This is a genomic window from Paenibacillus sp. FA6 (assembly GCF_051550225.1).
Taxonomy (GTDB): Bacteria; Bacillota; Bacilli; order Paenibacillales; family Paenibacillaceae; genus Paenibacillus_AQ.
The window spans coordinates 3,344,939-3,460,281 of sequence record NZ_CP188820.1 but is presented as its reverse complement, the minus strand read 5'-3'; the positions used below and the strand labels follow the sequence as shown (position 1 = coordinate 3,460,281).

Sequence of the window (115,343 nt, the reverse complement as noted above, 5' to 3'; positions counted from 1 at the left end):
GAACAAATACGGCATATTAGCTTCGAGCCTCTTATGAATACAATGTACTATGATTATAAAGGTATGAAGAAGTTGAATGTGTACAAGAAGCGAATTATTGAGAAATACTTACAGGAAGTATCATTGGAGTCGATTGGAAATGGCATTTTCCCCGATAATCCACATCTTACACATCACTTGACACAGAACAAGGATTTACCAGATACACTAATCTTCACCTTTGAGTTCTCGGCAGCAGCTACGAAATTGATAGAGTTCTGCATCGAAGCAGAGAAATCATCGCTTTATGAGAAAGCTGTGCTTATGCTCTTTGACCTATTCGACTTACGAAGGGATGCGTATGATCGATTCCACAATGAAGAAGAATACTTGGCTGATATGAATCAGACCTCTGATTACAAGAAGGTGCTGTTGGATTACATTGTAGGACAAAGAGTATTAGACATTGGACCTGGTGGTGGCGTACTACTTGATCTTATGGAGCGGGAGATGCCGCATCTTGAACCGCTAGGGATCGATATTTCAGCGAACGTCATTGAAGCGCTAGAGAGAAAGAAACAGTTGGAGGGACATCGTTGGGAAGTTATAAAGGGAGACGCTCTTCAGTTACAAGAGTATGTGGAAGCTGGTAGCATTGACAGTGTTATATTCTCATCCATTCTGCATGAACTCTATTCCTACATACCGTATAATGGACATAAATTCAATCATGACACGATAGCGGCAGCTCTAGTAAGTGCTTATAATGTCCTGGCACCAGGAGGGCGAATCATTATCCGTGACGGTATTATGACAGAGCCAGAGGATCAGAAGCGAATCATTGTGTTCCATGAACCAGATGGAATGGTGTGGTTACGTCGATATGCTAATGAATTCTCTGGAAGAAATATTAGTTATGAGGAACTTAGTGACCGAGAAGTGATGTTACCGGTAAATGATGCTATGGAGTTTCTCTATACGTATACATGGGGGGAAGAAGCTTACGTTCATGAGATTCAGGAACAGTTTGGATACTTTACACCTTCGCAGTATCATTCTTTTATAAAAGATACATTGGGGGAAAATGCTACAATACTCATTGATAAGCACTTCTTGCAAAAGGGATATACAGAAGCGTTAGAGCAAAGAGTGACTCTGTTGGATGAAAAGGGGAACCCAGTACCTTTGCCAGACAGTACATGTCTATACGTCATAGAGAAGCCACATAAGTAGTCTTAACAAAGGAGATCGTGTAATGCAATGGATTGCCATGTTAACGATGCTAGTAGATCATATTGGGTATGCGTTCTTTCCAGATGAGATGCTATGGAGAATAATCGGAAGAATATCCTTCCCGATTTATGCATATGCACTAGTACAAGGACATTTGCACACATCGAATAAGTCAAAGTATATCATCCGATTGTTTATTATAGCGTTGGTGTCACAAATACCGTATCAACTAGCATTAAACCCTAATGGCATTAATGTCGTGGGGACTTTAGTAGTAGCAGTCATAGTCCTGAATATAGTAGATAGAATATCCTCCAAGATTCTATCAGCAGGGATTATTCTGTTGTTTGGAATGATGATGGAGTCATTTCCATTTGATTATGGAGCCTATGGGCTTCTGCTTGTATTATTATTTAGATATTGTTCTTCCCATCAGTTAGTTGGAGCGCATTTGTTACTTAACGTCCTGTATTTGTTCTCGAATAATTGGACATTACAAATGCTTAGTATTGTTCCGACGATGATCATGGTTTATGGCCCGCGGCTTTGGAATAGGCTAGAATCGATGAGAGTGCCTAAATGGATATGGAGGTCATTCTATCCTCTTCATCTCTGTCTTTTAGAGGTTATTCAAAAAGTCATTCTTTGATCAAAAGGGTGTCCCTAGCCATTTTTAATGACTTATGGGACACCCTCTTTCGGCAATATCTAATAGGATCTTCGACTGTCTAAACGCCTGAATAGGCCATGAACCCACCATCCACTGGAATAGTTACGCCAGTAACAAAGCCTGACGTATTCTCGTCACTCAGCCATAGCAGTGTGCCAAGTAAGTCCTTAGGTTCACCGAATCTGCGCATGGGCGTATGAGTGATAATTTTATGTGAGCGATCAGTTAATGTTCCATCTTCATTCTTCAGAAGTTTCTCATTCTGTTGCGTGAGAAAGAACCCCGGAGCAATGGCATTTACACGAATACCACTCTCGGCCATATGGACTGCAAGCCACTGCGTGAAGTTATCGATAGCTGCTTTAGCTGCGCTATACGCAGGCACCTTGGTCATAGGTGAAGGTGCACTCATCGAAGAAATGTTAATAACCGTCGTCCCTTGTTTACCAAGCATCTGCTTCGCAAATATTTGCGTTGGAATCAGGGTACCAATAAAGTTAAGATCGAGTACATTGCGAAAACCAGTGATACTTAGGTCGAAGAACGTTGAAATATCAGGATTGTTTAAATCTTCGCTACTGAAAACTTCCTTCGTAGTATTAGCGCTCGGATGATTTCCGCCAGCACCGTTAATTAGAATGTCGCATGTCCCTAATTTCTCAAGAACCGTTTCTGAAGCTTGAAGGACACTGCTGTGATCTGTCACATCGCATGAGACTGAGATAGCGTGCCCACCAATGGCCTGAATCTCAGCTACGACAGCAAGACCTTTCTCCATGGTACGATTAAGAATAGCAATAGATGCTCCTTGTCTAGCAAGTTCAAGTGCCATTACCCGGCATAAGACACCAGCCCCTCCTGTAATGACAACAACCTTTCCTTTCAAAGATGGGTGAATCGTTAATGAATGAGTCATTGTTGCACCTTCTTCCCCTCAATAGTAGTTACTTGTCGATAAGCATCCCAGAGTCCCCATAGGTACATGATACCGAGTGCACGGTCATATAACCCATACCCGGGTCTACATTGTTCATCCCATATATGTCGACCATGATCAGGTCTGCAATAACCTTCAAAGTCATTCTCATGGAAAGCTTGCACGATACCTTTAATATCAACCGTACCATCTTGCGTACGATGTGATGTTTCGATGAAATCGCCATTATCAAATACACGAACATTACGAATATGGGTGAAAGGAATACGATCAGCGAACTCGTGGATCATGCCAATAATATCATTATCAGGATTGGCTCCAAGTGAGCCACTGCATAATGTAAGACCGTTATAAGGGCTATCGTGCAATTGTAAGTACTTACGTATATGATCTTGGCTAGTTATAATTCGTGGTAGTCCAAATATAGGCCATGGTGGATCATCCGGATGAATGGCCATCTGAACATCGTGTTCAGCCGCAAAAGGAATAATTTCATCTAAGAAGTATTTAGCGTTATCCCACAGATCCTCAACTGTTACATCTTTATAGGCTTCAAAGAGTGCAGTCAAATGCTGTAAACGTTCTGGCTCCCAACCGGGCATCGTAAAATCTGAATTTTGGTTAATTTGTTTCACAAGCTCGAAGGGATCGAGACCATTAACTTTGCTCTTCTCATAGAAGAGAGCTGTTGAACCATCACTTGCTTCTTTATAAAGATCAGTACGTAGCCAATCGAAGATGGGCATGAAGTTGTAACAGATGACCTTAACACCGGCTTGTGCTAGCTTAGCGATTGTTCTTTTATAATTCTCGATATACTTGTCGCGACTGGGAAGTCCAAGCTTTATATCTTCATGAATATTAACACTCTCCACGACATGTATATGAAGACCAGCTTGCTCTGCCTGTTCTTTGATTTCGAGTATTTTCTCCATTGGCCATTCTGCACCTGGTAATTCGTCATGAAGCGCCCAAGCGATGCCTTCGACACCTGGAATGTGTTTCATTTGTTGAAATGTAACGGTATCGTTATTCTCACCGAACCATCGAAATACCATTTTCATAATGCGTTCACCTCATTATCTAATTTTAAAATACGCTGGGTATTTCTCCTTTAATAAAGCCTGATCTGTAATCGTCAGGTGCAAGTGGTCGCTCATCAACTGCTCAGCCTGTTCAGAATCATGCCGTTCTATGGCTTGAACCATCTGGAGATGTTGACTATACAGTTGATCCCAATGGTGATCGGCTGCCAATCGTAGCGTTCTAGTTCGGTTCAAGTGTACGTTCATTTGTTGCATGATCGACCATGTGTTCAGCTTCTTGCATCCATCAAATAGAATACGATGAAAGGTTTCATCAAGCTCGAACATGGTGATGTGATTCTGTTCTTCGATACATAATTGTTGTAGTGCTAGATTACTCTTTAACATAGCTAATTGATCGGAAGGAAAGCTCGTGCATGCGAGTTGAATAATGGCCTTTTCTAATTGTTCGCGCATGAACCGAGCTTCTTCAACAAGGTCTAAATCAATAAGAGAGACGAATGTGCCTCGTTGAGGATAGATTTCTAATAGTCCTTCTTGAGAGAGTCTAACGAAGCTTTCTCTTACGGGTGTTCTGCTCACATTGAATTTGATCGACATTTCCTTCTCGGATATTCCGGTGCCCGGAGGAAGTTCTAACAACACAATTTGATCCCGGAGTGCATAATAAATAGCGTCTCGGGTTGAAATTGGTTGCGCTCTCATAAATAGATCCAATAGATCATCTCCTTATTAATAGGATACTACCATACTACCATACTTGTATGGTAGTATGGTAGTGAAGAGTTTTAACTAGATGGTGAAATGTGTCCGTATATTGCTGAGATGGACAAGATTTCGCTAAAATTAGGATTGAAATAAATCATTTAAGGAGTTACAATATATAAAATAAACGCGCTTTCACAAAAGAGGGTTACTATGCGAAGTGAAGATATCGCCAGACTTGCGGGGGTGTCTAGAAGCACAGTGTCCCGCGTCATTAACAACTATTCTAACGTCCCTGAGAAGACACGGGTGAAGGTCATGAAAGTCATTGAAGAACATCATTATGAGCCTAATACATCCGCAAGGGCGCTGGCAGGTAAGAGTACGAATACGATTGGACTGTTTGTTGTTAGTACCGCTGAGAAGCATAATCCTAATCGTATTTATCAGAATAATTATTTTGCACCATTTGTGGATGCACTGGTAGACACTGCTAATGCGCTTGGCTATTATGTGCTGATACACACGATATACTCGGAAGATGATTTCCTGAAGGTAAGGCAAGCATTCCAGCAGAAGAGAATTGACGGAGGTATTATTGTAGGTACCGAGAATAACATGGCCATGGCTAGAATCATCGCTGATCTCGAGGTACCTTTTGTTCTCATAGACTATGACATTGCAGAGTTGCTTGAGAATCGCCTAGACCGCAACAATTTGGCTGTTATAAACTCTAAAGATTATGAGGGTGCAGCAAGAGCGGTCGAACATTTGATTGGTCTAGGACATCGTGACATTGCATTTATTAGCGGTAGACAGAATACTTATTCTGGCCAACAGCGCTATCAGGCATATGTTACGACGATGCATAATCATGGTTTGAAAGTGGATGAGGATTATATCTTAAGTGGTAATTTCCTAAGAGTGAGGGCTCAAGAGGAAGTGAGAAGGATGTTGCAATCTGATAAGAATACACGGCCCACTGCGATCTTCTCAGCGAATGATGAGATGGCTCTTGGAGCGATGGATGCTTGCAAAGAGCTCGGAATTGCAATTCCTGAACAGTTATCACTCATTGGATTTGATGATATTCCTGTAGCTTCACAACTGAATCCTAGCCTTTCATCTGTAAGCCTGCCTATCTATGAAATGTCTCAAAAGGCAGCGATTATTCTGGTCGAAATGTGTGAGAAGGGAAGCGCATCCTTTAGTACAATTAGCTTTCCAACACAGTTAATGATCAGGGAGTCCACTAAGGAACTGGATTCTAGGCAATAAAAGTGAAGGCGATCGCAGCCATTTCACGACTTTATTCTAAGGTGTCCCCGTCATAGGGGTTCATCCAACGCGAATTAAACGCGCGTTCATAGATATTTAAAATTGAGAGGAGTTTTGTAAATGAAGTACGGATCTTTCGATGATAAGAACAAAGAGTATGTCATTAACACGCCCCAAACCCCGTATCCTTGGATCAACTATCTTGGTAATGAGAAGTTTTTCGGTTTGATGTCCAATACGGCGGGTGGATATTCCTTCTATCGTGATGCTCGGCTTCGGAGATTGACTCGTTACCGTTACAATAACATTCCAGTAGATAATGGTGGTCGTTACTTCTACCTCTATGATGAAGGTGATTTCTGGACTCCAGGTTGGATGCCCGTCAAGAGAGAACTCGATTTCTATGAATGCCGTCACGGTCTCGGTTATACCTCTATTACGGGTGAAAGAAATGGAATTCGCGTTAAACAATTAGCACTAGTCCCTTTGAATTATAACGGTGAAGTTCATAAAGTGACTGTGTCCAATACATCAGATGCAACGAAGAAAGTGAAATTGTTCTCATTTGTAGAGTTCTGTTTGTGGAATGCATATGACGATATGACGAACTTCCAACGTAATCTAAATACAGGTGAGGTAGAAGTGAAGGATTCTGTCATTTATCATAAGACAGAGTATCGCGAACGTCGTAATCACTTTGCTTTCTTCTCCGCGAACCGGCCGATGGATGGATTCGACACGGATCGTGAATCATTCCTTGGTCTATATAATGGTCTAGATAACCCACAAGTCGTTGCTGCTGGCCAATCATCCAATTCTGTTGCAAGTGGTTGGTCACCGATTGCTTCACATTGTATGGAGATTGAACTTGCACCAGGAGAGGAAATTAGTTACAACTTCATATTGGGGTATGTAGAGAACCCAGAGGAAGAGAAATGGGAAGCACTGGATGTTATCAATAAAACGCGTGCTGAAGCGATGATACAGCAATTTGCGAATGAATCAGACGTGGACAGAGCAATGGATGAGCTTCAAGCTTACTGGAATGATCTTCTATCTAAATATACGGTAAATAGTGGGGACGACAAGTTGGATCGTATGGTTAATATTTGGAATCCATATCAATGTATGGTTACCTTCAATATGTCACGTTCAGCTTCTTACTTTGAATCCGGTATTGGCCGTGGTATGGGCTTCCGTGACTCCAATCAGGATTTACTTGGATTTGTACACCAAATTCCAGAACGGGCGAAAGAGCGAATCATCGATATTGCCTCAACTCAATTCGAGGATGGCGGAGCATATCATCAATACCAGCCATTAACGAAACAAGGTAATAACGAAATCGGTGGTGGGTTCAACGACGACCCATTATGGTTGATCCTCGGAACAGCTGCCTATATTAAGGAAACCGGAGATTTCAGCATTCTGGATGAAGAGGTTCCTTTCGACAGTAATCCGAATAATACAGCAAGCTTATTCGAACACTTGAAACGTTCTTTTTACCACGTCATTGAGAATCTCGGGCCACATGGATTACCACTCATTGGCCGTGCAGATTGGAATGATTGCTTGAACTTGAACTGTTTCTCCAACGTACCCGATGAACCCTACCAAACGACTCAGAACTTGGAAGGACGCGTAGCAGAATCTGTATTTATCGCGGGTCTGTTTGTATTCACTGGACCAGATTTTGTGGAATTATGTAAACGCAGAGGGCTGGAAGAAGAAGCTAATTCCGCGCAGAAACATATCGATACAATGACTTCAACAACACTTGAGCATGGGTTTGATGGTGAATGGTTCTTGCGTGCTTATGATCATTTCGGTAACAAGGTGGGAAGTAAAGAGAATGAAGAGGGACAAATCTTTATTGAGCCACAAGGATTCTGTGTCATGGCCGGAATTGGTGTTGAAGAAGGTTTAGCGAAGAAAGCTTTGGATGCGGTTGAAGAAAGACTAGATACGAAATATGGTATCGTTCTACAAAACCCACCTTATTCCAAATACTATATTAATCTTGGTGAAATTTCCTCGTATCCGCCAGGATACAAAGAAAATGCAGGCATATTCTGCCACAATAATCCATGGATTATGATGGCTGAGACGACCATTGGTCGCGGAGACCGTGCATTTGAACTTTACACTAAGATTGCACCTGCCTATTTGGAAGAGATCAGTGATATTCACCGAACAGAGCCATATGTCTATTCGCAAATGATTGCGGGTAAAGATGCGGTGCGTGAAGGTGAAGCGAAGAACTCATGGTTAACGGGTACAGCAGCATGGAACTTTGTGGCAATCACACAATCCATACTCGGGATTCAACCAGAATTCGATGGACTTAGAGTGAACCCATGTATCCCAACAGCTTGGGATGGATTTAGTATCACACGTGTCTTCCGTGGAGATACCTTTGTGATTAACATAGCCAATCCAAACCATGTGTCCAAAGGTGTAGCCTCTATGACTGTGGATGGTAAACCTATCGAGGGTAATGTACTGTCAGTCATTGGGGATGGAAAGATGCACAAAGTGGAAGTTGTATTAGGATGAACATAATATAGTTCTATTTGAAATAGATCATGGCTTACGCTTCTTCAGGGCAATTCCGTCATCTTCGCTGCTTCGAACCTGATTTCTAGTTGTCTATAAGTATGGATTTTGGTTTACAGGCATCATTCACACTATTTATTGGTGCGATTGATGCCTGTTTTTCGTATAATAAAGGTATCAAATTCAGACAGGTATTCACGATGATTTTAAATTAACCATCTTTTACTCTAAGTCCATACATAGCGATTTACGATATAGTCGTAGCGTAAGACATATGCTGCGACAAATGAATAATCTCGTCTCGATAACGGCCGCAATGCAGTTCCTCCCATTCGAAAGCACGTTACAATCAGAGATCTCCCAAAGTGATTCAGGTTGTAGAAAAGAAAGATGAATTTGAGTTCAATAAAGACGCAGGAATGTACGTTTGTAAAGCGGACCATATTTGCTGTTAATCTAAAAAGAATATTGACGCTTATGAAGTAGAAAGGACAGAGAAGAACATAAATAAAGGCGACTTTTCATTCAGAAAGGAATGGAAAGTCGCCTTTATTTATTGAAATTCATTTCACATTTCTTATTGATTGATTCACTTAATTTTTAAAATATTACTTATTATAGAAGGTTTATAGCGTCAATAGGTAGAATATATAGATTATTCAATATTATTATCCGTAACTGTAATCTAAATCTTACTATTGAGGTGCTACTTAGAGATGAAGTTTGTACCTAAAATAAAGGCTGTTATTATTGTCTTGATAATGATCTCGTTAGTTCTTATCTCAACCAATAATGGAAAAGTTCAGCAAGAAAAAACAATGACAATTACAGAATGGCAGAACAAATGGGGTTCACAGGTGGACTTGGCCCTATGGTATAAGATACAGCTATCTGAGATGGGTTGGAGTGCCCCAGCATTATTTGTTAACAAAGTTTATGGACATAATACTATTGTTAATACAAGCGATTCACCATTATACGAATCACAGAGGATGTATGACTATAAAGTGAACAGGGCTATTAATCCTATGAAAACGAATAATTCTAACGAATTAATGTATGCAGGGACTGCAATAGACAATGGAAAAGTAGGCATTCAGGATAGGCAAGTGCTTGGGAATTTCTCTGAACGGATTTCGAGCTTTGTTAATCAGGATCTGATTGATGTTATTCTTGGTAGCTCGTTTATTTTTGTATCGGTAATAATGTTGATTTGCTCCACGTTTCTAAGAAAAGAATTTTTATCGATGTGGTTTTCCTTGTCAGCCGTTATTTTCTCTATAGGTATTTTACTGATGACCTATTCTTCTTATTTATATATTTCATTTGGAAGAAATGAGAAGTTATTTGATATCGCGTTTGATTGTGCATTGTTTGTTTTGCTGCCATCATTAACGTTTTTCTTTGAGGAAACGTTTGGTAGTGGATACCGTTCTATTATGAAGCACTTTCGAAGATTCCAGGTTGGGTACTCTATTATTTGTTTTATGTTTTTGTTAATGAATCAGTTTTGGATAGACAAGTATTATGAAATCTATTACTTTGTTTCTGTCGAAATTCTAGGGTACACGATTATCGTTCAATGTTTATTATTGGTGATTACTTCGATTGTTTATGTCGTTAAAGGCAATAAGGATGCCTTAATTCTATCCATTGGATTCACGTTTATTGCAGGTACTGCTTTAATTGAAATGGTACAGTTCTATTCTAGATCGGGAAACTATACCTTTTTTGCTTGGAAATGGGGCGTTGTCGCATTTATTGTAGTGCTCATTATTGTTAGTGGAAGGAGATTCGCTGCTAATCACGATCAAGTTGTTCAATATTCTAAGGAATTAGAATTATTCAATAATGAACTACAACGCTCTGAAAAAATCGAGATTATTAGTGAGCTAGCAGCTTCTGTTGCACATGAAGTTAGAAATCCGTTACAGGTTACGAGAGGATTCTTACAATTATTAATGGAAAGGTATGAACAACAGAAGGATCGAGAGTATTTGGCACTGGCACTTGATGAACTGGATCGTGCATCGAATATCATTACTGATTTTCTGATATTTGCTAAGCCTGGATTTGACCGGACAACGGAGCTGAATGTTCGTGATGAACTGAAACATATTGAAGGTATTCTTTTACCACTTGCTAATTTATCTGGAGGAGAGATCCAAGTAGAGATACCTCCTGATCTTACGATCAAGGGAAATTCATCTAAGTTTAAGCAGGCTCTTATCAATTTAATTAAGAATAGTATTGAGGCTTGGGAAGGAGAGGGAAATATTAGAATATGGGCTTATCAAGATCATTCAGTTGTGTCAGTCCATATTCAAGATAATGGTGAAGGAATGGATCAGGAGGAACTATTAAGATTGGGAGAGCCCTATTTCTCGAATAAAACGAAAGGTACTGGATTAGGATTAATGGTGAGTTTTCGAATTATTGAAGTTATGCAGGGGGAAATTCATTATAAAAGTCAGAAAGGGGTTGGGACAGAGGCGATCATTACGTTCCCATCCATCCTGGAGTGAATCCATAATGGATGGGAACATAAGATAGTGCCACGTTCCCAACCCCTTAGCAGTAATCTATGAAGTAGGTGATAAATAATTACCACTTTGCTTTTGTTTGAGTGTTATCTGGGTTATTGCTAGATGGACTAGAAGGGAGCACTAGATAGAATACATCTGATGATTCTTCCACTGTTCTGAGCTTAATATGTTCCGGAATCATAATGCCAAGTACATCTTTGATTGCTTTCTTAGGATCTGTTAAGAGAAGTGCTTTGAAGCTTGGATCTTCCCATGCCTTGTTAATGACTTGTGTTTGAAGGAGAGCCTGTTGCGCCATTAGAATCACCCTTTCAAATTGGTTAATACTTACTTTATAAGGATAACATGGGAAGTGAAATAAATCTATCATTATTTAATATTTTTTGATAACCAGTAATGTAAGCCACCATTTATTTGCAGTATTTTCTCATCCTCAATCAGTTCAGCATCTTTAATCAAGTCATTAACGAGTGTTTCGTGAAAGGATAAAAGGTAAGGAAGCATTAAGTCTAACTGTTGAATATAAGCGTGATTGCGAATGGCGATTTCTGTATAACGCTTCATTACACCATGGACAAAGATAGCATTTTTAATATATCCGATGGTTATAGGTTCCCCTGTATCATTCTCCGCTTTAATCATAGATAGTAATCCGTTATAGTTGTTTTCCTTATAATCTTCCTGCCAATCAATCCAGTCATCAGCCATTTGTAAAGTAATGAGGACATGATTGATCATATCTGATATGGGTGACACAAGGTCAGGCTGCCCTGATAGTAATAGAGCACCTGTACTAGACAGCTTAAGGGGGGCTGCTTTATTGGCCATCATAGCTAAATCCGTGTGGAAATAATCCTGCTGAATCTCATTAGAAACACTGTCTGACCAATCTATTATGTATTGTTGAAAGTATGTCCAGAATGGGGAAGTGGAAGTGAAAAGGCTTCTGTAGATTTCTTGGAAATGCATATGAAGTAAATTTGCAAGTGGTATTTGATCTCGATCTAAGTTGTCTTTACTATCCATGATATCATCCTGAATGAAGTAATAGAGCATGGCGAATACATTACCAACAGATAATGCGACACAATCTTCTTTCTTTAGATGAGTCATTTCCTTTAACCAGAAAGGTAGTAGGTAACAGATATAGTTCTTTGCACTATCCTCTTGTCGGGCATCAAATTTACTTAAGTAAGTTAAACCTTTGTGATTTAGTGGTGGTGGGAAATTCTCTATTACGCGTTGTGAAGTCATAAAAATATGGGCTATATCATTCTCGAAATCTTTATACCATTTCATAGAATCACTCCCTTTTTCAAGTATTTTATCACAGTTATTGAGGTAAACCTATGTGGAAATCAGTTATACTGAAAAAATAAATAAATTATTTCAATAATTTGTATTTTTTTAGAGGGAAGTAACGAAGGCTGTCGAATTTTGAATAATACTGAAAAATAAACGAAGAGAGAGTACTATTTATTTTACGTTGAGGTGCGTTTATGAAGTGGGGTATAAGAAGTGTGTTTGTTGTTATATTTATGATGATTGTTGGTACATCTTTTAATACGATCTATGCATTTCCTCAAGAGGAGCCAAGGCATTATTCCACTCCAATTACGGAATGGCAATACTATTGGGATCAGAGTGATAGAGAATCGATAAAGAATATAAATGCTGTTCATCCCTTAAAATCCTGGACTTGGCGTGACTCAAATCTGAGTATTTCAAATCGTGAGCATCTAAGTGATGTTTTGTGGATCAAATTTAGACTCCCGGCATTTGGAATCAAGACTCCAGCTATATTCATTAATAAGCTTTATGCGAATCAGGTCCATATATATCTAGACAATGAAATAGTGTATAAGGACAATAGAACCTATATGTATGATTTGAATACGATTCTTTTGCCGTTAAATCCCCAGGATGAAGGTAAAGAGATAGTTATGATCTTGCATGCACAGAATAATCGTCTAGGTATGGCTGAGGAGATTTTAGTCGGAGACTATCAGACACTACTCCAGCGTTTCAACGCGAAAAACTTGATAGATATTATTTTAGGAAGTTCTATTATTTTTATAGCGATAGTTATGCTTATTTGTACCATATTCTTAAGAAAGGCCCAAATAGCTGAATGGGTCCCACTAAATGTTGTGTTATTTTCGATAGGTATATTAATCATTACATATTCGCCTTTTTTGTATACCCATTACGGAGAGTATGGTACCTTATACACCACCCTATTTGATATAGCTCTATTTACCTTTTTACCAGGTCTGACCTACATATTTGAATCTATGATTGGTAAGGGTTATGGTGGATCTATTCGTAAGTTACGTAAATTTCAGATGATCTACTCCCTGTTTTGTTTTGGCTTTATGTTGATCAATATGTTTCGAGATAATGAACTATACGAAGCTTATTATGTTGTCTCCGTGTCGATTTTAGGTATACTCATTATAATTCAAGCTATGATATTGATGATTCATGCCATATACTACGCCATTAAGGGTAATAAAGACGCTGGAATTATAGCTTTGGGATTTTCCATATTCTCAATTGTGGTTGTAGCAGAGTTCATATGGTTTTATATGCAACATGGAAATTATGAAGTGTTTCTATGGAAATGGGGTCTGATCGGATTTCTGATTTCACTCATTGCAGTGCTCGGAAGAAAATTAGCGATAAATCATATTCGAGTGATTGAGTATTCTAAGGAACTCGAACGGTTTAATAATGAACTACAGCGCTCTGAGAAGATGGATATTATTAGTGAACTAGCAGCTTCTGTAGCGCATGAAGTAAGAAATCCATTGCAAGTCACAAGGGGATTCCTTCAATTGCTGGAGGAGAAATCTAAGGACAAAGAGAAGGGTTATCTGAAGCTTGCGCTTGAGGAGTTAGATAGAGCGTCCGAAATTATTACAGACTTTCTGACATTTGCGAAACCTGAGATCGAACAGGTCACTCTGCTGGATATATTCGTAGAATTTAAGCATATAGAAGGTATTCTTTTACCTCTGGCTAACTATCAAGGAGGGCGCGTGCAGATTGATATTCCGTCTGGATTGATGATTCGTGGAAATATATCTAAATTCAAACAAGCGTTTATTAATATGATTAAGAACAGCATTGAGGCATTGGGTGAAGATGGAATTATTAGAATATGGGCTTATCAAGATACAGAACAGATTGTTATCCACATCTATGATAATGGAGAAGGTATGGAAGTAGACGAAATTAAGCGTTTGGGAGAACCGTACTATTCTAACAAAACTAGAGGAACTGGTCTCGGTCTAATGGTGACGTTCAGGATCATAGAAGCAATGAAGGGTAGCATTATGTTTACAAGTGAAAAAGGGATCGGAACAGAGGTTGTCATTCGATTCCCAGTGGGCATCAATGACGACAATATATAGTTGAGTTCCATGGGTTGAGTGGAGAATAGCGTTATAAACGACCCGTAAAATGGGTACTTATCTCAAAGTAATTATTTTACGGGTCACCATTCTGAACAAGCTAAGACGGCATGCTTTTTATCCAAAGTAATCTATCTATTATCTATTTTCTCTGGATACATGTCGTGATTCATGAGACGGTGCTGTGCCATTTCCTCATATTTCGTTTCTGGGCGTCCATAATTGCAGTAGGGGTCGATAGAAATTCCACCACGTGGCGTGAATTTTCCCCATACTTCAATGTACTTGGGATCCATCAATGCAATGAGATCATTCATAATAATATTCATGCAGTCTTCATGGAAATCTCCATGATTGCGGAAGCTGAATAGGTATAGCTTAAGTGACTTACTTTCTACCATCTTAATATGGGGGATATAACTAATATAGATTGCAGCGAAATCTGGTTGTCCTGTAATAGGGCATAAGCTTGTGAACTCCGGGCAGTTGAATTTAACGAAGTAATCACGGTAGGGATGCTTGTTGTCGAAGCTCTCTAGAATGGAGGGATCATACTCTGTAACATACTTCGTGCCCTGATTTCCTAGTAGCGTGATGTCTTTCATTTCATTCTGTTGTCTTCCTGACATAATATATGATTCTCCTTTATGGTTTAGTGATTAGAATGGATTAGTCCTGTCGCACTGGGCTAATCCATTCTAAATTTATAGTGAAATTAAACGCCTCGTTTATTCCCCCACACTAACGTATGAAGCTGAGGTAATACCCGCACATCATTCAGAATGGAGGATTCCATCACTTTATCAATAAGCCATTCATAGCGCTGCAATAAGGTGGAGGTGAGGTGAGCTGAGTCCATCGTGTGCACATCGTCGTTTCCTACTTGCAGATACATAGGAGCATCTGGATAGCGAAGATGAACTTTAACAGCATAATCAAGATCATCCTCGTTAAAAACAACCACCTTTAGACTGTGGGAAAGAGCTGAAGGACGAGACTTTAAGTTATTCATAACAACATCCAATATTCCCCATTCCGTACTCATGCCAGAACTTGGGGGCTTAGGAGACAATGTCACTTCGTCAACGTCAGCAAGCCAATCCTGCCATTTGGAGCCTTGTGTTTCAACGGCTACTGTGATGTTCCGTTCGTGTAACAATTGAATTAATCCACCAAGTTGCGGAAGTAAGGCAGGATTGCCTCCGGACAGCGTGACATGGGAGAATCGGTCTCCACCAACTTGGGTGAGTTCATCCCAGATCAGTTCAGGCGTAAGGAGCCTGATGTGTTCTTTTCCACTACCATCCCAAGTAAAGCTTGAGTCACACCATGAGCAACGATAATCACAGCCAGCCGTGCGAACGAACATCGTCTTTCTCCCGATAACCATCCCTTCGCCTTGGACGGTAGGTCCGAATATTTCAAGAACGGGAATTGGACGATTTATCGTAGAGTTACTCATCCGATCATCCACTCCCGTCTTGCTTCGGCAAAGCTTGTGGGTGTTTCATAGAGTCTTACAAACTCTGTACGGGTCTTTCTAGAGTGATTTATATCGTTCTGATCATTAAATTGATTGGAGTTTTGCAAGGCATCTTCCATTTGCTCGAACAACCAGACGACCATATTCTCAGCTGTTGTATTCATCTTTGGTAAAGTCTCATTCAGATAGCGATGGTCAAGAAAGGGTTCGATACGTTCCTTCCAAATGTCCTTAATTTCTCCGAAATCAATCGTTAATCCAATATCATTCGGGACACCGCTAATTCCAAAGACGGCTGTATACGTATGCCCATGTAGATTTTTACATTTTCCTTCATAGGCATGTAAATGGTGAGCAGCATCGAAAGTGAATTCTTTACTGACCAGTACTCTTTTGTTGTGGTACCTGAGCTCGTCACGTTGAATGTCATCTTCGAAGCGCTGAAGAGTATCTACGATACGAAATTCTCCTGGTGTACGAGTCATCCTTCAGCACCACCTTTGAGTGATGCAGAATCGTTGCGTACAGCTAAATACTGATCAAGGCCTGCCTTACGCAGCTTACATGCTGGACATTCTCCGCAGCCATCACCAATGATACCGTTATAACAAGTTAATGTACGATTTCGAATATAGTCGAATGCACCTAATTCGTCAGACATTTGCCATGTTTCTGCCTTGTTCAGCCACATGAGGGGGGTATGAACTACAAAATTATAATCCATAGATAGATTAAGGGTGACATTGAGAGATTTAATGAACACGTCTCTACAGTCAGGATAGCCACTGAAATCAGTCTCGCAAACACCAGTAATTAAATGTCTCGCACCAATCTGTTTCGCAACGATCGCTGCGAAACTTAGAAATAGCAAGTTACGGCCATCTACGGTGGTGTTAGGAAGCTGACCTTCTTCGTGAGTGATATCAACATCGTGACGAGTTAGTGCGTTTGGAGCAAGTTGGCTCAGGAGACTCATATCGAGCACGGTCTGCTTGACACCTAGATCAGCTGCAATACTTGCTGCGCACTCAATCTCTAATTTATGACGCTGGCCATAGTCGAAGGTAATGGTTTCTACCTCACTATAATTTTTTTTGGCCCAAAATAAGCATGTTGTACTGTCTTGGCCGCCGCTGAATACGACGACTGCTTTGTCCTTAATCATCACAAAAAACCTCGCAATCTTCTTTAAATTCATAGAAGAATAGGAGATTCATGAACTGTATTCCAACTCAAAAAAAAGCCTTAGTTGATTAAAAAAATCTTAATCAAATGAATAAGGTAAATAGTTTTTTATAGAGGGAGTTCGCGAACCTCTTCCATGCGGATCAGCATGGATTATCTTCAATTGTTCTAACGTTTAAACTGTAAGCTTAGAACGGCATCATTATAACATGGAAGCAGTAAATAATCATGTTGTTAACTTATGTCAGAATTCATTTGCCAATCTACTACTTAATGAAAATACCTCCAAACGGGATGATTTCTCTAAGTACACGCTTGATGAATCCATCATTAGCCCAGTCTTTTTCCAAACGATGGTTTTGACGACCTGCCTGGAAGAGAACGGAACCAAGCCCAGTCATCTTCCAGTGATAGCTCATGTGCTGGCTGGCGAGTGTGTTTCCGTATACGGTTAACTCAAGCTTGGCATTCTCAGGATAGGCGACTAGACTTCCGGCATCGATATATACAGGTTCTGTAGGATGAAGCTCGGTTTGACAAACGGGTCCTTGAGTGAGGATGCCGAGGGTTCCAGTACCAGCGAATTTAACTTTTATTACATCGCGGGTGACCAGCATATTCTTGATTTGTAACACACGTGTCTGCATAGTAATGCCATCGCTATAGAAAAAAAGACTGCGGAAATCATACAGTAGATCGCTACCATTCTGTATTTCCACAGACTTCATTGCAAAACCAGGAGGCAGCGCTGCGACAAATTGAGATGGACCACTCATGTCAGATTGTATTAACTTGCCCTTGCGGTACATGCGATTCACATTCATGAAACGATCGCTACGCCCGTTAGAAGGTCCACGATAGGAAACGATCTGTTCGGGGTGAAGTATATGGATGAGATCTCCCTCCGCAAGGGAAAAGGTGACTGCTTGTCCAATGGGAGTATTACTGGGATGATTGATTTGTATATCCATGGGATAAACCTCCTAGGCAGAAGTTAAATAGACCTACCACTTATTTGAGCGCCTCATCACGAATCGGACCGTACGAATAAGAACGAAATAGCCTGCCGCTAGAGCAATTGCCCAAATGACTATGTTTTTTATTTGAGAGAATCGATTCTGACGTGCTATCTCTGATTCTTTCAATAGTTGAACCGTCTCTGTAAGCTGGCGATTCTGTTCCATAAGCTGCGCAGTTTGTTGTTCATATGCTTCAATGCTCGCTCTGGCATCATTTAGATCATTATAAGTCTGCTCGTAGCTTTTCTTTAACTCATTCATCTGAGCTGGAAGCTCAGAGAATATCCCCAATCCGTCATAGAAATCTGTAAAGTAATTTGCATATGTCTTTTGGGGTAGAAGAGAGACAGAAACACATAGGAAAAGGATGATAACTGTAGTTTTACTGAATCTATAAAGGAGAATTCGCAACTTCATATATTCACCACCTGAATAATCTACTTTGTCTACATCTATATTAATCTAAGTTAGAAGAAAATACATTATGTTTGATTCGTCATATTTATGACTTGAGATGAAGAACATGGTAAAGGTGTAGGTGGCTTTAATTTATGTTAGAATAAGAAAGACATTTTTTCGTGTAAATGAACTACTTTTAAGTAGGGTAAAGCTAAAGGAGGATGAATCCGTGAGTGACTACGTGCCGGATCGGGTGCAGGAAGAATCGCCTAAACATAAGAATAGTTTTAACCTGAGGATTAATTTGTTTTTCTTCAGCACATTCCTTATATTTTGTGTCATTATCGTACGCTTAGCCATATTGCAATTTGTGGAAGGACCTACGTTAAAAGGTGAAGAAACAAGTAGAGATGTGAAGAATGTGCCCATCGCTCCTGCACGCGGAAATATTTTAGATGCTACGGGTGTAAAACTGGCGTATTCTAAACCAGTTCAATCTTTATATATTACTTTGCAGAGTAATTATAGTGATAAACCGGATGGGGAGAAACGAGATAACTATCCGGAAATAGAGAAACTGGCTGAGGGTATTGCAGCAGCATTCGCGGAATTTGGTGATTCTGATGGTGAGAACTTAACGAAAGAAGATGTCCTAGCGGCGATGGATTTGAATAATAAATTGAATTTCGGATTTATTCCTAGACGTATTAAGATGGGGATTAATGAAGCAGAGAATGCTTATTTCATGGAACATAAGACTGAATTTCAAGGAATAAGTGTTATTGAGGAGAATGAACGACAATATGATCTGGACACCGTTGCTGTTCAAACGATTGGCTACATCAAAGATTTCAAAAGATCCAAAACGTTAGACAAATATCAAAATATTAATGAAGAGATGAAGAATGGTACACAGACTGACCCGGGACTCATGTATGGAGAATCCGAGTTCGTTGGGTTTGATGGCTTAGAATTGATGTATCAAGATGAACTTCGAGGTAAGAACGGTTATCTGAAGATACCGGTTGATCCACGTAACATGCCTGAAGGTATCGACGAGATTGTACCTCCGGAAAAAGGACATGATGTGTGGTCAACGATTAATAAGGAGATTCAAGTGAAGACTGAGCAAGCCATTATGGATCAATTAGATTGGTTACATAAGAATCCTGTATCTGGGAGACTTCATAAGGATGCGACCACTGGCTTCGCGGTAGCTATGGAAGTGAAGACGGGTAATGTCGTCGCTATGGCAAGTATGCCGGACTATGATACAAATGTGTGGAGTTCGGGTAACATTTCATCAGAAGATTGGTCTGGGAAGGTTGAATATATTTACCAGAATGGAACGATTCGTTCTTTTAATCCTGGTAAAAAAGGAACTCATCCTGAATCTGTTGTCCTTTTGGGCTCTACGATTAAACCATTGTCTGTGTTAATTGGATTAAATGAACGCTTCTTCACAAAGAACTATACGTATTATGATAAAGGTGCAGCCTATTTCGGTAAAGTAGGTCATCAGGCACGAGTTCAAAACTCAGGTGGAACTGTCTATGGTGCTATGGATCCAGCGAAAGCGATAGAGAAATCTTCGAATGCCTTTATGGTGGATATGGTAGGTAAACCTCTCGTTAGTAAGTATGGAGCGGGCGCCATCGATAAATGGGATGTATATATGAAGGAATTCGGACTTGGCGTTGTGACGGGGAGTGGTCTACCTGGTGAATACAGAGGGTGGCGTGAGTATGTTGATGTGAAAGCGGCGGGAAGTACCCAGTCTGCTATGGCATTTGCATCATTCGGTCAAGGCGGGAAGTATACAACGCTACAGCTTGCTCAATTTACAGCAACACTTGCTAATGAAGGTCAACGATTGAAGCCACAGCTCGTTAGTAAAATCACCGATAGTGATGGAAATATTGTTCAAGAGTTCGGTCCTGAAGTATTAAATGTTGTTAATAATGGTGATAATTTCGATAAATCATATTGGAATGTAGTGAAGAAAGGTATGAATAGTAAAGTGTCCGCTTTTGACAACTTCGGATACGACTTTGCTCGGAAAACAGGTACATCAACGCAGACAGTTGGTCCTAAGTCAGTGGATAACGGCGTATTCATCGCTTATGCGCCACGAGAAAATCCGGTATTAGCTGTCGCTGTGATGATTCCTGAGGGCGGATTTGGATCGAGCAGTGCGGCTCCGATCGCACGACTAATATTTGATGCTTATGATGAGGTTTATGGATTAGATGGAATACCTAAACCAAAGAAGGATGTTGCAGTTGATGATATTCCGCAATAATGACCATTCTATAGCACAATGTAGATATTGGGGTATTCTGACAGGAGGAGCTCACCATGAACACAAAGTATAAATTATTGGCACTGGATATGGATGGTACACTCTTGAATGATGAAGAGAATATTTCATCAGAAACGATAAAATGGATAAGACGGGCGACTGAACATGGGGTGCATGTTTGTCTTTCAACAGGGAGAGCCTTCGCAAGTGCCCTTCCTTATGCGGAACAATTAGGCCTTGATACCCCGATGGTTACGGTTAACGGAGGTGAGGTCTGGAGTGCTCCACATAAGCTTCATCGACGTTCTTTACTTGACGTTCAAAGGCTCAAGGAGCTACATGAAATCGCCATGGAGATGGATACTTGGTTCTGGGCATATTCAGTTCACAATATTTATAACAAGGAACATTGGATTACGCAGCCGCTAGAAGATAACGAGTGGCTGAAATTCGGTTACTACACGGAAGACAGCGATATTCTACATCGTATTCTTATGAAGCTACAAGACATGGATGGTCTTGAGATAACGAACTCATCTCCATTTAACCTTGAAATTAATCCTCAAGGAGTCAATAAGGCCACTGGGATTGCGGAAGTATGTAAGATACTTCATATTGATATGTCTGAAGTGATTGCTGTTGGCGATAGTTTGAATGATTTGGCTGCAATTCAGCAATGTGGATTAGGAGTGGCGATGGGGAATGCACAGCAACATGTGCAGGATGAAGCAGATATTGTCGTAGCGAGCAATAATGATGATGGGATTGTGGAAGTCATTAAAAATGTTATTTTTGAGGGGCTAAACGGTAAATGACCATACTCGGGTGGAGTTTGATTATTGTTTTGTTTATTGTAGGACTTGCCGGAGCGATATATCCTATTCTCCCGGGTGCACTTGCCATTTATTTAGCGTTCTTTGTATATGGTTGGTTCTTTAATTTTGACTCTTTTGGAGTATGGTTCTGGATCATTCAGACGTTAATTGTGGTCGTATTATTTGTTGCTGATTATGTTGTAGGTGCGTGGGGGACTAAAAAGTTTGGGGGCTCACGTAAATCAGTCATTCTCAGCACGATCGGAGTCATCATTGGCCCATTTGTGATTCCAGCTTTCGGTCTCATTATTGGTCCGTTTCTAGGTGCATTTATCGGTGAACTTCTATCGGGTTCAAATGTATCGAAGTCTGCAAAAGTAGGTGTTGGCTCATTAGTGGGGCTATTTAGCAGTATGGTCATGAAGATCATCCTGCAAATTGCCATGGTTATCATCTTCTTTATTTGGATCATCGTATATTAATGAACGTATGTAATGCTCGCAATCGGAGCTGTCTTGTCGTGAGAAAGTAGGGGAACGGGTTTGGTAAAGAAAGAATCTTTTGTTAAAGGCACACTTATTCTAGCTGCTGCTGCCTTGATCGCACGCGTTCTCGGTTTGGCGCAGCGCGTACCTTTGCAGCATATGTTAGGCGATGTAGGGAATGCATCATTTACGATTTCCAATAACATTTATTTGATGTTATTAACGGTAGCAACCGCTGGAATTCCAAGTACACTGAGTAAGATGGTATCCGAGCGTTACGCATTGGAGAAACCACATGAGGCACAGAGAATATATCATGCAGCCTTAATCTTCTCTGCTGTCATGGGGGTTCTCATGACTGTGATCCTGTATGTGGGTGCACCGTATTACGCTGCCAGCACTCACACACCTGAAGCGACCCTTGCTATTCGTACTTTAGCACCTGCACTTCTGCTGTTTCCTACCATTGCTATGATGCGTGGATATTTCCAAGGCCGCAACAATATGATGGCTGGTGGTCTCTCACAAATTGTAGAACAAATGGCGAGAGTCGGAACGGCACTCATACTGGCGTATATTTTGCTACGAATGGATTACGATGACAGTTTGGTTGCTGCCGGCGCATCGTTTGGCGGCGTGTTCGGTAGTATTGGGGCATTTGGGGTTATGTTATATTTTACAATTAAAATACGTAGACAGGACCGCACACTTAACCTTCAAGAGGGTCAGGGTTCGTCGCTTCCTATGTTGCGTATTTATAAAGATATATTCACATTATCGATACCTATTGTATTAACCTCGTTAGCTGTTCCGGCCGTGAACTTTATTGATACTTCTATTATCAAAGAGTTGCTAATCGGTCAGTCAGGGGATACTTACGCAACTCAAGTTCTAGCTATTCTCGGAAGTCGGGCACAGCCAGTAGCCGGTATTCCACCAATACTAGCTATAGCGCTTAGTACATCACTGATTCCAATCATATCAGCGGCATTCGCTCGAAAGGATCAGTCATATCTTAAACAACAAATTACATTGGCGATGAGAATTGCCATTCTAACCGGTATGCCGATGGTTATCGCACTGTGTGTGGCAGCGTATTCTGTTAATGGTCTTTTATTTACAGATTTAGATGGCAGTGGGATCATTATGTTACTTACTTTAGGGACGATATTTCAGATTACGATGATGACCTCCAATTCGATATTACTCGGCGTGAGTAAAGCGAGAGTATCGATGGTCAACGTTATGATTGGTGTTGTTGTGAAGCTTGCAGCCAGTTACGCTCTAGCTCCATTCTTTGGAATCTATGGTATTATCGCAGCAACGGGGCTTTGTTTCTTAGTGATTACGCTTCTTAATCTTAGACTTCTTAAGGTGATTGTGCCTTTCACCATACTTGGAAAGCGCTGGATTAGCTTCATGATAACGATTATTATGTCCGCTGGAGCGGGGTATGGACTGAATCAAGTAGGAATCCAACTTGTACATATTATGCCAGATAGATTAGCTTATCTAGTCACCTGTTTAGTTGTAGGAGTCGCTGTCGTTGTTATTTACTTGGTTCTGCTTATTGTACTTGGGGTTCTACGTCAAGATGAATTATCCAGCTACCCCCGTATGTTACAGAAGGTATTCGCACCACTTATGCGTCTGCAACCGAAACGTATTCGTAATCGTGCGAACGACTAACAGTGGGAGTTCCATATTAATCAAAGTTCCTTACGATATCGTGTGCTAATGCTGTCTTTTGCAGAGCCGCTCGATGATCGTGACTCATCTCGATTAGAATAGGTCTTGAAGGTTTGGAGATATATTGGGTAACATTCTTATCTTTAAGCCAATCGTATCGAGGAATTGGGTCATAGGGCATATCGAACCACACGTCATTTAGAACGGGACTGTAAATGCGTTGTCCTGGCGATAGCCATTCATGATCTAACAGCTGTGAGCTCTCCATAGAGGAGTTCATAGCTGTTTCTTTATCTGTAGTGAATAAATGTGGCCAATACTCGCTTCTAGAGCCCTGATGAATGATGCTGGTTGCATATGAAGTGACTCGGTTCAGGACATCACTGTATCCGAAAAGAAGACCATATAATGATTTGCCGAGATTGATTCGTTCATCGATATTCTTGAAATTTTCTAATACTAAGCCGACAAGTCCTGGAGATGGGCTGAGATCAGGGCTCTCCTCCATGTTCGAAGTAGTCACCTCATTTAGAGGAAAGAGAATTTGATTCACATGGGCTAGATGATTGATCTTATATGCTGAACTTTGGAAGACTTTTTTCTGGTAAAAGGGTTGTTGAATGACTCGGTCCTCAATATAATGCTGTTCATTAATAATTAATCCTACAGCGAGCAACGCACTGTTCCGATCAAGCCAGAAATGACTCCAAAAGGAATTCATGAACGTAGATACATGGAAATGTTCCAGGAGATGGAAGAAGCTACAACCATGTTGCCTACTGTGCATATAGAGTTGAAGTTGAGGATAGGCATCTTGGAAAATAAGAGCATTGCAGCGTTCTAACATTCGGTAGATGTCGTCTCTGAGGGATCCATCCGTGAGATCAGCCATTAAGCCACCTTTCAGGTCGCTCATTTTCCAACCGCCATTGCGAGATACCATATGGGCTAATAAGGCCCAATGGAGTTCAGGGTAGGACTCATAACAATGAAGGTAGGCTTGAGTACGTGTGATGTTGCTTTGGTTGGCAGCAGTTGTAGCGATTTGTATTTCGTGTATTATGTTATGATCTAGATCCGTTAAGGATGGTTGAAGTTCTTTGCCCAAGTGAATATGAGTGTCTCGGTAGCGATTCAAATCGTCTAGTGCTCTGTCTACTTGATTTCTTATTATTTGTGCAGTTGCCTCATTCCATCCTAAGATCCTACGATGTTTATGAAATGGGCGTGATAATTTCCAACATGCATATTTACCCTTTAGCACCTCGGTAGCTTGCTGTGGAAGAGTTCTTACAAGGCTTAACGTATTGACAAATGATCGGGGATTCAAATGCTTGTTCGACATAATTGAACATCCTTTCAAAGAATTTGTTTCTATGCTCAGTATGTCTCTAAAATTTGACTTCCACTCCCCATTTTGGTTCACTTATATAAAAAAGAAGAGTAGAAAGGGCTGAAGTTAGATGAAAAAGGTAAATTCGAAGGAACAATTTGATGCATCTATACAATCTCCAAATTTAACGGTTGCCATATTCAAAGCAGATTGGTGCTCTGATTGTAAGTATATTGAGCCATTTATTGGTGAGGTTGAGGAGAAATTCTCACAACAATTAACGCTCGTAGAAGTCGATATAGAACAAGTTGGAACTGTGAGTGAGGAACAGAACATTATGGGAATACCAAGCTTTGTTGCTTATGCAGACGGAAGAGAACTCGTTCGCTTTGTAAATAAACTTCGCAAATCGCGTGAAGAAATTGAACAGTTTCTGCAAACTGCCATAAATGTATATAACACGATTTAGTAAGTAATAAATTCACATCACTTCTATAACAAGATAGGGGTGGTGTTTTTCTATTCATGAATAGATTGTCACAAAGGAACTGTGGCAGGGTTATATTTATAGGGTATAATTGAAAAGCAAAAATAATTAGATCAGCAGGTGAAATATATTGAATACGAAACAATTGAAATGGCTCAGTTATTTAACGTTCTTTGTGATGTTTTTTGCCACCTTTGGCGGTACAGTTGTATCGAGAACAGGGTCGGGGCTAGGATGTGGTCAGGAGTTTCCGTTATGCCATGGTAAGTTTATCCCTGCACATACGGTTGAATCATTAATCGAGTATTCACATCGATTGGTAAGTGGACTAGCTGGTTTATTAGCTTTGGCAGTCGTTATTGCTTTTTGGTTATATAACAAACGTCGTGATTTAAGGGCTTATTCTGTGATGACACTAATATTCGTATTGGTTCAAGCTGTTATGGGGGCTCTCACAGTCATTTATGACCAATCCTCTGCCGTAAAAGCATTGCACTTTGGATTTTCATTGATCGCTTTTGCAAGTGCATTAATGCTCGCGCTAGGCATACGTAGAGTACATAAATCGAAGGGTGAGCTAGATTTTATTAGGATGCCACGGGTGAGTCCTACTTTCCGAAATATGACCTGGATGACGACAGGATATTGTTATATTGTTGTATATATCGGTGCTTATGTTAGTCATTCCAATTCGTCTGGGGGATGCTCAGGCTGGCCACTCTGTAATGGAGAATGGATACCAGAACTATCTGGTGGAGTTGGGATAGCCTTTATTCATCGACTAGCTGCGTTACTATTATTTATCATGGTCGCGACGCTGGCACATTTGGCTTATCATGGGAACCGTGGAAATCGCGAATTACAAATGTTGGGTATTTCGGCTGTGACTTTGTGCCTTATGCAAGTGTTAAGTGGTGCAGGACTCATCTATGCTTTGGGCAATGCTGAGCTCTATATATTTGCTGCTTTACTTCATAATCTGCTCGTGTCCTCTTTGTTTGGTGTACTGTGTTATCTTAGCGTAAGGGTATGGCAGTTAAGGAAATAGGGGGGATCACTATGCTGAGAGAATTACTTGGAGACATGTCTAATGAAGAAAGTAATCCTTTACTGGAGAATGCTTATGTTACGATGAAGAAGGCGACCCAATTGCTTCAGCAAGAAATGAATCGCTATAAGGACCCCACTCATAACTTACGTAAACTTGAGGTGTGGACTCGTGGTCTTATATCGTCATTGACTGAGTTGGAACAAAGCTACTCTGTATCTGCCTATTTCAGGAAATCTATAACAGCTGGATATATGGATGATATGACCTTAGATGAGCAAATGGCTTACGCACGATATGTTTATTTCTATAAAAATGGATTTATCCGTGTATTTGCTATTCTAGATAAACTGGGTACTGTGTTAAATGAAATTTATGATCTGCAAACATCGAAGGTTAAATCTCAATATTCTTTTTTTACAGTGTTACGCCAATTCCCACGTAACAAGAAGCATAGCTCGCTTGGGGTGATGCTGAGTTCAATCAAGGAAGAATATCGTGAACCGCTTAGGATTCTTAGGAAGCGAAGAAATTCAGAAATTCATTATATGAATATGGAAATGCAAGATGATCTGTGGCAACGGCATCATGGACTTCATGATAAGCTTACACTAGAAGATTTGGACATGCATTTGCTGGAATTGAAACAGGGTCTAGACATGGTGTGTAGAACACTCTCCACTGTCTTTCTGTATACGAACAAACGATGGATTGATAAATCCATCCGAACTTGAGTGTTCATTTGAATACTTAGAAATAAACCCCTTTTGACAATTTTTCAGAAAAAACCTATAATAACAATAATTAATTTCATAACGTTTGTTCTTATCAAGAGTGGCGGAGGGATAGGCCCGATGAAGCCCAGCAACCGGTTTGTATGTTTAAAGAGGCGATTGTCTCCTTATCTACAGATGTCATGGTGCTAAATCCTTCAGGGCCGTGTTGAATCGGCACTGACAGATGAGAAGGCTTCGTCTTTACACAAAGAGCGCCCTTTTTCATTCTGGAAAATGGGCTTTTTATATTGTTTGGTAAAGGTATTGGTATCGTTCTAATTATTGAACGTGAGAGGAGGGTCTGAGCTTGATTGAATTAAAGCAATTAACGAAGGAATACGGTAAAGGTAATCGTGTAACCACGGCATTAACTGGACTGGATCTTTCCGTTGCAAAGGGAGATATATTTGGGGTTATCGGTCATTCTGGTGCTGGGAAAAGTACGCTTATACGATGTATTAATTTGCTTGAACGTCCAACATCAGGTGAGGTATGGGTGAATGGCGTTAATCTGACCTCCTTGAGAACGAAGCAATTGCAGGCAGAGCGTCGTAAAATTGGTATGATTTATCAACATTTCAATCTGCTCTCTTCGGCGACAGTCTATGACAATATTGCATTTCCATTGCGTCTTGTTCACACATCTAATAGTGATATTGAGACGAAAGTGAATGATTTACTTACTCTTGTAGGGCTGGAAGATCATCGTGATAAATATCCGGCGCAGCTATCCGGTGGGCAGAAGCAGCGTGTAGGTATAGCCCGAGCATTGGCAAGTGACCCGGAAGTGTTATTATGTGATGAGGCAACATCCGCATTGGATCCGCAAACAACGAACTCTATTTTGAAGCTATTGCTGGATATTAATAAGAGATTCAACTTAACGATCGTACTTATTACGCATGAAATGCATGTCATTCAGAGTATTTGCGATCGAGTAGCTGTTATTCATCAGGGTGGTATTGTAGAGCAGGGCACAGTGTCAGATGTATTTCTTAAACCACAACATCCTATTACACGTGACTTTACACGGGGAGATCTAGATCATAGCGAGTTACTTAAACAAGCAGTAAATATGAGTTCTATACATCCTTTAACTTCTCAAGTTGTTAAGATTACTTTCCTAGGAGGAAAAACCTACGAATCTATTCTTTCAAGAACCGTGAGGGATACAGGCGTAGACTTTGCCATTTTACAAGGGACGATTTCCACACTGAAAGATACCCCTTATGGTCAACTGATTGTTCGATTTGAAGGTGAGTCGGATGATATTTCGAGAACAATCGATAAGCTAGTAAGTCAAGGGCTTGATGTGGAGGTGATAGGCTGATGTTGGGATTAGATTTCTCTAAGGTGGGCTGGAACGAGCTTGCGCTTGCTATTGTCGATACATTGAAGATGTTAGGAGCGTCGGCTGTATTTACGATTATTATCGGACTTCCATTAGGTATTATACTCTATCTTGCGGCACGATCTTCTGATCGTAAAGTATATTTCGTATATTCCATCCTTTCGGTCATTGTGAACATATTACGCTCGCTACCTTTTATCATTCTAATCGTTGCTATGATTCCTATTACAAGACAGATTGTTGGGGTGTCGATGGGTGTATTAGGGACTATCCCACCACTTGTTGTTGCAGCGGCTCCATTCTTTGCGAGACTTGTGGAGACGTCACTTGGTGAAGTGGATCGCGGTGTGATTGAGGCTGCAGAGGGGATGGGTGCTTCGACATGGCAGATTATCATGCGTGTACTGCTACCAGAAGCTAGACCAGGTCTATTAGCAGCGATGACGATTACAACCGTTACTCTCGTCTCCTACACGGCGATGTCGGGTATGGTGGGTGGAGGGGGTCTTGGAGACCTGGCCATTCGATACGGCTATTACAGATACGAGAATGAAGTAATGTTTATATCTGTAGTACTAATGGTCATACTTGTACAGTTTTTACAAATGGCGGGTGACCGTCTTGTGCGTCATTTTACGCGAAAGTAAGGATTGTATTGATGTTGGCATTACCCGAATATTTATTCGGATGCATATATATCACATTATTCATATCGAAGAAAAGGGGAATTACAAATGAAGAAATGGACACTTGCTTTTCTAAGTCTTTCACTAGTCGTTGTATTGGCTGCTTGTGGTAACAAATCATCAGGTACATTGAAGGTTGGGGCAAGCTCTGTACCACATGCTGAGATTCTGAAGCATATTCAACCAGCATTAGAGAAGGAAGGCGTGAAGTTAGAGATTATTGAGTTTACAGACTATGTTCAACCGAATACACAATTGTTCGAGAAACAATTGGATGCTAACTTCTTCCAACACCAACCGTATCTTGATAGTGAGAATGGGAAACGTAAAATGGATCTAGTATCTATTGTAGCTGTACACATTGAACCATTAGGTGGGTACTCTAGTAGCATTAAATCGATTGATGAGTTACCAGACGGTGCCAAAGTGGCTATTCCGAATGATGCTACCAATGGAGGTCGTGCTCTTAGTTTGTTAGCTAATAACGGTCTAATCACATTAAGTGATCCGAACAAAGTAGAAGCGAAGATAAGTGATATTACGGCAAATCCGAAGAATCTTAAAATTACTGAACATGAAGCTGCCATTCTACCGCGTCAATTGGAGGAAGTAGATCTTGCGATCATTAATACGAACTACGTACTAGATGCTGGATTAGATCCTGTGAATGATGCATTAATCATCGAAGGTAAAGATAATCCATATGCGAATATCTTGGTTGCTCGTCCAGATAATAAAGATTCTGAAGCTATCCAGAAGCTAGCGAAAGCATTGACTTCGGACGATGTGAAGAAATTTATTGAGGATGAGTATAAAGGGGCCGTTCTTCCAGCATTCTAATTGATATTTCCATGCGCTGGAAACCTGAATTTTTGAACTCGTATTTATAGTGATTTCTTTATAATCCCACAGAGCGATTTTTAGTTCTGTGGGATTATATTTGTAGAGGGCTGTTAAATCTTCTATAATTAGTGGATGACCACTCTTTGAGGGAGGGAAAGCTTTGAATGGAAGAGTAGCCCTGATTACCGGAAGTGCGAAGGGACTAGGTAAGAGAACAGCACTAACCTTGGCGGACCAAGGCTGCAATATCGTTCTTAATTATGTTCATAGTGCGAATGAAGCAGAGGAATTACGTAGCATTATTGAACAGAAGGGTGTACAATGTATCGCTATTCAGGCTGACATTTCTGAGCCCGAACAAATTGAGAGATTAGTAGATCGAGTGAACACGCAATTCGGTGGTACAGATATAATCGTGAATAATGCGGGACCCTTTATAAGGGAAAGACGTTTATTTGTAGAGTATACACAAGCGGAGATTATGTCTCTTATTCATGGTAATTTGCTTGGTGCGATGTTGCTTGATCATATGGTAATTCCATCTATGCGGAAGAAGAAGTGGGGAAGAATTATCCACTTTGGCTTCGGACATGCAGGTGAAGCTAGAGCTTGGCCTCATCGTGCGGTGTATGCAGCAGCCAAGACAGGGTTGGTCTCGTTCACTAAAACATTAGCTGTGGAAGAGGCTCCTTATGGGATTACGGTTAATATGGTGTGTCCTGGAGATATTAGAGGAATGAATAAAGAGAAGTCAATTGCAGAAGTTGAAGGGGTAGTGGATCTAGAGACACCGAATGGAAGACCTGGTAGTGGAGAGGATATTGCCCGAGTTATTCAATATTTGTGTCAGGAAGATTCCGACTTCATAACGGGTAATATTATGGATATTACGGGTGGGCTTGATCCCATTAGACCATGGGTATAAATTGCATAAAAAAAAGTCTTGGTCTCTTCTATAAATGAAGACCAAGACTTTCTCTAAATATGATGAAGATTTCTCACTTTAGAAATTTGGTTTAGAATACTTGTATTACATCTTGAATGTCATCAACCTCTTCAAGGAGAGCACGTTCTATACCAGCTTTCAAAGTAATAGTGGAGCTCGGACAACTGCCGCATGCCCCCACCAATCTTAGTTTTACGATACCATCTTCTACGTCGACCAATTCTACGTCACCGCCATCACGTTGAAGAAACGGACGAAGTTTATCTAATACATCCAATACTTCATCATACATGGTGCTTTGTGCGTTTTCACTCATAGTGTTCAACTCCTTCCTATATACTCATTATAGTACAAATGCAGACAAAAACAAAACAGAAAGTAAAGCAGGTGGATACAATTGAGACCTATTATTGAATTTTGTACGAATAATTTACATTTTGGTACGGATAAAATCATGGAAGAGCTAGAGCTTAACCTTGATTATGACGTTGTTGAATACGGATGTCTAACGAATTGCGGCCAATGTTATATGATGCCATATGCCATGGTAGATGGTGAAATTGTGTCAGCGGAGAGCGCGGAAGAACTCCTTGCTGCTATTATGGCAAAGATAAAAGAAGCTGAAGCATGGGATGAACTTGATCTGGATTAACCGAAGTGTCGTTTAGACATCCAAAGAACGCCACTTTTTAGTATACGGGGAACACGTCCCATAACAGATGATTTACCCATAAGTCCGAAACCAGCCTTTTTACCAAGAGCACCGAGAGTTCCCTTTAAGCGTATAGGCTGTAATTTAGGAGTTTCATCACGCCATAACGAATGAATAACCTCGGCTACTTGCTCGGCTTGTGCACCAGCGGCTTGTGCGCTTGGTGCGAATGGCAGGCTAGCACAGTCCCCAATAACATATACTTCAGGGTGTTCAGCGATTTGGGAATAGCTATTTAGAATAATGCGCCCACCGCGGTCTTTAGCAACTTGAAGATCTTGCACGATTTGGACAGGCTGAATGCCCGCAGTCCAAATCGTTACATCACTATGAATGATCTCAGAACCGTTGTGGATTGAACCATCTTCCACTCGTTCCACTGAAATAAGGGAACGAATATCCACGTGGTGCACTTTAAACCAGTGCTCTACATAAATAGACAACTTAGAAGGGAAAGTAGATAGAATACGACTTGGACGGTCAAGAATAGAAATATTCAGATCGGGTCTGCTTTCTCTTAATTCTGCTGCTAACTCAACCCCGCTAAGACCGCCTCCTACAATATTGACATGACCGTAAGGTGAGAGATCGTTAAGTTGTTGATATGTTTTACGGGTATTGGAGAAGGATTGAATACTATTCGTATATTGTTCGGCACCTTCAATTCCATGATAACTATCTGTGCAACCAAGAGCTATGACAAGATATTCATATGAAATGTCCTCGGCGTGTGCTATATGAACGGTTTTGCTGTCTAAATCAATGGAAGTAACTTCGCCATATTGGATACTGAGTTGCGGATGCTTGGGAAAAGAGACCCGAAGATCAATATCTGCAGCGGTCCCCGCAGCCAAGGCATAATATTCTGTTTTAAGCCCTTGAAAGGGCATTCGATCTATTAATATGACTTCAACATCATCAGGTAGATGGTGATTGATAAGACCTTGTATAATCGCTTGACCACCGTATCCACCACCAAGAATAACCAGTTTCCTCATGGATGCTTCGACCCCTTTATCTACTCACTTTATGGGTAAATATTTATTCGAACACTTGGATTTCGTTATAGAAAGTATCGCGTTCAACAGGAATACGTCCAGCACCTTTAATAAGCCAAATTAATTCTTTACGTGTCAATCCTTCAGGGGTTAAAGCACCTGCGGCATGACTGATACGTTCATTTATGATTGTACCGTGAACGTCAGAAGCGCCGAAGCTTAAAGCCATTTGCGTCAATTGGGCACCTATATTAATGAAGTATGCTTTGATATGGTCGATGTTATCCAGCATTAATCGGCTAATGGCAATGGTCTTTAGATCCTCATAGGCAGAATTACGACGCATAATACCGGCGTTTCTATTCTTGGGTTGCATGGAAAGAGGAATGAATACCATAAATCCGTTCGTTTCATCTTGTAGTTCACGTATTTGAACCATATGCTTAATTCGATCTTCATGGCTTTCAATGGAGCCGTATAACATCGTTGTGTGTGTCTTCATTCCCAATTGATGAGCTGAACGATGGACGTCTAAATACTGCTCAACATTGGCTTTATCAACCTTCATCTTTTGACGATATTGATCGGATAGAATTTCAGCACCACCACCTGTTAGAGTCTTCAGACCCGCTTGCTGAAGCTTCTGAAGTACCTCAGTGGTACTAAGACCGCTTATACGTGTGAAGAACTCAATCTCGGCTGCTGTGTATGCCTTTAACGTGACATTAGGATAATGATCAGTCAAGGTTTGTAAAGAGTCTACATAGTATTGGAAAGGGACATGAGTATTATGACCCCCAACGATATGAAACTCGCGGATACCAGGGTGAATATGCTGATTAACGTGTTTAACCATATCTTCGCCTGAGAGGGTATAAGAACCTTCCTCTCCTTGATCTTTACGGAAGTTACAGAAGGCACAATAGGATTCACATACATTTGTAAAGTAAAGACTCATATTTTCAATGAAATATACTTTTTTTCCATTTTTACGAAGATTGACTTGGTTCGCAAGTTGTCCAAGGGTCAGTATATCATCTGTTTCATAGAGATAAATACCATCTTCAATCGTTAAACGCTGTCCTAATTGTACCTTTTCTATAATGGCAGCCATGTGTTGATCTGTATTAGTTGTAATAAGTGTAGACACAATAATTCCTCCTATTCAATCAAATTCATACTTTCTTATTATAGACCTACCCTTAAGTAGTCGCAATATGAATAGAAATGAATAAGTTGACGGAGAACAACTAATTAGTCTTATTGACTTGAGGGTAAATGTGTTGTGCAGTATAATTGATGTATGACTCAAAAGGAGGCTGAAATAATGATTAATATAAGTGAACTAGCTACAGATAGACTGAAAGTAATGTTATCAGAGCAAGAAACACCGAATATGTTTCTAAGACTTGGCGTGCAAGCTGGTGGTTGCAGTGGTTTCTCATATGCCATGGGATTTGATGATGACGAGGCTGAGAATGACATATATATGGATGTTAATGATATGAAGATAGTCGTTGACAAGGAAAGCTTGATCTATCTTGATGGACTGGAGATCGACTTCGAGGAATCCGGCATGACAGGGGGCTTCACCATCAATAACCCGAATGCATCGGCTACGTGTGGCTGTGGATCGAGTTTCCGTACAGCACTGGACGCTGGGAAGCCAGCGGCTGAGGGCGAGTGCTAGGAAGGGTTTAGAGCGTTGTAGCGTGTGAGCAAGAGAGCTTTTCTTACGTGTATGTTAATTGGAACGTGAGTTGTGGATTCCAACCTCCTGAAATTGTGGTGTCACCTACACACAATTTTAGGAGGTTTTTTATTTTTCTTTTAAAAAAAGTGAAAGGTTCCTGTCGATAATCGTCTAGATCAAGTTGAGTTCCCTAGAATAGACTTTTCTATTAAACTAACGGAGCTTTTATCTACTTCTAACCTCAATATAATCTCCTTTTAAGGTTCATCGCTTACTATTGAGATACCCCGTATTTCATGACACACTAAGGCCCCGCCGGTGATTATCCTGCGGGGCCTTAGTGTGTCATGTTGTATTTGATAGTTTATTACCCTGTTGGCGAGTGCTGAAAGGGTATTTTTGAAAAGCTTAGCAACAAAAATCATCACATAGCATTTTTCAAGGGTAAATATTCCTTGCCATTAATCCCGATCTCAATTTTATATTTTTCCATATAGTAAAGTGTATTCTAATTAAAAGGAGGAATTACTATGAGTGAACTTGTTGGAGGATTTGATGGAGGTTACGGTGTCCGTGGATTTGGTGGAGGAGGAGTAGGGGCAATATTAGTATTATTTATTTTGCTTGTTATAATCTCCAAAGCGTTCTTTATCTAAATTAATATTTATTTGTTCTTAAAAAGACCTTGCTGGAAGGGTCTTTTTTTCTATTGTGGTAAGGAAACTACTCTTTAGCAACATGAAGCAATTAACTTCTTTTTTCAGGCAAGAAGTGCTCCTTTTCTTCATATGCTTTAGTCATATGGAGAGGAGCGGATGCATATAGTACAACCATTAGACCCTAAAAGTATTCCTAAATTTGTGAATCAACTCGTTATCCCACCTGTATATATGCCTACTGTTCTGAGACAGCCAATGACTGGTCGAGTGATTGGGCATTCATATCAAATTGATGTGAGTGAGTTTGAACAGCAAATCTTACCGCCTGGCCTCGGAACAACGAAAGTCTTTGGTTATGGTAGTATGATACAGGTTCCGAACGAAGGAAGGGTTATTTACTTTAGAAGTGCTCCTGGTCCTACTTTTGAAGCCATTCGAGGAATCCCTGTTCTTGTTCAATGGATGAACAACCTCACAGGTCCCCATTTTCTCCCGGTTGATCCGACACTCGATTGGGCAAATCCAAATTCCATGGCAATTCCGAGGCCGCCATCTCCATCATTTCCACCAGGATTTCCTCTAGCACAGATACCTGTACCTATTGTCCCGCATTTGCACGGAGGAGAGAATCCATCTTATTTTGACGGTCATCCTGATGCTTGGTTTACAGCAGATGGAAAGACCGGCATGACATTCAAAACTAATAGCTACACCTACCCCAATATACAACAGGCTACAACCCTTTGGTATCATGACCATACGATGGGAATAACTCGTTTGAATATTTACGCAGGACTTGCAGGGTTATATGTGCTCCGTGATATGAATGACCCCATTGCTTCGTTTCTTCCTAGTAGAGAACATGAGATCCCGCTCATTATTCAGGACCGATCTTTTAATACTGATGGTTCTCTTTTCTATGATCATGTGGGGGTTAACCCAAGCATCCATCCTTACTGGGTACCTGAGTTTTTTGGTAACACGAATATGGTGAATGGAAAGGTGTGGCCGAACCTTAATGTCAAGCCTCAACAATACCGTTTTCGTGTTCTAAATGGTTCAAACGCACGTTTTTATCATTTAAAGCTTTCGAATCAACAGAAATTTATCCAGATTGGCAGCGATGGAGGTTATTTGCCTCAGCCTGTAGAACTTTCATCACTTTTGCTTGCACCAGCAGAACGGGCAGATATCCTTATTGATTTCTCTACTCTAGTTCCCGGTACGTCCGTTATTGTATTGAACACTGCTCATGCTCCTTTCCCTGATGGAACACTGGCAGACCCGGAAACAGTTGGTCAAATTATGCAATTTACAGTCACCAATGCAACTGTCTTACAGCCAAAGAAATTGCCACCTGTTCTTAATATCATTCCGTCATTAAAACCAACTAAAACGAGAACATTGACTTTATTCGAACTGGAGGGTCCTAATGGTCCTTTGGAAGTTACGTTAGATGGCCAAATGTGGCGAAATCCCGTTTCTGAGCTGCCGCAGGCAGGAACGACAGAAGATTGGCAAGTTGTGAACCTTACAAATGATACCCATCCAATCCATCTTCATCTTGTGCAGTTCCAGCTTGTTAGCCGACAGAAATGCCGATCAAACGATTATTTAAGAGACTGGAATAAACTAAATCAAACGACACCACCGGGCACCCCGCCTTATTTTGTTAAGCCTAAGGCACTGCCGATAGCCACATATTTGCAAGATCAGCAGATTGAGCCTCCACTTAATGAGAAAGGCTGGAAAGATACAATACAAATGAATGCAGGAGAAGTTACGACAATAAGAGTTCGGTTTACATCCCAGGATGGAAATCCCTTTCCCTTTAACCCGAGCCTGGGTCCTGGATATGTATGGCATTGCCATATTCTTGAACATGAGGATAACGAAATGATGAGACCGTTAAAGATATTGACTCAAGAATGATATGCTTTCTTATAGGTAAATAAAAGCCACTTGATTCAGGGGGGAAGATAAATCCCCTCAATCAAGTGGCTTTTAGCTGTTTACTGCATGCTTAAAATTCTTATCAAGTGTTCAAGAGGAATGTGTGATTGACCATCAATACGATCATAGTAGCGGATACAATGGAAAAGGCAATACAACTCAGTCCTAATATACTTCGTTTGCTTTTAATAAATTTAAACCCAATGGCAAAAATCAATAAAGTGACTAGTGCCAGAACCGCTGACATCCCAACAATTGCGATCCAATATAATATTTCGAAAAACTGTGCCACAGTATCATCTTCCTCCCAATATCTTCGTATCTATTATACTTCATTAAGGACAATCATCCAAGAATTATTGGCAGCGCAAGAGTATGTTACCGTATAGGAGCCAGAAGGGATGGATGAAGATGGCAGGAAGACAGTTGGCAAGCAAGTGGTTAAAGACAGAGGCACTGCTCAGCAATCCTAGTGTCATAAAGTTTATTCCGCTGACAAGGCACTTAACCATTCCAAATCTGCGAATGATGCTTCGTAGATTTGGAATGGTTGTTGTGAAGCCAGTTGTTGGTGGGGGTGGGTATGGGGTCATACGAATCATTCGTAGTGCAGAAGGGTATAAGCTAACACATCAATCACAAACTTTGAGTTTCGCGAGTTTTAAGAATATGATCATGACTTTTCGTAAAATAAAAGCTCCTAGACCGTACTTAATACAACAAGGAATCCGGCTTGCAACCATTAATGGACGACCCATTGATTACCGTGTGAAGGTAGTTAAGTCAGGGAATAAGTGGATATTCCGCTCTATGGTAGGGCGTCTTGCTAAGCCAGGCTTATTTGTTACGAATCTGTGTAAGGGAGGCAGATTGCTCAGTTGCCATGAAGGATTACGTCGGTCCATACCTAAGAAATCCTCCAGAGCTAAGCGTCAAGAGATGCGTCAACTCACAAGAGTGTGCACAACAATTATGGAGCGACACTTCCCGGGAATTGGTGAGCTTGGATTTGATTACGGCGTGGATATGAATGGCCGGATTTGGATTTTTGAAGTAAATACTCGACCACAATAAAAACTATTGAAAAGTTGAGTCATGAACTGAATAGTGGTTAATTTAATAGAGTAGAGAAGGAAATAAATTATTTTTTTTTTGAAAGTGAAAAAGAATCTACCCTGTGTATAACAATTATCCACAATATCCACTGCTATTTGACAACCTATTTGTCTATTATTAACAAAATATACACAGGTTCTCCACAGTTGCCTGTGGATAGAGGGAACGCTTGTTCTGCTGTGGATTGTTTGATATGATAGATTTAGGAAAAAAGAGGAAGGGATGTGATAATCATGGCTATATTAACGGATGAGATGTTGTTAGATTCCTATGAACTGGCTGTTCAGTTAAAGCTAGAGCGTGATTTCATAAAGCTACTATTAGCCGAAATACACAAACGTAATCTAGGTATTTAGGAAGTGAATGGTACTCATAAAGATGGAGTTTCGGAGGTGTACGTGCATTATTAACATATATGATCATGACAGACTAATAGAGGGTATCCACTTGACGATAAAGCATGTCCGTTAAGAAGGGATACCCTTAAAGCTGTTCATTTATAATGGAAACTATAGTTTCATGTTGCTGCTATGACCTGGGGAGAGACGAGCTTCAGGATCAATATATACTTTTGCATTATTTACAGCTGTTGGAGCCTCACCAAATCCTACAGCAATGAGTTTTAACTTCCCTAGATAAGTAGTGATATCTCCTGCGGCAAATATACCTGGGATGTTCGTCTCCATTCGAGAATCAACAATAATTGAATTACTTTCGATGGAGATGCCCCATTCAGATATCGGTCCTAGAGAGGATATGAATCCGAAGTTAACAATAACCACGTCTACTTCGATCTCTTGCGTTTCTTTTGTCTTAACATGTGAGAGGGTTACTCTTTCTATCGTGTTCTCTCCATGAAGTTCAGTGATTTCTGAAGGTGTAACGACATTTACTTTGGAAGACATTAAGTTCTCAACACTGTGTTCATGTGCACGGAATTTGTCGCGACGGTGAACGAGAGTCACTTGTTCAGCGATAGGTTCAAGCATAAGTGCCCAGTCAACCGCTGAGTCACCACCACCATTGATGAGTACCTTTTTACCTTTAAAAGCTTGCAGGTCATTCACAAAGTAATGAAGATTGGCCTTCTCGAAACGATCTGCACCTGGAACTTCTAGTCTGCGGGGTTCAAATGCGCCCACACCTGCTGTTATAATGACTGCCTTAGAATGATATTCACCTTGGTCAGTCTTAACAATGAAATGGCGTTCATCTTCTTTAACGACAGAGACTACCTTTTCTCCAAGACGCAGGGTAGGTTTGAAGAGATCCAATTGTTGTTGTAGGTTATCTACAAGTTCCTGAGCTGTCACTTTAGGGAACCCAGCAACATCATAGATGTATTTCTCTGGATAAAGAGCGGCAAGTTGTCCACCAAGTTGAGGCATACTTTCAATAAGAGTTACGGACGCTTGACGCATACCGCAATAAAAAGCAGCAAACATACCGGCAGGTCCGCCCCCGATTATGATTATATCGGTCATTTCATCATTAGATGGTTCGAATGTCATTAGGTAAAGCACCTCCAAATAAATAGTTATTGTGTAATAATTGATCTTATTCATTATAATCTGATCAACAAGATAAGAAAAGTGTATTCATTTACAAATAAATCTTGATATTTACTTGTAAAATGGCTAGTATTTCTATGTATATGTGATGGTCCAGATCAATAATGAAACATTCCTTTGATTATATCTTATAAAAGGTTTAGTATATATGTGATAAATATCTCATTTCTAAAATCGAATTGTTTTATTATTGATGTGTATATTTTCACAAAATAAGGTTCGAAAAGCTTGAAACTATATAAAGAGGAAAACTTGGAAGGAGTAGGATCATGAGCAACATTCCCAAAATTGTAATTCTAGGTGCTGGATACGGAGGAATCTTAACAGCGCAAAGACTTCAAAAAGAATTGAAGTATAACGAGGCAGACGTTACGTTGGTAAATCGACATGACTATCACTACATCACAACACATCTCCATATGCCTGCTGCGGGCACAGATAGTATAGAGAATACGCGCGTTTCAATCTCGAATTTAATTGATGAATTCAAGATTGATTTGGTGAAATCGTCTGTACAAGAAATTCGTCCGCAAGAAAGAAAGATTATTCTTGAAGATGGTACGCTTTCTTATGATTATCTTATCATCGCATTGGGAGGAGAACCAGAAAGTTTCGGTATTCCTGGGCTTGCTGAACATGCGATGTCCATTCGAAGCATTAACTCGGTCCGCCTGATACGCAAACATATTGAATATCAATTTGCGTTGTATAAGAATGAGAAGAATGCACAAGAACGTATTAATTTCGTAGTTGGGGGAGCTGGATTCAGCGGGATTGAATTCGTAGCTGAGCTAGCAGATCGTATTCCGAAGCTGTGTAAAGAATATGATGTGGAACCTAACCTTGTAAATATTTATAATGTCGAAGCGGCTCCAACTGCATTGCCAGGGTTCGCACCTGAATTGGTGGATTACGCTATGGAAGTTCTTAGAAGTAAAGGTGTAACGTTCAAAATGGGTGTAGCCATCAAAGAATGTACAACCGAAGGAGTCCTTCTCGCTACAGGTGAAGAGATCAAAGCTTCTACTGTTGTATGGACGGGTGGAATCCGCGGGAACCGTATGATCGAGGCAGCTGGCTTCGAGACGATGAGAGGTCGTGTCAAGGTAGATGAGCAATTACGTGTGCCTGGTTATGACAATGTCTTTATCATTGGGGACAACTCACTTGTGTTCAATCCAGAAGATCGTCCATATCCACCAACTGCACAAATAGCGATGCAACAAGGTGTATGCTGTGCGCAAAACGTGGTAGCTACGATCCGTAAGCAGCCACTGAAGAAATTCCAATATAGCAATAAGGGTACGGTTGCTTCCTTGGGTAAAGGTGAGGGGATTGCAATTATAGGTAAGAAGATTTATAAGGGCTGGAGTGCAGCTCAACTGAAGAAAATTGTAGATATGAGATATCTGTTGACTATCGGCGGCATTGCACTTGCGCTGAAAAAAGGAAGATTCTTATAGGATGAGACATTGCAGCGTTCAGGTTCGTGGATTACTTACGAGGGATGAATTGGATCGTTACAATGCTCTGATGGAAGTTGGATCTTACTTAGAGTCACAAGATGCTTATGATTTGGCCTACACGATTCAGAAGGAAGTTGATATTCTGATTCTACCGGCTATTGAAAGGCTGAAGGAGAAAGGTCGTGCCCGTGATGCGGCAACGGCAGAATATCTGGATTCTAGGAAAGAAACAAAACAAGAATAATAAGAAAACAATAAAAAAGGATTTGTCACCCGTTCATTGGTGTGACAAATCCTTTTTTATAATAATTTTGAGCTTATAATTTTAGCATATCTTCGAAAGATTGTTCGTTCTGCAAACTACCAACATAAAATGCGCCAAATTCGCCATAGCGAGCACTAACTTCATCAAAACGCATTTCGTAGACAAGTTTCTTGAATTGGAGAGCGTCATCTGCGAACAAAGTGACTCCCCACTCCCAGTCATCGAGTCCAACAGATCCGGTGATGATCTGTTTTACTTTACCAGCATAGCTACGACCGATCAATGCATGGCTACGCATTAATGTGCGACGTTCCTCCATGCTGAGCATGTACCAGTTATCTCCGAGATCGCGTTTCTTGTTCATTGGATAGAAACAGATATATTTATTTTTTGGCAGAATAGGTTTAAGTCGTGCAACCACTTCTGGGCTATCCATCGGATTACCACCATTTGCACTAGCCATATAATTGCTTAGTTCAACAACACTGACGTAGGAATAGGCCTTGGTCGTGTATTTAGCAAACATTGTTTTATTAAAAGCAGTTTCAACAGCATTTAAGTCTTCTAATGTTTCGCGTAGGTGCATAAAAATAAAATCAGCCTTCTGACCGACAATAGAGTACACTGTGCTACTCCCTTTTTGGGCAGATTCTACATGAGTCCATTCTTGCAGAAAAGCATGAAGCTCATCCAGCGCCATGGCACGGTCTTCGTCATCAGCAGATTTCCAAGCAGCCCAATCAATGGAACGTAAATCATGAAGGGAATACCATCCTTCAAGGGTTTGTGCGACTTCACTCATATGATCAATCACTCCTAATTTTGGTAACATCATATTACAATGATTATATTGTATCTCAAGTGGAAGCCATTGAGCAAACGATGTCACAATCAATTCACGCAATGTTCATTGCTTCGTGACAATTTATTTAGTAAACTAGCTACTAGCTGATCTTTTGGTGATGTTTTTAATTGAATAGTTGATATAAAGAAGAGGTGAACTAAACCAAGTGGGATTTATACCTATGATCGTATTGATGGTGTTGTTCTTTGTGATGATGTTCGGCATTGGCTTTATTCTTAATATGTTAATGAAGACGACATGGTTTCCTTGTTATTTATTTATTATCGTGATCTTACCTGTTGTTGTATATTCCATGTGGGATCATAGTATGTCCTTATGGACTCATCTTAGTTCGTTTCATATAGGAGACTATCTTACAGGGATTGCTGGTTTAGTAGGGGCCTATGTTAGTGGATGGGCGATTAAGAAGTTGCGTCAAGGTGGATATACGATGTTTTGAATGGGTGTCATTATGAGCAGCTCTTCCTTACGGAAGGGCTGTTTTTCTGTAGATAGAAGATGTTGGAAATTCAATAATAAACATGAAATACGTCGAACGTGATATTGAAATTATGATAGAATAGAAGAAGTGTACGTAACGAGTGGGAGGTAAACAATGCGCATAAAGAGTCTTCTACATTATACTGAGAACCATCCATACTACGTTTATCGTAATTTTAGTTTAAGCAGCTTGGATGATAGAATGCTAAGTTGTATCTATCAACCGATGGTTGGCGCATTCGCTATTAGCTTCTATCGACTCTTGTTTCAACGGATACCTGTAGAGAAGATAGGTTATTCCAATATAGATCAACAACGCCACCTCTTTTTAACGCTGGGGATGGATCCTAGTGAGACAGGGCGCAAATTCCTTATAGAACAATCTTCGAAGCTTGAAGCTGTAGGTCTTTTACAAACAAGTCGTATCTATATACCAGACAACGATGATTATATGTACGAGTATGAATTAACAGCGCCGTTATCACCATCTGAATTTTTTAATACGCAGCACTTAACACTCTTATTACGCGATAAGATTGGTAAGTTTGCGGTTCTTTCTTTGCGTGAGGAGCTGTGGACCAAAGAACCTGAAGAATGGTCAGGGGCTACGCAGAATAAAGAGAATATTTCGGTGCCCTTTTATGAAATTTTTGAATTAAACACACATGTGATAGATTATGAGTTGGAACAAGCCTTATCAGAAGTGTCTACAACTAGACAGTCCGGTCTACAGGTAGGCGAGGAAAGTAACGCTCTGAACTATGCTGATATTATTCTTCGTTTTCCGAAAGAATCAGACAATCGTCAGTATGTTGAGAAGCTTCGTTTCAACTTTGAACAAATGGGAATTGTGAATTATGTTGTCAATAAATATGATCTGAATGTTCAGGATTTATGTCGTCTTCTTGATGAGGATGGAATATTTACTGCACAGGGAGATATCATCCTGGATGAATTGCAACATCAGGCCAATCTACATTTTCGCCAAGGAAAGAAAAGACAAGAACAACGAGAAGTTCAAGCGGGTAAAATGATATCCATTCGGCAAGCGGAAGAAACACCTACGGGATCCCTTCAAATGGAACATGCTGTGCAAATGGAGTATTATGTTGAAGTGCCGATGCAATTTAAGTCAAAGTGTGATATCCATCAGTATAATATGATGCTTCGAAACGAACCGTATACCAAATTACTAAAGACTTTATTTCCCGGTTCTGTGCCGGATAATTTCGTAGATATATTTGAGAAGATTGATCTGAGTTACAAGTTACCTGGAGAAGTTATTAATATACTCATTCACTATTTGATCTCACTGTTAGCTACAGGTGGAGACCAGCGTATTAACCGCAATTTTGTAGAGGCGATCGCGTCTAATATGTTGTTGAAGCAGATTGATACCTACGAGAAGGCAGTGCAGTACATCAAAGATCAATCCAAGGTGAAAGGTAAGCAGGCGCAAGCCTCAGGTGGAACACGAAGTCGGACATACGGCAAAACTACGAAGATGAAGCCAGAAATTGCTGTAGCTCAGGATAATAGCCCAGCTGAAGAAGTCTCTGAGGCAGAATTTGAAGAGATGATGAAGATGGCTGCCGAAATTCAAGCGAATAAGAAACAAGGCTAAGTCTGAATAGAGTATTAAATAATTATTTTAAGGGGGATAAGGGATGGAGTCTTTAGGTGAACTTCTCAAGCAGATGAAGAACCCTTCTTTCCGACGCCAGTCGCAGGAGATAGAAGAAGAACTGCTTAATCATCCGCTGATTAAGGAGTTGCGTATACTTCATCCTGAATTAGATGATGCTAAGCTACGTCTCAATATGAGTCGTTTATATCAGTATGTTGGTGACAAGCGAAACTGTGATAACTGTCCCGGGCTTGCTAATTGTCCCAATGACTTTAAAGGTCATTTCACTAAGCTTGAGGTGCAAGCAGTCAATGGAGAAGCGGAGCTAAATGAGCGGAAGGCACCTTGTGCACTCTTTGTGACTAAACAACATGAGGATCAAGTGAAGAAACGGATTCAGAGTTTTTATGTGGATGAGCGGGCATTGAATGAGGGGTATAAAGAAGTAGAGATTATGGGCAAGGATCGTCTGCGTGCGCCTGCAGTACAACAGGTGTTTCAGTATATCAGCGAGACAAAAGAGAATGGATTATCCATTCGCGGGTTGTACCTCTATGGTTCATTTGGAACGGGGAAAACTTTTCTCATGAGCTATATGTTACACGAACTAGCGATTGCGGGATTCACTGGAGTTATTGTCTATATGCCAGAGTTCGTGGAGGATTTGAAATCGTTAATGATGGATAATGTAAAGCTTAAGGAAACGACTGAAATGATGAAGAATTGTGATTTGCTTATTTTTGATGATATTGGTGCAGAGAATTTGAATCCATGGGCCCGCGATCATATTATGGGATCTATTCTAAATTATCGAATGAATCGCAAACCAACATTTTACACTTCGAATTATAATATTGAGAGTCTAGAGAAGCATCTCAGCTTTACGAATAAGGATGGGGAAGAAGGATATAAAGGGCAACGTTTAATGGATCGAATTGCTCCTTTCGTCGATGTAGTGAACCTGCATGGAGAGAACCATCGTGGCAATCGATAATTGACATGACCGATAATTGAAATAACAAAAAGAGGCTGATCCCTTAGGTCAAAGTTAAGACCTCCCGGGACAGCCCCTTCTTGTATTCTCCTAACATAATCTACGATTAGCCAGAGACAATGAACTTGATAATAACCATACCGAAGAATAGAACGGTCATGAGTAAGAACATTCCACCAAAGCCAGCCATTAAATCGCCCAAATCATCACGTGGTTCTTCATTTATATGTTCACGTGGATCTTTGAAATGCACATTTGCTTCCATGATCAAATCCTCCTCATAAAGGTCATATTTTTGCACATGATAATAATCATAGACAAACAGACCTAACTTACTTCAAGTATACCCAATTCTAAAAGAACTTGTAAAGAATATCTGGAAAAAGTGAGTTTTGGGGTTTCGCATTGCTAATAAAAATATGTTATACTTATAACTGTCCACAAAGACATATCAGTTTAAAATTATGGAAATTTCCTAAATAAGGAGGAAAATATAATGGCTATTGTTAATGTATCTGATCAATCCTTTTCCGGAGAAGTAGAAGGTCAAGGAACGGTATTAGTAGATTTCTGGGCACCTTGGTGTGGTCCTTGTAAGATGATCGCTCCTATTCTGGATGAACTATCCGCTGATCTAGGTGATAGTGTCAAGATCGCTAAAGTGAATGTTGATGAGAATCCAGAAACGGCATCTCGTTTCGGAGTAATGAGTATTCCAACGCTGATCGTCTTCAAAGATGGTCAACCCGTAGATAAAGTGGTTGGATTGAACTCGAAGGAAGCATTAAAGAGCATGATCTCCAAACACCAATAAGAACGATGTTATATTCTAAGCGTCTCCGGATTCCGGGGGCGCTTTATTAAAAATATAAGAAAGTATAAGTTTCACATGTTACTCTATTCCTTATATTTCCGCTGAAACGGGTGCCGTCTTTGAAAAAGGACGGCATAGCCGTTTCTACTTGAATGCAAGGATGGTATCCATCTACTTGCTCCTGTTGATACGAGGTCTGAGGGGAGGGAATGATAGCAAATGGAGCATCCGATCCATTCTGAACAAGAGAAAGAGAAAGCTCAATATCATATTAGAAACAAGCTAGCCCTCTTACCGGACCTTCCCGGATGTTATTTGATGAAGAATAGTGAAGGAACTATTATCTATGTGGGTAAAGCTAAAGTGCTTAAGAACCGGGTTCGCTCTTATTTTACAGGGAGTCATAATGCGAAAACCCAACTGTTAGTCTCTGATATTCGAAATTTCGAATATATCGTTACGAGGAGTAATATAGAGGCACTTATTTTGGAGTGCAATCTGATTAAAGAACATCAACCGCGGTATAATGTTTTGTTGAAAGATGATAAGACGTTCCCTTATATAAAGATTACGAATGAGCTGCACCCACGATTGGAAGTGACTCGTCGCGTGCTGAAGGATAAGGGGAAGTATTTCGGACCTTATCCGAATGCCTATGCGGCACAGCAGACAAAGAGGCTTCTTGATCGCATGTATCCCCTTCGTAAATGTAATTCGAAGCAGAAGGAGCCGTGTCTCTATTATCATATGGGGCAGTGCTTAGCGTGTGGTATGGATGAGGTACCTCAAGCGACTTATGATGAAATCACACAAGAAATTAGCTCTTTCCTAAATGGAGGGCATGAAGTAATACGGAAGGAACTGCAGCGTAAGATGCTTGAAGCTTCCGAGGAACTTTATTTCGAACGAGCGCAAGAGCTTCGTGATCAGATTATTAGTATCGATACGATTATGGAGAAACAGAAAATTACAACTTCGGACGCAAGAGATCGAGATGTACTCGGATTTGCCGTGGATAAGGGCTGGATGTGTGTTCAGATTCTTTATTTGCGCCAAGGGAAGATGATTCAGCGCCACGCTTCCGTGTTCCCATTCTATGGGGAAGCGTACAGTGACTTTATGACTTATGTTACGCAATATTACCTAGACAATCCAGCATTACCTCAAGAGATTTTACTCCCTGAAATACAGCGGGAGGAACTTAACACAGAGGCTACTAATGAGGTTGTTGAGTCGGAAATAGACGAAACACTTCATACCCCTTTATTATCAGGGAGTTTGGATGCTGCCAACGTTGTATCATCCCTTCAGGAGTGGTTAGGAATTAAAGTATATGTACCACAACGTGGAATGAAGAAGCAGTTAATAGTGATGGCAACGGAGAATGCGAAGGTTGCGCTAGATGAGAAATTCAGACTTATTGAACGCGACGAAGAACGGACTTCGATAGCAGCTGCTAATTTGGGTCAAGCGATAGGTATTCAATCACTACATCGAATAGAGGCTTTCGATAATTCTAATATTCAAGGAACCAATCCTGTATCTGCCATGATTGTATTTATTGATGGTAAGCCTGAGAAGAAAGAATATAGAAAGTACAAAATTCGTACGGTCGCGGGTCCAGATGATTACAATACGATGCGTGAGGTCATTCGTCGTCGCTATGAGCGTGTATTGAAGGAGAACTTAGAGATGCCAGACCTAATCGTTGTAGATGGTGGAAAAGGGCAAATCTCGGTGGCTGTGGATGTGCTACAGAATGAATTAGGATTATTTATACCTGTGTGTGGGCTAGTGAAGGACGTGAAGCATAGAACTTCACAGCTAATGATAGGTGATCCGGCTGAAACGATTCATCTTCCACGCGATAGCCAGGAATTCTATCTTTTACAGAGGATTCAAGATGAGGTACATCGCTTTGCCATTACCTTTCACCGTGAACAGAGGGGCAAATCGATGGTTACTTCGCAGCTCGATGCCATTCCAGGCGTGGGAGATAAGCGCCGTAAGCTTCTGCTGAAGCATTTCGGTTCACTCAAAAAAATAAGAGAGGCCAGTGTCGAAGACTTCCGGTCTCTCTCGATAGGCGAGAAGCTCGCCTCACAAATTATTGCAGCACTTCAGGAGGAGTCATAACATAAGGCTTCTCTTTTTTCATGGAGTGAACAATGTAAATGACGTAAGCGACGATGAATGGCATGATCATAGAAACAACTCCAGCTATGATGTTCGTGGTGTCACCTAGTGTGAATAGGCTGAACCCCATAAGGATGCTATTAAACACAACATGACTGAACATGACAGCGATATAGCCATAGCGTAAAAAGATGAAACTGAAGAGTAGTCCGATGATAATAAGCTCTATTGGCCGTGAAATGACGGGGTAAATCGGATAAAGCGTATGACCGAATGCCCAGATGATGGATGGAATCAGGCAGGCCACAAATGTATTCTTGACAAGCTTCTTCATCATCTTTATGCCGAATAAACGATAAACAGCTTCCTCGGAAATTCCAGCCACCCATGCTAATAATGGCAACATCCAGGGATAGATCATGTTGATAGGAGACTGCGTTGCATCTGTCGTGGACCAACTATGGATCGTTAGATCAAGAGTGAAATAAATAATGGATTGTATTCCTAACAATATTAATGCCCATAAATACCCAACGAGCATGCTGTGGAGTACATAATGTCCATAACCTGTTTCTTTCCAGCGTGGCCACGGATTAAGATCTGCTTCCTTTCTCCATAAGCCATCTCCGCCTACAAGCGAGAAGTACAGTAACGCAGCCATGACCAGAGTGAGAGCCCCTTGTACGATCAATCCGATGATTAGATTGGGTCCTGTAACTCCTTGCGCTTCCAATGCAGGCAACATATTTAGTGTGCTCAACATGGATACAATGAAATAAAAGGAACTCAGAAAGATACCTCTTACAAAAGAAGTATGTCTTCTAGTTAATGCACTGTAAACGATAGCGAGTATACCCAGCACTAGAGTCAGAAGCCCGTATCCAAGGAAAGTCATCCAGAGTGCTTTCGTATGTTCATTGTTCACATACGAAGTATGCTCTTCTGGAACTGAAAATGAAGGTTGGAAGGATAGTATTTGCTCAGATCCAAAGGTGAAATTAAACTGTAATTCAGCATTACCGATCATCGTAGTTGAATCAGCATATGTAAGGTGTGACTCTTTATTCGGAACGATGTGGAAATCACTTGGATTATAGCCTGATTTACTCAGCCATTGTGCAGCAAGAGCCTCTTGATCTCTTGGGTTCATAGAAATTTCTATTGGCGGTGCGGTAAGAGCTCTTTCTTGAGCAAAAGCTACGACTTCACCTGTGTTCATATGTACATCAATATTGAAGGGTTTAGTTGAATCGAATACCTCCAAGCGGACACGATATACATCATATGGATATTTACTTGTGAAAGTTTCGTTATATTTCTTTACGAGTTTCTCTTTGGCAAGATAACCATATAATTCTGAGTGAGATTGGTATGTGACGAGACTTTCTTGAGAAGATAATACCTGAAGTTGAAGTTGTGATTCAGCATATTGTGTTGCAACTTCTCTTGCTCGTTCCTTACTGATTAAATCACTGCTTTGTTGCTCCAATGTATCTGAAGCTGTACTAGGAAAAACTTGCACAATCATGAATAGAAGCAGACCGATAGCGGCGAGAATACCCAAAACCTTATAGTTGGCTTTCAGTTTCAAAGGTTGCCCTAAAGAATTCATTCATTCCCCTCCCAAATTTTTATATAGCCATTAGAATAACGTAAACATAGCATAGGTTCAAGTTGTTAATCCAGTAACTGTAAGATAAAAATACGAAAACATGATAAAAGCGAAGATAATAACATATAAACAGAGAGAATGACCCTTGGAGAACGTTCCTTATGCTCTTTTAAGGTTATATTGAATCATTTATACGAAAAGGAACTTTGTACAGTTTGTAAATAAGGATTATAATCGTGATGCAAATTAAAAATGCGCCGAATTTTCATATGAAATACGGGGGAACCATTGTATTAATGGGGTGAATTTCGTTATTTGTTTATCGAATAGGGCAACCTGTGCATGCCCGAATCCGTCAGCTAACCTCGTAGGCGATATGCTATCAGGAACCAACCCGAGAGGCATTGGATTTCCAGTGCTTTTTTTGTTGGCTTCAAAGGGGTGAAAGTATTGAAATTGAAGTTGAGTTGGATCAGATTAGCCCCTCCGCAAATTCTAGTATTGGGTTTCGCCAGTATTATTATGTTAGGAGCTTTGCTACTTACGTTACCTATCTCTAATGCAACAGGTAAGTCGCTAGCTTTTATTGATGCATTATTTACCGCTACATCAGCTACCTGCGTAACAGGGTTGGTAGTTAAGGATACAGGAATATTTTTTAGTACATTTGGTCAAATTGTCATTATTGTACTCATTCAAGTGGGTGGTATTGGATTTATGACGATGGCGACGATGTTCTCATTTGCTCTAAAAAGGAAGATTTCGCTTCGGGATCGATTACTACTGCAAGAAGCGATGAATCAGAACACAATGGAAGGTATAGTACGTTTGATCCGAAAAGTATTATTATTCTCATTCGTTATAGAAGGTACTGCAGCCATTATGTTGACCAGTCGTTGGGCATTTGACATGCCTTTTGGAAAAGCTTTATACTTTGGAATTTTTCATGCGATTTCTATGTTTAACAATGCTGGTTTCGATCTATTCGGTAATTTCCACAGCCTCACAGGTTCAGTATATGACCCTATAGTGAATTTTGTAGTTATGTTCCTGATTGTGTCAGGTGGGATTGGATTTATTGTGTTATCTGATATTGTAGATTTTCGAAGAACACGAAGATTATCACTGCACTCTAAAGTTGTGCTGTCCATGACAACATTCCTGATCTTATTCGGAGCGATCATTATATATGTTTTCGAATTTTCAAATTCAAAAACATTGGGACCGTTGCATGGAGGAGGAAAGATTCTCAGTTCCTTTTTTCAATCAGTTTCGACACGTACAGCTGGAGCCAACACCATTGCTATTGGAGATATGCGACAGGCTTCTCAATTTTTCATGGTTATACTTATGTTCATTGGTGCTTCGCCAGGATCTACTGGAGGTGGGATCAAGACCACGACGTTTACAATCATTATTGGAGCCGTTATTGCGATGTTACGTGGCCGAGATGATATTGTGATGTTCCGCTACCGACTTGCACAAGAACGGATATTCAAAGCTCTGACGATTACATTACTTTCACTTTTGCTCATCATAGGTGTAGTCATGGTACTCTCCACGACAGAAGATAGTAGTTTCTTAATGATATTATTCGAGACCACATCTGCCTTCGGTACGGTAGGGTTATCGATGGGATTAACAACACAACTAACTTTTACAGGGAAAATACTTATTATCTTTACGATGTTTGCTGGTCGTCTAGGGCTGATTACACTTGCTTATGCACTAGGACCAAAGAAAGGGAAAGAATTATACCGTCATCCTGAGGGTAAAGTTATCATTGGATAAATAAGAAATTGAAGTATGAAAAAGGAGTACGCGGATAAAAATGAAAAAACAGCAGTTTGTTGTTATTGGGTTAGGGCGGTTTGGATCGGCAGTAGCACTTGAACTTATGGCACTAAACTATGAAGTGCTAGGTATTGATAGAAATGAAGAGATTGTAAGTAATATGAGTGAATTACTCACGTACGCTGTTGTAGCTGATGCCTCAGATGAAGAGGTACTGAAATCGCTAGGTGTTCGTAATTTTGATTGTGGGATTGTAGCTATTGGAGACGATATCCAAATGAGTATTCTTGCGACGATCATATTAAAGGAATTAGGGGTATCTAAGGTTATAGCTAAAGCGATATCTGTTCTGCATGGGAGAGCGCTTGAGAAACTTGGAGTAGATCGGATCGTATACCCGGAGCGGGATATGGGCATACGGGTTGCACATCAATTGGTTACTCCCAATCTGTTGGATTATATTGAACTTTCGAAAGATTACAGTATTGTAGAGATTAAAGTTCCAGCCCGGCTTGATGGGAAGGCATTGGCGGAAATAAACACGCGTGTGAGATTTAGCTGTAGTATCGTAGCCTTGTATAGGGCAAATGGAATTATTATAGCTCCTACCGCTATGGATCAGCTTCGGACAGATGATATTATGGTTATTATCGGGTCTAACGAGAATATAGCACAGTTGGAGAGTGAACTAATGAATGACAATTAAATGAATTGGGATAAACCCAGAATCTGATGTAATGGATTCTGGGTTCATTGGTACAGGATAGATGAGTTGAATAATGATGTCGTTTCTACAGTCCATTGTTGGGCAGCCTTACTTAGCTCCGAATAATCCCCATAAATTAAGGAGGTAGTTCGTCGTGTCTCTTTGAGATCTGGGATATGGATAACCATTAGATCATTGTCATCGAGTAATCTTTGATGTAAATAAGATTTGGGAAGTAGTGTTACGGCTTTACAAGTGGGCAGCAAGCGAACAATGGCTTCGAAAGAATCGATCTCCATCCGAATATCAGGAATGATCCCTGTACTTTGAAACAGCTCATCTGTTAATTTGCGATACCATGTTCCACTAGAGAAAATAATCATCGGTAATCCTTGCAAATGGTTCATATTGACCTCTGATATTTCAGCGAGTGAATGGGTTCTTGGTAGAACTAATTCCAAATGGTCATCAAATAAAGGGATACAGGTTAGACCTGGTTCATTAATAGAAGAGGCGACGATCCCAACGTCTATCTTCTTCTCGCGGAGTGCTAAGACGATCTCGTGTGTTCTCCCTGTGACTACTTTGATTTCAGCTGTTGGATACTTTACCATAAATGTATTTATTAATGGTGGAAGAGTGGTTTGTAGAGTAGTCAGACTTGCTCCGAGAGTGACAGAGATTTGACTTCCATCTTGATGTTGGGAAATAGTTCTCAGAAATTTCCTTTGTTGCTTACCCTGTTCCTGGGCAAATATATATGTTAAATGCCCGATGGAGGTTAGCTCTAATCGTTTACCACGCCGATGGAAAAGCTTGACCCCAAGATCGTTCTCCAATTTGGCGATTTTGCGTGATAGGGCAGGTTGAGATATGTTGAGTAGTTTGGAAGCCTTATTAAGGCTGGATTGTTCTACGACGATTGCAAATACATCTAATGCTTCAAACATGGTACCCCTCCCTCTATTAAAATATAAGAAAGTATAAGTTTCACTTGATACTCTATTCTTTATATTTCCACTGAAACGGACGCCTTAAAGTGATACGAAGTATCGCTAGCATCGGAAGCATAAGCTTTTTTGAAAAAAGACGGCATAGCCATTTCTACTTGTTTATATAGTAGCATATGTGTTTTAGTTATAACTAATAATACTTATATTGCAATTCCATTATAAGATGAAATGGAGTAACATGAAAAGTGCCACAGGATGTTCACAAAATAGAACGATGAATATAGGTTTTATACCATTCACTGTGGATTATGTCATGTTCTAATGTGGTTTTATAATAAATATGAATTGAAAACGCTGTTATGGAAAGGGGAATAATCGTCATATGAAAGGGTATTATGCCAGAAAGATTCACTCGTTACTCGGGGTTATTCCATTAAGCTTCTTTATACTGGAGCATCTAGTGACGAACTTCGGTGCGTTTGAAGGAGGGCTTGAACAATTTAATGAGGGAGTTGCCTTCTTAAATGGCTTGCCATTTGTATTTTTCATGGAGCTGTTTCTCATTTGGTTACCACTGCTCTATCATGGGGTGTTTGGCTTATATATTGCTTATCAGTCCAAACCCAATGTAGGTTCATACAATTATGAACGTAACTGGAGATTCACGTTACAACGAATTACAGGTGTACTTACTTTCATGTTCGTTATTTGGCATGTATATGAGACACGGGTGCAAGTAGCTCTTGGAAATGTTACACATGAAGAACTGGGAGGCATTATACATGCTGTCGTAATGAACCCGGTTACCTTTACACTATATTTAATTGGTGTTATATCTACAGCTTTTCACTTCTCCAACGGCATTTGGTCTTTCCTTGTAAGTTGGGGAATTACCGTAGGTCCGCGTTCTCAACGTGTATCTTCAATGATGTGTATGGGGCTATTCGCTATCGTATCGTTACTGTTCGTATTGTCACTCATTGCTTTCCGGGGCGTTGAGTTCCAAAGTGCAATGAACGTCATTGAATCAATAAAGACAGTCTTAAGCTAAGGGGTGCTCAATTATGGCAACAACAAATATTATTATTGTAGGCGGCGGTTTGGCTGGATTGATGGCAACCATTAAAGCAGCCGAATCAGGGAATCACGTACACTTATTCTCATTAGTTCCAGTTAAGAGATCACACTCTGTATGTGCGCAAGGCGGAATTAATGGAGCGGTTAATACGAAAGGGGAAGGCGATTCTCCTTGGGAGCATTTCGATGATACCGTTTATGGTGGAGACTTCTTAGCAAATCAACCACCTGTAAAGGCGATGTGTGATGCGGCTCCGGGTATTATTCATCTCATGGACCGGATGGGCGTTATGTTCAATCGTACTCCTGAAGGTTTACTTGATTTCCGTCGCTTTGGGGGTACGAAATACCACCGAACAGCATTTGCAGGAGCGACAACGGGTCAGCAATTGTTGTACGCATTGGACGAGCAGGTACGTCGGTACGAGGCAGATGGATTAGTTACCAAGCGTGAGAATTGGGAGTTTCTATCCGCAATTATTGATGATGAAGGTGTATGTCGAGGAATATGTGCACAAGATCTGAAGAGTATGGAAATTCATACTTTTGTTGCTGATGCGGTGATATTAGCAAGTGGGGGTCCAGGCATTATATTCGGTAAAACAACGAATTCTGTCATTAATACAGGTACAGCAGCCAGTGCTGTTTATCAGCAAGGTGCCTATTACGCTAACGGTGAGTTTATTCAGATTCACCCAACGGCTATCCCAGGAGATGACAAGCTACGGTTGATGTCGGAATCTGCACGTGGGGAAGGCGGACGCATCTGGACATATAAGGATGGTAAACCTTGGTATTTCTTAGAAGAGAAGTATCCTGCTTATGGAAACTTGGTACCACGTGATATCGCAACTCGAGAAATATTCGATGTGTGTGTAAATCAGGGTCTTGGGGTAAATGGAGAGAATATGGTATATCTTGACCTTTCTCATAAGGATCCGAAAGAGTTAGATGTGAAGTTAGGCGGTATTATTGAGATTTACGAGAAATTCATGGGGGATGATCCTCGGAAAATCCCAATGAAAATATTCCCAGCAGTCCATTATTCTATGGGCGGAATATGGGTTGATTACAATCAAATGACGAACATCCCAGGGCTCTTCGCTGCTGGTGAATGTGAATATCAGTATCACGGTGCGAACCGTCTGGGCGCTAACTCGCTTGTATCTGCAATATATGGCGGTATGATTTCTGGACCGAAAGCGGTCGAATATATCAAGGGCTTGAAGAAGAAAGCGGAAGATTTACCTTCCTCCTTATTTGAGCGTTATAAGAAAGAACAGACTGATAAATACGAGAATCTTCTTGCGATGGATGGAACAGAGAATGCTTATGTAATCCATAAAGAGCTAGGTGAGTGGATGACGAATAATATGACTGTTGTTCGCTATAATGACAAGCTTGAAGCGACTATTGAGAAGATTAAAGAATTGAAGCTACGCTATAAGAATATCAATATGAATGATAAATCTCGTTGGAATAATTCAAGTGTGGCGTTTACCCGTCAACTATGGAATATGCTTGAGCTGGCTCAGGCAATGACACTAGGCGCCCTAATGCGTGATGAAAGCCGTGGTGCTCACTATAAGCCGGATTATCCAGAGCGTAATGATGAGCGGTTCCTGAAGACAACCAAAGCGAAATGGACGCCTGATGGTCCGCAGATCTCATACGATGAGATCGATGTATCTCTTATCCCACCGCGAATTCGCGACTATTCGAAAGAAAAGTAGAGCTTACGCTTTCGATGTATGTTTTTACGAAGTACATCAAGTAGAAACGCTCAAAACATTTGGGAGGAATTGATATGGCGGAAACAGCTGTAGTAAAGAAAAATGTTAAGTTTATTATTACTCGTCAGGATACACCGGATTCCAAGCCTTATACGGAGGAATTTGAAGTTCCATACCGTCCGAATATGAACGTCATTAGTTCACTTATGGAAATTCAGCGGAATCCAGTGAATAGCCTAGGTGAGAATATTGCTCCTGTATGCTGGGATTCCAATTGCTTGGAAGAAGTGTGTGGTGCTTGTTCGATGGTTATTAATGGTAAGCCGCGGCAGGCTTGCGCAGCTCTTATTGATAATTTGGAACAACCGGTACGCTTACAACCGATGAGTACGTTTCCTGTTGTTCGTGACCTAGTGATCGACCGTAGCCGAATGTTTAAGGCACTCAAGCAGGTGAAGGCATGGATTCCGATTGATGGAACATATGATTTGGGACCTGGGCCTCGTATGGCAGAGAAGAAACGTCAATGGGCCTATGAATTGTCTAAATGTATGACATGTGGCGTATGCCTTGAAGCATGTCCTAACGTGAATGAGAAGACGGATTTCATTGGACCTGCAGCTATATCGCAGGTAAGGCTCTTTAATGCCCATCCTACGGGGGAAATGAATTCTGAAGAACGGTTGGATGCTTTAATGGAGGACGGCGGCATTGATGGCTGTGGTAACTCACAGAACTGTGTGCGTTCCTGTCCAAAAGGCATTCCACTTACAACATCTATTGCTGAAATGAATAAAGACACAACCAAACATATGTTTAAGCGTTGGTTGGGAGTGTAATACGAGCATGAAATAATAACACCTCTGCGATTCGCAACTTGTGCGATATCATAGAGGTGTTATTTGTAGGGATGGATAGCTCTATAAATCTAGGAATGGAGGAGATTATATTGATTATTGATCGACCGATAACGAGCGCTGATATTATGATAGATTGCAAAAGACTTGGAATACATCCTGGTATGTCTCTACTAGTTCATTCTTCCTTGAAGAGCATCGGCGGTTGGATCGTAGGAGGAGCAGAAGCCGTGATTCTAGCATTAGAGAATGTGCTAGGAGACGAAGGAACACTCATTATGCCTACGCAATCGTCTAATCTTACAGATCCAGAGACATGGATGAATCCGCCAGCAGACCCTCGATGGTGGAACCTTATTCGAGAGAGTATGCCTCCGTATGATCCAGATTTCACGGTGACCACAGGGATGGGTATGATTCCGGAGACATTTCGCAAACAGTCTGGGGTTTGGCGTAGCGCTCATCCTCACGTATCTTTCGCTGCTAGGGGAAGACTTGCTAAATATTTCATGGAGTCTCATCCATTAGATTACAGTCTAGGAGAGAGTTCCCCACTCGCAAGAATGTTTGAAATGGATGCCTATGTCCTATTATTAGGAACGACTCATGACAGTAATACGTCATTCCATCTGGCAGAATATCGATCCTCATATCGTGGAAAGAAGGAAATTGAGTCTAAAGTACCCATGATGGGTAAACAAAATACAGAGTGGGGATCATATCAAGATATCAATTTCCATTCGGATGATTTTCAAATAATAGGATCAGATTTCGAACGATCTCGTTCAGGAGAATGCATACGGGGGAAAATTGGGCAATCGTCTTGTATGCTTGCAAGACAAAGGGATTTGGTGAATTACGCGGTGTCGTGGTTAGGGAATAATCGATAATTATACTTCCTAAGGAGGAATCGATATGATTTGCAGAGAACGTAAAGAGGGTTGGGTCATGATTACACAACATGATCACGGAGTGCTTGCAGGACAATTTGCTAAGGCCTTTAATTCAATAAGCTTTCGAAGTAGTAAACGCTGGGAAGAAGCTATATTTGCGGTGACCGAGCATGATCGGGGATGGATCGACTTGGATGACATGCCTTTTTGGAACGATGCACAGAGTGCACCTTATACGTTTATAGATTTACCTCTCGCAACGAAGCTTGCGTTCTACAGGAGAGGATTAGATGAGATTGAATCAACAAGCCTATACGCAGCATTAATATGTAGTTTGCATTTCGAGAACCTTCTGAACCAAGCGGAGCTTGAACATCCAACACTTACGAAGTATATGCAACATGAGCAGAAGCGCAGAGATCATATACAACTACTGCTGGGTGGAAGTGATTTAGTGGTAGAAGGGGAACTTTCCTACGATCTTCACGTATTGAAATTCTGTGATGATCTATCTTTATACCTATGCTTGAATGAACCAGGAATCGTGAAAGAACATGAGCACCCTTGGTTTCGTGATGGATTCGTTGCTTCGCAACAATTTGATTGTACCGATGGTGAAATGATTCAGGGATTCTGGAAGGATCAATCTACAGTAGAATTAACGAACTTTCCATTTGACTCAGCATTTTCAATTGAGTTACCTTGTAGATATGTATCCAAGGTGGATATTCAAAAGATGGGATTAGTTGAAGCTTTCTTAAATAGTGAAGAAATGAATTACTCTGTTCAAATTCAGAGTAGGTAATCAATATTTAATATATTGGAGACGATGAATCATGATGAATAATGAGAAGTCTCAAGATTCCTCCAAGAAGATGACAAGAAGGCAGTTTCTACAGACTAGTGTATCTACGGTTATTGGTGCAGGTTTGCTTACAAGTGGATATGCATGGCTATGGGAACCGAAGCAGCTCGCTATTGAAACGGTACAATTACATTTCAATACGCTTCCGTCAGCATTTGATGGATTGAAAGTTGTTCAGTTTAGTGATGTACATCTGGGTTTCCACTTCGATGATAAGAGGATGAAGAAGCTAGTTAAAGCGATCTCAAGTCAATCGCCAGATATCATTTGCTTCACGGGGGATATAGTTGATCGCGATTCAGAATCATTGGTCGGAGCAATGTCAGACTTATCTTCACTTCATGCTCCATTAGGGAAATATGCTGTCTTAGGTAACCATGATCATTGGGGACAACCGGCTGAAGTTAGGCGTATGCTACAAGAGTGTGGATTTACTGTTCTTCAAAATTCGCATGTGATTGTGAGGAAACAAGATAGCATGTTTGCTATCGTAGGCTTAGAAGATCAACTACATGGTAATCCCGATCCCAAGAAGGCACTGGAGGGTATAACGGAAGGTACATTCTCACTACTACTCATACATGAACCTGATTATGCTGATACTGCGGCCCTATATCCTTTTGATATGCAACTATCAGGGCATAGCCATGGTGGGCAAGTGAGGCTTCCCTTCTTCGGAGCCATAATTACACCTATGGGTTCAAGACGCTACATACAGGGGCTCTACAAGCTGAAATCCAGCGGAATGCAGTTATATGTGAATCGTGGTGTAGGGGTTACGCAATTGCCAATAAGATTTCTATGTAGACCTGAGCTTACCGTATTTACGTTGAATAAGTCTGGAGAGTGAACAGGTATGTTTGGGAAAGTTGAGCCTATAAACCTGTCTAATCTACATAACGAAAGGATACAGCTAAGATGGATTGAGAGGTCAGATAAGGAACAATTATGGTCTATTCTCTCTGATCATCAAGCGTTCCATTCTGTAGCAATATATAAGGATCATACTTATTATCAATCTAGAAAGATACTCGACCAAATATTAAGTCGTGATGTAGAGCATAATCTGCATTTCGGAATATGTTTGGGTAAAGAGGGTGGTCTCATAGGTTTCATCTCTCTCCAAAGTTGGGGTAAGGTTCAATCTATGGCGACGTTAGGTTACATGCTTGATCGGTTATACTGGGGACAGGGATTGGCTACAGAGGCGGTGGGGCTTCTATTGGACTTCGGTTTCACGGAGCTTGGATTAAAAAGAGTTGAGGGAAGATGTCTTGAAGATAATATCGCCTCGGAAAAGGTACTGATCAAGAATGGATTCACTTGGGATCGAGTACATCCGAAGAGGTATGGGTCGCAGGATGATCTAACGAGTAAAATCAACATATTCAGTCTGAATGCTACATGTTATAGACAATATAGGGAAAGGTGAGTTAGTAATTAATTGTTACACAAATGAAATATAACGGTTACGTAACTCTAACAGAGAGTGGCTATACTGATTACATAACCCCCTTTTGAAATATAAAATATGTTTAGGACCCGTTGATAACGGGTCCTTTTTTTTTATGCTGATGATCAATCGAAAGGGACAATGTGCTTCTGCTTCTGTTTATAATATACCCACTCTTTGAAACCGATTTCCTTGAGTTTTGAGCGTACTTCTAACAATTCATCTCCAACACGTTCAGGAATATGCGCATCAGATCCGAACGTGACATCCACGCCATAATAGAGTGCTCTTTCTAACATGGCATTTGAAGGATACCATCCGCCACTTATCTTTGTCTTACCTGATGTGTTAATCTCAATAGCCACACCGCATTCAGCTATGATCTTCATGGTTTCATCGATGACTTCATTAGCAGGAATGTCGGAAAAGGCAGGATAATAACCTTTCATCGCATCGATATGTCCGAGTATTTGGAAAATCCCGCTTTTTGCAGATTCTTGTATCAAGCGATAATATTCCTTCTTAACGTCAATCTGCTGTTTAGTATTTAAGCTAGACCAACGATTCTTGTTGAAAATGCTAACATCATATACTTGATGAACAGAACCAATAATATAATCAAAGGGATATTCTGAGAGCATTTGGCGATAAAGATCAGCTTGTTTCTGGAAAAAGTCAGATTCAATACCTAGCAGAACATCAATTTTACCTGCGTATTCTTGCTTAAGTTGAATGACCTCTTGTACATAATTCGCCAATTCAGATTTTGCCATAGTGATTAACGGAAACGCCCGATCTTCTTCTCTGTGGAAGTAGGGAGTATGATCAGAAATACCGATGACCTGAAGTCCAGAGGAAATAGCGGATTCGATATAATCTCGAATATCCCCATCTGCATGCCCACAACGATAATGATGTGTATGTATGTCAAATTTCAAAATATGCACACTCCTTTTAATATATAAATTATTCAGAACTGATAAATTGTGTCTCAGGCATTCCTTTTAGATCGCTTAGAAATTGCTGCATGGCAGAGTTAAGATATCTTCCTGATTTATAAATGACACCAACAGGATGAGTGACTTCAAGTTCGAAAAGCGGGATGATCTTTAGTGTACCCAAACGAAGTTCCCTAGAGACAGATAATTTGGAAATAATACCTGCACCGAGGTTAAGCTCCACCATACGTTTTATTTCTTCACTGCTAGAAAGCTCCATGATTACATTAGGAGTAATTTTATGCTTTTTGAAAATTTCATCGACAAATTTACGTCCGACCGTATCACCTGTAAGTAAAATAAGAGGTAGATTATGTAGCGCTTCAATCGATGCTACAGGATTTCGAGACAGTGGGTGCTTAGGAGTGACCACAAGTTCGAACGTGTCATAGTAAAGTACTGAAGTAATTAAGTTAGGATTACGTTCAATAAGATATCCGATTCCAACATCGATCTGCCCATTCACTACGCTATTGTACACTTGGCACGATGCCATAGATTGAATTGTGGTCTTGATGAGTGGGAACTGGTCTTGGAAATAAGATAAGACACGAGGAAGTATCTGTATAGCAATGGAAGTTGTCGTTCCAAGAACAATATGTCCTTGAGGTGTGTCGTTCAAATCAGAGAGGCGTTGTTTTAATTCTTCTACAATAGACAGAATACGCACGGTATGATCTAAGAATACTTCACCCCGATCTGTTAACGTGACAGGCTGATTTCGATCCACAAGTACCGTATTAAACTCATCCTCAAGGCTTTTAATTTGAGCGGATACGGCCGGTTGTGTTAGATTAAGTAATTCTCCTGCTTTTCGAAAACTCATCGTTTTTGAAATGGTTACAAGTGTCTCCAACTGACTAATGTTCACGTCATCCCTCCTCTTGATACGCACTTTATTCATCTTATCGATACAATACGTTATATAAAATTATAGATGATACTCCAATTCAGAGCAATGAAAGTCCAGATATATTATTGATTTAATGTATGAGTACCATTCAGAAACTGGTTTTAAAATCCGATAGATATAGATATGTGCTTTTTCATGGAGTGCACAGAGTACGGATTCTTATGAATATGAATTAGGTATAAGGGACTGAAAAACATTAAATATTATATAAATGATGTCATATTCATGGGATTAAAGTATAATTATTTTGATGAAATATAGGGACTTTTGACTCAATGACTACTAGTTCAATGGAAAGAGGGCAATTAAACGATGAAAGCTGAGATTATTAATCCATTTCTAGAATCCGCTAGGGTTGTTATCGAGCAAGTTATTCAAGTATCTCCTTCTACTGGCATTCTAGCTATTAAGACAATTGAATTTGTTAAAGGTGATATATGGATTCAAGTGGGTATGACAGGGCAGTTATCGGGTAATATAGTATTCGGATTGAAGGAGACGGTTGCACTAAAGATTGTCTCGGTTATGATGGGTGGTTTTGTTCTAACGGAAATGGACGAAATGGGACAGAGTGCCATCTCTGAACTTGGAAATATGATTAGTGGTAATGCTAGCACAATTCTTTCTAATCAGGGTGTAACGGTTGATATTACACCACCCAAAATTGTTACACCGGAAAACAACTCCATGATTCTAACTAAAAAGGCGCTAAGTATTCCGCTGAAGATGGATGGAATTGGAGAGATGGATATCCAAGTGATGATTTCTTAGAATAGCGAATCAAGTTAATTCTAAGAGAAAGGAAAAGATGATGCTGAAAGATAAAGTGGTTGTTATTACGGGAGCATCTAGTGGGATTGGAGCATTAGCTGCGAAGTTTCTGTCGGAGCAGGGTGCTATTCCAGTGTTGCTTGCCCGCTCGGAGGAGAAGTTAGAGTCCGTGGGAGCGCAGCTAACGGGTACATATGAGCTCATTGTGATGGATGTAACACAACAAGAACAAGTACAACATGTGATCAACGGAGTGATACAACGATACGGAAGAATCGATGTTCTTTTGAATAATGCGGGATATGGTAAATTTGATTCTATTCTAGATATGACTGTGGATGAATACAGTGAAATGATGAATGTGAATTATATGGGAACGGTGAGGTGTACGAAGGCAGTTCTGCCCGATATGTTAAAGAGGGGAGAAGGGCACATCGTGAACGTCGCCTCCATGGCGGCTAAGATTGGAACAGCAAGGTCTACTTCATACACGGCGACTAAACATGCTGTTTATGGATTTAGTAATAGTCTGCGACAAGAGCTGCGTGGGACTGGAATTACGGTGTCCACTATCAATCCGGGACCAATAGATACGCCGTTCTTTGAATTGGCAGACCCCTCTGGGCATTACTTATCTAATATAAGCTGGTTTATTATGAAGCCTGCATATGTTGCTCGAAAGATAGTTCGACTTATTGACCGTAAACAGGAGGAGATTAACCTACCCTGGTTAGCTGCTGTTGGGATGCGTATATATCAGCTATTCCCTCGCTTGGCGGATAAATTAACATATAAAATGATGAATAAGAAATAAGAGAACCGGCTCATAGGGGGCGGTTTTTTCTAATTATTTGGAGGGATTTCTGTTTTAGCATATAATGTATAGATGCGAGTTCAAAGAGTCAACTTTTCAGCACCGAGAAGATTGGATGAAGCAAGGGAGTGAGGAGCGGAGCGTAGGCAGTCCCTACGTGAGCACCGGAAGGACCGGCTGAATTCAATATTCGATGTCGAATAGGCCTCTTGAGATACTTCGTGATCAAAAGATGACTTTTTGAACAACCTCTATAGGAATGATTTGAACATAAAGGATGGACTTACATGAATATAACTACTTTTAGTGAACTAGGTATTCAAATGGATTTAGTGAATAAACTATCTGAATTTGAAATACACGAACCCTCACCTGTACAAGCTGAGGTTATACCAGCAGTATTGCAAGGAAAGGATGTGCTCGCTCATTCGCAGACGGGAACAGGAAAGACGCTTGCTTATTTGCTTCCCATTCTCGAAAAGATTGATCCTGAACTTAAATTCGTTCAAAAGCTGATTATAGCGCCTACGCAAGAACTGGCTATGCAAATTGTGCGTGAAAGTGAACGTTATGGGGAGCATAGAGGTGTTCGTGTTCTGGCACTCATTGGTGGAGCTTCAACCAAACGTCAATTGGAGAAGTTGCGGTTTAACCCCCAATTAATCATTGGAACTCCCGGAAGAGTAAGAGAATTGATCGAAACACGCAAGCTCAGAATGCATCAAGTCAACATGATTGTTGTAGATGAAGTTGACCAAGTGTTCCAATTGGGTGCAGCGGGTGACGTAAGTCGTATTATCCGAAGTACTATGCGTGATCGACAACTGGTGTTTCTGTCTGCAACGATTAGTAAAGAGTCGGCAGCGCTTGTAAGTAGAGAAATGAAGGAACCGGTAGTAGTTGGGATAGCTCCTGAGCAAATGACAGCTTCCGGGCTAGAGCATTTCTATTTCATTGCAGAAGAACGGGATAAACCCGACATGCTACGTCGTCTAATCCGTCAATACAATCCCAAAAAGGCGCTCGTCTTCGTGAACACGACAGAGGATATAGCGGAAGTAGAGGCGAAGATGAACCATTTAGGGATCACCACGCAGGCGCTTTATGGGGATGCTAACAAAATGGCCCGTAGTGGGGTATTGGATCGTTTCCGTAAAGGTAAATTCAAACTGCTTGTAGCTAGTGATTTAGCAGCACGTGGATTGGATATCGAAGGGTTAACGATGGTCATTAACTATGATCCACCAACAGATTCGGAGCACTATGTGCATCGGGCAGGTCGAACAGGAAGAATGGGACGTAGTGGAACTGTGCTCTCCATCATTACGGATCGTCAGATATTTATTATAAAGAAGTTTATCAAAGAGCTTAAGACCCCGATTGGACTTCGATCAATGTCATTGGGCAAGGTGATTGAACCTGGCAAAGAGAACTTAAGGACTAGAGAAGTTTCCGGTTCATTGAAGGAAGTGAAAACAGCCAATCGTTCAGGTGAAGAAAGTAGTAAACCTAGGGATGGAGCTCAGAAAAGACAAGGGAATCTTGCAACAAATGAGCGGAAGCCATCCATCGATAAGCAAGTAAAGGTTGAGGCTATAGAATATACACAGCAAAGTGCTAGCAGTGAATCATTCACACCACCAGTTCAGATGGCGGAGGCACCACGCAAGTCAGCTCGAAAAGCTACTGGAGCTAGTAAAAGTGAGCGGGAGCGTATACGTAAAAATAAAGGTGCACCGAAATGGTTGAAAAATAAGCCACCGCGTACTTAAAATACGAGTTTAAAAAGTCAGATTTTGAACAACGTGCTGAAATGTATCTCTGCTCCCATGAGCCTGTTGATTGATTGTAGTTATCAAAATTGAGGTGAGAATAATGAATGAAACACCAGTATTAGATATTCAAGGATTAACTGGAGGTTACAGTCTGAATCGTCCTGTATTGCATGATGTTCATCTTCAGGTGGGAACAGGGGAAATGATCGGTTTAATCGGGCTGAACGGGGCCGGTAAAAGTACAACGATGAAGCATATTCTAGGTCTCATGACACCTCAAAAAGGGGATATTCGCGTTAAAGGAAAGAAGCGGGAAGAGGATTCTGAAGCATATCATAATGCTCTTGCTTTCGTACCGGAATCTCCGCTGCTTTACGAGGAAATGACCGTTAGGGAGCATTTGGAGTTTACCGCAAGAGCTTACGGGGTATCAAAGGATGACTTTGAGGAACGCTCCCGGAAGCTAATGGCATTATTTCATATGGAAGATAAGATGGATAGTTTATCGATTCATTTGTCCAAAGGGATGAAACAAAAGGTGATGATCATGTGTGCATTTGTGGCACGACCGTCCCTTTATATTATTGATGAGCCTTTTCTTGGTCTTGATCCACTTGGGATCCGTTCACTGCTAGATTTCATGATGGAGTTAAAGGCGGGAGGTTCCTCGATTCTACTAAGTTCACATATTCTATCGACTATTGAGAATTATTGTGATCGATTTATCGTCTTACATCAAGGAAGTATCATTGCAGAAGGTACACTTGAACAAATTGCTGAACAAGTAGGCAAGCCAGGTATTCCGTTGGAGGAACTTTTCTACACGCTCGTACAGGGTAGGGTTTGAGTATGGATCTGAAGGGTCTTCGTATTCATCGCCGCCGTCAATTTTGGGGAGAGATCATTCCCTATTTGGGGTATGTCATGCAAAGTGGCGTGGCCGTAATGTTCCTATTCATGTTTATTGCTTTCTCTGCATGGTATACATCATTAATACAACATATTCCAGCAGGATTACCCATTCGCTGGATCATGTTGGTTGTATTACTCCCGTTAACGGTTCAGAGTAGTTTCCGTACATATCTACAATTTCCAGACATCGTATTTCTGCTCCCGCAAGAATCGAAGATGAAGAGTTATTTGTCAGGTAGTTGGATTAGCGGTGTGACGTACAAGCTAGTTGGACTCACACTGGTATTTCTGACCGCGTGGCCACTGTACTCTCGAAGTGATATTGCACCGAAGCCATTCTGGACATTTCTGATTCTTCTTTTTATATTGAAGATGATATCAAGTTATGGTGGCTGGAAAGAGCTCTCAATGGTATCTATTCGAGCTTCTAAAGGGTATCGGTTACTGCGATGGGCAGTGATGGCGCTAGCCTTGTGGGCATGGTTGTGGCAGCCTGTGGGCAAGAGTCTTATTTATGTTCTTCTACTTGTGGCAACCTATGTCGTGTCGTTATCATCCCCAGTGAAGCATTTGGTTGCATGGGAGCGACTAATTTCGAAGGAACAATCTCAAATTGGCCGAGTGATGTTGGTATTAGGATGGTTTGTTAATGTCCCAGAACGCCAGCAACGTGTATATCCTCGTCGTTTGCTCTCTAAAGTGGGAAGCCAACTCTCATGGGTACAAAGTTCCGCGTATAGATATCTTATTACCAAAAGTTTCGTGCGTAGTGATATATTTGGAATTATCATGCGTGCTTGCGTATTAGGTATATTGCTAGTGTGGTGGACACGTGGTAGCTTGCTTGGAAGCGGCATCTATCTGTTCTTTCTGTTCTTGGTCGGTATACAGCTATCTTCTCTACAAGGGTATCATCGTGATTCATTCTGGTTGAATATTTATCCGATTCCGGCGAATAGCAGACAGCATAATGTAATGATATTTGTGTTCCAAGTTCATTTGTTATTGGCGGTTATTCTGTGGTTACCTTTATGGGGGGATGGATGGACGCATGTAAGCTTGACGATGGGTACGCTCGCTGCTGGAATCGTAATGTCAATTCTTATTCGGGGCGTACTTTCTCGTAAGATTAATCAGGAGAACGATGAGGATTAGCATATCTTTGAACAAAGAGGCCGGGGAAATTATTCCCCGGCCTCTTTTCATAATTAGAAGAAATTACGATATTAAATTACAGCCAGAAGGACTTAGTGATAATAACCAACAAGATGAAAAGGACTAAGATCGCACCAGTGTTAGTAAACATTCCGCCATGATGGACTCCTCTAACTTCTTCTACTCCGCTCATATTCATTCCCCTTTCATAACTTGATGTACTTCTGTACTACACCGTATTGTATGAAAGGGAGGAATTGAATGCTTGGGTATTTACCCTACATTGATTAAATGATTGAGAATAAAGTCATTTAAAGAGGTGTTAATTAGATCTGGATTGTAAATCTTGAATGCCTTTATAGATCAATTGGTATAAATCCTCAAGGTATTCTTCGTCAATACAGGAGAAGGCAATTCTCAAATCATGTTCTCCTAAAGCGATGGTTCCGACACCGTATTCTTGAATCAAATGGGTACGTAAAGCTTCGGCATTTACTGTCTTCAATTTCAAGCACATGAAATATCCGGAGTTGAAAGGGTAGTATTCCCACACTTCATTGTATGCGTCATTATCGAGCAAAGCCTTCACACGATTAGCGCGACCCTTCATAATTTGGAATTTCTCTTCCTTTTGGGCAGCAAATTCAGGCGCTTTCAGCGCTTCAAGTATAAAGGTTTGAGAAGGGTGTGGTCCGCTTGATATCGTCGCGCGGATAATGCCCAATGTCTTTTGTTCAAGAGCAGCTAGCACATCTGCATTTTCTGAAGCATAGGTGATGAATCCAACACGGAAGCCCCATACGAATTCTTCCTTGGTAGCTCCATCAATTTTGATTGCAAGCACGCGAGGATGGATTCCTGCTAGCTTACCAAATAATGATTCCTTCATGGAATCTTCGAAGAAGAGAGCGAAGTAGGCATCGTCTGTTACGACAACAACATTGATTCCAGCTTCAGCAGCTTCTTTAATGACGGCAATAATTTCTTCGCCTTCCTTGAGGCCTGGCGTATAGCCTGTTGGATTATTAGGGAAATTGAGAAGCACAATAGCTTTTCCTTTGTCCTGTTGAGCCAACAAGGCTTCTCGAAGTCCAGCACTATTGAAAGACATGTCTTCTGTGAATAGTGGGTAGTTAATAATCTCACCATGGCGACGTACGCCAAAGGTTAGTTCATAATTCTCCCAATTCTTATCTGGGTAGATAACAGCATCGCCTTCATTAACAAATAAATCGGCGACGATACTAAGTCCGTGTGTCAGTGCATTGGTGACAACGGGATTACCGAAAGACTTATCGTGAAGAGAAGGATTCTCTTGTAGCATCTTGCTCCGCCATACGGTTCGAAGTTCCGGCTTTCCTGCCGGAGGAGCATAACTATATAGATCCTTAGGTTGGAATGCGGATAGTTTGTCTTGAATAACCTTTAAATGCATAGGAACTCCGCCTTCAGTGGCAATCCCTATCGTTGCATTATATTTCTTAGCATGAGCTGTTGCTTCAGCGGATTGGCTAAGAATCCCCTCTTTGGGGAAATAAATCTCCCTTCCAAGTGTTGATAACATGTCATACACATGCGTGTTTCCAGCTTTAATATTCTCATTTAACTGTCCAGCAAGTTGGTTCATAATGTCCATCCTTCCAAGTTTGTATAATGTGAGGATTTTTCCGTTTTCGCTGGACATATTATACCACCTAGTAAGTGAACAGTCACTGATAATTACTGAATCACTGCATATGAGGACAGTATTTTTTCATGTGTTCAATCGTCTCTTGATCACGTTCCCGTCCTCTATGTTCGAGTCCGGTGATCACTTTATCCATGGCACTCTCAGATAAATTCTGTCCGAATTTAAATTTAGCTGATAAGTGGGTCGTTATTATTTTCATAATGGCCACTCCGCGAAGTCGTGAGGCATATCGAGGATCCACAGGATCAATGGGATCGAATCCTCCCTCTGGTTGTAGTTTTTTCATGAATAAAGTGAATGTTCTTCCTTTTTCTTCTAGGTCATCAACGACTTCAACCTTTCCGCTGACCGTTACGCTCTTGAAGTAAGCTGTAGCAGGACAAGCTAATGTGGGATCACTGAAATAGGAAGGTATCAATGCGTATTCATCAGCAACTGTAAAGCTGACTTGATCATGGGAACGCATATGATTCATTTTTTCTCCGACACGACTTCCATGGAAATAAAAGCAGCCCTGATCATATACGAAATTGAGTGGAGTCACTCGTGGGCTACCGAACTCATTGACAGTTCCTAGAAATCCGAAGCTCATTCCTGATAAGAATTCGATCACTTCCTGCTCTTCATGTACACTAAACTCTTGTCTTCTCATTGCAACGATCTCCTAATCTATAAGTGGGTTGGATGGATCACTAATGTTCATAACAATATCGTATAATAATAATTGGCAAGTAAAAAGGTCCACTTTAGGTTATATTTTATATGCCACTCAATTTACTTAGATTATAGAAGAAGGTGATGAAATGGAGTTGTCCTTACCATTAGACTCCTATTTGGAGGAGTATCGATATAAATATATAGCGATCTATTATGCATTACGTGACGCTATTCTCGAAGGGAGACTACCTTCAGGATCCAAGCTTCCTTCTACTCGTTATTTAGCGAATCTGTATAATATCTCACGCGGTTCTGTTGCCCAGAGCTACGATATGCTACTTGCTGAGGGATACGTTCAAATGATTGTAGGAAAGGGAACCTTTGTCACTCATGCGGGTCCCACTCCGGGAACTGAAGAACAGGCTTTTAGTGCAGATATCACACTCTCTTCTTGGGGGCAAAGATTGATGAGTCAGTATCGAACTCATTACGATAAACCGAAACTCAAAGGGGAAATTAGCTTTCTGCTTGAAGGGATGCCCATAGAATACTTCCCTTATGATGAATGGCGAAGTGCGCTAGCTTACGCAGGTGGTAAAGGTGGCGGAGATTTGGCGGTTGTTGCCCGTCCTGAAGGAGATGCTGAGCTACGTGAAGCTATTGCAGGGCATCTACGGATCACCCGTGGTATTGCAGTAGAAGCTTCTAACGTCGTTCTATTTAGTGGCTCAATGCAAGGGATTGCCATCCTATCACAGCTTCTAGTGAATGAAGGGGAACCGGTTGTCGTGGAAGATCCCGGTTACCATGGTATTCGCAATGCGGTTCAAGCATGTGGGGGCACCATTGTAAGAGGCGATGTAGATGCGGAAGGATTAATACCGGAAGAGTGGAATGCACGGGTACTCTTCGTAACCCCTAGTCGTCAATTTCCTACAGGCGCTGTACTCTCATTAGACCGACGTAGGCAAATATTGAAATGGGCTCAGAAGCAAGAAGGTGTCATTATCGAAGATGATTATGATAGTGAATTCCGCTGGGGAGGTCGTCCAATTGAGCCGCTCAAGGCATTGGATTTGGAGGGTAGAGTCATCTATGTAGGTTCCTTCTCCAAAACGATGTTTGCTGGATTACGCTTAGGTTACGCAATATTACCGAATGCACTTGTTGAGTCGGTCGTGCAAGCTAAAGCATTATACGATCCGATTTCACCTGGGCTATTGGAGCAGAGGGCACTCGCGTATTTCATGATCCATGGACATTATAAGCGTCATCTACGGCGAATGACACGAATATATAGAATGCGACATGATCGACTTTGTTCTCTAATGTCAGATCATATGAGTGATATATTTTGTCTTATTAAAGGAGATGCAGGATTGCATATTTACGCGAATTGGCAGCGTTCAGCAGAGGAGTATGAAGCTTTTAAAGTAGCAGCGAAGTCGAGAAATGTGGAATTTAGGGATGCCTCAGCATATAGAATCATACCTGGACCTTTAGCAGCTTGCTTTGGGTTTGCGCACCTTGATGATGAGCAGATGGTAGAAGGGGTAAATCGGCTTGCGACAGCATGGCAGGACATGCAACAATGACTTGAAATAGGGAAGGAAATGATCATAAATCATGGACAATAAGACAGACCGGATTGCACTTGTGACCGGATGCTCGAGCGGCTTCGGTCTACTTACCAGTGTAGAGCTTGCGCTGAAGGGGTTTACCGTTGTATCAGGTATGCGTCGACCAGAGGACAAAGATTCGTTGATGCGAGCTGCCCAGATGGCAGGCGTGGAATCTTCAATTCAAGTGGTTGAAATGGATGTTCAGAATGAAGAACAGGTACATCACGTAGTCAAACAGATTAAAGAACGGTACGGTCGACTGGACGTATTAGTCAATAATGCCGGTGCAGCTTTTGGAGGAATGATTGAAGAGGTACCTCTTTCCGTATGGAAGGAGCAGTTCGAGGTCAATTTTATAGGGATGGTCTGTGTGACTCAAGCCGTTCTTCCTTTAATGAGGGAGGGAAGCGGGGGACGTATTATTCAGATGAGTAGCATTAGTGGGGAGGTTGGCTTTCCTGGATTCGGACCTTATGCATCCTCTAAATTCGCGTTAGAAGGATTCAGTGAAAGTCTCGCCATGGAAGTGAAGCAGTTCGGCATCAATGTAGTATTGGTGGAGCCAGGAGCTTATGGGACACCGATCTGGGGGAAGAGCTTCTCTCAATTAAGAACAGCATCTCAATCTCCATATAAAGGATTATTGGATCGTATTCTACAATATTCAGAACGAAGTGCGACAGGAGGTGGTGACCCTTTGGACGTCGCTCTACTCATCGCAAAGATTGCCACCGTGCGCTCCCCAGCATTTCGTTATCGTATTCCTCGGGGAACAGCTTTAACGGTGATTGCCAAACGTATATTACCAGATCGTTGGTTCCAATTCATGATCTTGTACGTCCTAAATAAGAAGTCCTAATGGTTTCCACTGAGTGGAGAAGGATGAAGATCGCCTAATGCTTGTCCCATTCGCACGGTATCTCCAGGTTTAAGATCATCACGAGGAGTAAAGGTTCCGTTCTCCATCAGCAGAACAACGGTGGATCCGAATTCGAAGTAGGCAAGATCATCACCTTTACTCCATTGGCTCACAGATTCGTCGGAGTATTGAATACTGCTGACATTCATCGCGCCCACTTTTATGACAGCCACTTCCCCGAAAGAATGTGCAATGTACGTAATGAGTCTTTCGTTACGACTTAGTACTGAGGGCATATGTGTCATTGCGAAATCATTCACGGGATAAACACGTCCACGAATATGTTCGCTCTCCATTTTCACACCTGTCACTGGTGAATGAATGCGATGGTAATCGGTTGGGCTCAGGTAAAGCACGAATACATAACCATTCTTGTACAGCTCTAAATGTGGGGAGTGATGAAGAAGTTCATCTATAGAATAATTCTGACCTTTTACATTTAGAATGGTCCCTGATGAAATGTCACCCATTGCCGTGATCCGGGCATCCACAGGGCTGGTTAAGGAATGCTCATCGGTATCAATAGGTCTCATTCCCGGTTTTAGCTTCCGAGTAAAGAATGCGTTAAGGGAATGGTATTCACTTATATCTTTTTCCGCTTCAGATGCGGGGATTTTATAGTTTCGTATAAACGTTGGGATGACGTAGCGACTTACACTACTATGAGAAAAGCGGCCCATGATTCGGGATATCGACTTTCTTGAGGAGAGCTCCGTCATCAGCCGAAGTACTTTTTTTGCCATTATTATTCTCCCTTCAGAGGTTACCTAATCTTTCTGTAATATACTGGCATAGATTAGATGTTAAATCAATAAAAACGGTTAATATTATTACATAAGAAATAATCCGAACCCTGATGTGTTGGATAGAATTCATGTATTCAGCAGAATGGCGAACTATGGAATGGCAAGGTTACTAATTTCATTCGAAATGGTGACATCAGCCTAAGTGCTAGCATAGGATGCCAAAGATCGTTATGTCAGGAAGGAGAGAATGCTTTGAAAAAAAGGGTGAAGAACTATTCAGCGAAACCTAATAAGCGGCTCTATTATGTAGATAATCCAGAGATACAAGAGCTGGATTTGATGAGTAAGTCCAAACGGTTGGAAGAAATGAGAAATATAGCTAATATTAATTCCTTAGCAACGGAGGTCCTAATAGAGGAAGATCCCTCACCTGCTGTCCTTTCAAATACGGATGGACCAAATTCCGAAACAGTAGATCCACCGCAAGAATATTTAAATGAAATAGAAACTACAGACACGGAAATTTCAGCGTATGAAGAAGGGGATCATTTGGAATGCATTTTGGCAGAGAAAAAGATGCCGGGTTCCCCGCAAGCGTTCATTTATGCAGACGACCTCAGTTACGCATCTGTGACAGGTGATAAAATAGCGATTGGAGCAATTGATAGCTCCAAACTACAACCAGGGATTATCGGAAGTGAGGCCATTGCAGACCATGCGGTGACTCACATTCAACTTGCGGACGGTTCAGTTATTTCTTCCAAAATTGCTCTAGGGTCAATTACAGAGGAGCATATTGCGGATAGCGCTGTTACAGGAAGTAAGATCCGTGATCGTTCCATCGATGAGGATAAGATTAAGGATGGTAGTATCACCTCATCCAAATTAGCCGATCAGATCATCGATGCGAGCAAAATTGCGGATGGTTCAATAAAACTACGCCATCTTAGTCATGTATTTATTTCCAGTGATATGCTGCAGGATCAGTCCGTAACAACTAGCAAAATTGCCGGATCCAGTATTCAGGATCACCACTTGATGAATGAGTCTATTACGACTTCTAAGCTAAGTGAAGGATCAGTCACAGCTTCTAAGATTAGGAATGGTGAAATAACGGGTGATAAGCTGCAGGAGAATACGATTGAAGGTCGTCATTTAAGTAAACGATCCGTAACTGCAGAGCATCTGGCATTTGAAGCCATTGGCAGGGAACAACTGGCTCTTGAGAGTGTCAGCTCAGAGCATATCGCTGCTGGTTCTATCGAGAGTATTCATTTACAACAAGGGGCCGTAACTTCGGAAAGTTTAGCGCATAATGCAATCACAGCACAACATTTAGCAGAAGTAATCTTGAGTGGGAATCAAATCGGGAAAGGTGAAGTGACTAACAGACATCTCGCCGACCAAAGCGTTGGCTCTACCAAGCTCGCAGATCAATCGGTGAGTACGAATCATATCGTGGAACAGACGATAACAGCATCCAAAATTGCGGATCAGAGCATTCTTCCGAACAAGATTGTAAATGAAGCGATCATGGCAAGGCATATCGCAAAATCAGCAATACAAGACATCCATATTGCGAAGGATACTATAAATACTGGTCATATTCGTTCAGGTGCGATTAGAGGCGAACATATTGAAGTAGCCAGTATTGCAAAGTTACATCTAGAAGATCATGCAGTCACCTCTGATAAAATAGACCTTTATTCAATTGAGGGTAAACATATTACAGATAGCTCAATTGGAACGCGTCATGTCAAAGAAGGTGGAATTACGACTGAGAAACTTGCCGATAGGAGCGTGACGTTCGGCAAAATAAGTGCGGGAGCGGTCGGAAGTAAGGCCATTGAAGAACAGGCTGTGACTTCCAAGCATATTGCTTTGGAAGCTGTTACTAATGAGCATATTGCAGTCAATAGTATTGGTTCAACAGAGTTGCAAAAAAATGCTATTCAATCCCTTCATATCGCGGATAATACTATATATAATCAACATTTACAGGCTGGAAGTGTGGATACCGCAAACTTGAAGGATGCGTCTGTAACAGGAGAGAAATTATCCTTGGGTAGTGTTAAGACAGAGCAGTTAGGACTTGGGATTGTGTTTTCACAGCATCTCGCCGACTATGCGGTTACCTCGCTTAAGCTATCACCTGAAAGTGTTTCAACTGACAAAATTCAGGATTTATCTGTGACTTCGTCTAAATTTGCGGATGGGAGTATCGGTTCGTCAAAGATTGCCCTTGCTTCTATCTTAAGTGAGCATATCTCAAGAGCAGCTGTAGGGGGAGATGCCTTAGCAGAAGGGGCAGTGACAGGGGAGAATCTCGGAGCGTCAGCTGTAGGCAGTGCCGCTCTGCAAGATGGGGCGGTAACGGCAGCGAAACTTAGCGCGGAAGCAGTAGGAAGCGCGGCGCTACAACCAGGCGCGGTAGCGGGAGAACACTTGCAAGCGGAAAGCGTGCAGGAGTGGCATCTTGCAGCGGGTGCGGTACACGCCAGTCACTTGACGGCGGAAGCAGTAGGAAGTGCGGCGCTGCAAGATGGAGCCGTGACGTCAGCGAAGCTTAGCGCGGAAGCAGTAGGAAGCGCGGCGCTACAACCAGGCGCTGTAGCGGAAGAACACCTGCAAGCGGGAAGCGTGCAGGAATGGCATCTTGCAGCGGGTGCGGTACACGCCAGTCACTTGGCAGCGTCAGTAGTAGGAAGCGAGGCGTTGCAAGATGGAGCGGTGACGTCAGCGAAGCTTAGCGCGGAAGCAGTAGGAAGCCAGGCCCTACAGCCAGGCGCTGTAGAGGCGGAGCACCTCGCACCAAGTGCGGTACACGGCAGCCACTTGGCGGCGTCATCTGTAGGAAGTGCGGCGCTGGAAGATGGAGCAGTGACGTCAGCAAAGATTGGCGTGGAAGCAGTAGGCATCAAGGCTCTTCAGGCGGGAACGGTAGCGGCGAAGCATCTACGCGCGCAGAGCGTCCAAGAGTGGCACCTTGCACCGGGCGTGGTAGGAAGTAGCCACTTGGCGGTATCAGCAGTAGGAAGCGCGGCACTGGAAGATGGAGCGGTGACGTCAGCGAAGCTTGGTGCAGAATCCGTAGGAAGCGCGGCGCTACAGTCAGGCGCTGTAGAGGCGGAGCACCTGCAAGCGGCAAGTGTGCAGGAATGGCATCTTGCAGCGGGTGCGGTACACGCCAGTCACTTGACGGCGGAAGCAGTAGGGAGTGCAGCGCTACAAGATGGAGCGGTGACGTCAGCGAAGCTAGGCGCAGAAGCAGTGGGAAGCGCGGCGCTACAGCCAGGCGCGGTAGCGGAAGAGCACCTGCAAGCAGAAAGCGTGCAGGAGTGGCATCTCGCGCTGGGTGCGGTTGGTAGTAGGCACTTGGCGGCTTCGGCAGTGGATAGCACGGCACTGCAAGATGGAGCGGTGACGTCGGTAAAGCTTAGCGCGCAAGCCGTAGGAAGTACGGAGCTACAGGCAGGAGCTATAAGGGCGGAGCACCTTGCACCGGGCGTGGTAGGAGGTATCCACTTGGCAGCGTCAGCTGTGAGCAATGAGGCGTTGCAAGATGGAGCGGTAACGTCAGCGAAGCTTGGTGCCGAAGCAGTAGGTAGCGTGGAGCTACAGCCAGGCGCGGTAGCGGCGGAGCACCTGCAAGCAGAAAGCGTGCAAGTGTGGCATCTCGCGCCAGGCGCGGTACGAGGTAGCCACTTGGCAGCGTCAGCTGTGACTAGCGCTGCGCTACAAGATGGTGCGGTAACTGCGGCGAAGCTTGGTGCGGAAGCAATAGGAAGCGCGACGATACAGGCAGGAGCGGTAGACTCGGGGCATCTGCAAGCGGAAAGCGTGCAGGAATGGCATCTCGCGCCAGGTGCTGTACGCGGCAGCCACTTGTTAGCGTCAGCAGTTGGTAGCGAGGCGCTAAAAGATGGAGCGGTGACGTCAGCAAAGCTAGGCGCGGAAGCAGTAGGAAGCGCAGCGCTACAGCTAGGCGCTGTAGAAGCGGAGCACCTGCAAGCGGGAAGTGTGCAGGAATGGCACCTCGCTCCGGGTGTGGTAGGAAGTAGTCATTTAGCGGTATCAGCCGTAGGAAGTGCGGCGCTGCAAGATGGAGCGGTGACGTCAGCGAAGCTAGGCGCGGAATCCGTAGGAAGCGCAGCGCTACAGCCAGGCGCGGTAGAGGTGGAACACCTGCAAGCGGAGAGCGTGCAGGAGTGGCATCTTGCGCCGGGTGCAGTTGGGAGTAGACACTTGGCGGCATTGGCAGTAGATAGCGAGGCACTGCAAGATGGAGCGGTGACATCGACAAAGCTTGGTGCGAAAGCCGTAAGCAGCGCAGCGCTACAGCTAGGCGCTGTAGGGGCGGAGCACCTTGCACTGGGCGTGGTAGGAGGCAGCCACTTGTCAGCGTCAGCAGTAGGTAGCGAGGCGCTAAAAGATGGAGCGGTGACGGCAGAGAAGATCGGAGCAGCAGCAGTTGGAAGTGTGGCATTACAGGTAGGAGCGGTTGCTGGAGAGAATTTGCAAGCCGAGAGTGTGCAGGAGCGGCACTTGGGGCCGGGTGCAGTGGGCATGGGACACTTGCAGGAGGCTGCTGTTCGAGGTATACATCTATCGTCGAAATCTGTAAATTTCGAACATCTCACTTTTACGCCTGTGTATAGCAGTTCCGAGAAGCCCACGCTGCAACAGTACGGTATGACACCCTTTATGTTCAAGGTCGGAGAAAGTAGTGTGGAAGTCCCTATCTCTATTGAAGAGCCATTCATGAATATTCACTATGTGATTGTTGCCATGTGTAATCATCCTGATTTCTACGCCTCGCTGAAATCTCAGGATATAGATCATGCAATTTTAGAAGTTATTCGGCGTTCTGGGGGTTCGCAGTCTTTGGGGTATTTATCTTGGATAGCAATTGGAACAGCACCCCATGCATAGAATGTGATTGAGGATAGAACACTCCTTTACTTCAACATAGTAAGGGAGTTTTTTTTTGGATTAGTCAAAAGGATAGGGGATTTTCGTAAATGTCCTCTCGCAGACGGCATATGATAATGTAGGCAGGAGCGGGGTAGGGAACCATCTTTTATAAAGAGTTGTACATTTTATTATTGAATTAGGGGGGCCTTCTTTGTGCAATCGAAAATCGACGGAATGCTAACTCATATGTCAAATTCCCATCAACAAATGGCAAGGACCTTGGATGCTGAGCGTCAGATGGCTACCCACATGGCTCAGATCATTCATGACTTACCAGATTCTAATCTAGAATTCGATGACATCAGCGCTTTAATTAATCATTCTGGGGAAATCAATAAAAGCATCATCGCATACTTGTATAGTCTTGCAGACTTGGAGGAAGCTTTAGCAGAAACCTTGAGTCATGTAATTAGGGAATTGGGAGATCATGAAGAAGAGTAAATTAATCCATGCTGAGGGAGGACTTAAATGAGCAGAGAACGTACCTTTTTAAGAATGCTTGATGCAACCTCCAAAATACAATTTGATATATCTATGATTCTAGAAGCTAAAGCTATTGAAGCCGAAAAGATTCGTAATTGGACTTTGAATCATTTTAATTCGGATGCGTTTAAGAGCCATGATAAACAGCTTCATGAGTCGCTACTAATACAAGGGCAGATTGTAGAACTTATTAAAGGGCTAACGAAGCTAGAGAATGGAATATGTAATAATCTGAAGGTAATATTAGGGGGGGGAGAAGTGGGTGAAGACAGTGGTGATATGAATGGCTTCTTTGGTAGTAATTATGATCAAGGAGATCAGGAGAAATGAGTTATCTAGACAAACAACTCGAAGCTAAGATTGCACTTGTAAATGCAATTGCTCTCAGCCAACATGCGCTCGCCCGTATACTAAGCAGCATAGCGGACGTGTCTTCCCATTCGGAAATCACAGCGCGCAGCTTACAAGAAAATATTAGATTGCTAACAGAGTATCAAAGTACGATGAGCCTGATGATAACAAGAATACCACTTCGGCGCAACAAATATGGAACTCCTTCATCACCCTGGATAAATTCATTCCACATCTCTGCATTAAATAACCCCCGTGGAGTGCGGAAGAAAAGCGAATGAATAGCCATAGGAGACCGTGAATAAATCAAAAACCCGCTCGGGATATACTAGCGGGTTTATTACTTACAAACTTTATTTTCTATTACAAAGGAAAGCGTTACTCTGCTATTATTTCCGTTGGTATATCAATTTCGACTCGGGAGCTGTCGTGCTCATCAGGTAAATAACTCGTTATTAATTCATCAGTCAAATGGTTTGCTGAGACCATTGATTCGTCATGTTCCGATTTACGTGTTTCTTGTTCGCTCAACTGACGGATTAGATAAGCTGCATAGTAAATGGGTGTTGCAAATGTTGCCCGCCATGTCTCCTTATCTCCAGCATCCCGGAACGTAATCCGTAAATCACGGAAGTTAACCTCTATAAGCCATGGGTGTTGCCACTCATCTAGGGCAATGTCCAATCCAAGGTCGGCAATATAAGGGAGTTCTTTTTCAAGTGTTTTTGCAATACGCAACCCAAGCTTTGCGATTGATCTTTCAATTCGGGGTCCATTCCAACCCCAATGTTGAAAAAGTTCGGTTGCCTTCAGCGATTGTCCGCCGCAGTGAATATTGGTAACAATCGAACCTTTTTTTGCTACTCTCCCGACCATTCCAGTATACTGCCAGCGGCCCTTACCGTTCTTTTGCATGGATACCCGAAAATCAACAGGCTTTCCATTATACGTCATGAGAGAGACACCGCCCTGTACCAGGTAGTCTCGTTTCTTTCTTTTGACGAATCTAATAATTTGATGGATACCCACTTTATACATCTTAGTCCGGCCAAGTACGTTGATTTCGGCTACTGTGTTGTTATTTATTTTACGGATGCGAATGACTCCGTTTCCGACAGATGATGTACTTGGTTTCAGAAACAGACATGTGTTTTGTTCCAATAGGTCTTTCACCGAATGATGCGTTACTGAATCTGTTGCAGGAAGATAGGGTAGAAGTTTATTATTCTTGGTTAAAATATGATGAACTTCCAACTTAGAAATGACGTTATGTTCGTTGAAGATGATCTTTCCCATTCTCTTCAAACGCTGAATCAACATTTTAGTGTGAGGATGATTCGTTCTCGTTCGGTTTATGATCACAGGGGGAAGTACACTTTTCACTCGAACAGGGTCTATTCCGTTCCAGCCCTGAACTGTACCCGTTCTCCAATTGATATCAAACAACGAAAAAAAAATAATTTTTTCCTCTATTTTACTGGCGGTTTCCACATAGAAAGCAGGCTTTTCAAAGCTACGTTTTCCTTTCATTAATTGACTTAGCATTGCGTTTGAATACAGTATTCCGATCAAGCGTTTCACCTCCGATCACAAGTAAGAGAGATTTGTAATAGTGTATGTCCCGCATTCTGTTCGGAAACCCGATAAATGACTATTTTTTGTTTCTATAAAGATTAGATATATATAGCCATTGTTCAGTCATTCCTTCGATCAATGAAATGATCGGATCATACCCTAGCTCCTTACGGGCAAGTGAAATGTCGCCGCGTGTTGTAAATGGGTCGCCTGGTTGTTCGGGTAAATAACTTAACCGCAATTTTTTTCCGGAGAGACGCTCGATGGTTGTAATCACGTCATTGACTGATGCCGTCTCGACTCCACCGATATTAAAAACAGTACCGTGATTTGTATAATTCATCGCTTTAATATTTCCTTCAACTAGGTCGCTTATATAGGTGAAATCACGTGTTTGATCACCGTTTCCATAAATCGTTAATGGTTGGTCGAGCACAGCGGCCTTCATAAAACGGTGAAATCCCATATCAGGGCGCTGTCTTGGCCCATATACGGTGAAATATCTTAAAGCCGTATAGGGGAGTCCGTACTGTTTATGATAAAGAGAGCAGAGATGCTCTCCTGCTAATTTCGTTAATCCGTAGGGGGAAATCGGTCTAGTGGGTGAATCCTCAGGACTGGATGGTCCGACTCCGCCACCATAGACGGAGGATGAGGAAGCGTACACTAGTTTTTTTAACCTTGAAGCTTTTTTGCATGCCTCGAGAATTTTTTGTGTCAGCAGAACGTTTGCTTGTAAATAATCATCAAAAGATACACCCCAACTATTTCGTACACCCGCTAGACCTGCTAAATGAAATACAACATCGGCATCGTTAACGAGATGCTCCAAATCTGATTTCAACAAATCAACAGCATGCCATTGAAATTGAGGGTGTCCTAAGATATTCTTCAGATTGTCTTCTTTGATCTCCCGATTAGGAGTGTGCTCCATATCGTCAATTCCGATGACGAAATGTCCCCTCTTAAGTAGTTCTTCACTTAAATGAGAACCGATAAATCCCGCAGCTCCGGTAATAATAATGTTCATGTTACACCTCTTGCAATTCCGACATAATGCCAACCAAACCGACGCATTTCTTGTGGATTTAGAAAATTACGTCCATCGAATAAATAGGGGGACTCAGTTAGACCAACCCATTTTTGCCAAGGATATGTGGAGAATTGTGGCCATGTGGTTGTCAACACGACTGCATGAACTCCGGTTGCCGCCTCGTCTTCGTTCGTGAAAATGTTCACTCTCTTCTTTTCACGATCAAGGAGATCTTTCGACCAACGAATTTGATCTAGGGAAGTGACAGTAGGATCGATGACCCTTATTTCATCAACCCCTCTATCAAGCAAATGCTCAATGAGTCGAATGCCCGGAGATTCTCGTTGATCATCGGTATCTTCTTTGAAAGTGACACCAAGTACGAGCACTCGTTTGCCCTTTAAGGGAAGCAAAGATTCGACTTTTTGGACAAACCAAGCAATTTGTGAATCATTGATATGTTTGCCTTGTTTAAGCAGACGCAGATTTATTTTTTTTTGCGTTGCGAGATATAGAAGCTCATCAACATCCTTTGGGAAACAGGATCCACCGTAACCGATACCGGCGTGCAAATGATGCGGGGAAATACGCGGATCCATTCCCATGCCTACCGCAACTCCATCGATATCCGCTCCCACCACATCAGCTAACCGAGCGATTTCATTGATGTAAGAGATTTTAACCGCTAGAAAGCCATTGGAAGCATATTTGATCATTTCAGCCGTTTCGTAGTTACAGATGAAATAAGACGTTTGTAGGGAACTATATAGCTGTTTCACTTTCTCAATCGCCGAATTTACTTCTCCGCCAATCACGGTTCGGGAAGGATGATATGAATCATGAAGAGCCGATCCCTCACGTAAAAATTCAGGGTTCGAGACTACTTCAATCGGATACTTATTCGTGTCGATTCTCGCTTCTAACTGCTGCTGCATCCAACGGTTAGTTCCAATGGGTACTGTACTTTTGGTAACGACAACTTTAGGTTCATTGATGTGTGTGGCAATGACTTCGATGACTTGTTGTATATAAGTTAAGTCTGCATTTCCGCTTAAGGTGGAAGGCGTACCAACCGAAATCATTAAGATTTCGCTTTGAGTGATAGCGAATCGACTATCTGAGGTGAAAATGATTCTTCCGCTTTTCAGTTTTTCTTGAAGCAATTGGTCCAAGCCAGGCTCACGGAAAGGAAGAATTCCATTGTTTAACATTTTAACTTTGAGTGTATCGACATCGTAACCGATAACTTCATGACCGAGGTTGGATAATACAAGCGCTGTCGTTGTGCCGACATATCCGGAACCAATGACGGTAATCTTCAAATCGCAACTCCCCTTTCTTATGAGTACTCGCGTTTATCCAAATATTCGGGCTTCCATGGATTAACTTTCCGATTGCTTGTGACCATGAATACCGCTGATTTTCCAAAATCAATCGCGATTCGTCCCTGTTCCTCTGCCAATTTCTGCGCCAATATAACCGCATTGACTCCCGCAGAAATAAATACAATGTCACAATCTACAGATTTCATTTTGAGCAGAACTTTTGGAATTTGTTCATAACGATTAATAGAAATCGTTTTGATTATATCGATGTCGAAATCATCGTACGCTCGGCCGACCAAACTTTTGAAATCGTCAGCCCAACGGGAAATGACGACTGCTTTTTTTCCTTTCAGAATCTCCCAAAATTGCTGGTGTTCGACCATGTGACGATTGACGAACGTGTGGCAACATTTTTTTGGATGAATATTGAATCTTCTGAAGCAAGCATTCGTCAAAGGGCGTAAAAATTGTTGTTCAGCCAATATTTCATTGTCCTTATAGTAAGGAATACCTACAATGTCCGCTTTTTTGATCGCCGTAATCAATTGATCGCGAAGTCTGACATTCGGTAATGTAACTCCTTTCCAGTTGGTACTTCGTGAAAGCCTCGCCCAGCGGGTGGACAGTGTTTTGCGAATCGGCCATACTTTGTATTGGGACAGTGTAATATTTTCTCCATCCCCGACACGGACTACAGAAAGGGGTTCTTTTTTATCCAATGCCTTCCCGATTTCATCAATGACATCTAACGTCGTCAACCATTTTTTACCTTTCGGCGTGTTCACATATTTCCCTCACTTTAAATCTATTTTTTTATTAGCCTACCTACTTTAAGGCGGCCACTAACCCATATAAATTTAGGTTTATACTTATTTCCCCATCTTTTTAATGCTCTTGTATACAGGTATCTTGTAACACGGGCGTATTTATCACGGTTTTCTATTCTTGAGTTATTTTTTTTATGCTTTAATCGGTTATATAATGGTTGGTTCACCCATTTAAATGCATAGCGTCCTGCTAGCTTGAGAAGAATTTGTCTATCCTCAGCAAAACGGCCGTTTTCTGGTACATTTCTCGACCAACCTCCAACCTGTTTTAGCGCTTTCGTTCGGTAAAATCGAGGATAAAACATCGAATGGAAAGTAATGAAGTCATATTTCCCGTTGATTTGACGTTTTTTTTTCGTGCCTTGATACTTGATCTTATTTCTTCTTTGGGCCTTCCAAACCTTGTCATTTCCAAAGATGATTGCAACTTTACTGCTCGATTTTTCTATTTTTTTCAGACAAGTTGCGAGTGTGTTCGGCTCATACCAATCATCTGCATCGAGCTGTGAGAAATATTTGGTATCTACTAAAGACAACGCATGATTCAACGCAAAACAAACGCCTCTGTTCTTCTTTAATTTCACATAAGTGATTCTTGGATCTTTTAAAAAAGGTGTCACCACTGCACTTGTATGGTCCTTAGAACCGTCATCAATAATTAATAGTTTCCAATTTTCGGTGGTTTGCCCTAATACACTATTAATTCCTCGGGCTATAAATTTTGCGCGGTTATACGTTGGAATAACTACAGTAATCAGAGGTGAATAGATGTCCGATTGCTTATTCGTTAGCTGGACCTCGCTTACCTCTTGGATGTGATACATGCGATTACCCCTTTCTGATTAAATTCGAATAAATAGACTCTAATTTTCTTACCTGTTTCGAAGAATCGAAGTTGCTTTCCACCTTTTTACGACCTTTTTCCCCCATTTCTTGTCGTATAGTCGGATTTTCTATTAAATATTTGAATTTTTCCACTAATCCAATGATGTTTTTTTCAGGTACTAAGAGTCCTTCCTGTCCATCGGTAACCAACTCAGGAATACCTCCATGGCGTGTGGAAACGATGGGCAGGCCCGTTGCCATTGCTTCTTTGATTGCGTTGGGAATCCCTTCATGGTTTCCGTCCTTGGTCGTTATGCTGGGCAGGCAAAATATATCCGCTCGGTACAATAAATTGGTGAGTTGGCTGTGTGCAACGAGACCTTTCAGTTGTACATACTTGTTTAGCTTCAATGATGAAATAAGACGTTTTATTTTTCTTCTTTCTTTTCCTTCACCTACGATGACAAGCCGAATGGATGGATATTGATCATGTATCTTTTTGAAGGCATGCAATAGATAGAGGTGCCCCTTTTTCTTATGCAGACGTCCGACAGCAATGATTGTTAGTTGTGTGGTTTTTTGATCACGTTGTTTGTATGAGAATTTCTTAAGATCGATTCCGCTATACATAATTTCAATTTTGTGCCTAGGACACCCCCATCTAATCAACTGTTGTTTCATATGGCGAGAAGGAACTGTGAACTTGTTACCAACTCGGAACAATACAGGTAGCTTTCGATGATATGATTTTCGTCTGTTTCTTTTTGTAGGTAGATCAAATCCGTGAAACGAGGTGATCATGGGAATACGAAGCTGTTGTTTCACACCGATTAATCGGACGCCAGCATTTCCAAAACGTGCATGAATAAGTTTAATATTATTTTTCTTGAATACCATGGAAGTTTTTCTAGTGTTTCGGGGTAATCGTTTAATCCTCGAAAAAGGGAAAAGTTTTAAGTTCATTTTTTTTCGTGCAAACACGATCGGTTTGAACGTTTCAATGTTTTTTAACTCTTCATAAATAAATGTTTCCGAGGGTGGAAGATAACGATGACGAACAAAGGCAATTTTAGTCAAGGATGTTCCCCCTTTCTTGATGTCGTTGTTTTTTAAAATAATGATTATAAACAAATAATGATTTTTTCTTTTCCTGTAGAATCATGAAATTAAGTTGATCAATGCTCATTCGGGCATATTTTTTCTTGCGTAGCATTCGTTCAAAAATATGCGGAAATAACAAGTCGATAGATACAATGCTTTTTACTTCAGGGGATAGTGGATTGTTGTCGTTGTAGATTTTCATCATGCTTCGGAATGTCTTTTTTTCAAATGGCTTTTTTTTTGTATACATGCTGTAAATACGAAGTAAATCCTTGGAAGGAAGATCATAGCGAACATCTTCAAAATCGATCAGTGTTAGTACATTTTCCTTATAAATTAGGTTTTTATGATGAAGATCCCCATGTACTAAACTTTTGGCCGAAACAAGGTCTTTCATGTAGTCTTGATAGCTGCTTTTTTGTAGCTCTTTCAGTGATTTTTTACCAATCTTATAAAAAAAAGAAAGGTTACTGTTGATGATTACATCTTTCTCAGACTTTGATTTTTTGTGTTTGCTGAACCAAACTTCTAATGACTTTAAACGCTGTTTATATTCCTTCTTCCAATGGAGATGATCATAGATTTTTACATCTGGGGGATAATCCAGTTCGCGGGAAGCATGGTGTAATTGGGCCATAACCTCAACAATGGATTCAAGGTCATTCCGGTCCTGTAATCGACTTCCTTTACCTTCAATCCATTGGTATAGAACGTAAGGGACTCGGTTATAGATCATGTACAGGTCACCATTTAAAGTCGGAATAGGAAGAGCCAGCCTGACTCCTCTTTGGGATAACAAATATTCCGATGTAGCGATGAAAAGTTGCCGTTCTGGCTTGATATAAAGGCTTTTGAGAGCATATTGTATACCCTCATTTGTGACAACTCGAGCGACGAAACTGGAGTTTTTTATGTGTTTGATTACATCCCAGGTTTGGATTTTAAATCCGAAGTCTTTCTCCAATTCTTGTTTTAGTTGGTCCATTGCACCCACGATCTCCTTTCTTCCTCACCCGCTCTTCATACCACACTATGCAAAAACCCAAAAAAAGAGTGGGCAAACCTATTCTAATTTATAAAAAACCTATGTATCCAAGAGCGTATACACATTCTGTTTCAAGCTCTCATAAATTAAGGATAAACAAGATATAACCTTGAGGGAGGAATACGTTTGCATCGCATCGCAGTGGTACGTTCCGTTTATTTGCCGATTAGTGAAACTTTTATTTACGGCGAGATTCAACAAATGAAAGTCTTTGAACCATATGTTTTTTGTGAAAAAAAGAAGAATATAAATTCCTTTCCGTTTAAAAATGTAACGATTGACCCCAAATATCATCAATTGAATCGGATGTTGCAGAAGGACTTTTTCCAACTGATTCATGCTAGGTTTGGGCCCTCTGGTATTAGAATGATGCCGTTAAAAGAAAAGTGGAAGGTACCACTAATTACTTCTTTTCATGGCTGTGATTCACCAGGTACCAAAAGGATGAAACAACAAAAAAAATCATTGATGCGTCTGTTTACTGTCGGCGATTGCTTTACAGTCCCCTGTCAAGCAATGAAAGAGGAATTAATTAAACATGGCTGTCCGGAAGAAAAGGTTGCTGTCCAATACAGTGGAATTGACCTTGAACAATTTGCCTACAAAGAGCGGACCATACCTTCAGAAGGCCCGGTTCGGATACTATATGTCGGTAGGATGGTCGAAAAAAAAGGTGCTGAAATGTTGATTAAAGCTTTTCAGCACGTCCAGCAGCTCTATCCTAATACTAAACTCTGCTTGATTGGCGATGGTGAGTTAAAAAGTAAATTGCAACAGTTGAGCAAAAAGCTGCATCTCGAACAGCATATTGAATTTAAAGGTGCTCTTACGCATTCTCAGGTTGTAGAGGAATTGAAACAGGCACATATATTCTGTCTTCCCAGCATGAAGGACCGATCTGGAAATCAGGAAGGAATTCCGAACGCTATCAAAGAGGCGATGGCTTGCGGAATTCCAGTTGTATCCACGTATCACTCTGGAATCCCAGAACTCATTGAAGATGGTAAGACTGGACATCTGGTTAACGAACAAGATGTTGATGGACTAGCAGAGAAATTAATATATTTAATGGTGCATCCAGAATTATGGAAAGAGTTAGGGAAGAACGCTCGAATTAAAATCGAGACAGACTTCAATCGTCAAGTACAAACGGTGAAATTAGAACAACTCTTTGAACAAGTGATCCAGACCCATGCAATGAAGATGCGTGAAAGGCCCTTTTTCAGTGTCATTATTCCGACATATAACCGTGAAAAGTTTATCGGTAGAGCCATTAAAAGTGTTCTGCAGCAGACCTGCACAGATTATGAATTGATTGTGGTTGACGATGGTTCAACTGATCAAACTTCAAAGATAGTGAAATCGTTTGGAGAACGAGTCCGATATGTGTATAAAAAGAATGGTGGACCTTCTGCAGGAAGAAATAAGGGGATTACTTTAGCCAAAGGGAAATACATCGCATTTTTAGATTCGGATGACCTCTATCTACCAGTTAAATTACAAAAGAACAAGGAATTTTTGGAAACCCATCCGGAGTGCCATTTTCTATACAGTTGGTATTACAGTGTTAGAAGAGGAAGGAGAAAACAACTTATAAGTAATATCAAGGGAGTTTCTGATTTGAATAAATTTCGACTTCAATTATATGGGCGAACGTTTACTATCCGAACCTCGACGGCAGTCATTCATCATAGTTGTTTTGATAAAGTCGGACTTTTTAATACTAAATATCGTTATTCTCAAGATTGGGATATGTGGCTTCGTTTAGCCTGTCATTACCGGGGTTACTGCCAAAAAGAACCGTTGGTTTTATACCGCAGACATAATCGAAGGGCAATCCCGATGGGAAATCGACACCGGAGAATTAGGGAAAACGCCTATAAATTATATCGATGGGATAAGGCGACTTTGTTAAGTCTGAAAAAAAGGAAATAAAACTCATATGAACATAAAAGGGGAAATCGTACGTGGGGAAAAATGATCCTACAATTTTGCATCATAAATATTCATTGGCAGACGGTCATGTAGTAGCGCAAATTACAAGTATTAAAGGATATAACGGAGTTATGGTTACGAGTAACTCGAAACAAAGTCGTACACATTCGCCGTTTAGCTCCGTACTTTCTTTAGATGCAATCAAACAAGATCGGAAGCTCTTGAAACAACACAATGTCGTTGGAGTTCATATTCATCATGGTACACTTGCTTCTAAATTTCAATTTCTTAAAGAAGAACATGGGATACCCTTATTTATCGGTTTTCGCGGGAAGGATGCTACCGCGTACCCTAAGGATGAAAAAAATCTAAAGAAATTGAAAAAGTTATTTCGATTGGGTGATCGGTTTTTCCCAGTATGTGAACATCTCAAAAAGGAGATTATCAAATTAGGGTGCCCAGAAAATAAAATTCGTGTTCTATACGGTGGCGTTGACTTAGACCGATTTGAATTCAAGTCCCGTAAATTAGATAGTAACAACAAAATTCAGTTTTTGGCTATAGGACGTTTCGTAGAGAAAAAAGGGTTTTCGGATCTGATTCGTGCATTTTCACAAGTGAAAAAGAAGAATAAAAAGGTCAAATTAATATTAATTGGCGAAGGACCTTGTGAAGCGAAATACCGTGAATTAATCAAAAAATTGCAGCTTGGCACCAGTGTTGACATTATTCCATGGATTGATTACCGCAAAGTTCAGAGGAAATATTACCAATCCCATATTTTTTGTGCTCCGAGTTGTACGGATCGGGAAGGGAATCAGGAAGGAATTCCGAATACGTTAAAAGAGGCGATGGCGACGGGGATGCCTGTTATATCAACGAAACATGCTGGTATTCCTGAACTGGTTGAGAACAAGGTATCGGGACTTTTGGTGTCGGAAGGATCGGTTAGCGATCTAGCAAGAGCAATGTTCTGGTTAGCTGGACATTCTGAAAGATGGGATGCTATGGGACAGAAAGCACGAAAAAAGGTGGAAAAAGACTTTAATTTGACGCTTCAATTGGAAAAACAAAAAAAGTATTATGATGAATTCCTCTTGAAATCGAAATGAATAGATGTAGAAATGATATCCTTTGATTACAACGAAGAAGGCAGTGACTCTCTACTAGTAGAGAGTCACTGCCTTCTTATTCTATTATTAGACTTATTATGAGCGCTATCGAGAGTTTCAGCGGGGGAAATTGAGATGCGACTTATCGCCTATCCATAACTGAATACATTGAGGTTTTTTCGGTTGTCCGATCACTTTCACTTCTCGGCCGATTAAACTTTCATCCACGCGATAAGGAATACTGTCGAGGACTGTGTTCTCCATCACAATGCTATTCTCTATCTCGCAGTTGTAGATGGATACATTGTCAGAAATAGAAGAGAAGGGACCAATATAGGAGTTTTCAATAACCGTGTTTTGTCCAATAATGACCGGCCCGCGAATGACACTATTAATAATTTGGGCGTTTTTTCCGATCGAGACTGGTGAGGAGATGTTTGAATTTATGTCGATCAATCCGTTGATATCAATGCCGGTCATTTTTTTTAATAAATATTGGTTACATATAATCAAATCGTTAGGATGACCTGTATCTTTCCACCAATATGGGGAACGATAAACCCCTAGTTGATATTTGTCGTCAATCAATTGTTGTATGGCATCGGTTAGTTCATATTCTCCACGCGGTGAAGGAGTAATTTTTGCAATCGCATCAAAAAGGGAATGCCGAAACAGATAAACTCCGTTGATGGCAAGATTACTTGGAGGATGCTTAGGTTTTTCGACTACTCTTTTTATTTTCTCACCTTCTAACTGAACAACACCGAATTGTTCCGGAGAATCTACGTGGCTTACGGACACCAAACCATCAAGATTCTCTGCTTGGAACTTATCAATAAGGGGTTGTAACGGTCCGTCGATCACATTATCACCCAAATATAAAAGAAAGTCATCATGCTGAATAAAGTGCTTTGCAACTCGAATGGCATCAGCCAATCCTCTCGGTTGAGGCTGATCGATTAAAGAAATGTCGATATTCCAAGGCTTCCCTGCTTGCAACTCTTCATCAAAGATTTTTCGATATACAGGAGAAACAACGACGGCAATTTCCGTAATACCTGCTTGGATCAATGATTCAATTCCGTAGAATAGAACTGGCTTGTTCATCAATGGCAAGAGATGTTTTGGGCTAGAGAAGGTTAAGGGGCGCAAGCGAGAACCCTTTCCGGCACATAAAATCAATCCTTTCAACAAAAAAACCTCCCTCTATAAAAAAATACTTTCCGTTCATCTGAACAAGGGATACGAATGTGGATATAGAGCTTGTTATGATGCTTCTTACTACTGTATGGGGGCTGGCTTTCTTTTGGCACGGTACTTATCTTGGGAAGCGTAACAAGTTTTTAATGACTTACATTCCAAATTATTTCAAGCATAGCTCTTTGTTAGAATGGTCATCCTATTTTGTGTGAACATATAAATTATAGAGATGGAGGATGAATTCATGATACGATCCAAAACGATAACTATGTCCTTATCCGCTGCCCTCATCGTAGGTATGATTGGGGTAACGGGATGTGGAACCAAAAACACGGATAACCAGAATTTGCGTACAAAAAGTGTGAAGTATAATACGAATTCAATCAATCAAAGCAACCTCAGTCGACATGGTATAAATACTGCAAATAATGATCGTGGTCTTATTACACGCAGTGATAATCGGATGATGAATTTAAGGTACAGCGAAGAGCTTTCGAGTAAGATAGCTAAAATGAAACAGGTCGATATGGCAAAAGTCATGTTAACTGGCGAAAATGCTTATGTGGCTGTATCCATAAAGGACCATAACACATTGAATGGTACGACCACGAACCTAAATAATACAGATAAAGTTCGAACTGGGATAAACTCAATGGGTATCAACGGAAATAGGAATAATGTTGGGGCACCTAGTATAACTGGATCGGGTTCTAATATGAGAAATCAAACAGGTGCTAATTACTCTACTACTAATGAAACTGGATATGGAACAATGGGGACAGGCGCAGACGGTTTAATGCGTGGTTTAACAAGTACCCCTAGAACGATGAATGAGCCGGTAAGTGGAGAAGATCAATATATGACTAAAGAAGTTAAGGACATGATCGCGGATGTCATTAAGAAAAGTGATACTAACATCAAGAATGTTTATGTATCAGCCAACCCAGATTTTGTTGATCGGGTGGGAAACTTTGTGACTGATGTGTCTAATGGTCATCCGATAAGTGGTATTGTGGATGAATTTCAGACGCTAGTTAATCGTATATTTCCGACACCATCAGGGAATATCAACACTACAAATGATCATAGACCGATGAACAATTTAGGTCGGTAATGAACTGATGGAAATATAGGATATAGAACGATGCCAAGAAACCTGTGAGAATCAGGGTTCTTGGCATCGTTTGCGTGTAAGGATAGATGAAGCCTATTTTCAAGCAACAAAGCACCATTAATCGCAATATTTCATAGAATGAGTTGACTGTATCCCTTTACCTTGTTATACCATAAAAACCCGTGCAAGGAGGGGTGACACCATTGAAAGGAAATGAGCACAATAGCAAATTTTTACTGACACATCGTGAACGTGAAGTTTTTGAATTACTTGTTCAGGATAAAACGACACGCGACATCGCCGGTCTATTATTTATAAGTGAAAAGACGGTGCGTAACCACATTTCCAATGTCATGCAAAAGCTGAACGTGAAAGGCCGTTCTCAAGCGGTTGTTGAGCTGATCAAGCTTGGGGAACTCATAATCTAGCGGGCTCGTATAGCCAGCTCTGATTAACCTTCTTTACCTCAATCCCTGCTAGGGAGAGTGGTGAGGGAGGTTCTTTAATTTAAATTTTAAATATACAAATAATAAGGAGTAGTGTAAAATTGGAGTATAGAATGCTTCATGGTAAGAGAATCAAGACTCTTTAACAGGAATCATTGTGAATAAATTCTCAATGTATATGGTGTCGTATATTACCCTAATGATGGGAGAAGGCATTCAAATCCCGAAGCAGAAAAGATTGTTCAGTTATAAAAAAATGACATTGAAAAAGACATGGAGGCTTATCAAGATTATGGAGAGTAGAAAAATAAAGAAGGTAATCATACTTATGATGTTGGTTGTTCTAATGAGTGCCCTTGGAGTTGGTTGTAGTTCAACTAAAAATGCGAATTCGGAGGGTGCGGGAAAAATGGATGGGGGAATACGATCGTTATCTCTTGGATTGTTGCCCTCAATTGATGCTATCCCATTCATAATCGCTCATGAACAGGGCTTTGATCAGAAGCATGGCGTTAATCTGGATATCCAAACGTTTAAAAGTGCAAAAGACCGTGATGCGGCTTTCCAAGCTGGAAGGCTGCAAGGAATCAGCACTGATCTGGTCGCTATTGCCATTTATAATGAAGCAGGGATGGATGTTAAAATTTCTAGTACAACCTTTGGAGAATTTGATTTATTAACAGGGATTGATGATATTAAAGAAGTCAAAGATTTAAAAGGGAAGTCCGTTATTCTATCCAAGAACACATCAACGGAATATACAGTTGCCATGATGCTCAAACAGGCGGGGCTGTCGGAACAAGATATTACGATAAAAGAGGTACCGCAAATACCAACAAGATTAGAATTGTTGAAGAATAATAAGGCAGATGCCGCTATTTTACCAGAGCCATTTGTTACGATGGGGAGATCCGCAGGTCTACACGTGTTGAGCTCGACGGTGGAAGCGGGAGTTAATCCGTTTGTCTTAGCGTTTCCACAGAAGGTCATCCTTTCACAAGAAAAAGAGATTCTAGCCATGTATGCGGCATATGATGATGCGGTTTCTTATCTGAAATCCCATGAACAATCAGAATACATGGATCTGATTATTAAAGAGGTAGGTTTTCCAGAGAGCTTAAAGGATGAGATTAAGGTGCCTGACTACTTATTATCAAATCAAGTGGATGTACAAGAAGTGGAATCAGCTTTCGCATGGGCGAGGGAAAAAGGACTGCTCAGTAAAAATATAACTCCTGAAGAAGTGATCTCTGATGTCAGATTTAAGAAATAGCGGTCTTAGAGTTACGGATCTAAGGGTTGAATATACTGGAGGACAATTGGCGCTGGGACGTGTTAATTTAACGATACCAGAGCATGGCATATACACGATTATTGGACCGTCCGGTTGCGGGAAGTCCACGTTATTACGTGCCATTGCTGGTCTCATCAAGACCTACCAAGGAGAAATTCTCTTTAATGAGAAATCCGTACATAGTCAAGAAACATTGATTGGCTTAGTACCTCAAAGCTATGGACTCTTACCCTGGAAAACAGTTCAATCCAATATACTTATGGCGATGAGAATTAGTCATCCAGATAGAACGCTAAGACAAGCCCAAGAACAGCAAATCCAATATTGGCTTGAATCGATGGGGATTTCTGATTTGGTTGATCGTTACCCCATGTCACTCAGCGGTGGTCAGCAGCAAAGGGTAGCGATCGCTAGAGCTTTCGCTATTTTACCGACAATGATGTTGCTGGATGAGCCCTTTTCTGCACTGGATGCGTTTACGCGTGAAACGATACAGCAAATCTTTTTGGACAATTGGCTCACTCACCCGACCACGACATTATTTGTTACTCATGATGTGGAAGAGGCTATTCTGCTTGGAGAGAAAATCATCGTTATGCCGTCTAACCAGGAAGAGTCGCTCGAAGTGGTCGATAATCCTATATTTCATATGAAGCATGAAGACAAACGCAACAGTGACGAATTTTTTCAACAGACCAAGAGAATTAGAAAGGTAATGCACAAGAAATGGTGAAAAAACGTAAACTCCACTATGGATTAACATTATTATTCGTTTTTTTATGTATGAATATAGCATGGTATATTGCATTTTTGGTCATGGATCATCCGATTCTGCCGAGTCCCAGCGCTGTTTACAACGCCTTAGGTCATTTGGGAATGAAAGAGATAGGGCTTCATGTTTACTACAGTATAGGGCGTGTTTTTGTAGGTGTGTTACTGGGATTAATCATCGGATTGCTCATTGGCTTGCTCATGGGTCGGTCGCAGTTTTGGAATAAGCTTTTGGACCCTGTTGTCTATTTGACATATCCCGTTCCTAAGATTGCGTTGCTACCTGTTGTTATGTTGTTTTTTGGACTTGGCGAAGGTTCTAAAATTTTGATGATTATGTTGATATTACTCTTTCAAGTCATTATATCTGTTCGCGATGGTGTGAAGGCAATTCCAGATCATACTTACGATGTATTGATGAGTATTGGTGCGAGCGCAGCGCAGAAGTTTTGGCATGTCACGTTACCTGGTGCGTTGTCCGTTATTCTTAGTACGATTCGTATTTCATTGGGAACAGCTATTTCCGTTCTTTTTTTCACAGAGATTTATGGAACAGAATATGGTATGGGCTATTTCATTATGGATGCATGGTTAAGAATGAATTATGCAGAGATGTATGCTGGTATTATGCTATTCAGTTTGGTGGGCTTCGGGCTGTTCTTGCTAGTGGATTATTTGGATTATAAATTCATGAAGTGGCGGCATTGATTAGGCGAGGGAAGCTGTTTACTTGGCGGGAGCTATATTGAATGTACAATTAGAATGAGGGTACGGTGATTCATATTAAGTTACATCACACATCATAAAGACGGGTATCATCTTTTTTCAAGGACGATACCCGTCTTTACTTGTTGAATAAGTTCATTATTTCTCCACTTCAGTGGCAACCTTCGTATCCATTTCCTCATCATTCTTACTACTCATAAACCAGCCCAACACGGCAATCAATACCAGAACGATATAAAAAGTAGTCTTCCATGCTGTGCTATGGGCAAATGATTCAGATAGAACACCTAAGGATGGATGAGCAAGAGTAATCACGGCTAGCTTGACACCAACCCATCCTACAATGACGAATGCGGCAACTTCCAGACCAGGACGGGAATGCAGCAGTTTTACAAAGTAGGAAGCAGCAAATCTCATAATGATTAGTCCGATGAACCCACCGGCAAAGATGACAAGGAATTGCCCGCCGTCTAGACCACCGATGTGACCCAGCCCGCTCGCAGGTAGTGCTACGGCAAGTGCTACGGCAGCCAGGATAGAGTCAACTGCAAAGGCAATATCAGCAATTTCAACCTTAAGTACAGTTAGCCAAAAGTTTGCTTTCGTTGGTTTTTTACCGTTAGAAGTAGCATCAGTTGCACTGTCCGATTGAGGCTTTTTGACGAATACTTTACGAATGATATTATTCCCACATATAAATAGTAAATACAGTGCGCCAATAGCTTGAACTTGCCAAATATCGACAAGGTAAGAGATGACAAACAGTGAACCAAAGCGGAAGACAAAAGCTCCAGCAAGACCATAGAATAGCGCCCTTTTTCTTGTTTCATCAGGAAGGTGCTTTACCATAATTGCCAATACTAATGCATTATCAGCAGCGAGAAGACCTTCCAATCCAACGAGTACGAGAAGTACCCAGCTATATTCTAATATTAATCCAAAATCCATTTCTTCTCCCCCTCTTGTCTTTAGTATGCTTCAATGATCTATAAGAAAAACGTCTTTTTGACGTACTTCTGATGATAAGAATCAAAAAAGACCTTTACCAATTAGGTGAGCACCTTTCAAAAATCAAAGGTGGTCCCTTATTTGGTAAAGGTCTCGCTAACAATTGTTTAATACCAATTGCCAATATAGCCGGAGATTAATCTCGTATTGACGACTGTATTGTATGTAGCTACTCCCCTTTACGGGTATGGAATTTATAGTTGAATTAACATTGAAATCATATATTTTTTTCTGGTTAATGTCAATAGTGGGATAAGGCTCTGTGAAAGGAATAATATGATCAAGATGCGTTTTTATAATATAATGAAGAGAGAACGATTGTTAGTGGGTAGCAAGAGGTAGAGGAGGAGAAGATCATACAAGTTGTGAATATGCCGGAGATTAATATATGGAATGATGGAATTATCCAAGTTAAAATATCAATGTCTTATCCATTACGTTGGGTGAACAGTTATGTATTACCGAGCTCAACAGGGGTAGCTATTATCGATCCTGGACCACGTAGCAGTATAACAGAAGAAGAGTGGGGGAATGCATTAGAACATTTAGGATATACGTTAAAAGATGTGAATAAGATATTTGTGACACACCATCATCCTGATCACTTTGGTTTAGCTGGTTGGTTTCAATCTCAAGGTGGCTGCAAAGTGTACATGTCGCAAAGAGCCTATGCTGAGTCTTTACTTATGTGGGGAAGCAACTCCAATATGAATACCGAACTAACGAGTTGGTTGCGACAACATGGATTGCCTGTCACGTTGGCAACTCAGATGGAACAGCATTTACTTGAATTCTTACCACAGGTCTCTCCGACACCAGAAATCACAATAGTAGATGATGGGAGTTATGTTACATTGGGAGGTCGTTCTTGGATGGCTATTGAGAGTGGCGGTCATGCACCTGGACATCTCTCTTTATATCATCAAGACTTAGGAATAATGATGTGTGGGGACGCTATTTTACCACAGATATCACCCAATATTAGTCTGATTCCAGGTAGTGACCCTGAGCCGTTGTACACCTTCATGAATAGCCTACATCGTCTGAAGGAGTACAAGGTGAATGAAGCTTTTCCAGGACATAGGGATCCATTTCATACTGTTCAGCAGCGAATAGAAGAGTTACTTAACCACCATGAAGAGCGATTAATTAAGATTGAGCAACTACTATGCCACTCCTCGCAAAGTGGGTATGAGATTTGTTGTACTCTATTTGGAAATAATCTTTCAACACATCAAATGAGGTTTGCCATATGTGAAGCGCTCGCTCATTTACAGGAGTTGGTTCGCCGAGGTAAAGCAGGAACTTTAGTATCATCATTAGACGGAAGCATTAAGTTTACGACATTGTTATAGGAGGTTCAAAAAGTCATCTTTTGAACTCGAATTGTTAGATTAGATTAATCGAAAAAAACCTCCAAAATCACTATTAAAAGTGGTTTTGGAGGTTTTGTGCTGTCGCTTATTCTGGTGATATTCCATTATTTAGAGGATCCGATTCTGCATTCAAGTCGGAGGAGTCCACTTCTCTCTCTGCTTGCTTACGATGGGCAATACGGCTACTAGCCGCAGCAGCCACTGCACCTACAATATCATCTAGGAAAGTATGCACCTGTCCAGTGGACTTATCATTAAGCCTTTCTAATATTCCAGGTTTTAATTTGTCTACATAGCCATAATTCGTAAACCCAATACTCCCATAAACATTGACAATAGAAAACGCCAATATTTCATCTACGCCATAAAGTCCTTCATCATTGACCAACATCTCCTGTAATGGGGAGAGAAGCTTACCTTCCTCTGCCAACATATCCAGTTGTATACCAGTTAAGACAGCATTCTGAACTTCACGTTTACTAAGAACCATTTCAACATTGTGAACACATTCCTCCATAGTTAGGGCAGGATAGTATTTTTTTTGCAGAAACAGGACGAGTTCAGCGATCTCGGGAATGGTAACTCCTCTTTGGTGAAGTAACTCATGGGTTGTATCCGATACGACCTTGCTATTCAAGCTGTATGAATTCTTTTCCTTTGCCATAACTGTTCACATCATCCTTTGTAATAGAATAAACTTCTCACTTAAGTCCCCAAAACGTAAAAAGTAGTTATTTTTTTGAAAAGGGCTCGTATATATACTAGTACAAACTGTATAAAATGGTTAGGGAGGCACGATAATAATGTTGAAGAAAATGACAATCCGAAATATCTCCGCTGCTGGGTTAATAGTCGTTCCCATAATATTGTCTGGGTGCAGTGGTTTCAGTAGTCAATCGATGGAGATTGATCCACCCCCCGCTCAAATTGAAGCGGAAATGCTTCAGTCCATGAATGGTAGCGCCCCACAAGCAACGAAAGAGCAATTGACACCGACATCCACCGTTTATTTGGCAGACCAACATGGTCTACTAGCTCCAGTATCTATAGGGCTTCCTCCCATGGATAATAAAGATAATATGCTCATGCGTCAATCTCTTGAGGCGATGGTCAAAGATGGGCCTTATGCAGGATATCTACCAGAAGGCTTCTCCGGTGTATTGCCTGAAGGCACAGAAGTGAAGATGGTCTCTGTTGAGAAGGATAGCAAACTAGCCGTTGTAGAGTTTAGTAAATCCTTCACTGAATATGATGCCTCAAATGAACGGAAAATGCTAGAGGCTGTAACTTGGACACTCACAAGCGATCCAAATATTGAGCAAGTTCAATTCTGGGTAGAGGGTAAGAAGATAACCGAAATGCCACTTAACCATACGCCGCTCGATCAGAACCTTGGACGAAGTATGGGTATCAACTTGGAAAAAGGAGATGGAGCAAGTTATACGCATTCCAGCTCGGTAACGATGTACTTCTCATCAGAATCACCGGCGGGCATACAATACTATGTGCCTATCACCCGGCTTGTGGTACCTGGACAGGATACACTTCACGCAGCTCTTAGCGAGCTTATTCGCGGTCCACAGCCAAGAGGTGGGTTGGAAAGTGTAATGACGACAGGAACCTCCTTGCAGTCAGTGAAGTCAGCCAAAGATGGAACTGTGACCGTATCACTTAAGGAAGATATGTTTATTAAAGGGGAGAAGGTTCCTTCTCAACTACTGCAGTCTGTCGTACTGACCGTTACAGAGAATTCTGGAAATAACAAGGTAATCATCCAACTGAATGGCGATTCCAATGTGATAGGTGATGACAATCAAAATTACAGCGAGCCTGTATCAAGACCGCAGTATATTAACGAAATACCGTTATAACATGAAATCCTACTTCAAAAGATGCTTTTATTGCTACACTTTGATAAAATAAGGTTTGCAAAATAGGACGCTAATGATGTAGGAGGCAGATAATATTGAGATCGAACGGACGGAATAACGATCAATTACGGGATATGAAATTAACAACAAATGTGAATAAATATGCGGAAGGCTCTGTGTATATAGAAATGGGAGATACCAAAATACTTTGCACGGCAACTGTGGATGAGAGAGTACCTCCATTCTTAAAAGGACAAGGAAAGGGCTGGGTAACAGCAGAGTATTCCATGTTGCCAAGAGCGACTCATACCCGAAATCAACGGGAGGCCAATCGTGGGAAGCTAACGGGCCGGACGATGGAAATTCAACGGTTAATCGGCAGAGCCCTTCGTTCTGTAGTGAATTTACATGCTTTGGGTGAACGTACGATCACTCTAGATTGTGATGTAATTCAAGCAGATGGAGGGACAAGAACAACCTCAATTACAGGCTCATTTATAGCTCTTTGTATAGCAGTAAATAAGATTTCCCAGCAGCATCGACTGCCGGTATTCCCGATTACTGACTATTTAGCTTCTGTTAGCGTAGGCGTTGTAGGTGGTCAAACGCTATTGGATCTGAATTATGAAGAAGATTCCAAGGCTAAAGTGGATATGAATCTGGTCATGACGGGAAAGGGACAGTTTGTAGAATTACAAGGAACCGGTGAAGAAAGCCCATTCACACGTCAAGAGTTGGACGAAATGCTTCAGCTTGGTGAACAGGGAATTAAAGAGATTATTACTCGTCAGCAGGAAATATTAGGTCCAATTGCTCTTATGATCGGAACTGGCTTAACTGGAAAAGGTGTCTAACATGAAGCTAGGTCAAGACATCATAATTGTTGCCACTAAGAATAAAGGCAAAGTTAGAGAATTTGAACATGCTTTTGCACTGCTAGGTAAACAAGTGAAAAGTATGTTTGATTATCCTGATCTTCCGGAAGTGATTGAGGATGGACATACTTTTGTAGAGAATGCTCTCAAAAAGGCTAAAATGGTTGGCGATGCGCTTGGTTTTCCTGTGCTTGCTGATGATTCAGGACTATGTGTAGAGGCATTGGATGGACGACCAGGTGTATATTCTGCACGCTATGCGGGCGAGAATGCAACGGACCAAGAGAACAACGAGAAGCTATTACAAGAGCTTGAGCAATTGAAACAAGGTGAAGATACAGAACAAACATTGTTAAGCCCAGCAAGTTTTAACTGTGCTTTGGTGTTGTATAACCCCTCTTCAGGAGAACATATGGAGACTTTTGGGACTGTATCAGGCTGGATCACTTCAGATGTAGCGGGTGCCGGTGGATTTGGTTATGACCCGCTCTTCTATGTTCCTGAGTACGAGAAGACGATGGCGGAGCTCTCTTTGGAGGAGAAGCAGTCTATAAGTCATCGTGGGATTGCCTTGCGGGAGTTAATAGATCGTTTGCAGAGATGAACATTCGTCAATTCATAAGAAGGCTACCCATGGGTAGCCTTCTTTAATTATATCTAGCGAACCGTTGTAAGGAAATCAGAATGATGTGTTTGGGGATAGGCGTTATTTCAAAGTCATACAGATATATGCCGAAGGAAGGCATAAAATGTCTGTCCTTTAAGGAAAGCTATAGGTGAGCATACATCAATGCAATGTCAGAGAAGGAGGGGAAGTTGTCGTGGATAAACATAAGTATTATGTATCTGTGCATGGAAGATCCATTTTATTGGATAAAGGTGCAACATCTTATGAATGGGAGATCGAAGCGACACCAGAACAAGCTCAGGAAATCAGTTGGCTGATGGGAATTGTGCAAGAGAAAGAGGAAAAAGCGTTTCTTGGGTATGTATATCCATGGCCAGATACGCCAGAACGAGTAGTGAATTTAGCGTATCAGAATGCATTAGACGATGTCTATAAGATGATATATGAGCTTTGTTCTGAGGAGACCCGTATGCAGATGAGGGAATCTGGGGTGAGTGCGTTTCTTCATTCATATGATGGATAATATCCAAATAATAATACTTATATCTGCCCACGGGTATAACCATACTAATACCAGGAGGTGATATTAGTGGCGGATAAATATAAGAAAAACAAAGGCAATAAGTATGCCCATAATAATGAGTTTGCTGAAGAGGTAATGGCCAAGAATCCAGCTCAACACGTTGAAGATAAAGTAAACTGGCGTCGTGGAAATAAGTAGTAAGAATCGTTTAATTGATATTGCAAGAAATAAATTTGAAATTACCTATTGATTAATTGTGAGGGTGCGTTATAATGAATAACGCACCCTTTTTATAAGGATGATGAAGTAAAGGTACATATACAAGTTCGTGTACTACTCCTTTGTAAGGTGCATTTCATATAATTATGTCTCAGTAGCTCAGCTGGATAGAGCAACGCCCTTCTAAGGCGTCGGTCGGGGGTTCGAATCCCTTCTGGGACATACAGAAGAAGCTCTCCTATATGGAGAGCTTCTTTGCGTTCCAGGGTGGGCAAGAATCCCATTATTGATTCACAATGGGTATCCGTACAATCAGAACACTTCGTTAACCATAGAATACTCTTATCAAACAATAGGAGGTATGTTATTTATGGTTAGAGTGAGCCCACGATTTCAAAGACTATGTAACCAATTTTCATCTATTTTAGGTGGAGAACATGAAATAGATCCGGGTCCTGTTTGTTTTGTCAGTCGCTCTAGAAATCTTAAAGCGACAATTCTAGGAAGACGCACCACATCACCGCTGGTTCGTTATCAACTTTTTTCATTTGAATCCCTGGATACGTCGGGCCGGGCACTCTGTTTAGGTGAAACTGCGCTTCTTCAAAATCAAGCCAACCGATTAATTCGCAATCTTCAAAGAAATGGGATTACAGTAACAGCTCTTCACAATCACTGGTTGAATGACAATCCCCGGTTAATGTATATCCACTGGCAGTCCATTGATGAACCGGTTGCTTTTGCAAGAAAAACAAAACAGTCTATTGCCTTCCTTGGTTAGATAGCATTCAAACAATCACCCTAAGATAAAGGGTGATTGTTTGTTTAATCATTCTTCTTCCAATTCTTTGATCAGTGCGCGACGAGGATTACCTTTAAGTAATTGCTGAGCAATGGTATAGCCAATGAGGAACGTAGCGGCGGAGGTATTCCCGTCCACTGTAAACGGAATGATGGAGGCATCAGCTACTATTAAATCTTTCACTCCATGTACCTTTCCAAAACGATCAACGACTCCTCCTTTATTTAAAGGGGCCATCCGAAGTGACCCTTGTTGATGGTGATTATGTTCAAAATTCTGTATTATAAATTCCTCTAGTTTTTGATCATCATTAATAATGTCAAACGTTGGCGAAATCAACTGATATGAAGAATCTATTTCTGCCAGTTTCGACGCTATACTCTGAATATAGATTTTATAAATATTTTTAACTGACTCCATATCAGATGCATTGGCGAGAAATCCCTCGTCGGCCAAAACGATTTTCAGCGGGTCATTATTTTGAATTTTTATGGATCCACGACTCTTGGGTCTCAAGAATATAATGGCTATAGTTAACATCTCATCAGAACCGATACCGATCAATTGTACCGCTCGACGCTTGGGGTCTAAACCACTTGGATCCGGCAAAAAGGCACCACCTGTATAAAGGGCACTTGGATCGTTATGAGGCAGAGCGATATCATTCCTGTTTGCTGTAAATATAGCACTGTTAAGAGTGTGATTTCTTAACCTCTTTCCGACGTTCGGATTATTATAGATAACGGGTATTCCTGCATCCTTTAACGATCTTGCTGGTCCGATCCCGGATAACATTAGAAGCTGGGCGCTATTGATTCCAGTAGAAATAATAACCTTTTGTCGTGAGAAAGCTTTGATGCGCTCACCATTTTTTAAGAACTCGACTCCAACAGCACGCTTGGCGGAAAAAAGAATCTTAAGAGCCGTTGATTTAAAAAATACTCTTAATTTTCGACCTCGAACCCCCCGACCAGTACGTGTCATGATATCTGAAGAGAGGAATGCGGTTGATGAACTCTCCCTTCGACCATTTGGATGTTGATACAATTGCCAACGGGTAAAGGGACCCAAGGGGGATTTAGGATCATTGTAGTCAACAATCTCAGGAAGGCCGGTAGCTTGCTCAATCGCGTCAGTTAGTTTTTTCGCCATACGGGTTGGAGTAACGGGTGCTTGCCTTATATCTATCCGACCTCGATACCCATGTACTCCGGCATTATTGGTTTTTCCATTATATTTTTCTAGTCGTTTAAACCTGCGAATGGCCCTTTGTGGTGACCATACTGGACCAAGTAACCTTTCCCATTCCCTTAATACGGCTGATGTAGGTCGTACATACTGCTCTCCGTTAATGGAAGAGCCCCCTCCTGATAGGCGACCTGTAGTCCATTCAAAAGATCTATCATCCAGTCCACCCTGCGGTACCCCTTCACCTTGCCAAAAGTAATTTGGGAAGAAACGCTCCTCCAGTTCTGGAGCAAAGGTAGAATCCGTAATGGGTTCATCTTTATCGTTATTATCCCCCGCCTCCAAAACAAGTACGGACGTTTTTTTATCGTCAGAGAGGATCTTTGCAATAACGGCACCCGCAGGACCTGTGCCGATAACAATGTAATCAAAAGTTAACCTGGCGTTCTCCAAAATCAATCTCTCCCTTTTAAATAGGCTACTGTAGGATATTAAATTTTATGTAATATGTTCCGTAGTTGTGGAATTACTGGGTAACGCGGATGGTACTAGCAGCCGTACTAGTCTTCGTGGTGCTTCTCATTAATCTTCTATTCCTCATACCGTTATGGATAAACAACCGGAAGTTGAGAATGTAAAATTTCTTTTCTTTATTGGAAAAATAGTGAATATTTGATAAGATACGATAAAGGCCTCCTACACGAGGTCTATATTTTTATGGGGGGATAAATAATGGTACTATTTTACGCCAAAATTGAAAGGAAGAATCTTCAAACAGGAGGTGAAATCTACTATGAACCATAGTTTGATCCTTCAAAGCTCAACTACGCAGTTAGTGAACCAGCTTGTGTTCTTTGATGAAGAGAAGAAATTCTTCTTGATGCAATATATATCAGATGATTCTAAAGAGCAGAAAAGGGCCGATCAAATTCTTTCTGTATACACGACATCACTTGAAAAGATCATTTCTGAACGACAAGAAGGCTCATTAAATTCTATGGTACTTATTGGTAGCGAGGTTACCCTTCGTTATGAGGATGATGGTTATGAGGAGAAGTATACGATTGTGTTCCCTCATCGAGCAGATCCAAGCAAGAGCTGGATTTCATTCCTGTCTCCGATGGGCTTACAACTACTAATGACTAAAATGAATGAAACGTATGAATTTGTCGTACCTTCAGGTCATATTGGAGTGAAAATACAAGAAATTAAATACATGAATTATGGTGATATAGACAAATAATAAGCAATGTTGCATGATGAATGAGTAGTAAAGTAATCAATGAATCAGGAGGGTTTATATGATACAGGTTAAAGAGTTCGTAGATTCAGATAATTCCTATGCGGAGAATAAGGCCAATATATTTTTAGCGGGATTAAAAGAGGAACAAGTGATCAATATCTGTTATGGGTCGGTAGTTAAATCCAGCGTATCCAAAACAGAACGCCAAAGAAGCACGATCTTAATCGTTTATAAAACAGAAGAATAGCGTATAAGTAATAGCATGGGTACAATTTCAATCGTTTACAAATCGTTATTTATTCGTATTGTATACGTTTTCTTTTGGATCTTTACTTCATTAGAACGAACAAAAAAAGCTCTCCATATGGAGAGCTTTTTCATATTATGTCCCAGAAGGGATTCGAACCCCCGACCGACGCCTTAGAAGGGCGTTGCTCTATCCAGCTGAGCTACTGAGACTCGAAAAATCAACAAAGAATAATATATCATGGATATGAGAGAATATCAAGTGTTAATTGTATAGAATGTTTTTTTGATTTTAAAGTGGGTATGATATAATCTACAAATGCGAGTTCAAAAGATGACTTTTGAACAACCTCTACAATTAACAGAATTAAGCAAAGAGAGAAGGGGTACTCATGAACGACATCATTTCCCCTGCGAAAGATAATCTGATTCTTTTTCCAAAGACATTGGATTATTATCAGATACAACTTACGGTTATGTTGGAAAGTGAACGCTATGGAGAGGCGATGGATCTACTTCGCTTTCTACTTCAATGCCAAGGGCAAGAAGAGAGATATGTTGATGAATGGCAGGCTTTACTTGAATGGTTAGAGACTGCTTTTCCTCAATATATTTCTGGAGAAGATAATGAACAAGCTACTATTGATAATGATGTTGAATTAGATGAGGAAGATCTAGCTCGGCGTAATGCGGAGTGGAAATTCGCTGAAGATGCTGATTACGCTAATAAAATGTTAAGCATTGTAAAGGATGAAGCTTTGTCTGAACAGACGATGCTCGCATTAGAACAACTCTCCTATTTGAATGGTGACGCCATTGATCAGGAGTTGGTTGAGTGGTTGCAGAGTAATAATATTCATCCGTTGCTTCAATATCGAGTCCTACAGACATTACATAAGCGTGGTATGCAAGGAAGTATTACTTTTATGAGGGGACAGGAACAAGTTGAAGTTGATATTGAGAGTATTCCGACAAAAGATAACGACTTTCCGCTAACTGTGCAGAAAATTGTAGATCGGGTTGCTGAGTATACAGAACTTCAAGAGCCGACCCTTTTTTATTTCGCTCAAGAATTATGGTCGCAATTTATTAAGGCTGTATATGGAACAAATGTATATCTGTCGATGCTAACAGAAGAGGATTTGGTTATGGATATATGGGCGGCAGCACTCCATCAGACTGTATCTGAAAGTCTAACAGGAAGCCGAAATGAAGAGGAAACGCGGGCAATATACGGGATTACAGAGAACTTCCGTTTTCGATTCGAACAAGCCTATCGAGTGATGAAACAATTTGTTACAGAAGGGGGAGCATAGTAAACCGTTGTGACGTCCTTTTTGAACTTCCTCTTTTAATATAATAATTAATTTAGGATTCTAGGTTGAACCTACCCTTGAAAAAAGGTACAATGTTGATTATACTATAATGGTTGTTCTGTGCGTGAAATATAAGGATTAAGTATAGAGTGAAACTTATACTTTCTTATTTTCTATAAAAAAACATGAGAATTATTTTGGAGGGGAAGGCATAAAATGAAAGCAAACTGGGAAAAAATAGAGAAGAACCTTGGGGTTCTTGAAGTTGAAGTAGAAACAGAGCGTGTAACTGAGGCGCTTGATAAGGCTTTTACGAAAGTATCTAAGAAAGCAAATGTACCTGGATTCCGTAAAGGTAAAGTACCACGTTCTGTCTTTGAAGCACGTTATGGAGTAGAAAGCTTGTATCAAGATGCCATTGATATTTTGCTTCCAGAAGTATATACACAAGCAGTAGATGAAGCGGATATTTTTCCGGTAGATCGCCCAGAAATTGATATTGATCAATTTGCTAAAGGTGAAGTATTTAAGTTCAAAGCTAAAGTTACTGTTAAACCTGAAGTAACCTTGGGTCAATACAAAGGCGTAGAAGTACCAACGCAAAAAGTTGAAGTTACTGAAGAAGAACTAAACGAAGAATTAGTTCGTTTGCAAGGGCGTCATGCTGAGCTAGTTGTTATTGAAGATGCTGCTGCTGAGAATGGCGATATCACAATCATTGACTTCGACGGATCCGTTGACGGTGTTCCTTTTGAAGGCGGACAAGCTGAGCGTCATTCTTTGGAACTGGGAAGTGGTTCGTTCATTCCAGGATTTGAAGAACAAGTTGTAGGATTGGCTACTGGCGATCAGAAAGACGTTGAAGTAACATTCCCTGAAACTTACCAAGTAGAAGAGTTGGCTGGCAAACTAGCTGTCTTCAAGGTGAAAGTTCACGAAATCAAGCGTAAACAACTTCCTGAATTGGATGATGAATTCGCTAAAGACGTAAGTGAATTCGAAACATTGGATGAGTACAAGGCAGACTTGAAGACACAACTAGAATCTCGTAAAGACCAAGAAGCAAAAGGTGTTCGTGAAGGTCTTGTAGTGGATAAAGTTGCTGAATTAGCGGAAATCGATATTCCACAAGCGATGATTTCAAGTGAAGTTCAGAATATGATGACTGATTTCGATAATCGTCTTCGCTCACAAGGTATGGATCTTGACATGTTCTTAAGCTTCTCAGGTCAGACTAAGGCTGATCTTCAAGAGCAAATGAAAGTTGATGCAGAGAAACGTGTTCGTAACAATCTCGTACTTGAGCAAGTAGCTAAGGACGAGAAGATTGAAGTTACGGAAGAAGACGTTACGAATGAATTGGAAACATTGTCTGTATCATACAAGCGTTCTCCTGAAGAACTACGTAGTGTCCTAGCAGCTAATGGATCATTGAACAGCCTACGTGAAGAGATTTCTCTACGCAAAACAGTTGATTTCCTACTGTCTAACAGCAAGGAAGTTGCACCTGTAGAAGTTGTAGAAGTTGAAGAAGAAACTACAGAAGAAGTTAAATAAGAAAGATATTATAGGGATTGATAAGGTGCGTGTTTTTGACGCGCCTTATTTTTACCTAAACTGACCCATAATATGGATAATCCATGTGATAAATGGGTTTGTTTTTAAAATATAAGAAAGTATAAGTTTCACTTGATACTCTATTTCTTATATTTCGGCAGAGACGGTTACTTTAAAGCGATACAAAGTATCGCTAGCATAAACTCCTTGAAAAAGGAGGGCATAGCCGTTTCTGCTGGATACATATTTTTTTAAAGGGATTTCGTTGCATACTATTGCATATGTTGAAAAAATGACATCGTGCTTCTAACATGTTAAAATATTGATGAGATATGAATTTGTATTTTTAAAAGGAAAAGAGGTTGGTCAAATGAGTCTCGTACCTATGGTTGTTGAACAAACCAGTCGTGGAGAACGTTCTTCCGATATTTACTCCAGATTGCTTAAGGATCGCATTATTTTTCTGAGTAATGCCATTGATGATGATGTTGCCAATCTTGTCATAGCACAGCTGTTATTTCTAGCTGCTGAGGACCCAGAGAAGGATATTAGTCTATATATTAACTCACCAGGTGGTTCTGTCACAGCGGGAATGGGTATATATGATACGATGCAATTCATAAAGCCGGATGTCTCCACGATTTGTGTGGGTATGGCGGCAAGTATGGGATCTTTACTATTGACCGCAGGAGCGAAAGGTAAGAGATTTGCGCTGAGCAATAGCGAAGTGATGATTCATCAGCCGTTGGGTGGTATTTCAGGGCAGGCATCAGATATATTGATTCATGCGGATTGGATCATGAAGACAAGAGAAAAGCTTAATCAAATATATGTAGAACGAACCGGTCAACCCCTTGAAAAAATTGAGGTGGATACGGATCGTGATTTCTTCATGAGTGCTGAAGAAGCGGTCGCTTATGGGCTTATTGATAAAGTACTATCTTCACCGAACAAATCTTAAGGGGTGGTAATATGTTTAAGTTTAATGATGAGAAAGGGCAACTTAAATGTTCTTTCTGTGGCAAAACTCAGGAACAGGTGCGTAAATTAGTTGCAGGTCCTGGTGTTTATATATGTGATGAGTGTATCGAGTTGTGTACTGAAATTGTAGAGGAAGAGCTAGGGCATGAGGAAGAAGTGGATTTGAAAGATATTCCGAAGCCTAAAGATATTTGCGACATTCTCGATCAATATATTATTGGGCAGAACCAAGCTAAGAAATCTTTGTCTGTTGCGGTCTATAACCATTACAAACGGATCAATACACAAAGTAAGATTGATGATGTAGAACTTTCTAAGAGTAATATTCTCTTGTTAGGTCCTACTGGATCAGGTAAGACATTACTAGCTCAAACGATGGCCAAAATACTTAACGTTCCTTTTGCAATTGCAGATGCGACTTCTTTAACGGAAGCTGGCTATGTGGGTGAGGATGTTGAGAATATTCTACTGAAGCTTATACAAGCAGCTGATTATGACGTGGAGAAAGCGGAACGTGGTATAATCTATATCGATGAGATCGATAAAGTGGCTCGTAAATCGGAGAATCCATCTATTACTCGTGACGTATCTGGTGAAGGTGTTCAACAAGCCCTTCTTAAAATTCTTGAGGGAACTGTTGCATCTGTACCACCACAAGGTGGGCGTAAGCATCCTCATCAAGAATTCATTCAGATCGATACTACCAATGTATTGTTTATCTGTGGTGGTGCATTCGACGGATTGGAGCAATTAATCAAACGTCGCATCGGTAAGAAAGTTATCGGATTTAATGGAGGCGGAGAAGTTCAGAAAGATCTAAACCCGGGTGAGTACTTGTCCATGGTTCTCCCTGAGGATCTATTGAAATTCGGTCTGATTCCTGAATTTGTAGGTCGCTTACCTATCATTTCAAGTTTGGAGCCATTAGATGAGAATACATTAGTTCGTATTCTGACTGAACCGAAGAATGCATTGACTAGACAGTATCAGAAACTGCTGGAAATGGATAATGTGAATCTAGAATTTGAGCCTGCAGCATTGGTAGCTATTGCTAAGGAAGCTATTAAACGTAATACTGGTGCTCGTGGTTTGAGAGCAATTATTGAAGGTATTATGCTTGATGTTATGTTCGAGGTTCCATCTCGTGACGATATTGAAAATTGTGTCATCACCGAGCAGGTGGTTCAGGATAAAGTGGTCCCTGAATTGAATAAGAAGAATAAAGATAGCAAGGATCAAGAAGAGAGCGCCTAAAGGGTTACACATACCTTAGGGTCGCTGTAAATAGATTGGCGGAGTCCACTTCCAGCCCTGTTCGTGCAGCTATTGACGTCGGGGCGAGGGGTGGAGTTTTAGCGTTAAAGGGGGAGGCTAACTATGTTTTCAAGAAAAGACACACGTTCTGTTAAAGTTGGAGACCTGATCATAGGTGGAAATAACGATGTGATCATTCAAAGCATGTGTACGACGAAGACGGCAGATGTGGAAGCAACAGTGGCTGAAATATTACGTTTAGAAGAAGCAGGTTGCCAAATGGTGCGGGTTACCGTTAATAATGAGGAAGCTGCTGCTGCGATCAAAGAAATAAAGAAACGGATTCATATTCCGCTAGTTGCAGATATTCATTTCGATTATAGACTGGCTTTAGCGGCTATTGAGAACGGTATTGATAAAGTTCGGATTAATCCTGGTAATATTGGTCGGCGTGCGAAAGTAGAAGAGGTTGTTAAAGCTTGTAAAGCACGGGGGATTCCGATTCGGATCGGAGTTAATGCGGGTTCACTTGAAAATCATTTGCTTGAGAAATACGGTTATCCGACACCGGATGCTATGGTTGAGAGTGCGCTTTTCCATATAGGAATACTGGAAGAGTTAGACTTCCACGATATTATCGTTTCTCTAAAAGCATCTGATGTACCTATGGCCCTCGAGGCTTATCGCAAGGCGGCTGAAGTTATCCCGTATCCATTGCATCTAGGCATCACGGAAGCTGGAACATTGTTCTCGGGTACAATTAAGAGTTCGGCAGGCATTGGTGCTCTGCTCTCTATGGGGATCGGTAACACAGTGCGGATTTCGCTTAGTGCCGACCCTGTCGAAGAGGTGAAAGTAGCACGTGAGATTCTGAAGTCATTTGGTCTCATCTCTAATGCTCCAACATTGATTTCTTGCCCAACTTGTGGAAGATTGGATATTGATTTATTCTCTATTGCTAATGAAGTAGAGGAGTATATATCTAATTTAAAAGTACCCATTAAGGTATCCGTACTTGGCTGTGCTGTGAATGGTCCAGGAGAAGCACGAGAAGCTGACATTGGTATTGCTGGTGCTCGTGGAGAAGGAATGCTCTTCCGCTACGGAGAGATGATCCGTAAGGTGCCTGAAGCTGAACTGGTGAATGAATTGAAGAAGGAAATTGATCATATTGTTGAAGTGTATGAAGCGACAGGCGAAATACCAGGCCGCAATCATCAGCATCAATCCTAATTATAGTGTAAATACAAAAGCTACAAGCCGTAAGTTATCGGCTTGTAGCTTTTTTGACAGATAAGAGTGTGAAAGGCAGAGGGAATACTCGAAAGCTTCCTCCGAGCCTCAGATATTGAATGTGACAAATCTAATGAAGGAACCTATTACATATATTGGAAAAAGTGTTCGAGATGAAAGGAATAAAAGGTGATGCCTTGGGAATAAACCTTACTGTTAACGAAAAGTACATCGTTATACCTATCAGCGTATCGAGGAATGGAAAATAATGAATCAGTAAGCAGAAGAAATCCACAAAGTAGCCCATAGACATTACCTTCCTGACCACGACAGTAATTATGTATTTAAGTCATGTGATTTCAACCCTGTGAAAGCCCTCTAGACATATTTCCACTCAAAAATCACCGAAAATGAGTTTATTGGATGTGGAAAAGGCTATACTACCAAGTATTAGTCTAATGGGAGTTATAGAAATAGGAGGGTAACTATGAATTTAAGTATGATATTTATGTTGATTCAATTGTTCTTTGGAGTCATTATTGGGATTTACTTCTGGACTCTGCTACGTGGTCAGAAGACGAACCGAACTGCGATTGACAGGGAGTCGAGGAAAGAATTAGATAAGTTACGGAAACTGCGTTCTATTTCACTTACCAAACCTCTTTCTGAGAAAACCCGACCACAGTCGATCAATGATATCGTTGGGCAAAAGGAAGGGTTACGAGCTTTAAAAGCTGCGCTATGTAGTGACAATCCTCAGCATGTCATTATTTATGGACCTCCGGGAGTGGGGAAGACTGCTGCAGCAAGGGTAGTATTGCAGGAGGCTAAGAAGAATCCGACATCACCTTTTAAAAGTGAAGCGAAGTTTACGGAAATCGATGCAACGACTGCTCGATTTGATGAGAGAGGAATAGCAGACCCCCTCATTGGATCTGTTCATGATCCGATATACCAGGGGGCAGGTTCAATGGGAGTTGCCGGTATTCCCCAACCTAAACCTGGGGCAGTGACGAAAGCGCATGGTGGAATTCTGTTTATTGATGAGATTGGTGAATTACATTCGATTCAATTAAATAAATTATTAAAGGTACTTGAAGATCGCAAGGTTCTCTTGGAGAGTGCATATTATAACTCAGAAGACAATAATACGCCTGCGTATATCCATGATATTTTTCAAAATGGCTTACCTGCAGATTTCCGTCTTGTTGGTGCAACGACTCGTTCTCCGGAAGAAATTCCACCTGCGCTTCGATCTCGGTGTATGGAAATATATTTCCGACCGCTACTACCAGAGGAAATCGGTGTAATTGCAGAAGATGCTATTGCGAAAATAGGTCTTAAACCATGTCCGTCAGCGGTAGAAGTGGTGAAGCAGTACGCTACCAATGGAAGAGAAGCTGTTAATATCATTCAGCTTGCAGTTGGTTTAGCATGGACTGAAAAAAGAGACTCATTAGAGGCATCAGATGTAGAGTGGGTAGCCAATAGCAGTCAACTCCAACCTCGTCCTGAACGTAAAATACCAACGCATTCACAGGTTGGAGTAGTAAATGGACTTGCTGTGTATGGGTCGAACTTAGGGACATTACTTGAGATTGAAGTATCTGCTTCTATAAGTTCAAAGGGTCAGGGAAAAATCAATGTAACGGGTGTGGTGGAAGAGGAAGAGATTGGCGGTGGGGCACGAACGATTCGCCGGAAAAGTATGGCCAAAGGCTCAATAGAGAATGTTCTCACAGTCCTACGTATTATGGGACTTAATGCTAGCGATTATGATTTGCACATTAATTTTCCCGGTGGAACTCCGATTGATGGTCCGTCCGCGGGTATTGCTATGGCAACGGCTATCGTCTCAGCAGTAAAACAGATACCGATTGACCACAAAATAGCTATGACAGGAGAGATTAGCATTCACGGTAAGGTGAAGCCCATAGGTGGTGTTATTGCTAAAGTTGAGGCTGCATTTCAAGCTGGAGCAACAACGGTCATTATACCGAAAGACAACTGGCAGGCGCTATTTGCAGACCTTAATGGACTACAAGTAATCCCTGTTGAATCCATTCAGGAAGTATTCCATCATGTGTTTGGTAAGGAACTGGTGAATCACTTACAAGAAACGACGCTGCCTGTGGTCTCGGATGCCTATTCTGGCATATCATCGTCTCTCCTTCAGGCGAAATCGGTTACACCAGGTCAAGCAACCGATTCGAGTAGCTTCTAGAAACCGCGTTATATTGGTGTTTCAGCCATTCTTTTGTTAAAATATATTAATGCATAAATGTAAAGAGAGCAACTGGAGGTGTGAACGCGATGGGGTCAATTAAATCGAAAGGTCGTCGTTTTCCATTGTTACCTTTGAGAGGACTTCTTGTATACCCAAGCATGGTGCTTCATCTTGATGTGGGTCGTGAGAAATCGATCAAAGCGTTGGAGAAAGCGATGATAGAAGATAGTTTAATTCTCCTTTGTTCTCAGTCAGAAGTGAACATTGAAGAGCCAACGCAAGGGGATATATTTCGGATCGGTACAGTAGCAAAAGTGAGACAAATGTTGAAACTTCCAAACGGAACTATTCGTGTGCTAGTCGAAGGGATGGAGCGAGCGGAAGTACTTGAGTATACAGATAATGAGGAATATTACGAAGTTATTGCTCGTGAACTTCCAGAATTAGAGATTGATGATGCTGAGATTGATGCTTTAATGCGTACAGTTCTTAGCCAATTTGAGCATTATATTAATTTGTCAAAGAAGGTTACTCCAGAGACATTAGCCGCTGTTTCAGATATTGAGGAACCAGGTCGATTATCGGATGTTATTACGAGTCATTTGACTTTGAAGATTAAGGATAAACAAGAAATACTAGAGACTGTTGATGTTCGAGAGCGGCTCGAGAAGCTTCTTGATATTCTTAATAACGAGCGTGAAGTGCTTGAATTGGAACGGAAGATTGGTCAGAGAGTTAAGAAACAAATGGAGAAGACGCAAAAGGAGTATTATCTTCGTGAACAGATGAAGGCTATTCAAAAAGAATTAGGTGAGAAAGAAGGTCGTGCAAACGAAGTGGATGAGCTTCGTGAGCAGATGGATGAGAAGGATCTTCCTGAGCAAGTTAAGGAAAAGATCGAGAAAGAGATCGATCGACTTGAAAAGATGCCTACAAGTTCAGCAGAAGGTGGAGTCATCCGTAATTATGTTGATTGGTTGCTTAGTTTGCCGTGGTCCAATGTGACGGATTATGATCTGGATCTCCAGAAAGCTGAAGATATTCTGAATGAGGATCATTATGGTCTTGATAAACCGAAGGAACGTGTTCTGGAATACTTGGCAGTGCAGAAGCTTGTTAAGCAGATGAAGGGGCCTATTCTATGTCTTGTTGGACCTCCGGGTGTCGGCAAAACATCACTTG

111 protein-coding genes, 2 tRNA genes and 3 riboswitches (2 of these 116 running past the window's edge) are annotated in these 115,343 nt (G+C 41.1%); of the genes, 74 read left to right on the top strand and 39 right to left on the bottom strand.

The genetic code is table 11. From position 1 onward, the window contains the following. Together ACP8HI_RS16200 and ACP8HI_RS16195 are read left to right on the top strand one after the other, a co-directional pair. A protein-coding gene (locus ACP8HI_RS16200) for a class I SAM-dependent methyltransferase (protein WP_438347239.1) crosses the window boundary here: on the top strand, nt 1–1,212 show its 3' portion. 861 nt of this gene lie to the left of the window's left edge; only the last 1,212 of its 2,073 coding nucleotides appear in the window; its start codon lies off the left edge, out of view; its stop codon occupies nt 1,210–1,212. A gap of 22 nt (nt 1,213–1,234) precedes the next feature. Then, nucleotides 1,235–1,861 carry a TraX family protein gene (locus ACP8HI_RS16195; protein ID WP_438347238.1) on the top strand — a complete coding sequence of 209 codons (627 nt, stop codon included), beginning with the start codon at nt 1,235–1,237 and terminating at the stop codon, nt 1,859–1,861. Between the two features lie 79 nt (nt 1,862–1,940). On the opposite strand, the gene ACP8HI_RS16190 is transcribed toward ACP8HI_RS16195, so the two are convergent. From ACP8HI_RS16190 to ACP8HI_RS16180, 3 genes are read right to left on the bottom strand one after another with little or no spacing between them, the layout of a single operon-like run. Further along, nucleotides 1,941–2,798, bottom strand: coding sequence for an SDR family oxidoreductase (locus ACP8HI_RS16190; protein WP_438347237.1), 858 nt, complete (start codon nt 2,796–2,798; stop codon nt 1,941–1,943). Further along, complete coding sequence (gene uxuA, locus ACP8HI_RS16185) at nt 2,795–3,883, bottom strand: mannonate dehydratase (RefSeq protein ID WP_438347236.1); 1,089 nt, start codon at nt 3,881–3,883, stop codon at nt 2,795–2,797. Before uxuA ends, ACP8HI_RS16190 begins: the two co-directional genes overlap by 4 nt. A gap of 15 nt (nt 3,884–3,898) precedes the next feature. Next, nucleotides 3,899–4,582, bottom strand: coding sequence for a GntR family transcriptional regulator (locus tag ACP8HI_RS16180; protein WP_438347235.1), 684 nt, complete (start codon nt 4,580–4,582; stop codon nt 3,899–3,901). A 201-nt stretch (nt 4,583–4,783) separates the two neighbouring features. Here ACP8HI_RS16180 and ACP8HI_RS16175 point away from each other — a divergent pair, with 201 nt between their 5' ends. The 3 genes from ACP8HI_RS16175 to ACP8HI_RS16165 all read left to right on the top strand — a co-directional run bounded on the left by ACP8HI_RS16175 (nt 4,784) and on the right by ACP8HI_RS16165 (nt 10,929). Next, nucleotides 4,784–5,848 carry a LacI family DNA-binding transcriptional regulator gene (locus tag ACP8HI_RS16175; RefSeq protein ID WP_438347234.1) on the top strand — a complete coding sequence of 355 codons (1,065 nt, stop codon included), beginning with the start codon at nt 4,784–4,786 and terminating at the stop codon, nt 5,846–5,848. Nucleotides 5,849–5,968: 120 nt separating this feature from the next. Beyond that, the gene (locus tag ACP8HI_RS16170; RefSeq protein ID WP_438347233.1) at nt 5,969–8,404 is read left to right on the top strand and encodes a GH36-type glycosyl hydrolase domain-containing protein; all 2,436 of its coding nucleotides are present in this window, start codon (nt 5,969–5,971) and stop codon (nt 8,402–8,404) included. 716 nt (nt 8,405–9,120) lie between these two features. After that, nucleotides 9,121–10,929, top strand: coding sequence for an ATP-binding protein (locus tag ACP8HI_RS16165; RefSeq protein ID WP_438347232.1), 1,809 nt, complete (start codon nt 9,121–9,123; stop codon nt 10,927–10,929). Between the two features lie 79 nt (nt 10,930–11,008). Here the strand turns inward: ACP8HI_RS16165 and ACP8HI_RS16160 are convergent, their stop codons facing one another. Next, nucleotides 11,009–11,248: an NHLP leader peptide family RiPP precursor gene (locus tag ACP8HI_RS16160; protein WP_438347231.1), complete on the bottom strand. Its 240-nt coding sequence runs from the start codon at nt 11,246–11,248 to the stop codon at nt 11,009–11,011. A 71-nt stretch (nt 11,249–11,319) separates the two neighbouring features. Further along, on the bottom strand, nt 11,320–12,249 hold the full coding sequence (locus ACP8HI_RS16155; protein WP_438347230.1) for a hypothetical protein: 930 nt from the start codon (nt 12,247–12,249) through the stop codon (nt 11,320–11,322). Between the two features lie 200 nt (nt 12,250–12,449). Here ACP8HI_RS16155 and ACP8HI_RS16150 point away from each other — a divergent pair, with 200 nt between their 5' ends. Then, nucleotides 12,450–14,366, top strand: coding sequence for an ATP-binding protein (locus tag ACP8HI_RS16150; RefSeq protein WP_438347229.1), 1,917 nt, complete (start codon nt 12,450–12,452; stop codon nt 14,364–14,366). Nucleotides 14,367–14,497: 131 nt separating this feature from the next. Here the strand turns inward: ACP8HI_RS16150 and queF are convergent, their stop codons facing one another. The 6 genes from queF to ACP8HI_RS16120 all read right to left on the bottom strand — a co-directional run bounded on the left by queF (nt 14,498) and on the right by ACP8HI_RS16120 (nt 18,470). Further along, nucleotides 14,498–14,995, bottom strand: coding sequence for a preQ(1) synthase (gene queF, locus ACP8HI_RS16145; protein WP_438347228.1), 498 nt, complete (start codon nt 14,993–14,995; stop codon nt 14,498–14,500). Nucleotides 14,996–15,081: 86 nt separating this feature from the next. Beyond that, the gene (gene queE / locus ACP8HI_RS16140) at nt 15,082–15,828 is read right to left on the bottom strand and encodes a 7-carboxy-7-deazaguanine synthase QueE (protein ID WP_438347227.1); all 747 of its coding nucleotides are present in this window, start codon (nt 15,826–15,828) and stop codon (nt 15,082–15,084) included. After that, entirely contained in the window at nt 15,825–16,334 is a 510-nt protein-coding gene (queD, locus tag ACP8HI_RS16135) for a 6-carboxytetrahydropterin synthase QueD (protein WP_438347226.1), read from the bottom strand. The genes queE and queD overlap by 4 nt, the downstream gene beginning before the upstream one ends. Further along, entirely contained in the window at nt 16,331–17,014 is a 684-nt protein-coding gene (gene queC, locus ACP8HI_RS16130; RefSeq protein ID WP_438351859.1) for a 7-cyano-7-deazaguanine synthase QueC, read from the bottom strand. The genes queD and queC overlap by 4 nt, the downstream gene beginning before the upstream one ends. A gap of 114 nt (nt 17,015–17,128) precedes the next feature. After that, a riboswitch (PreQ1 riboswitch) is annotated at nt 17,129–17,172 on the bottom strand. A 128-nt stretch (nt 17,173–17,300) separates the two neighbouring features. Beyond that, a complete protein-coding gene (locus ACP8HI_RS16125) occupies nt 17,301–18,005 on the bottom strand; it encodes an AIM24 family protein (protein ID WP_438347225.1) in 705 nt (234 codons plus the stop codon). A 33-nt stretch (nt 18,006–18,038) separates the two neighbouring features. Next, nucleotides 18,039–18,470: a hypothetical protein gene (locus tag ACP8HI_RS16120; protein WP_438347224.1), complete on the bottom strand. Its 432-nt coding sequence runs from the start codon at nt 18,468–18,470 to the stop codon at nt 18,039–18,041. A 211-nt stretch (nt 18,471–18,681) separates the two neighbouring features. Here ACP8HI_RS16120 and ACP8HI_RS16115 point away from each other — a divergent pair, with 211 nt between their 5' ends. Genes ACP8HI_RS16115 through ACP8HI_RS16100 form a run of 4 tightly spaced genes read left to right on the top strand, consistent with a single transcriptional unit; the run spans nt 18,682 to nt 23,743 of the window. Next, nucleotides 18,682–20,754 (top strand): peptidoglycan D,D-transpeptidase FtsI family protein, encoded by a 2,073-nt coding sequence (locus ACP8HI_RS16115; RefSeq protein ID WP_438347223.1) that lies wholly within the window; start codon nt 18,682–18,684, stop codon nt 20,752–20,754. A gap of 56 nt (nt 20,755–20,810) precedes the next feature. Beyond that, nucleotides 20,811–21,569: a Cof-type HAD-IIB family hydrolase gene (locus tag ACP8HI_RS16110; RefSeq protein WP_438347222.1), complete on the top strand. Its 759-nt coding sequence runs from the start codon at nt 20,811–20,813 to the stop codon at nt 21,567–21,569. Further along, nucleotides 21,566–22,051 (top strand): DUF456 domain-containing protein, encoded by a 486-nt coding sequence (locus ACP8HI_RS16105; protein ID WP_438347221.1) that lies wholly within the window; start codon nt 21,566–21,568, stop codon nt 22,049–22,051. Before ACP8HI_RS16110 ends, ACP8HI_RS16105 begins: the two co-directional genes overlap by 4 nt. Nucleotides 22,052–22,111: 60 nt before the next feature. Then, nucleotides 22,112–23,743: a putative polysaccharide biosynthesis protein gene (locus ACP8HI_RS16100; RefSeq protein ID WP_438347220.1), complete on the top strand. Its 1,632-nt coding sequence runs from the start codon at nt 22,112–22,114 to the stop codon at nt 23,741–23,743. 16 nt (nt 23,744–23,759) lie between these two features. Here ACP8HI_RS16100 and ACP8HI_RS16095 read toward each other — a convergent pair whose 3' ends face one another. After that, nucleotides 23,760–25,088, bottom strand: a complete 1,329-nt coding sequence (locus tag ACP8HI_RS16095) for a DUF2515 family protein (protein ID WP_438347219.1) — start codon at nt 25,086–25,088, stop codon at nt 23,760–23,762. A 118-nt stretch (nt 25,089–25,206) separates the two neighbouring features. Here ACP8HI_RS16095 and ACP8HI_RS16090 point away from each other — a divergent pair, with 118 nt between their 5' ends. From ACP8HI_RS16090 to ACP8HI_RS16060, 7 genes are all read left to right on the top strand, one after another. Continuing rightward, the gene (locus ACP8HI_RS16090) at nt 25,207–25,545 is read left to right on the top strand and encodes a thioredoxin family protein (RefSeq protein WP_438347218.1); all 339 of its coding nucleotides are present in this window, start codon (nt 25,207–25,209) and stop codon (nt 25,543–25,545) included. A gap of 148 nt (nt 25,546–25,693) precedes the next feature. After that, nucleotides 25,694–26,611 carry a COX15/CtaA family protein gene (locus tag ACP8HI_RS16085; RefSeq protein ID WP_438347217.1) on the top strand — a complete coding sequence of 306 codons (918 nt, stop codon included), beginning with the start codon at nt 25,694–25,696 and terminating at the stop codon, nt 26,609–26,611. 11 nt (nt 26,612–26,622) lie between these two features. After that, on the top strand, nt 26,623–27,345 hold the full coding sequence (locus tag ACP8HI_RS16080) for a Cthe_2314 family HEPN domain-containing protein (protein WP_438347216.1): 723 nt from the start codon (nt 26,623–26,625) through the stop codon (nt 27,343–27,345). 88 nt (nt 27,346–27,433) lie between these two features. Continuing rightward, nucleotides 27,434–27,578, top strand: a riboswitch (SAM riboswitch). A 116-nt stretch (nt 27,579–27,694) separates the two neighbouring features. After that, entirely contained in the window at nt 27,695–28,717 is a 1,023-nt protein-coding gene (locus ACP8HI_RS16075) for a methionine ABC transporter ATP-binding protein (protein ID WP_438347215.1), read from the top strand. After that, nucleotides 28,717–29,385, top strand: coding sequence for a methionine ABC transporter permease (locus tag ACP8HI_RS16070; protein WP_438347214.1), 669 nt, complete (start codon nt 28,717–28,719; stop codon nt 29,383–29,385). Before ACP8HI_RS16075 ends, ACP8HI_RS16070 begins: the two co-directional genes overlap by 1 nt. An 87-nt stretch (nt 29,386–29,472) precedes the next feature. Continuing rightward, nucleotides 29,473–30,264 carry a MetQ/NlpA family ABC transporter substrate-binding protein gene (locus tag ACP8HI_RS16065; protein WP_438347213.1) on the top strand — a complete coding sequence of 264 codons (792 nt, stop codon included), beginning with the start codon at nt 29,473–29,475 and terminating at the stop codon, nt 30,262–30,264. 163 nt (nt 30,265–30,427) lie between these two features. Beyond that, entirely contained in the window at nt 30,428–31,192 is a 765-nt protein-coding gene (locus ACP8HI_RS16060; RefSeq protein ID WP_438347212.1) for an SDR family oxidoreductase, read from the top strand. Between the two features lie 91 nt (nt 31,193–31,283). Here the strand turns inward: ACP8HI_RS16060 and ACP8HI_RS16055 are convergent, their stop codons facing one another. Then, nucleotides 31,284–31,529, bottom strand: a complete 246-nt coding sequence (locus ACP8HI_RS16055) for a NifU family protein (protein WP_438347211.1) — start codon at nt 31,527–31,529, stop codon at nt 31,284–31,286. A gap of 81 nt (nt 31,530–31,610) precedes the next feature. Here ACP8HI_RS16055 and ACP8HI_RS16050 point away from each other — a divergent pair, with 81 nt between their 5' ends. Continuing rightward, entirely contained in the window at nt 31,611–31,865 is a 255-nt protein-coding gene (locus tag ACP8HI_RS16050) for a YuzB family protein (protein WP_438347210.1), read from the top strand. Here the strand turns inward: ACP8HI_RS16050 and ACP8HI_RS16045 are convergent. Further along, nucleotides 31,862–32,923, bottom strand: coding sequence for an NAD(P)/FAD-dependent oxidoreductase (locus ACP8HI_RS16045; protein ID WP_438347209.1), 1,062 nt, complete (start codon nt 32,921–32,923; stop codon nt 31,862–31,864). The two genes, ACP8HI_RS16050 and ACP8HI_RS16045, sit on opposite strands and share 4 nt — an antisense overlap. Before the next feature lie 43 nt (nt 32,924–32,966). Continuing rightward, complete coding sequence (gene mqnE / locus ACP8HI_RS16040) at nt 32,967–34,073, bottom strand: aminofutalosine synthase MqnE (protein ID WP_438347208.1); 1,107 nt, start codon at nt 34,071–34,073, stop codon at nt 32,967–32,969. Between the two features lie 177 nt (nt 34,074–34,250). Here mqnE and ACP8HI_RS16035 point away from each other — a divergent pair, with 177 nt between their 5' ends. The 3 genes from ACP8HI_RS16035 to ACP8HI_RS16025 all read left to right on the top strand — a co-directional run bounded on the left by ACP8HI_RS16035 (nt 34,251) and on the right by ACP8HI_RS16025 (nt 37,207). Then, nucleotides 34,251–34,613, top strand: a complete 363-nt coding sequence (locus tag ACP8HI_RS16035; protein ID WP_438347207.1) for a HesB/IscA family protein — start codon at nt 34,251–34,253, stop codon at nt 34,611–34,613. Nucleotides 34,614–35,146: 533 nt separating this feature from the next. Further along, entirely contained in the window at nt 35,147–35,272 is a 126-nt protein-coding gene (locus tag ACP8HI_RS16030) for a YjcZ family sporulation protein (protein WP_438347206.1), read from the top strand. 159 nt (nt 35,273–35,431) lie between these two features. After that, nucleotides 35,432–37,207 (top strand): multicopper oxidase family protein, encoded by a 1,776-nt coding sequence (locus ACP8HI_RS16025; RefSeq protein ID WP_438347205.1) that lies wholly within the window; start codon nt 35,432–35,434, stop codon nt 37,205–37,207. A gap of 103 nt (nt 37,208–37,310) precedes the next feature. On the opposite strand, the gene ACP8HI_RS16020 is transcribed toward ACP8HI_RS16025, so the two are convergent. Continuing rightward, nucleotides 37,311–37,520 carry a hypothetical protein gene (locus ACP8HI_RS16020; protein ID WP_438347204.1) on the bottom strand — a complete coding sequence of 70 codons (210 nt, stop codon included), beginning with the start codon at nt 37,518–37,520 and terminating at the stop codon, nt 37,311–37,313. 119 nt (nt 37,521–37,639) lie between these two features. On the opposite strand from ACP8HI_RS16020, the gene ACP8HI_RS16015 reads away from it, so the two are divergent. Together ACP8HI_RS16015 and sda are read left to right on the top strand one after the other, a co-directional pair. Next, nucleotides 37,640–38,302, top strand: a complete 663-nt coding sequence (locus ACP8HI_RS16015) for a YheC/YheD family protein (protein ID WP_438347203.1) — start codon at nt 37,640–37,642, stop codon at nt 38,300–38,302. Nucleotides 38,303–38,577: 275 nt separating this feature from the next. Next, on the top strand, nt 38,578–38,700 hold the full coding sequence (sda, locus tag ACP8HI_RS16010; protein ID WP_438347202.1) for a sporulation histidine kinase inhibitor Sda: 123 nt from the start codon (nt 38,578–38,580) through the stop codon (nt 38,698–38,700). A 153-nt stretch (nt 38,701–38,853) separates the two neighbouring features. On the opposite strand, the gene ACP8HI_RS16005 is transcribed toward sda, so the two are convergent. After that, a complete protein-coding gene (locus ACP8HI_RS16005) occupies nt 38,854–39,855 on the bottom strand; it encodes an NAD(P)/FAD-dependent oxidoreductase (RefSeq protein ID WP_438347201.1) in 1,002 nt (333 codons plus the stop codon). 329 nt (nt 39,856–40,184) lie between these two features. Between ACP8HI_RS16005 and ACP8HI_RS16000 the strand changes: the two genes are divergently transcribed. Further along, nucleotides 40,185–41,378 (top strand): NAD(P)/FAD-dependent oxidoreductase, encoded by a 1,194-nt coding sequence (locus tag ACP8HI_RS16000; protein WP_438347200.1) that lies wholly within the window; start codon nt 40,185–40,187, stop codon nt 41,376–41,378. Between the two features lies 1 nt (nt 41,379). Beyond that, nucleotides 41,380–41,625, top strand: a complete 246-nt coding sequence (locus tag ACP8HI_RS15995) for a hypothetical protein (RefSeq protein ID WP_438347199.1) — start codon at nt 41,380–41,382, stop codon at nt 41,623–41,625. Between the two features lie 73 nt (nt 41,626–41,698). Here the strand turns inward: ACP8HI_RS15995 and hemQ are convergent, their stop codons facing one another. Then, complete coding sequence (gene hemQ / locus ACP8HI_RS15990; protein WP_438351858.1) at nt 41,699–42,448, bottom strand: hydrogen peroxide-dependent heme synthase; 750 nt, start codon at nt 42,446–42,448, stop codon at nt 41,699–41,701. A 208-nt stretch (nt 42,449–42,656) separates the two neighbouring features. Here hemQ and ACP8HI_RS15985 point away from each other — a divergent pair, with 208 nt between their 5' ends. The 3 genes from ACP8HI_RS15985 (at nt 42,657) to dnaI (ending at nt 45,612) form a co-directional block, all read left to right on the top strand. Then, nucleotides 42,657–42,950 carry a YuiB family protein gene (locus ACP8HI_RS15985; RefSeq protein WP_438347198.1) on the top strand — a complete coding sequence of 98 codons (294 nt, stop codon included), beginning with the start codon at nt 42,657–42,659 and terminating at the stop codon, nt 42,948–42,950. Nucleotides 42,951–43,106: 156 nt separating this feature from the next. After that, complete coding sequence (locus tag ACP8HI_RS15980) at nt 43,107–44,615, top strand: DnaD domain protein (RefSeq protein ID WP_438347197.1); 1,509 nt, start codon at nt 43,107–43,109, stop codon at nt 44,613–44,615. 43 nt (nt 44,616–44,658) lie between these two features. Beyond that, on the top strand, nt 44,659–45,612 hold the full coding sequence (gene dnaI, locus ACP8HI_RS15975; RefSeq protein WP_438347196.1) for a primosomal protein DnaI: 954 nt from the start codon (nt 44,659–44,661) through the stop codon (nt 45,610–45,612). A gap of 106 nt (nt 45,613–45,718) precedes the next feature. On the opposite strand, the gene ACP8HI_RS15970 is transcribed toward dnaI, so the two are convergent. Beyond that, complete coding sequence (locus ACP8HI_RS15970; protein ID WP_438347195.1) at nt 45,719–45,877, bottom strand: YqzM family protein; 159 nt, start codon at nt 45,875–45,877, stop codon at nt 45,719–45,721. Between the two features lie 231 nt (nt 45,878–46,108). Here ACP8HI_RS15970 and trxA point away from each other — a divergent pair, with 231 nt between their 5' ends. Then, entirely contained in the window at nt 46,109–46,426 is a 318-nt protein-coding gene (gene trxA / locus ACP8HI_RS15965; protein WP_438347194.1) for a thioredoxin, read from the top strand. A 219-nt stretch (nt 46,427–46,645) separates the two neighbouring features. Continuing rightward, entirely contained in the window at nt 46,646–48,562 is a 1,917-nt protein-coding gene (gene uvrC, locus ACP8HI_RS15960) for an excinuclease ABC subunit UvrC (RefSeq protein ID WP_438347193.1), read from the top strand. Here the strand turns inward: uvrC and ACP8HI_RS15955 are convergent. Further along, a complete protein-coding gene (locus tag ACP8HI_RS15955) occupies nt 48,534–50,174 on the bottom strand; it encodes a CPBP family intramembrane glutamic endopeptidase (RefSeq protein ID WP_438347192.1) in 1,641 nt (546 codons plus the stop codon). The two genes, uvrC and ACP8HI_RS15955, sit on opposite strands and share 29 nt — an antisense overlap. A gap of 245 nt (nt 50,175–50,419) precedes the next feature. Further along, nucleotides 50,420–50,563: riboswitch (cyclic di-AMP (ydaO/yuaA leader) on the top strand. A 61-nt stretch (nt 50,564–50,624) separates the two neighbouring features. On the opposite strand from ACP8HI_RS15955, the gene ACP8HI_RS15950 reads away from it, so the two are divergent. Together ACP8HI_RS15950 and ACP8HI_RS15945 are read left to right on the top strand one after the other, a co-directional pair. Then, the gene (locus tag ACP8HI_RS15950; protein WP_438347191.1) at nt 50,625–51,965 is read left to right on the top strand and encodes a TrkH family potassium uptake protein; all 1,341 of its coding nucleotides are present in this window, start codon (nt 50,625–50,627) and stop codon (nt 51,963–51,965) included. A gap of 40 nt (nt 51,966–52,005) precedes the next feature. Continuing rightward, on the top strand, nt 52,006–52,674 hold the full coding sequence (locus ACP8HI_RS15945; RefSeq protein ID WP_438347190.1) for a potassium channel family protein: 669 nt from the start codon (nt 52,006–52,008) through the stop codon (nt 52,672–52,674). 44 nt (nt 52,675–52,718) lie between these two features. Here the strand turns inward: ACP8HI_RS15945 and ACP8HI_RS15940 are convergent, their stop codons facing one another. Continuing rightward, nucleotides 52,719–53,624 carry a LysR family transcriptional regulator gene (locus ACP8HI_RS15940; protein WP_438347189.1) on the bottom strand — a complete coding sequence of 302 codons (906 nt, stop codon included), beginning with the start codon at nt 53,622–53,624 and terminating at the stop codon, nt 52,719–52,721. A 385-nt stretch (nt 53,625–54,009) separates the two neighbouring features. Here ACP8HI_RS15940 and ACP8HI_RS15935 point away from each other — a divergent pair, with 385 nt between their 5' ends. The 7 genes from ACP8HI_RS15935 (at nt 54,010) to ACP8HI_RS15905 (ending at nt 60,484) form a co-directional block, all read left to right on the top strand. Beyond that, a complete protein-coding gene (locus tag ACP8HI_RS15935; protein WP_438347188.1) occupies nt 54,010–54,678 on the top strand; it encodes a succinate dehydrogenase cytochrome b558 subunit in 669 nt (222 codons plus the stop codon). Nucleotides 54,679–54,691: 13 nt separating this feature from the next. Next, nucleotides 54,692–56,437 carry a succinate dehydrogenase flavoprotein subunit gene (gene sdhA / locus ACP8HI_RS15930; RefSeq protein WP_438347187.1) on the top strand — a complete coding sequence of 582 codons (1,746 nt, stop codon included), beginning with the start codon at nt 54,692–54,694 and terminating at the stop codon, nt 56,435–56,437. 74 nt (nt 56,438–56,511) lie between these two features. After that, nucleotides 56,512–57,276 (top strand): succinate dehydrogenase iron-sulfur subunit, encoded by a 765-nt coding sequence (gene sdhB, locus ACP8HI_RS15925; RefSeq protein ID WP_438347186.1) that lies wholly within the window; start codon nt 56,512–56,514, stop codon nt 57,274–57,276. Nucleotides 57,277–57,371: 95 nt separating this feature from the next. After that, nucleotides 57,372–58,184 carry an aminoglycoside N(3)-acetyltransferase gene (locus ACP8HI_RS15920; RefSeq protein ID WP_438347185.1) on the top strand — a complete coding sequence of 271 codons (813 nt, stop codon included), beginning with the start codon at nt 57,372–57,374 and terminating at the stop codon, nt 58,182–58,184. A gap of 25 nt (nt 58,185–58,209) precedes the next feature. Beyond that, nucleotides 58,210–58,992 (top strand): DUF3891 family protein, encoded by a 783-nt coding sequence (locus tag ACP8HI_RS15915; RefSeq protein ID WP_438347184.1) that lies wholly within the window; start codon nt 58,210–58,212, stop codon nt 58,990–58,992. A 31-nt stretch (nt 58,993–59,023) separates the two neighbouring features. Continuing rightward, nucleotides 59,024–59,902, top strand: a complete 879-nt coding sequence (locus ACP8HI_RS15910) for a metallophosphoesterase (protein WP_438347183.1) — start codon at nt 59,024–59,026, stop codon at nt 59,900–59,902. A gap of 6 nt (nt 59,903–59,908) precedes the next feature. After that, the gene (locus tag ACP8HI_RS15905; RefSeq protein ID WP_438347182.1) at nt 59,909–60,484 is read left to right on the top strand and encodes a GNAT family N-acetyltransferase; all 576 of its coding nucleotides are present in this window, start codon (nt 59,909–59,911) and stop codon (nt 60,482–60,484) included. Nucleotides 60,485–60,630: 146 nt separating this feature from the next. Here ACP8HI_RS15905 and ACP8HI_RS15900 read toward each other — a convergent pair whose 3' ends face one another. Next, nucleotides 60,631–61,443: a histidinol-phosphatase gene (locus ACP8HI_RS15900; RefSeq protein ID WP_438347181.1), complete on the bottom strand. Its 813-nt coding sequence runs from the start codon at nt 61,441–61,443 to the stop codon at nt 60,631–60,633. 28 nt (nt 61,444–61,471) lie between these two features. Beyond that, the gene (locus ACP8HI_RS15895; protein ID WP_438347180.1) at nt 61,472–62,374 is read right to left on the bottom strand and encodes a LysR family transcriptional regulator; all 903 of its coding nucleotides are present in this window, start codon (nt 62,372–62,374) and stop codon (nt 61,472–61,474) included. A gap of 354 nt (nt 62,375–62,728) precedes the next feature. Between ACP8HI_RS15895 and ACP8HI_RS15890 the strand changes: the two genes are divergently transcribed. From ACP8HI_RS15890 to ACP8HI_RS15870, 5 genes are all read left to right on the top strand, one after another. Continuing rightward, the gene (locus tag ACP8HI_RS15890) at nt 62,729–63,187 is read left to right on the top strand and encodes a chemotaxis protein CheX (protein WP_438347179.1); all 459 of its coding nucleotides are present in this window, start codon (nt 62,729–62,731) and stop codon (nt 63,185–63,187) included. Nucleotides 63,188–63,224: 37 nt separating this feature from the next. Next, nucleotides 63,225–64,001 (top strand): SDR family NAD(P)-dependent oxidoreductase, encoded by a 777-nt coding sequence (locus ACP8HI_RS15885; protein WP_438347178.1) that lies wholly within the window; start codon nt 63,225–63,227, stop codon nt 63,999–64,001. 287 nt (nt 64,002–64,288) lie between these two features. After that, complete coding sequence (locus ACP8HI_RS15880) at nt 64,289–65,773, top strand: DEAD/DEAH box helicase (protein WP_438347177.1); 1,485 nt, start codon at nt 64,289–64,291, stop codon at nt 65,771–65,773. Nucleotides 65,774–65,876: 103 nt separating this feature from the next. After that, nucleotides 65,877–66,623, top strand: a complete 747-nt coding sequence (locus ACP8HI_RS15875; RefSeq protein ID WP_438347176.1) for an ABC transporter ATP-binding protein — start codon at nt 65,877–65,879, stop codon at nt 66,621–66,623. A gap of 2 nt (nt 66,624–66,625) precedes the next feature. Then, nucleotides 66,626–67,843, top strand: a complete 1,218-nt coding sequence (locus ACP8HI_RS15870) for an ABC transporter permease (protein ID WP_438347175.1) — start codon at nt 66,626–66,628, stop codon at nt 67,841–67,843. Nucleotides 67,844–67,919: 76 nt separating this feature from the next. Here ACP8HI_RS15870 and ACP8HI_RS15865 read toward each other — a convergent pair whose 3' ends face one another. From ACP8HI_RS15865 to ACP8HI_RS15855, 3 genes are all read right to left on the bottom strand, one after another. Next, complete coding sequence (locus ACP8HI_RS15865; RefSeq protein ID WP_438347174.1) at nt 67,920–68,036, bottom strand: YjcZ family sporulation protein; 117 nt, start codon at nt 68,034–68,036, stop codon at nt 67,920–67,922. 129 nt (nt 68,037–68,165) lie between these two features. After that, the gene (locus ACP8HI_RS15860; RefSeq protein WP_438347173.1) at nt 68,166–69,470 is read right to left on the bottom strand and encodes an aminotransferase class I/II-fold pyridoxal phosphate-dependent enzyme; all 1,305 of its coding nucleotides are present in this window, start codon (nt 69,468–69,470) and stop codon (nt 68,166–68,168) included. A gap of 100 nt (nt 69,471–69,570) precedes the next feature. Continuing rightward, a complete protein-coding gene (locus ACP8HI_RS15855; protein ID WP_438347172.1) occupies nt 69,571–70,185 on the bottom strand; it encodes a pyridoxamine 5'-phosphate oxidase family protein in 615 nt (204 codons plus the stop codon). 151 nt (nt 70,186–70,336) lie between these two features. Here ACP8HI_RS15855 and ACP8HI_RS15850 point away from each other — a divergent pair, with 151 nt between their 5' ends. Together ACP8HI_RS15850 and ACP8HI_RS15845 are read left to right on the top strand one after the other, a co-directional pair. Next, nucleotides 70,337–71,785 carry a PLP-dependent aminotransferase family protein gene (locus tag ACP8HI_RS15850; protein ID WP_438347171.1) on the top strand — a complete coding sequence of 483 codons (1,449 nt, stop codon included), beginning with the start codon at nt 70,337–70,339 and terminating at the stop codon, nt 71,783–71,785. Nucleotides 71,786–71,816: 31 nt separating this feature from the next. Continuing rightward, nucleotides 71,817–72,671, top strand: coding sequence for an SDR family oxidoreductase (locus ACP8HI_RS15845; protein WP_438347170.1), 855 nt, complete (start codon nt 71,817–71,819; stop codon nt 72,669–72,671). On the opposite strand, the gene asd is transcribed toward ACP8HI_RS15845, so the two are convergent. Next, the gene (asd, locus tag ACP8HI_RS15840) at nt 72,668–73,474 is read right to left on the bottom strand and encodes an archaetidylserine decarboxylase (RefSeq protein ID WP_438347169.1); all 807 of its coding nucleotides are present in this window, start codon (nt 73,472–73,474) and stop codon (nt 72,668–72,670) included. The genes ACP8HI_RS15845 and asd overlap by 4 nt on opposite strands. Before the next feature lie 255 nt (nt 73,475–73,729). Here asd and ACP8HI_RS15835 point away from each other — a divergent pair, with 255 nt between their 5' ends. The 4 genes from ACP8HI_RS15835 (at nt 73,730) to ACP8HI_RS15820 (ending at nt 79,566) form a co-directional block, all read left to right on the top strand. Then, entirely contained in the window at nt 73,730–78,409 is a 4,680-nt protein-coding gene (locus ACP8HI_RS15835; RefSeq protein ID WP_438347168.1) for a WIAG-tail domain, read from the top strand. Between the two features lie 195 nt (nt 78,410–78,604). Beyond that, on the top strand, nt 78,605–78,892 hold the full coding sequence (locus ACP8HI_RS15830) for a nucleoside-diphosphate sugar epimerase (RefSeq protein ID WP_438347167.1): 288 nt from the start codon (nt 78,605–78,607) through the stop codon (nt 78,890–78,892). Between the two features lie 27 nt (nt 78,893–78,919). Further along, nucleotides 78,920–79,264, top strand: coding sequence for a restriction endonuclease subunit S (locus tag ACP8HI_RS15825; RefSeq protein WP_438347166.1), 345 nt, complete (start codon nt 78,920–78,922; stop codon nt 79,262–79,264). After that, nucleotides 79,261–79,566: a hypothetical protein gene (locus ACP8HI_RS15820; protein WP_438347165.1), complete on the top strand. Its 306-nt coding sequence runs from the start codon at nt 79,261–79,263 to the stop codon at nt 79,564–79,566. The genes ACP8HI_RS15825 and ACP8HI_RS15820 overlap by 4 nt, the downstream gene beginning before the upstream one ends. 97 nt (nt 79,567–79,663) lie before the next feature. On the opposite strand, the gene ACP8HI_RS15815 is transcribed toward ACP8HI_RS15820, so the two are convergent. From ACP8HI_RS15815 to ACP8HI_RS15785, 7 genes are all read right to left on the bottom strand, one after another. After that, complete coding sequence (locus ACP8HI_RS15815) at nt 79,664–80,857, bottom strand: YheC/YheD family protein (RefSeq protein ID WP_438347164.1); 1,194 nt, start codon at nt 80,855–80,857, stop codon at nt 79,664–79,666. Nucleotides 80,858–80,936: 79 nt separating this feature from the next. Continuing rightward, on the bottom strand, nt 80,937–81,890 hold the full coding sequence (locus ACP8HI_RS15810; protein WP_438347163.1) for an NAD-dependent epimerase/dehydratase family protein: 954 nt from the start codon (nt 81,888–81,890) through the stop codon (nt 80,937–80,939). Continuing rightward, the gene (locus ACP8HI_RS15805) at nt 81,887–83,215 is read right to left on the bottom strand and encodes a UDP-glucose dehydrogenase family protein (protein ID WP_438347162.1); all 1,329 of its coding nucleotides are present in this window, start codon (nt 83,213–83,215) and stop codon (nt 81,887–81,889) included. Before ACP8HI_RS15805 ends, ACP8HI_RS15810 begins: the two co-directional genes overlap by 4 nt. A 17-nt stretch (nt 83,216–83,232) precedes the next feature. Further along, nucleotides 83,233–84,003 carry a GT-D fold domain-containing protein gene (locus tag ACP8HI_RS15800; RefSeq protein WP_438347161.1) on the bottom strand — a complete coding sequence of 257 codons (771 nt, stop codon included), beginning with the start codon at nt 84,001–84,003 and terminating at the stop codon, nt 83,233–83,235. A gap of 20 nt (nt 84,004–84,023) precedes the next feature. After that, nucleotides 84,024–84,869, bottom strand: coding sequence for a glycosyltransferase family 2 protein (locus ACP8HI_RS15795; protein ID WP_438347160.1), 846 nt, complete (start codon nt 84,867–84,869; stop codon nt 84,024–84,026). A gap of 4 nt (nt 84,870–84,873) precedes the next feature. Further along, nucleotides 84,874–85,833 carry a glycosyltransferase gene (locus ACP8HI_RS15790; RefSeq protein WP_438351857.1) on the bottom strand — a complete coding sequence of 320 codons (960 nt, stop codon included), beginning with the start codon at nt 85,831–85,833 and terminating at the stop codon, nt 84,874–84,876. Between the two features lie 106 nt (nt 85,834–85,939). Beyond that, nucleotides 85,940–86,956: a CotS family spore coat protein gene (locus ACP8HI_RS15785; RefSeq protein ID WP_438347159.1), complete on the bottom strand. Its 1,017-nt coding sequence runs from the start codon at nt 86,954–86,956 to the stop codon at nt 85,940–85,942. Nucleotides 86,957–87,142: 186 nt separating this feature from the next. On the opposite strand from ACP8HI_RS15785, the gene ACP8HI_RS15780 reads away from it, so the two are divergent. Together ACP8HI_RS15780 and ACP8HI_RS15775 are read left to right on the top strand one after the other, a co-directional pair. Continuing rightward, the gene (locus tag ACP8HI_RS15780; RefSeq protein ID WP_438347158.1) at nt 87,143–88,951 is read left to right on the top strand and encodes a glycosyltransferase; all 1,809 of its coding nucleotides are present in this window, start codon (nt 87,143–87,145) and stop codon (nt 88,949–88,951) included. A 32-nt stretch (nt 88,952–88,983) separates the two neighbouring features. After that, a complete protein-coding gene (locus ACP8HI_RS15775) occupies nt 88,984–90,063 on the top strand; it encodes a glycosyltransferase (protein WP_438347157.1) in 1,080 nt (359 codons plus the stop codon). Between the two features lie 117 nt (nt 90,064–90,180). Here ACP8HI_RS15775 and ACP8HI_RS15770 read toward each other — a convergent pair whose 3' ends face one another. Next, nucleotides 90,181–91,254 carry a glucose-1-phosphate thymidylyltransferase gene (locus ACP8HI_RS15770; protein ID WP_438347156.1) on the bottom strand — a complete coding sequence of 358 codons (1,074 nt, stop codon included), beginning with the start codon at nt 91,252–91,254 and terminating at the stop codon, nt 90,181–90,183. A 253-nt stretch (nt 91,255–91,507) separates the two neighbouring features. Here ACP8HI_RS15770 and ACP8HI_RS15765 point away from each other — a divergent pair, with 253 nt between their 5' ends. From ACP8HI_RS15765 to ACP8HI_RS15745, 5 genes are all read left to right on the top strand, one after another. Next, nucleotides 91,508–92,377 carry a YhcN/YlaJ family sporulation lipoprotein gene (locus tag ACP8HI_RS15765; RefSeq protein ID WP_438347155.1) on the top strand — a complete coding sequence of 290 codons (870 nt, stop codon included), beginning with the start codon at nt 91,508–91,510 and terminating at the stop codon, nt 92,375–92,377. A gap of 203 nt (nt 92,378–92,580) precedes the next feature. After that, nucleotides 92,581–92,805, top strand: a complete 225-nt coding sequence (locus ACP8HI_RS15760; RefSeq protein ID WP_438347154.1) for a helix-turn-helix domain-containing protein — start codon at nt 92,581–92,583, stop codon at nt 92,803–92,805. A gap of 175 nt (nt 92,806–92,980) precedes the next feature. After that, nucleotides 92,981–94,096, top strand: coding sequence for an ABC transporter substrate-binding protein (locus ACP8HI_RS15755; RefSeq protein WP_438347153.1), 1,116 nt, complete (start codon nt 92,981–92,983; stop codon nt 94,094–94,096). Continuing rightward, nucleotides 94,077–94,850, top strand: coding sequence for an ABC transporter ATP-binding protein (locus ACP8HI_RS15750; RefSeq protein WP_438347152.1), 774 nt, complete (start codon nt 94,077–94,079; stop codon nt 94,848–94,850). Before ACP8HI_RS15755 ends, ACP8HI_RS15750 begins: the two co-directional genes overlap by 20 nt. A 50-nt stretch (nt 94,851–94,900) precedes the next feature. Continuing rightward, nucleotides 94,901–95,596: an ABC transporter permease gene (locus tag ACP8HI_RS15745; RefSeq protein WP_438347151.1), complete on the top strand. Its 696-nt coding sequence runs from the start codon at nt 94,901–94,903 to the stop codon at nt 95,594–95,596. A 156-nt stretch (nt 95,597–95,752) separates the two neighbouring features. On the opposite strand, the gene ACP8HI_RS15740 is transcribed toward ACP8HI_RS15745, so the two are convergent. Beyond that, nucleotides 95,753–96,562 (bottom strand): TerC family protein, encoded by an 810-nt coding sequence (locus ACP8HI_RS15740; protein ID WP_438347150.1) that lies wholly within the window; start codon nt 96,560–96,562, stop codon nt 95,753–95,755. 482 nt (nt 96,563–97,044) lie between these two features. Here ACP8HI_RS15740 and ACP8HI_RS15735 point away from each other — a divergent pair, with 482 nt between their 5' ends. After that, nucleotides 97,045–97,977, top strand: coding sequence for an MBL fold metallo-hydrolase (locus ACP8HI_RS15735; protein WP_438347149.1), 933 nt, complete (start codon nt 97,045–97,047; stop codon nt 97,975–97,977). Between the two features lie 106 nt (nt 97,978–98,083). On the opposite strand, the gene ACP8HI_RS15730 is transcribed toward ACP8HI_RS15735, so the two are convergent. Further along, a complete protein-coding gene (locus ACP8HI_RS15730) occupies nt 98,084–98,662 on the bottom strand; it encodes a phosphatidylglycerophosphatase A family protein (protein WP_438347148.1) in 579 nt (192 codons plus the stop codon). A gap of 139 nt (nt 98,663–98,801) precedes the next feature. Here ACP8HI_RS15730 and ACP8HI_RS15725 point away from each other — a divergent pair, with 139 nt between their 5' ends. The 7 genes from ACP8HI_RS15725 to ACP8HI_RS15695 all read left to right on the top strand — a co-directional run bounded on the left by ACP8HI_RS15725 (nt 98,802) and on the right by ACP8HI_RS15695 (nt 102,895). Further along, the gene (locus ACP8HI_RS15725) at nt 98,802–99,869 is read left to right on the top strand and encodes a GerMN domain-containing protein (protein ID WP_438347147.1); all 1,068 of its coding nucleotides are present in this window, start codon (nt 98,802–98,804) and stop codon (nt 99,867–99,869) included. A gap of 92 nt (nt 99,870–99,961) precedes the next feature. Beyond that, nucleotides 99,962–100,723, top strand: a complete 762-nt coding sequence (gene rph, locus ACP8HI_RS15720) for a ribonuclease PH (RefSeq protein WP_438351856.1) — start codon at nt 99,962–99,964, stop codon at nt 100,721–100,723. A 1-nt stretch (nt 100,724) separates the two neighbouring features. Continuing rightward, nucleotides 100,725–101,348, top strand: a complete 624-nt coding sequence (locus ACP8HI_RS15715) for an XTP/dITP diphosphatase (protein WP_438347146.1) — start codon at nt 100,725–100,727, stop codon at nt 101,346–101,348. Between the two features lie 217 nt (nt 101,349–101,565). Then, complete coding sequence (locus ACP8HI_RS15710) at nt 101,566–101,895, top strand: hypothetical protein (protein WP_438347145.1); 330 nt, start codon at nt 101,566–101,568, stop codon at nt 101,893–101,895. Between the two features lie 66 nt (nt 101,896–101,961). Beyond that, nucleotides 101,962–102,093, top strand: a complete 132-nt coding sequence (locus tag ACP8HI_RS15705; protein ID WP_438347144.1) for a hypothetical protein — start codon at nt 101,962–101,964, stop codon at nt 102,091–102,093. Nucleotides 102,094–102,262: 169 nt separating this feature from the next. After that, nucleotides 102,263–102,336: transfer RNA gene (locus tag ACP8HI_RS15700), tRNA-Arg, on the top strand. 139 nt (nt 102,337–102,475) lie between these two features. After that, nucleotides 102,476–102,895, top strand: a complete 420-nt coding sequence (locus ACP8HI_RS15695; protein WP_438347143.1) for a DUF1259 domain-containing protein — start codon at nt 102,476–102,478, stop codon at nt 102,893–102,895. Between the two features lie 48 nt (nt 102,896–102,943). Here the strand turns inward: ACP8HI_RS15695 and ACP8HI_RS15690 are convergent, their stop codons facing one another. Further along, a complete protein-coding gene (locus ACP8HI_RS15690; protein WP_438347142.1) occupies nt 102,944–104,557 on the bottom strand; it encodes a GMC family oxidoreductase in 1,614 nt (537 codons plus the stop codon). Nucleotides 104,558–104,897: 340 nt separating this feature from the next. On the opposite strand from ACP8HI_RS15690, the gene ACP8HI_RS15685 reads away from it, so the two are divergent. Next, nucleotides 104,898–105,347 (top strand): GreA/GreB family elongation factor, encoded by a 450-nt coding sequence (locus ACP8HI_RS15685; protein WP_438347141.1) that lies wholly within the window; start codon nt 104,898–104,900, stop codon nt 105,345–105,347. A gap of 58 nt (nt 105,348–105,405) precedes the next feature. Then, on the top strand, nt 105,406–105,594 hold the full coding sequence (locus ACP8HI_RS15680) for a sporulation protein Cse60 (protein ID WP_438347140.1): 189 nt from the start codon (nt 105,406–105,408) through the stop codon (nt 105,592–105,594). Between the two features lie 138 nt (nt 105,595–105,732). Here the strand turns inward: ACP8HI_RS15680 and ACP8HI_RS15675 are convergent. Further along, nucleotides 105,733–105,806, bottom strand: a tRNA-Arg gene (locus tag ACP8HI_RS15675). Between the two features lie 179 nt (nt 105,807–105,985). Here ACP8HI_RS15675 and ACP8HI_RS15670 point away from each other — a divergent pair. The 7 genes from ACP8HI_RS15670 to lon all read left to right on the top strand — a co-directional run. Then, nucleotides 105,986–106,909, top strand: a complete 924-nt coding sequence (locus tag ACP8HI_RS15670) for a hypothetical protein (RefSeq protein WP_438347139.1) — start codon at nt 105,986–105,988, stop codon at nt 106,907–106,909. A gap of 216 nt (nt 106,910–107,125) precedes the next feature. After that, nucleotides 107,126–108,466, top strand: coding sequence for a trigger factor (tig, locus tag ACP8HI_RS15665; RefSeq protein WP_438347138.1), 1,341 nt, complete (start codon nt 107,126–107,128; stop codon nt 108,464–108,466). 370 nt (nt 108,467–108,836) lie between these two features. Next, nucleotides 108,837–109,427: an ATP-dependent Clp endopeptidase proteolytic subunit ClpP gene (gene clpP / locus ACP8HI_RS15660; RefSeq protein WP_438351855.1), complete on the top strand. Its 591-nt coding sequence runs from the start codon at nt 108,837–108,839 to the stop codon at nt 109,425–109,427. Nucleotides 109,428–109,438: 11 nt separating this feature from the next. Continuing rightward, nucleotides 109,439–110,701, top strand: coding sequence for an ATP-dependent protease ATP-binding subunit ClpX (gene clpX / locus ACP8HI_RS15655; RefSeq protein ID WP_438347137.1), 1,263 nt, complete (start codon nt 109,439–109,441; stop codon nt 110,699–110,701). 123 nt (nt 110,702–110,824) lie between these two features. After that, complete coding sequence (gene ispG, locus ACP8HI_RS15650) at nt 110,825–111,934, top strand: flavodoxin-dependent (E)-4-hydroxy-3-methylbut-2-enyl-diphosphate synthase (protein WP_438347136.1); 1,110 nt, start codon at nt 110,825–110,827, stop codon at nt 111,932–111,934. A 487-nt stretch (nt 111,935–112,421) separates the two neighbouring features. Further along, the gene (gene lonB, locus ACP8HI_RS15645; protein WP_438347135.1) at nt 112,422–114,158 is read left to right on the top strand and encodes an ATP-dependent protease LonB; all 1,737 of its coding nucleotides are present in this window, start codon (nt 112,422–112,424) and stop codon (nt 114,156–114,158) included. A gap of 89 nt (nt 114,159–114,247) precedes the next feature. Further along, nucleotides 114,248–115,343, top strand: the 5' portion of a protein-coding gene (lon, locus tag ACP8HI_RS15640; RefSeq protein WP_438347134.1) for an endopeptidase La. It continues 1,241 nt past the right edge of the window; only the first 1,096 of its 2,337 coding nucleotides appear in the window; it begins with the start codon at nt 114,248–114,250; its stop codon lies off the right edge, out of view.

Excerpts from the sequence above, each read along its gene's own strand:
- ACP8HI_RS16195 (WP_438347238.1), top strand. The coding sequence starts at position 1,235 with ATGCAATGGATTGCCATGTTAACGATGCTAGTAGATCATATTGGGTAT.
- ACP8HI_RS16190 (WP_438347237.1), bottom strand. The coding sequence starts at position 2,798 with ATGACTCATTCATTAACGATTCACCCATCTTTGAAAGGAAAGGTTGTT.
- uxuA (WP_438347236.1), bottom strand. The coding sequence starts at position 3,883 with ATGAAAATGGTATTTCGATGGTTCGGTGAGAATAACGATACCGTTACA.
- ACP8HI_RS16175 (WP_438347234.1), top strand. The coding sequence starts at position 4,784 with ATGCGAAGTGAAGATATCGCCAGACTTGCGGGGGTGTCTAGAAGCACA.
- ACP8HI_RS16170 (WP_438347233.1), top strand. The coding sequence starts at position 5,969 with ATGAAGTACGGATCTTTCGATGATAAGAACAAAGAGTATGTCATTAAC.
- ACP8HI_RS16165 (WP_438347232.1), top strand. The coding sequence starts at position 9,121 with ATGAAGTTTGTACCTAAAATAAAGGCTGTTATTATTGTCTTGATAATG.
- ACP8HI_RS16160 (WP_438347231.1), bottom strand. The coding sequence starts at position 11,248 with ATGGCGCAACAGGCTCTCCTTCAAACACAAGTCATTAACAAGGCATGG.
- ACP8HI_RS16155 (WP_438347230.1), bottom strand. The coding sequence starts at position 12,249 with ATGAAATGGTATAAAGATTTCGAGAATGATATAGCCCATATTTTTATG.
- ACP8HI_RS16150 (WP_438347229.1), top strand. The coding sequence starts at position 12,450 with ATGAAGTGGGGTATAAGAAGTGTGTTTGTTGTTATATTTATGATGATT.
- queF (WP_438347228.1), bottom strand. The coding sequence starts at position 14,995 with ATGTCAGGAAGACAACAGAATGAAATGAAAGACATCACGCTACTAGGA.
- queE (WP_438347227.1), bottom strand. The coding sequence starts at position 15,828 with ATGAGTAACTCTACGATAAATCGTCCAATTCCCGTTCTTGAAATATTC.
- queD (WP_438347226.1), bottom strand. The coding sequence starts at position 16,334 with ATGACTCGTACACCAGGAGAATTTCGTATCGTAGATACTCTTCAGCGC.
- queC (WP_438351859.1), bottom strand. The coding sequence starts at position 17,014 with ATGATTAAGGACAAAGCAGTCGTCGTATTCAGCGGCGGCCAAGACAGT.
- ACP8HI_RS16125 (WP_438347225.1), bottom strand. The coding sequence starts at position 18,005 with ATGGATATACAAATCAATCATCCCAGTAATACTCCCATTGGACAAGCA.
- ACP8HI_RS16120 (WP_438347224.1), bottom strand. The coding sequence starts at position 18,470 with ATGAAGTTGCGAATTCTCCTTTATAGATTCAGTAAAACTACAGTTATC.
- ACP8HI_RS16110 (WP_438347222.1), top strand. The coding sequence starts at position 20,811 with ATGAACACAAAGTATAAATTATTGGCACTGGATATGGATGGTACACTC.
- ACP8HI_RS16105 (WP_438347221.1), top strand. The coding sequence starts at position 21,566 with ATGACCATACTCGGGTGGAGTTTGATTATTGTTTTGTTTATTGTAGGA.
- ACP8HI_RS16095 (WP_438347219.1), bottom strand. The coding sequence starts at position 25,088 with ATGTCGAACAAGCATTTGAATCCCCGATCATTTGTCAATACGTTAAGC.
- ACP8HI_RS16090 (WP_438347218.1), top strand. The coding sequence starts at position 25,207 with ATGAAAAAGGTAAATTCGAAGGAACAATTTGATGCATCTATACAATCT.
- ACP8HI_RS16080 (WP_438347216.1), top strand. The coding sequence starts at position 26,623 with ATGCTGAGAGAATTACTTGGAGACATGTCTAATGAAGAAAGTAATCCT.
- ACP8HI_RS16070 (WP_438347214.1), top strand. The coding sequence starts at position 28,717 with ATGTTGGGATTAGATTTCTCTAAGGTGGGCTGGAACGAGCTTGCGCTT.
- ACP8HI_RS16065 (WP_438347213.1), top strand. The coding sequence starts at position 29,473 with ATGAAGAAATGGACACTTGCTTTTCTAAGTCTTTCACTAGTCGTTGTA.
- ACP8HI_RS16055 (WP_438347211.1), bottom strand. The coding sequence starts at position 31,529 with ATGAGTGAAAACGCACAAAGCACCATGTATGATGAAGTATTGGATGTA.
- ACP8HI_RS16045 (WP_438347209.1), bottom strand. The coding sequence starts at position 32,923 with ATGAGGAAACTGGTTATTCTTGGTGGTGGATACGGTGGTCAAGCGATT.
- ACP8HI_RS16035 (WP_438347207.1), top strand. The coding sequence starts at position 34,251 with ATGATTAATATAAGTGAACTAGCTACAGATAGACTGAAAGTAATGTTA.
- ACP8HI_RS16030 (WP_438347206.1), top strand. The coding sequence starts at position 35,147 with ATGAGTGAACTTGTTGGAGGATTTGATGGAGGTTACGGTGTCCGTGGA.
- ACP8HI_RS16025 (WP_438347205.1), top strand. The coding sequence starts at position 35,432 with ATGCATATAGTACAACCATTAGACCCTAAAAGTATTCCTAAATTTGTG.
- ACP8HI_RS16015 (WP_438347203.1), top strand. The coding sequence starts at position 37,640 with ATGGCAGGAAGACAGTTGGCAAGCAAGTGGTTAAAGACAGAGGCACTG.
- sda (WP_438347202.1), top strand. The coding sequence starts at position 38,578 with ATGGCTATATTAACGGATGAGATGTTGTTAGATTCCTATGAACTGGCT.
- ACP8HI_RS16005 (WP_438347201.1), bottom strand. The coding sequence starts at position 39,855 with ATGACATTCGAACCATCTAATGATGAAATGACCGATATAATCATAATC.
- ACP8HI_RS16000 (WP_438347200.1), top strand. The coding sequence starts at position 40,185 with ATGAGCAACATTCCCAAAATTGTAATTCTAGGTGCTGGATACGGAGGA.
- ACP8HI_RS15995 (WP_438347199.1), top strand. The coding sequence starts at position 41,380 with ATGAGACATTGCAGCGTTCAGGTTCGTGGATTACTTACGAGGGATGAA.
- hemQ (WP_438351858.1), bottom strand. The coding sequence starts at position 42,448 with ATGAGTGAAGTCGCACAAACCCTTGAAGGATGGTATTCCCTTCATGAT.
- ACP8HI_RS15980 (WP_438347197.1), top strand. The coding sequence starts at position 43,107 with ATGCGCATAAAGAGTCTTCTACATTATACTGAGAACCATCCATACTAC.
- dnaI (WP_438347196.1), top strand. The coding sequence starts at position 44,659 with ATGGAGTCTTTAGGTGAACTTCTCAAGCAGATGAAGAACCCTTCTTTC.
- ACP8HI_RS15970 (WP_438347195.1), bottom strand. The coding sequence starts at position 45,877 with ATGGAAGCAAATGTGCATTTCAAAGATCCACGTGAACATATAAATGAA.
- trxA (WP_438347194.1), top strand. The coding sequence starts at position 46,109 with ATGGCTATTGTTAATGTATCTGATCAATCCTTTTCCGGAGAAGTAGAA.
- uvrC (WP_438347193.1), top strand. The coding sequence starts at position 46,646 with ATGGAGCATCCGATCCATTCTGAACAAGAGAAAGAGAAAGCTCAATAT.
- ACP8HI_RS15955 (WP_438347192.1), bottom strand. The coding sequence starts at position 50,174 with ATGAATTCTTTAGGGCAACCTTTGAAACTGAAAGCCAACTATAAGGTT.
- ACP8HI_RS15945 (WP_438347190.1), top strand. The coding sequence starts at position 52,006 with ATGAAAAAACAGCAGTTTGTTGTTATTGGGTTAGGGCGGTTTGGATCG.
- ACP8HI_RS15940 (WP_438347189.1), bottom strand. The coding sequence starts at position 53,624 with ATGTTTGAAGCATTAGATGTATTTGCAATCGTCGTAGAACAATCCAGC.
- ACP8HI_RS15935 (WP_438347188.1), top strand. The coding sequence starts at position 54,010 with ATGAAAGGGTATTATGCCAGAAAGATTCACTCGTTACTCGGGGTTATT.
- sdhA (WP_438347187.1), top strand. The coding sequence starts at position 54,692 with ATGGCAACAACAAATATTATTATTGTAGGCGGCGGTTTGGCTGGATTG.
- sdhB (WP_438347186.1), top strand. The coding sequence starts at position 56,512 with ATGGCGGAAACAGCTGTAGTAAAGAAAAATGTTAAGTTTATTATTACT.
- ACP8HI_RS15920 (WP_438347185.1), top strand. The coding sequence starts at position 57,372 with ATGGAGGAGATTATATTGATTATTGATCGACCGATAACGAGCGCTGAT.
- ACP8HI_RS15915 (WP_438347184.1), top strand. The coding sequence starts at position 58,210 with ATGATTTGCAGAGAACGTAAAGAGGGTTGGGTCATGATTACACAACAT.
- ACP8HI_RS15910 (WP_438347183.1), top strand. The coding sequence starts at position 59,024 with ATGATGAATAATGAGAAGTCTCAAGATTCCTCCAAGAAGATGACAAGA.
- ACP8HI_RS15905 (WP_438347182.1), top strand. The coding sequence starts at position 59,909 with ATGTTTGGGAAAGTTGAGCCTATAAACCTGTCTAATCTACATAACGAA.
- ACP8HI_RS15890 (WP_438347179.1), top strand. The coding sequence starts at position 62,729 with ATGAAAGCTGAGATTATTAATCCATTTCTAGAATCCGCTAGGGTTGTT.
- ACP8HI_RS15885 (WP_438347178.1), top strand. The coding sequence starts at position 63,225 with ATGATGCTGAAAGATAAAGTGGTTGTTATTACGGGAGCATCTAGTGGG.
- ACP8HI_RS15880 (WP_438347177.1), top strand. The coding sequence starts at position 64,289 with ATGAATATAACTACTTTTAGTGAACTAGGTATTCAAATGGATTTAGTG.
- ACP8HI_RS15875 (WP_438347176.1), top strand. The coding sequence starts at position 65,877 with ATGAATGAAACACCAGTATTAGATATTCAAGGATTAACTGGAGGTTAC.
- ACP8HI_RS15870 (WP_438347175.1), top strand. The coding sequence starts at position 66,626 with ATGGATCTGAAGGGTCTTCGTATTCATCGCCGCCGTCAATTTTGGGGA.
- ACP8HI_RS15865 (WP_438347174.1), bottom strand. The coding sequence starts at position 68,036 with ATGAGCGGAGTAGAAGAAGTTAGAGGAGTCCATCATGGCGGAATGTTT.
- ACP8HI_RS15860 (WP_438347173.1), bottom strand. The coding sequence starts at position 69,470 with ATGAACCAACTTGCTGGACAGTTAAATGAGAATATTAAAGCTGGAAAC.
- ACP8HI_RS15855 (WP_438347172.1), bottom strand. The coding sequence starts at position 70,185 with ATGAGAAGACAAGAGTTTAGTGTACATGAAGAGCAGGAAGTGATCGAA.
- ACP8HI_RS15850 (WP_438347171.1), top strand. The coding sequence starts at position 70,337 with ATGGAGTTGTCCTTACCATTAGACTCCTATTTGGAGGAGTATCGATAT.
- ACP8HI_RS15845 (WP_438347170.1), top strand. The coding sequence starts at position 71,817 with ATGGACAATAAGACAGACCGGATTGCACTTGTGACCGGATGCTCGAGC.
- asd (WP_438347169.1), bottom strand. The coding sequence starts at position 73,474 with ATGGCAAAAAAAGTACTTCGGCTGATGACGGAGCTCTCCTCAAGAAAG.
- ACP8HI_RS15825 (WP_438347166.1), top strand. The coding sequence starts at position 78,920 with ATGAGCAGAGAACGTACCTTTTTAAGAATGCTTGATGCAACCTCCAAA.
- ACP8HI_RS15820 (WP_438347165.1), top strand. The coding sequence starts at position 79,261 with ATGAGTTATCTAGACAAACAACTCGAAGCTAAGATTGCACTTGTAAAT.
- ACP8HI_RS15810 (WP_438347163.1), bottom strand. The coding sequence starts at position 81,890 with ATGAACATTATTATTACCGGAGCTGCGGGATTTATCGGTTCTCATTTA.
- ACP8HI_RS15795 (WP_438347160.1), bottom strand. The coding sequence starts at position 84,869 with ATGTATCACATCCAAGAGGTAAGCGAGGTCCAGCTAACGAATAAGCAA.
- ACP8HI_RS15790 (WP_438351857.1), bottom strand. The coding sequence starts at position 85,833 with ATGAACTTAAAACTTTTCCCTTTTTCGAGGATTAAACGATTACCCCGA.
- ACP8HI_RS15785 (WP_438347159.1), bottom strand. The coding sequence starts at position 86,956 with ATGGACCAACTAAAACAAGAATTGGAGAAAGACTTCGGATTTAAAATC.
- ACP8HI_RS15765 (WP_438347155.1), top strand. The coding sequence starts at position 91,508 with ATGATACGATCCAAAACGATAACTATGTCCTTATCCGCTGCCCTCATC.
- ACP8HI_RS15750 (WP_438347152.1), top strand. The coding sequence starts at position 94,077 with ATGTCAGATTTAAGAAATAGCGGTCTTAGAGTTACGGATCTAAGGGTT.
- ACP8HI_RS15745 (WP_438347151.1), top strand. The coding sequence starts at position 94,901 with ATGAATATAGCATGGTATATTGCATTTTTGGTCATGGATCATCCGATT.
- ACP8HI_RS15740 (WP_438347150.1), bottom strand. The coding sequence starts at position 96,562 with ATGGATTTTGGATTAATATTAGAATATAGCTGGGTACTTCTCGTACTC.
- ACP8HI_RS15735 (WP_438347149.1), top strand. The coding sequence starts at position 97,045 with ATGTCTTATCCATTACGTTGGGTGAACAGTTATGTATTACCGAGCTCA.
- ACP8HI_RS15730 (WP_438347148.1), bottom strand. The coding sequence starts at position 98,662 with ATGGCAAAGGAAAAGAATTCATACAGCTTGAATAGCAAGGTCGTATCG.
- ACP8HI_RS15725 (WP_438347147.1), top strand. The coding sequence starts at position 98,802 with ATGTTGAAGAAAATGACAATCCGAAATATCTCCGCTGCTGGGTTAATA.
- ACP8HI_RS15715 (WP_438347146.1), top strand. The coding sequence starts at position 100,725 with ATGAAGCTAGGTCAAGACATCATAATTGTTGCCACTAAGAATAAAGGC.
- ACP8HI_RS15695 (WP_438347143.1), top strand. The coding sequence starts at position 102,476 with ATGTTATTTATGGTTAGAGTGAGCCCACGATTTCAAAGACTATGTAAC.
- ACP8HI_RS15685 (WP_438347141.1), top strand. The coding sequence starts at position 104,898 with ATGAACCATAGTTTGATCCTTCAAAGCTCAACTACGCAGTTAGTGAAC.
- ACP8HI_RS15680 (WP_438347140.1), top strand. The coding sequence starts at position 105,406 with ATGATACAGGTTAAAGAGTTCGTAGATTCAGATAATTCCTATGCGGAG.
- ACP8HI_RS15670 (WP_438347139.1), top strand. The coding sequence starts at position 105,986 with ATGAACGACATCATTTCCCCTGCGAAAGATAATCTGATTCTTTTTCCA.
- tig (WP_438347138.1), top strand. The coding sequence starts at position 107,126 with ATGAAAGCAAACTGGGAAAAAATAGAGAAGAACCTTGGGGTTCTTGAA.
- clpP (WP_438351855.1), top strand. The coding sequence starts at position 108,837 with ATGAGTCTCGTACCTATGGTTGTTGAACAAACCAGTCGTGGAGAACGT.
- clpX (WP_438347137.1), top strand. The coding sequence starts at position 109,439 with ATGTTTAAGTTTAATGATGAGAAAGGGCAACTTAAATGTTCTTTCTGT.
- ispG (WP_438347136.1), top strand. The coding sequence starts at position 110,825 with ATGTTTTCAAGAAAAGACACACGTTCTGTTAAAGTTGGAGACCTGATC.
- lonB (WP_438347135.1), top strand. The coding sequence starts at position 112,422 with ATGAATTTAAGTATGATATTTATGTTGATTCAATTGTTCTTTGGAGTC.